At 69.0% G+C, this 81,603-nt stretch carries 76 protein-coding genes, 3 tRNA genes and 1 pseudogene; 31 read left to right on the forward strand and 49 right to left on the reverse strand.

Annotation, left to right across the window (positions count from 1 at the left end; translation table 11 throughout):
• Nucleotides 1–134 precede the first annotated feature (134 nt).
• The 3 genes and pseudogenes from VKV26_07635 (at nucleotide 135) to VKV26_07645 (ending at nucleotide 876) form a co-directional block, all read left to right on the forward strand.
• Nucleotides 135–287 (forward strand): annotated as a pseudogene (locus tag VKV26_07635) (recombinase family protein).
• A gap of 4 nt (nucleotides 288–291) precedes the next feature.
• The gene (locus VKV26_07640) at nucleotides 292–570 is read left to right on the forward strand and encodes a hypothetical protein (protein HLZ69767.1); all 279 of its coding nucleotides are present in this window, start codon (nucleotides 292–294) and stop codon (nucleotides 568–570) included.
• Nucleotides 571–594: 24 nt separating this feature from the next.
• Nucleotides 595–876: an acyl-CoA dehydrogenase family protein gene (locus VKV26_07645; GenBank protein ID HLZ69768.1), complete on the forward strand. Its 282-nt coding sequence runs from the start codon at nucleotides 595–597 to the stop codon at nucleotides 874–876.
• Nucleotides 877–1,294: 418 nt separating this feature from the next.
• On the opposite strand, the gene VKV26_07650 is transcribed toward VKV26_07645, so the two are convergent.
• On the reverse strand, nucleotides 1,295–2,473 hold the full coding sequence (locus tag VKV26_07650) for an acyl-CoA dehydrogenase family protein (protein ID HLZ69769.1): 1,179 nt from the start codon (nucleotides 2,471–2,473) through the stop codon (nucleotides 1,295–1,297).
• 188 nt (nucleotides 2,474–2,661) lie between these two features.
• Nucleotides 2,662–5,670: an AAA family ATPase gene (locus tag VKV26_07655; GenBank protein HLZ69770.1), complete on the reverse strand. Its 3,009-nt coding sequence runs from the start codon at nucleotides 5,668–5,670 to the stop codon at nucleotides 2,662–2,664.
• Between the two features lie 636 nt (nucleotides 5,671–6,306).
• On the opposite strand from VKV26_07655, the gene VKV26_07660 reads away from it, so the two are divergent.
• The gene (locus tag VKV26_07660) at nucleotides 6,307–7,194 is read left to right on the forward strand and encodes a DMT family transporter (protein ID HLZ69771.1); all 888 of its coding nucleotides are present in this window, start codon (nucleotides 6,307–6,309) and stop codon (nucleotides 7,192–7,194) included.
• A 46-nt stretch (nucleotides 7,195–7,240) separates the two neighbouring features.
• Here VKV26_07660 and VKV26_07665 read toward each other — a convergent pair whose 3' ends face one another.
• From VKV26_07665 to VKV26_07690, 6 genes are all read right to left on the reverse strand, one after another.
• Nucleotides 7,241–9,010, reverse strand: coding sequence for an amidohydrolase family protein (locus tag VKV26_07665; GenBank protein ID HLZ69772.1), 1,770 nt, complete (start codon nucleotides 9,008–9,010; stop codon nucleotides 7,241–7,243).
• Between the two features lie 173 nt (nucleotides 9,011–9,183).
• Nucleotides 9,184–10,920: an amidohydrolase family protein gene (locus VKV26_07670; GenBank protein HLZ69773.1), complete on the reverse strand. Its 1,737-nt coding sequence runs from the start codon at nucleotides 10,918–10,920 to the stop codon at nucleotides 9,184–9,186.
• Nucleotides 10,921–11,140: 220 nt separating this feature from the next.
• Complete coding sequence (locus VKV26_07675; GenBank protein ID HLZ69774.1) at nucleotides 11,141–12,058, reverse strand: ABC transporter permease; 918 nt, start codon at nucleotides 12,056–12,058, stop codon at nucleotides 11,141–11,143.
• Nucleotides 12,055–12,999 carry an ABC transporter permease gene (locus tag VKV26_07680; protein ID HLZ69775.1) on the reverse strand — a complete coding sequence of 315 codons (945 nt, stop codon included), beginning with the start codon at nucleotides 12,997–12,999 and terminating at the stop codon, nucleotides 12,055–12,057. The genes VKV26_07675 and VKV26_07680 overlap by 4 nt, the downstream gene beginning before the upstream one ends.
• 53 nt (nucleotides 13,000–13,052) lie before the next feature.
• Nucleotides 13,053–14,201, reverse strand: a complete 1,149-nt coding sequence (locus tag VKV26_07685; protein HLZ69776.1) for an amidohydrolase family protein — start codon at nucleotides 14,199–14,201, stop codon at nucleotides 13,053–13,055.
• 84 nt (nucleotides 14,202–14,285) lie between these two features.
• Nucleotides 14,286–16,046: an ABC transporter substrate-binding protein gene (locus VKV26_07690; GenBank protein ID HLZ69777.1), complete on the reverse strand. Its 1,761-nt coding sequence runs from the start codon at nucleotides 16,044–16,046 to the stop codon at nucleotides 14,286–14,288.
• Between the two features lie 339 nt (nucleotides 16,047–16,385).
• Here VKV26_07690 and VKV26_07695 point away from each other — a divergent pair, with 339 nt between their 5' ends.
• Complete coding sequence (locus VKV26_07695) at nucleotides 16,386–17,117, forward strand: TetR/AcrR family transcriptional regulator (protein HLZ69778.1); 732 nt, start codon at nucleotides 16,386–16,388, stop codon at nucleotides 17,115–17,117.
• Between the two features lie 149 nt (nucleotides 17,118–17,266).
• On the opposite strand, the gene VKV26_07700 is transcribed toward VKV26_07695, so the two are convergent.
• From VKV26_07700 to VKV26_07710, 3 genes are all read right to left on the reverse strand, one after another.
• Nucleotides 17,267–18,937: an AMP-binding protein gene (locus VKV26_07700; GenBank protein ID HLZ69779.1), complete on the reverse strand. Its 1,671-nt coding sequence runs from the start codon at nucleotides 18,935–18,937 to the stop codon at nucleotides 17,267–17,269.
• Nucleotides 18,938–19,005: 68 nt separating this feature from the next.
• Nucleotides 19,006–20,121: an LLM class flavin-dependent oxidoreductase gene (locus VKV26_07705; GenBank protein HLZ69780.1), complete on the reverse strand. Its 1,116-nt coding sequence runs from the start codon at nucleotides 20,119–20,121 to the stop codon at nucleotides 19,006–19,008.
• A 39-nt stretch (nucleotides 20,122–20,160) separates the two neighbouring features.
• Entirely contained in the window at nucleotides 20,161–20,472 is a 312-nt protein-coding gene (locus tag VKV26_07710; GenBank protein ID HLZ69781.1) for a hypothetical protein, read from the reverse strand.
• A 223-nt stretch (nucleotides 20,473–20,695) separates the two neighbouring features.
• On the opposite strand from VKV26_07710, the gene VKV26_07715 reads away from it, so the two are divergent.
• Nucleotides 20,696–22,003 carry a Rieske 2Fe-2S domain-containing protein gene (locus VKV26_07715; protein ID HLZ69782.1) on the forward strand — a complete coding sequence of 436 codons (1,308 nt, stop codon included), beginning with the start codon at nucleotides 20,696–20,698 and terminating at the stop codon, nucleotides 22,001–22,003.
• A gap of 35 nt (nucleotides 22,004–22,038) precedes the next feature.
• Here the strand turns inward: VKV26_07715 and VKV26_07720 are convergent, their stop codons facing one another.
• Entirely contained in the window at nucleotides 22,039–22,947 is a 909-nt protein-coding gene (locus VKV26_07720) for a TIGR03619 family F420-dependent LLM class oxidoreductase (GenBank protein HLZ69783.1), read from the reverse strand.
• A 180-nt stretch (nucleotides 22,948–23,127) separates the two neighbouring features.
• Between VKV26_07720 and VKV26_07725 the strand changes: the two genes are divergently transcribed.
• Nucleotides 23,128–23,928: an SDR family NAD(P)-dependent oxidoreductase gene (locus tag VKV26_07725; GenBank protein ID HLZ69784.1), complete on the forward strand. Its 801-nt coding sequence runs from the start codon at nucleotides 23,128–23,130 to the stop codon at nucleotides 23,926–23,928.
• Between the two features lie 150 nt (nucleotides 23,929–24,078).
• Here VKV26_07725 and VKV26_07730 read toward each other — a convergent pair whose 3' ends face one another.
• Together VKV26_07730 and VKV26_07735 are read right to left on the reverse strand one after the other, a co-directional pair.
• Nucleotides 24,079–25,641 carry a serine/threonine-protein kinase gene (locus tag VKV26_07730; GenBank protein ID HLZ69785.1) on the reverse strand — a complete coding sequence of 521 codons (1,563 nt, stop codon included), beginning with the start codon at nucleotides 25,639–25,641 and terminating at the stop codon, nucleotides 24,079–24,081.
• Nucleotides 25,642–26,010: 369 nt separating this feature from the next.
• Entirely contained in the window at nucleotides 26,011–26,565 is a 555-nt protein-coding gene (locus tag VKV26_07735; GenBank protein ID HLZ69786.1) for a Uma2 family endonuclease, read from the reverse strand.
• Between the two features lie 140 nt (nucleotides 26,566–26,705).
• On the opposite strand from VKV26_07735, the gene VKV26_07740 reads away from it, so the two are divergent.
• Nucleotides 26,706–27,878 (forward strand): acyl-CoA dehydrogenase family protein, encoded by a 1,173-nt coding sequence (locus VKV26_07740; GenBank protein HLZ69787.1) that lies wholly within the window; start codon nucleotides 26,706–26,708, stop codon nucleotides 27,876–27,878.
• A gap of 13 nt (nucleotides 27,879–27,891) precedes the next feature.
• Here VKV26_07740 and VKV26_07745 read toward each other — a convergent pair whose 3' ends face one another.
• The 6 genes from VKV26_07745 to VKV26_07770 all read right to left on the reverse strand — a co-directional run bounded on the left by VKV26_07745 (nucleotide 27,892) and on the right by VKV26_07770 (nucleotide 32,251).
• On the reverse strand, nucleotides 27,892–28,752 hold the full coding sequence (locus VKV26_07745; protein HLZ69788.1) for an alpha/beta hydrolase: 861 nt from the start codon (nucleotides 28,750–28,752) through the stop codon (nucleotides 27,892–27,894).
• Between the two features lie 86 nt (nucleotides 28,753–28,838).
• Nucleotides 28,839–29,747, reverse strand: coding sequence for an LLM class flavin-dependent oxidoreductase (locus VKV26_07750; GenBank protein HLZ69789.1), 909 nt, complete (start codon nucleotides 29,745–29,747; stop codon nucleotides 28,839–28,841).
• Between the two features lie 111 nt (nucleotides 29,748–29,858).
• Nucleotides 29,859–30,041 (reverse strand): hypothetical protein, encoded by a 183-nt coding sequence (locus VKV26_07755; protein ID HLZ69790.1) that lies wholly within the window; start codon nucleotides 30,039–30,041, stop codon nucleotides 29,859–29,861.
• Between the two features lie 124 nt (nucleotides 30,042–30,165).
• Nucleotides 30,166–30,360 carry a hypothetical protein gene (locus VKV26_07760; protein HLZ69791.1) on the reverse strand — a complete coding sequence of 65 codons (195 nt, stop codon included), beginning with the start codon at nucleotides 30,358–30,360 and terminating at the stop codon, nucleotides 30,166–30,168.
• A 161-nt stretch (nucleotides 30,361–30,521) separates the two neighbouring features.
• Nucleotides 30,522–31,460, reverse strand: a complete 939-nt coding sequence (locus VKV26_07765) for an LLM class flavin-dependent oxidoreductase (GenBank protein ID HLZ69792.1) — start codon at nucleotides 31,458–31,460, stop codon at nucleotides 30,522–30,524.
• A 68-nt stretch (nucleotides 31,461–31,528) separates the two neighbouring features.
• Complete coding sequence (locus VKV26_07770) at nucleotides 31,529–32,251, reverse strand: GGDEF domain-containing protein (protein ID HLZ69793.1); 723 nt, start codon at nucleotides 32,249–32,251, stop codon at nucleotides 31,529–31,531.
• 365 nt (nucleotides 32,252–32,616) lie between these two features.
• On the opposite strand from VKV26_07770, the gene VKV26_07775 reads away from it, so the two are divergent.
• Nucleotides 32,617–34,830 carry a CopD family protein gene (locus tag VKV26_07775; GenBank protein ID HLZ69794.1) on the forward strand — a complete coding sequence of 738 codons (2,214 nt, stop codon included), beginning with the start codon at nucleotides 32,617–32,619 and terminating at the stop codon, nucleotides 34,828–34,830.
• A 107-nt stretch (nucleotides 34,831–34,937) separates the two neighbouring features.
• Here the strand turns inward: VKV26_07775 and VKV26_07780 are convergent, their stop codons facing one another.
• The 4 genes from VKV26_07780 to VKV26_07795 form a co-directional block, all read right to left on the reverse strand.
• On the reverse strand, nucleotides 34,938–35,255 hold the full coding sequence (locus tag VKV26_07780; GenBank protein ID HLZ69795.1) for a LysM peptidoglycan-binding domain-containing protein: 318 nt from the start codon (nucleotides 35,253–35,255) through the stop codon (nucleotides 34,938–34,940).
• A gap of 224 nt (nucleotides 35,256–35,479) precedes the next feature.
• Complete coding sequence (locus VKV26_07785; GenBank protein ID HLZ69796.1) at nucleotides 35,480–36,637, reverse strand: acyl-CoA dehydrogenase family protein; 1,158 nt, start codon at nucleotides 36,635–36,637, stop codon at nucleotides 35,480–35,482.
• A gap of 82 nt (nucleotides 36,638–36,719) precedes the next feature.
• Nucleotides 36,720–37,130, reverse strand: coding sequence for a four helix bundle protein (locus VKV26_07790; protein ID HLZ69797.1), 411 nt, complete (start codon nucleotides 37,128–37,130; stop codon nucleotides 36,720–36,722).
• A gap of 85 nt (nucleotides 37,131–37,215) precedes the next feature.
• Complete coding sequence (locus tag VKV26_07795; GenBank protein ID HLZ69798.1) at nucleotides 37,216–38,388, reverse strand: acyl-CoA dehydrogenase family protein; 1,173 nt, start codon at nucleotides 38,386–38,388, stop codon at nucleotides 37,216–37,218.
• A gap of 216 nt (nucleotides 38,389–38,604) precedes the next feature.
• Between VKV26_07795 and VKV26_07800 the strand changes: the two genes are divergently transcribed.
• Together VKV26_07800 and VKV26_07805 are read left to right on the forward strand one after the other, a co-directional pair.
• A complete protein-coding gene (locus tag VKV26_07800; protein HLZ69799.1) occupies nucleotides 38,605–39,189 on the forward strand; it encodes a hypothetical protein in 585 nt (194 codons plus the stop codon).
• Nucleotides 39,186–40,295: an AAA family ATPase gene (locus VKV26_07805; protein HLZ69800.1), complete on the forward strand. Its 1,110-nt coding sequence runs from the start codon at nucleotides 39,186–39,188 to the stop codon at nucleotides 40,293–40,295. The genes VKV26_07800 and VKV26_07805 overlap by 4 nt, the downstream gene beginning before the upstream one ends.
• A 16-nt stretch (nucleotides 40,296–40,311) precedes the next feature.
• On the opposite strand, the gene VKV26_07810 is transcribed toward VKV26_07805, so the two are convergent.
• Together VKV26_07810 and VKV26_07815 are read right to left on the reverse strand one after the other, a co-directional pair.
• Complete coding sequence (locus VKV26_07810) at nucleotides 40,312–40,830, reverse strand: HD domain-containing protein (GenBank protein HLZ69801.1); 519 nt, start codon at nucleotides 40,828–40,830, stop codon at nucleotides 40,312–40,314.
• Nucleotides 40,817–41,560: a site-2 protease family protein gene (locus tag VKV26_07815; GenBank protein ID HLZ69802.1), complete on the reverse strand. Its 744-nt coding sequence runs from the start codon at nucleotides 41,558–41,560 to the stop codon at nucleotides 40,817–40,819. The genes VKV26_07810 and VKV26_07815 overlap by 14 nt, the downstream gene beginning before the upstream one ends.
• 158 nt (nucleotides 41,561–41,718) lie before the next feature.
• Here VKV26_07815 and VKV26_07820 point away from each other — a divergent pair, with 158 nt between their 5' ends.
• The 3 genes from VKV26_07820 to VKV26_07830 all read left to right on the forward strand — a co-directional run bounded on the left by VKV26_07820 (nucleotide 41,719) and on the right by VKV26_07830 (nucleotide 45,174).
• Nucleotides 41,719–42,450 carry a DedA family protein gene (locus VKV26_07820; GenBank protein ID HLZ69803.1) on the forward strand — a complete coding sequence of 244 codons (732 nt, stop codon included), beginning with the start codon at nucleotides 41,719–41,721 and terminating at the stop codon, nucleotides 42,448–42,450.
• Entirely contained in the window at nucleotides 42,447–43,538 is a 1,092-nt protein-coding gene (locus VKV26_07825; protein ID HLZ69804.1) for a hypothetical protein, read from the forward strand. The genes VKV26_07820 and VKV26_07825 overlap by 4 nt, the downstream gene beginning before the upstream one ends.
• 244 nt (nucleotides 43,539–43,782) lie before the next feature.
• Nucleotides 43,783–45,174: a transglycosylase SLT domain-containing protein gene (locus VKV26_07830; protein HLZ69805.1), complete on the forward strand. Its 1,392-nt coding sequence runs from the start codon at nucleotides 43,783–43,785 to the stop codon at nucleotides 45,172–45,174.
• Between the two features lie 31 nt (nucleotides 45,175–45,205).
• Here the strand turns inward: VKV26_07830 and VKV26_07835 are convergent, their stop codons facing one another.
• Both VKV26_07835 and VKV26_07840 read right to left on the reverse strand, forming a co-directional pair.
• Nucleotides 45,206–45,769: a hypothetical protein gene (locus VKV26_07835; GenBank protein HLZ69806.1), complete on the reverse strand. Its 564-nt coding sequence runs from the start codon at nucleotides 45,767–45,769 to the stop codon at nucleotides 45,206–45,208.
• A 191-nt stretch (nucleotides 45,770–45,960) separates the two neighbouring features.
• Nucleotides 45,961–46,902 carry an SDR family NAD(P)-dependent oxidoreductase gene (locus tag VKV26_07840; protein ID HLZ69807.1) on the reverse strand — a complete coding sequence of 314 codons (942 nt, stop codon included), beginning with the start codon at nucleotides 46,900–46,902 and terminating at the stop codon, nucleotides 45,961–45,963.
• Between the two features lie 194 nt (nucleotides 46,903–47,096).
• Here VKV26_07840 and VKV26_07845 point away from each other — a divergent pair.
• Together VKV26_07845 and VKV26_07850 are read left to right on the forward strand one after the other, a co-directional pair.
• Nucleotides 47,097–47,180: transfer RNA gene (locus VKV26_07845), tRNA-Ser, on the forward strand.
• 131 nt (nucleotides 47,181–47,311) lie between these two features.
• A tRNA-Ser gene (locus VKV26_07850) sits at nucleotides 47,312–47,395 on the forward strand.
• Between the two features lie 109 nt (nucleotides 47,396–47,504).
• Here the strand turns inward: VKV26_07850 and VKV26_07855 are convergent.
• The 4 genes from VKV26_07855 to mnmA form a co-directional block, all read right to left on the reverse strand.
• Nucleotides 47,505–48,086, reverse strand: coding sequence for a hypothetical protein (locus VKV26_07855; GenBank protein HLZ69808.1), 582 nt, complete (start codon nucleotides 48,084–48,086; stop codon nucleotides 47,505–47,507).
• On the reverse strand, nucleotides 48,083–48,415 hold the full coding sequence (locus tag VKV26_07860; protein HLZ69809.1) for a hypothetical protein: 333 nt from the start codon (nucleotides 48,413–48,415) through the stop codon (nucleotides 48,083–48,085). The genes VKV26_07855 and VKV26_07860 overlap by 4 nt, the downstream gene beginning before the upstream one ends.
• 110 nt (nucleotides 48,416–48,525) lie before the next feature.
• Nucleotides 48,526–49,149 (reverse strand): CDP-alcohol phosphatidyltransferase family protein, encoded by a 624-nt coding sequence (locus VKV26_07865; protein HLZ69810.1) that lies wholly within the window; start codon nucleotides 49,147–49,149, stop codon nucleotides 48,526–48,528.
• Nucleotides 49,150–49,168: 19 nt separating this feature from the next.
• The gene (gene mnmA, locus VKV26_07870; protein HLZ69811.1) at nucleotides 49,169–50,248 is read right to left on the reverse strand and encodes a tRNA 2-thiouridine(34) synthase MnmA; all 1,080 of its coding nucleotides are present in this window, start codon (nucleotides 50,246–50,248) and stop codon (nucleotides 49,169–49,171) included.
• A gap of 136 nt (nucleotides 50,249–50,384) precedes the next feature.
• Between mnmA and rsfS the strand changes: the two genes are divergently transcribed.
• Entirely contained in the window at nucleotides 50,385–50,714 is a 330-nt protein-coding gene (gene rsfS / locus VKV26_07875; GenBank protein HLZ69812.1) for a ribosome silencing factor, read from the forward strand.
• A gap of 24 nt (nucleotides 50,715–50,738) precedes the next feature.
• Here the strand turns inward: rsfS and ndk are convergent, their stop codons facing one another.
• The 3 genes from ndk to tsaE form a co-directional block, all read right to left on the reverse strand.
• Nucleotides 50,739–51,188: a nucleoside-diphosphate kinase gene (gene ndk / locus VKV26_07880; protein ID HLZ69813.1), complete on the reverse strand. Its 450-nt coding sequence runs from the start codon at nucleotides 51,186–51,188 to the stop codon at nucleotides 50,739–50,741.
• A 94-nt stretch (nucleotides 51,189–51,282) separates the two neighbouring features.
• A complete protein-coding gene (gene tsaB, locus VKV26_07885) occupies nucleotides 51,283–51,993 on the reverse strand; it encodes a tRNA (adenosine(37)-N6)-threonylcarbamoyltransferase complex dimerization subunit type 1 TsaB (GenBank protein HLZ69814.1) in 711 nt (236 codons plus the stop codon).
• Entirely contained in the window at nucleotides 51,986–52,459 is a 474-nt protein-coding gene (gene tsaE / locus VKV26_07890; GenBank protein HLZ69815.1) for a tRNA (adenosine(37)-N6)-threonylcarbamoyltransferase complex ATPase subunit type 1 TsaE, read from the reverse strand. The genes tsaB and tsaE overlap by 8 nt, the downstream gene beginning before the upstream one ends.
• 144 nt (nucleotides 52,460–52,603) lie before the next feature.
• On the opposite strand from tsaE, the gene VKV26_07895 reads away from it, so the two are divergent.
• The 3 genes from VKV26_07895 (at nucleotide 52,604) to VKV26_07905 (ending at nucleotide 56,449) form a co-directional block, all read left to right on the forward strand.
• The gene (locus tag VKV26_07895; GenBank protein ID HLZ69816.1) at nucleotides 52,604–53,593 is read left to right on the forward strand and encodes an ABC transporter substrate-binding protein; all 990 of its coding nucleotides are present in this window, start codon (nucleotides 52,604–52,606) and stop codon (nucleotides 53,591–53,593) included.
• Nucleotides 53,594–53,613: 20 nt separating this feature from the next.
• A complete protein-coding gene (locus VKV26_07900; protein HLZ69817.1) occupies nucleotides 53,614–55,008 on the forward strand; it encodes a cobyrinate a,c-diamide synthase in 1,395 nt (464 codons plus the stop codon).
• A 541-nt stretch (nucleotides 55,009–55,549) separates the two neighbouring features.
• On the forward strand, nucleotides 55,550–56,449 hold the full coding sequence (locus VKV26_07905) for an NAD(P)-binding domain-containing protein (GenBank protein ID HLZ69818.1): 900 nt from the start codon (nucleotides 55,550–55,552) through the stop codon (nucleotides 56,447–56,449).
• On the opposite strand, the gene galE is transcribed toward VKV26_07905, so the two are convergent.
• Both galE and fabF read right to left on the reverse strand, forming a co-directional pair.
• A complete protein-coding gene (gene galE, locus VKV26_07910) occupies nucleotides 56,422–57,411 on the reverse strand; it encodes a UDP-glucose 4-epimerase GalE (protein HLZ69819.1) in 990 nt (329 codons plus the stop codon). The two genes, VKV26_07905 and galE, sit on opposite strands and share 28 nt — an antisense overlap.
• Nucleotides 57,411–58,691 carry a beta-ketoacyl-ACP synthase II gene (gene fabF / locus VKV26_07915; GenBank protein ID HLZ69820.1) on the reverse strand — a complete coding sequence of 427 codons (1,281 nt, stop codon included), beginning with the start codon at nucleotides 58,689–58,691 and terminating at the stop codon, nucleotides 57,411–57,413. The genes galE and fabF overlap by 1 nt, the downstream gene beginning before the upstream one ends.
• Before the next feature lie 184 nt (nucleotides 58,692–58,875).
• Between fabF and VKV26_07920 the strand changes: the two genes are divergently transcribed.
• Nucleotides 58,876–60,120, forward strand: coding sequence for an amidohydrolase family protein (locus VKV26_07920; GenBank protein HLZ69821.1), 1,245 nt, complete (start codon nucleotides 58,876–58,878; stop codon nucleotides 60,118–60,120).
• A gap of 334 nt (nucleotides 60,121–60,454) precedes the next feature.
• On the forward strand, nucleotides 60,455–62,446 hold the full coding sequence (locus VKV26_07925) for an Ig-like domain-containing protein (protein HLZ69822.1): 1,992 nt from the start codon (nucleotides 60,455–60,457) through the stop codon (nucleotides 62,444–62,446).
• Here the strand turns inward: VKV26_07925 and radC are convergent.
• The 3 genes from radC to VKV26_07940 form a co-directional block, all read right to left on the reverse strand.
• Nucleotides 62,421–63,092: a DNA repair protein RadC gene (gene radC / locus VKV26_07930; protein HLZ69823.1), complete on the reverse strand. Its 672-nt coding sequence runs from the start codon at nucleotides 63,090–63,092 to the stop codon at nucleotides 62,421–62,423. The two genes, VKV26_07925 and radC, sit on opposite strands and share 26 nt — an antisense overlap.
• Nucleotides 63,093–63,313: 221 nt before the next feature.
• Nucleotides 63,314–64,033 (reverse strand): response regulator transcription factor, encoded by a 720-nt coding sequence (locus VKV26_07935; GenBank protein HLZ69824.1) that lies wholly within the window; start codon nucleotides 64,031–64,033, stop codon nucleotides 63,314–63,316.
• A 124-nt stretch (nucleotides 64,034–64,157) separates the two neighbouring features.
• The gene (locus VKV26_07940) at nucleotides 64,158–65,126 is read right to left on the reverse strand and encodes a HEAT repeat domain-containing protein (protein HLZ69825.1); all 969 of its coding nucleotides are present in this window, start codon (nucleotides 65,124–65,126) and stop codon (nucleotides 64,158–64,160) included.
• 248 nt (nucleotides 65,127–65,374) lie between these two features.
• On the opposite strand from VKV26_07940, the gene VKV26_07945 reads away from it, so the two are divergent.
• From VKV26_07945 to VKV26_07970, 6 genes are all read left to right on the forward strand, one after another.
• The gene (locus VKV26_07945; GenBank protein HLZ69826.1) at nucleotides 65,375–66,199 is read left to right on the forward strand and encodes an SDR family oxidoreductase; all 825 of its coding nucleotides are present in this window, start codon (nucleotides 65,375–65,377) and stop codon (nucleotides 66,197–66,199) included.
• A gap of 35 nt (nucleotides 66,200–66,234) precedes the next feature.
• Nucleotides 66,235–66,585, forward strand: a complete 351-nt coding sequence (locus tag VKV26_07950; GenBank protein ID HLZ69827.1) for a hypothetical protein — start codon at nucleotides 66,235–66,237, stop codon at nucleotides 66,583–66,585.
• A gap of 91 nt (nucleotides 66,586–66,676) precedes the next feature.
• The gene (gene ruvB, locus VKV26_07955) at nucleotides 66,677–67,750 is read left to right on the forward strand and encodes a Holliday junction branch migration DNA helicase RuvB (GenBank protein HLZ69828.1); all 1,074 of its coding nucleotides are present in this window, start codon (nucleotides 66,677–66,679) and stop codon (nucleotides 67,748–67,750) included.
• A gap of 283 nt (nucleotides 67,751–68,033) precedes the next feature.
• Nucleotides 68,034–68,264 carry a hypothetical protein gene (locus VKV26_07960; GenBank protein HLZ69829.1) on the forward strand — a complete coding sequence of 77 codons (231 nt, stop codon included), beginning with the start codon at nucleotides 68,034–68,036 and terminating at the stop codon, nucleotides 68,262–68,264.
• Nucleotides 68,265–68,394: 130 nt separating this feature from the next.
• A complete protein-coding gene (locus VKV26_07965) occupies nucleotides 68,395–69,366 on the forward strand; it encodes an ABC transporter ATP-binding protein (protein ID HLZ69830.1) in 972 nt (323 codons plus the stop codon).
• 5 nt (nucleotides 69,367–69,371) lie between these two features.
• On the forward strand, nucleotides 69,372–70,439 hold the full coding sequence (locus tag VKV26_07970) for an ABC transporter permease (GenBank protein HLZ69831.1): 1,068 nt from the start codon (nucleotides 69,372–69,374) through the stop codon (nucleotides 70,437–70,439).
• Nucleotides 70,440–70,471: 32 nt separating this feature from the next.
• Here VKV26_07970 and VKV26_07975 read toward each other — a convergent pair whose 3' ends face one another.
• The 3 genes from VKV26_07975 to VKV26_07985 form a co-directional block, all read right to left on the reverse strand.
• On the reverse strand, nucleotides 70,472–72,070 hold the full coding sequence (locus VKV26_07975; GenBank protein HLZ69832.1) for an NYN domain-containing protein: 1,599 nt from the start codon (nucleotides 72,068–72,070) through the stop codon (nucleotides 70,472–70,474).
• 326 nt (nucleotides 72,071–72,396) lie between these two features.
• A complete protein-coding gene (locus VKV26_07980) occupies nucleotides 72,397–73,461 on the reverse strand; it encodes an Mrp/NBP35 family ATP-binding protein (protein HLZ69833.1) in 1,065 nt (354 codons plus the stop codon).
• A gap of 89 nt (nucleotides 73,462–73,550) precedes the next feature.
• Nucleotides 73,551–74,345: a winged helix-turn-helix transcriptional regulator gene (locus tag VKV26_07985; GenBank protein HLZ69834.1), complete on the reverse strand. Its 795-nt coding sequence runs from the start codon at nucleotides 74,343–74,345 to the stop codon at nucleotides 73,551–73,553.
• A 177-nt stretch (nucleotides 74,346–74,522) separates the two neighbouring features.
• Between VKV26_07985 and VKV26_07990 the strand changes: the two genes are divergently transcribed.
• The 3 genes from VKV26_07990 (at nucleotide 74,523) to VKV26_08000 (ending at nucleotide 75,893) form a co-directional block, all read left to right on the forward strand.
• Nucleotides 74,523–74,858 (forward strand): hypothetical protein, encoded by a 336-nt coding sequence (locus tag VKV26_07990; GenBank protein ID HLZ69835.1) that lies wholly within the window; start codon nucleotides 74,523–74,525, stop codon nucleotides 74,856–74,858.
• A 97-nt stretch (nucleotides 74,859–74,955) separates the two neighbouring features.
• Complete coding sequence (locus VKV26_07995; protein ID HLZ69836.1) at nucleotides 74,956–75,801, forward strand: dihydroorotate dehydrogenase; 846 nt, start codon at nucleotides 74,956–74,958, stop codon at nucleotides 75,799–75,801.
• An 18-nt stretch (nucleotides 75,802–75,819) separates the two neighbouring features.
• Nucleotides 75,820–75,893 (forward strand) — tRNA-Pro (locus VKV26_08000).
• A 117-nt stretch (nucleotides 75,894–76,010) separates the two neighbouring features.
• Here VKV26_08000 and VKV26_08005 read toward each other — a convergent pair.
• The 6 genes from VKV26_08005 to VKV26_08030 form a co-directional block, all read right to left on the reverse strand.
• Nucleotides 76,011–76,646: a hypothetical protein gene (locus VKV26_08005; GenBank protein HLZ69837.1), complete on the reverse strand. Its 636-nt coding sequence runs from the start codon at nucleotides 76,644–76,646 to the stop codon at nucleotides 76,011–76,013.
• The gene (locus tag VKV26_08010) at nucleotides 76,643–77,329 is read right to left on the reverse strand and encodes a cytidylate kinase-like family protein (GenBank protein ID HLZ69838.1); all 687 of its coding nucleotides are present in this window, start codon (nucleotides 77,327–77,329) and stop codon (nucleotides 76,643–76,645) included. Before VKV26_08010 ends, VKV26_08005 begins: the two co-directional genes overlap by 4 nt.
• Before the next feature lie 171 nt (nucleotides 77,330–77,500).
• Entirely contained in the window at nucleotides 77,501–77,962 is a 462-nt protein-coding gene (locus VKV26_08015) for a redoxin domain-containing protein (GenBank protein HLZ69839.1), read from the reverse strand.
• 41 nt (nucleotides 77,963–78,003) lie between these two features.
• On the reverse strand, nucleotides 78,004–78,378 hold the full coding sequence (locus VKV26_08020) for a hypothetical protein (GenBank protein ID HLZ69840.1): 375 nt from the start codon (nucleotides 78,376–78,378) through the stop codon (nucleotides 78,004–78,006).
• A 95-nt stretch (nucleotides 78,379–78,473) separates the two neighbouring features.
• Nucleotides 78,474–80,297: a peptidoglycan DD-metalloendopeptidase family protein gene (locus VKV26_08025; protein HLZ69841.1), complete on the reverse strand. Its 1,824-nt coding sequence runs from the start codon at nucleotides 80,295–80,297 to the stop codon at nucleotides 78,474–78,476.
• A gap of 419 nt (nucleotides 80,298–80,716) precedes the next feature.
• Nucleotides 80,717–81,603 (reverse strand): pitrilysin family protein (locus VKV26_08030; protein HLZ69842.1); only part of this gene is annotated, 887 nt, incomplete at its 5' end.

Consider the following 81,603-nt stretch of genomic DNA (forward strand, 5'->3'; position numbering starts at 1 on the left):
CGGAGACCTTCGCCGCCTTCGCCAGCGTGACGCGCACCATTCGCCAACGTGGCGGTGCGCTGCTCGACGACCTGCTGACCACCTTCCGCACCGGCCGCGTGCCCGCACCGCTCCCGCCGTAGCGCCGCTATTCAATTACCCGCGTCTCCACCGGTGAGCAAACGCTGGACCTGCAGCTCGATGCGCTCACGGCAGCCGGCTGCGACCGCGTGTTCCGGGACACCGCCTCCGGCGCCAAGGTGGAACGGCCGGGGCTCGGTAAGGCCGTGTATTTGCTCCGGCCCGGTGCGCGTGCCCTACGAGCCGCTCCTGGCCGCCTGGCGAGGCTACCACGACCGCGTCCGCGAGTTGATGCGTCGGTACGATCCGCACTTCATCTCGCTGAAGACGATCGGCGAGTACAACACAGGCGCTCTATCGGAGTTCTACGACCACGAGGAGGCGCGCAACTGGGCCGCCTGGCAGCGCTGGCTCGCCGGCGAAGACCCGCCTTGGGAGCAAGCCGACGAGGGGCTCGGGCGCATTGAACGGCGCCTGCGGGAGGGCGCGGAGGTCGTGAATCTCTGCTGAGATCTGCTGATCGAGTACGGCGAGTTGCTGCTGGCCGGCGGCCTCAGCAGCCTGGCCGGGGCGGTGGGCATCATCTTCACGATGGCGAAGATGTTCAGCTCGGAGTTGAACCAGCGCTTCTGTGAGGCGGCGATCAATCTGCTCGGCCCCGGCGGCCAGCTCGAGCCGGCCCCGAAGTGGGCGCCGCTGCAAGGGCGCATCGAGCGCGCCTACGAAGCCGCCCTCTCGTACACGATCGCCGGCGGCACCAGCGAGATCCAAAGCACCGTGATCGCCACCCGAGGCCTCGGCCTGCCGCGCGGTTAACCGATGCGAGTTGCGACGCCGGCTTGCAATCAGGATTCCGGGTATGAGCTCAGCGGCGCTGGCTCGCGGATCGCTCTGAAACCGCGGAGCTTGCGCATCGTGTGCTTCATGGCCGCCCATGCAGGCACCCGCCGCGGTGCGCGGCTGCGCATCGCGGCGGGTGTCATACGCTGAGCGTTTCACGAAGCCAGGCGGAGAGAAGGAGTGCCCGCGCGGCCGTAGGCGTCCGCCTGCCGCGCCAGCAGGCGGGCCGTGCTCCTGGGAAGAGGCCGGTCTCCGTAACGATGCCGGGCATCTGCGCCGCGAGCCGGCGTCGCGCGCAGATGCCGGCCGGGCCAACGCCCGCACCGCTCACGAGCTTTCGTGAGCGGTGCGAGCGGCGGGTGGCGGGGCCATGCAGGTACCGGGTCGGGGCGGCTTAGCCCCAGCGCGGCGCCTCATCGGGATTGATCCCGAGGCTCAGCTTGCCGACCAACTCGTGCGTCAGGGCAGAGTTGGCGGGGTGCAGACGGCCGAGGCGGGCATCGCGCCAGAGGCGCTCGTAGCCGGCCTGCTTGAAGATGCCGAAACCGCCCAGCAGGTCGAGGCCGCGGTCGACGACGCGCCAGCCGCTTTCGACCGCGTGATGTTTCGCCGCGACGATCTTGATCACCCAGCCGTGACCGTACTCGACGCCGTTGCTCCAGTCCTCCGCGACGCGGTCGAGGTGCGGGCCGATGCCCTCGAGTGCGAGCGCCATCTCCGCGATCTCGTGCTGCACTTCGGGGTGGTAGTGCATCGGCCGTGTTACCGCCACGGACGTCTTGTTCTTGACCAGTTCCACAACCGTGTCCATGGCACGCTGCGCCAGGCCGAAGTAGACGTTGCCGAAGCCGATCAGCGCCCAGGCGAAGATGCCGAGCACGAAACCGTCGGCGCCGCCAGCACCGGGCGCCACGATGCGCGCGATGTGGTCGTCGGGCACAAAGACGCCGTCGAGAACCGTGTCGTCGCTCTGCGTGGCGCGCATGCCGAGCACGTCCCAGACCGCATTCGTGCGCAGGCCGGGCGTGTTGCGCGGCGTGAAGGCATGCACGATCTTCGGTGCGCCCGGGTCGCTCGTGTCGATGCCGTGCAGGCCGAGCATGGTCCACGCCGGCCCCAGGCTGCCGAACGACTTCTTACCCGTGAATTTGTAGCCGCCGGTTACCCGCTCGGCCCGAGTCGTGGAAAGCATGACGGGAATGTCGTTGCCGGACTCGGCGTGCCCGGCGGCGAAGACCTCGCCGGCGGCTGCTTCCCGCAGGTACCGCTCGACGGAGGTGTCGCCGGCGCGCCAGAGATCGGCGAAGACGCCGGTCCAGTAGAAGTGCATATTGACGGCCAGCGCCGTCGGCGCGGCATGATACGCCAGCTTGCGCTGCAGCTTGCCGATCTCGGCAAGGCTGAGGCCCGGACCGCCAAACTCGGGCGGCAGGGCGACGTTCAGATACCCCGCCGCCTTCAGCTCATCGAAGTCCTCCTGAAAGAAGCGATTCTCCCGATCGTAGATCGGCGCGCGCTGCGAAAACCGTGCAAGCATCTCGTCGGTCAGGGGTGACGTTGCACTGGCGACCATCGTTCCCTCTCTCCTGGCTCTGCGGTCCTTCGAAATCGGGGATGCGGACCGTCCCGCCGTAGCCAGTGTCCTGGAGGGCACGAAGGCGCACATCGCGAATCCACGCCATTTTTGATCGGACGTCTGAGGCAGAAGAGAAGGACAGCCGATGGCGATGATGCGCTATCGCGCACGGCCGGGCCGCAGGGCTAGCCGTTCGAGGTGGCTAAACCTCGCTGGAAGGCATAGGAGGCTGCCTCCGTGCGGTTGGCCGCGCTGGTCTTGGCAAGAATGTTCCCAACGTGATGGCCGGCGGTGTGCAGGCTGATATCCAGGTCCGCCGCGATCTGCTGGTTGCTCTTGCCCTGCGCCAGCAAGCGCAGCACCTCCACCTCTCGCTCGGTGAGCCCATCCGGGTAACGCGCCGCACGTCGTTGTCCACGCAGGCGGGTCGCACGCTCGACCCAGGGTTTCATGCCCATCGCCGAAAGTTCGCCCAGCGCACGATCGAGGTGGCTCGCGGCGCGAGCCGCCTCGTGTGGGTAGTGCTTCACCAGTAGCTCAGCCAGCACCAGGTGCAGAATGGCCGTTTCGGGGCGAAAGCCGATCCGCTCGCACACCGCCAGCGCTGCCTCGTAGTGGGCGCGTGCCGCGGCCGGTCGCCCCAGCAGCAGGGCGGCATCGCCCAGGGCACGCCCAACCGCCGCCTGCGTACCGCCATGCACCTTCACCAGCAGGGGGACACCCTCGAGGCGGCGGTAGAGAATCGCTGCCCGCTCAGCGTCGCGCAGCAGCGCCGCCGTCTCCAGCAAGGGGATCAAGTCGGTGGTGGCGACGTTGCCGTCATCATCCGCGCCGATCTCCCGCTCGACCACGAGGTGCGCGAGCGTAGTCGCCGCCTCCGGTTCCCGTCCCACTGCGGCAAGCGCCAGCGCGCGTCGCGGCGCGTTCACTGCTGGCTCCTGGCCGAGCCCGGCTGCTCGCCAGCCCCAGTCCAGGATCTCAAGCGCCTCTTCGGGCCGGCCCAGGTGCAGGAGCGCGCGAAAGGCGATGTTCCCAGCGTTCAGGCGCCCGAAGACGGGCGAGCCGATCTCGTCGCTGAGGCGCACGATCTCGTGCGCCAGCGCCACCGCGTCCTCGAGGCGTCCTTGCAGGGCCGCGGCCGCGCCGTCGGCAAAGATGGCGTACTCCATGACCCACGGATCCCGGAAGCTCGTGGGTAACTGTTTCAGCCGATCGAGGGCGGCCAGCGCCGGCTCGCGTTCGCCCCAGTCCCAGAAGGCCCACGCCGAGTAGAGATAGAAGATCGCGAGCGTCCTGGCGCTTGCGCCTTCGGTGCTCCAGGCGGCCGCCTCCCGGGCGATGGCGTAACGCTGCGCTTCTCGCTGGGGCGATTGCGTGTAGTACATCGTGAACCCGGCGGCCAGCAACAGCTCATCGGGGGCGTTCAGCGCTTTTGCAAGCTGGAAGGCGGCGACTCTCCGGCTCCATGCCTCGTATTCCCGGCCGCTCATGTGGAACGCTTCTGCGCAGTCCAGGTCCAGCCGAACGCGGTCGATCGACCCGGCGCGCGCATACCGCTCGTAGGCCTCCGCCCAGCGTTGCCAGCGCGGCGTCAACGTCAGCATGCGGGCGCCGGCCCGATGAAACGCTTCCATCGCCAGGCGGCAGGCCGCGGCGGCCCGGCTCGCGTCGCCGATCCCTTCCGCGATCGCCAATGCCTCCGGTGCCACGGACTCGATCACCCGCTGCGTTTCGCCGGGCGGCATGAGCGTCCAGCCGAGCGCCAGCAGGAAGTCGCAGCGCCTCGCCTGCTCGGCGGGTACGAGCTCGAGCGCCTGCAGCACCCCTTCGTAGTGGGCCACCGCTTCTTCCCAGGCGAACACCGCCGTCGCCGCCTCGGCAGCGCGGACCGAGTAGCCGATGGCCTTCTCCGGGTCCGCGACCGCGCCGGCGTTGCGGTAGTGCGTCGCCAGCGCGGCGATCCGCTCCGTGGTGTGCTGCTGGGCGTGGATGAGCTCGATTGCCTGGGCCGCGCGCATGTGGAGGCGCTGGCGCCTGGGCAGGTTAAGCTCCTCGTACAGCGTTTGCCGCACCAGCGAATGGCTGAATGAGTATCTGGGCTGATGCCGCGGCGCCTGCTCCAGGATCAGGCGCGAGCGCAGCGCCTCATCCAACGCGTTCAGCACGCTCTCGTCGCTGAGGTCGGCAAGCTGCTGCACGACGCTCAGTTCGAACTCCTGGCCCAGAACCGACGCCGCCGTCAGCAGTTGGTTTGTCGTTGGGGCGAGGCGGGAGAGCCTGCGGCCGATCACTTCGCGCAGGCCGTCGGGGATTCCAAAGTCGCCCGCGACCGTTTCCTGCGTCCACGGCAACACGTCTGCTGCAGCGGGTGTCTCGAGCAGGTGTTCAAGCACCTCCTCGACAAAGAAGGGATTGCCCTCCGTCTCCATAGACAGCGCCGTCACGAAGCCGGCCGCGGGTTTCGTCCCTACCCAGGCTTCGACAAGGTCGGCAAGCTCGTGCGCGGCGAGGCCGGCCAGCGCGATGCGATGAAAGGCGCGCTCGCGTCGCAGGTCGGCCAGCAGGTTCGCCAGCGGATTGCCACGGCGCAGGTCGGTGTCGCGGTAGGTGCCCACCAGCAGCAGCCGGGCCGTGCGCGGCGAGCGAATGATGTGCTTTAGCAGGAGGAGGCTGGCCCGATCCGCCCACTGCAGGTCGTCAAGGATCACCAGCGTGGGCCGCTCGTACGAAACGGCGGCCAGGAAGGAGGTGACGGCTTCGAACAGCCGGTAGCGCTCAGCTTCGGGATCCCCTTCGGATCTCGTTTCGAGCAGCCGTTTGCGCGTGTTGAGCTCGGGCAACAGCCGCGCCAGGTCCGAGACGAGCGCGCTCGACTCGCCAGCAGAGAAGTCTCGCGGCGACTGAGCAAAGTGCCCACGCAGCGCTTCGATGAACGGCTGATAAACGATCAGCGCGTCCTCGTCGCAGCGGCCGATCAGCACGGCGCCGTCTGCCGCGCGGACCTGGTCTGCCAGCTCAGCGGCAAGACGCGTCTTGCCGATGCCGGGCTCCCCGCTGAGCAACACCACCTGGCGCTCACCGCTTCTGGCTCTGACCCAGGAATCGCTCAGGCTGCGGAGTTCCGCCAGGCGCCCGACGAACGGTGAACGCTCCGAGGCGTCGCGGGGCGGCGGCGTGTGGGCTGAACGCGTCATCGACGTAATGGTCCGCCGACAGGCTTCGGCCCGTCAACGCTTCGTCCTACCGAGGCAGTGGATTCCGCCGGCTGGCGAAGCTGGACTGCCGGCGCTCGCCGCGGCTCCGGCGTAGCTCCAAGCCCGGCGCATGAGCGGCGATCGGGTCGCGAACGCGGCGAATCGCTTGCCGGCTCACCTGGCACGTAGGCCGGCGCCGGTGTGGCAGTCACCGTGCAACGGTTGGGCGCGGCAGCGTATGCTGATCCCGGCACGCTGTGGGCGCCGCGGGGTGCCGCGCCGAGCTTGCCACGACCTCCTCAACGCACATATGCCGTTGCGTGTGACGCGCCGTATGCTGGCCATCTCGCTGCACTCCTGGGGATCGGTCCCGCGGGGAACCACTAAAGCAACGACGGTGGCGTGCCGAAGGGAGTGACCGTCATGACGCCAGTCCTGGAACCCAGTGGGTTCTTCCTTCTCGACGGCCCGCGTTCCTCGAACCAGCGCCGGTAGCTGGTACCGCGCTGCCGCCGCATGAGCGAGCGAGCGGCGTCTTCGGCGTGACCTGTCTGCCTCTTTTCCGACACGGACGCGGACTGTCTGCGGTCTTCCCGTGCCTGGAAAACGGCGTCGTCCATGGCCAGAGCGGTGGACGTGACGACCACGACGAAGGAGCTTGTGCTCGTGGCGTGGCTACCCCTGATACTCCTTGCGATCCTCATCGCCTCGTCCAACGCGCTCTTGCACCGCGTGCTGCTGCGCGAGGAGCAGTCCGACCCCTACGCTCAGTCCCTGACCTTCTTCGGCATCGGTGGCACCATCGCGTTGCTGTTTGCCACGCTGCACCCCGGTGGCTTCCAGTACCGCCTCAGCGCCGCCCAACTGCTGCTCTTCCTGCCGCTCACCGCCTGCGCCACCATCGGCCCTGTGCTGTACTTCACCGCCCTGCAGCGGGTCGAGGCGTCCGAGACGACGATTGTCTACCAGGCTGGCCACAAGTTCTGGACCGTGCTCGGGGCGTTTGTCTTCCTAGGTGAGGCGTTCACCGTCAACAAGGTGCTCGGCGCGGGCGCCGTTGTGCTCGGGATCGCTATCGCCCTCTCGGGCCGACACACGTTCCGGCTCAGTCGAGGCGTCCTGCTCATCGTCGCGGCCACCGTGTTCTATTCCGCGATGGACCTGCTCTCGTTCTTCCTGGACCGCAGCATCGACCCCATCTCCCTCATCGTGTACGTGTGCTACTTGCCCGTGCTGGCACTGCTGGTGACCCGTCCCAAGACGCTGCGCCAGCTGCGCTTCTACGGCACCAGACGCCGTGCGGCCTGCATCACCGTGCTGGGGATGAACGACACCCTCGGCACCCTGTGCGTCTTCTATGCCTACCGCATTGGCCGGAACGCCGCACAGATCGACCCGCTGCTGGGGATGACGACCATCCTGTCGGTCGTCCTGGCGATCGTGCTCCTGCGGGAGCGGCGGCACCTGCGCGGGAAGCTGCTTGGCGCCCTCGTCACGGTAGCCGGCGCCTTGCTTGTCCTGTAGTGCCGGTCCTCAGGTCGAGGACGTGACGACTCGCCCCACAACCGGGTCAATGGCCAGAGTGCGCCGCGGCCGTCGCGGCGACGTTTGCCGCCGACGGCCGGGACTGCGCGCCGCGCATCAGCCTGCCCGGCAGCTCGCCGGTGGACTCGCCGTTCTCGAACGTCACCGCGCCCGATTTGATCGTGCAGCGGTAGCCGTCGGCCTTCTGCAAAAGCCGCCGGCCGCCCGCCGGCAGGTCGTGCGCGATCGTGGGCGGATGCAGTTGCAGGCGGTCGAAGTCGATCACGTTCAGGTCCGCACGGTAGCCGGGCGCGATGACACCGCGGTCGTGCCAACCGACGTGGCGCGCGGTGTCAGCGCTTTGGCCCTTGACCATGAACTCCAGCGGCAGCCCCTCACCACGCTTCCGGTCGCGGCACCAGAGGGTGAGGTTGGAGGTGGGGAAGCTCGCATCGCAGATCGTGCCGACGTGGGCGCCGCCGTCGGAGAGGCCGAAGAGCGTGCGCTCGGAAAGCACCATCTCCCGTGCGTCGTCGAGGTTGAAGTGCGCGTAGTTGGAGTTCGTGTAGTAGAGCAGGGCGCGGCCCTCGTCCTCCAGCATCAGGTCGTAGACCAGGTCCGCCGGCGCCCGCCCGAACTGCGCGGCCCGCGCGGCGATGCTGTCTGAGGGCTCCGGCTCGTAGTTCGGCGGATCGTTCAGCGGGAAGAGGCGCGTGAGGTCGAGGTCCCGCAGGCGCATGCCCGAGCGCGCCTTGCCGCCCTTCTCCGCGTATTCCGCCAGGATCTGCCGGCGCAGGTTTGGCTCGCGCATGCGAGTCACCCGTTCAGCCAGCGGCATTTCGGCAATCGCCTCGTAGCTCGGCATCAGCATGAACGGGTTGAGGCTGGCCTGCAGGCCGATCAGCAGGCCCACCGGCCGGGCGCAGACCTGCGCCTTCAGATCGACGCCTTCGGCCGCGGCCTGCTCGATCCGCGCCAGGATCGTGCGCCACTTCTCCGGGTGTTCGTTGCGCTGCAGCAGCGTCAGCGAGAGCGGCCGCCCGCACTCGGCGGCGAGCCGGCGGATCAGGCCGAATTCGTAGTCCAGGTCTGCGAAGTCCGAGATACACTGGAAGACGCCGCGCCCCGTCTGTTTCAGCGCCTGGCCGATGCCGAGCAGCTCCTCGGTGGAGGCGGTGAGGCTGCCGATCCTGGCGCCGGTGCGGCTGCGGTGGTTGACCGTGCGCGAGGTGGCGAAGCCCAGGGCGCCGGCCAGCAGCGCCTCGGCGGTGAGGGCCGCCATGCGCCGGATCTCGTCCTCGGTCGGGTCGATCTCGTGGTCGCCGCCGCGCTCGCCCATCACGTACGCGCGCAGGGCGGCGTGCGGCACCTGCACGCCCAGGTCGATCGTGTGCGGCCGGCGGTCGAGCGCATCCAAATACTCGGGCAGCGATTCCCAGTCCCAGGTTAGCCCCTCGGCCAGCGCGGCGCCGGGGATGTCCTCCACTCCCTCCATCAGCGAGATCAGGAAATCGTGCTTATCAGGCGCGGCGGGCGCGAAGCCCACGCCGCAGTTGCCCATCACGATCGAGGTGACGCCGTGCCACGATGAGGGCGCGATCTCGGAGTCCCAGGTCGCCTGGCCGTCGTAGTGGGTGTGGATGTCGACGAAGCCGGGCGTGACGAGCAACCCCGCGGCGTCGATCTCACGCCGGCCGCGCTCGCTCAGGCGGCCGACATCTGTGATCGTCGCGCCGTCCACGGCCACATCGCCGCCGAAGCGCGGCCTGCCGGTGCCGTCGACGATGGTGCCGTTGCGGATGACCAGGTCGTGCATGTCGCCCTCCCTGCAGCGTCAAACGCCGTCGCGCTGTCTGCGCCTGCGCAGCAGTATAGCGCCTCCGGCACGCGGATTGGCGGTCAGAACGCGAGCGCGGGAGGCGCCAAGTCGCGCCTCCCGCCCGCCAGTCGACGCCGGTCTGACAGCCGCGATACGGGCAGTTCCGCCGCTTACCCGGCCCGGCCGTGCCGCAGCAGCTTGCCGGGCGTGGCGCCGGTGCTGCGGCCGTCTTCGAACGTGACTTCGCCGTTGACCATGATCCAGCGGTAGCCCGCCGCCCGCTGCACGCGCCGCCATTCGCCGGCCGGGAAGTCGTGCGTGACCTCGCCCACCCACTCGGGCAGGCACTTCAACTGCGCCAGGTCGTAGACGACGAGATCCGCCGGGGCGCCCTCGCGCAGGAAGCCGCGGTCCTTGAAGCCCGCCGCGTGCGCCGGCAGGTAGCTGAGGCGATAGTGCGCCTCCTCGAGACTCAGCAGATTTGTGTCGCGCGCCATCCAGGTGAGGAAGTCGGTGGTGTAGGAACCGCCGGTGAAGAACTTGGTATGCGCCCCGCCGTCGGAGACCCCGGGGATCACGTACGGCGACTGCACCATCTCCGCCGTCCACTCGGGGTTGTTGCCGCGGTCCGGCGTTACGAACTCGACCTTGAGATCGGCGGCGAGCGAGAGGTCGAGCATGGCGTCGACCGGGTCCTTCTCCTGCGCCTTCGCGATGTCGCCGACGCTCAGGCCAACGTACTGCTCCAGCTCTGGGCGCTGGTCCACCCACTGCACGATCAACTCTTCAACCGGGCCGCCGATCGCCTGGGTCTGGCGCAGCTTCTCCGCCGCCTCCGCATGCTCGCGCTTGATCGCCTCGCGGATCTCCGGGTCGGCCATCTTGCGCATCTTCTCTTCGACCGTGCCCGTCGTCGCCGTGTTCCACGCCGGGCTGGAGTCGTACAGGTTCCAGTTCTCGAGCGTGAAGGCAAAGCCGGTGCGCGCCGTGAAGCCCTGGCCGATCAGGCGGTTGCCGCGCTCGTTCGCCTCCTGCAGCCACTTCATGCGCTTGCGGTGGTTGTCGGGATCGGTATTACTCACCGTGATGATGTTGTGCAGCACCGGCCGGCCGCTGACTTCGGCCAACCGCTCCTGGAACATCAGGTCGGCCTTGATGTTGCCGGTGAACTGCGTGATCTGGATGAAGCCCTCGTCGCGCTCGCGCAGCACCTCCGCCAGCGCGAGGCAGTCCTCGTCGCTCATCGTGTCGGTGACCATCGGCGTGCCGTCGTAGTCCGCCTGCACCGAATGCTGCCCGAGCCGCTGGGTGGAGAAGCCGCAGGCGCCGGCGTCCATCGCCTCGTGAAGCAGGCGCTGCATCTCCTTGCGCTCCGCGGGTGTGGCCGGCCGGCTCTTGGCCGCTTCAAGGCCCATCGTCCAGATCATCAGCGGCGCCACGGGCACGTAGCTGAGGCAGTTGACGCCCTTGGGGATGCGCTCGAGCGAGTCCAGCCATTCCGGGAAGGTGACCCAGTCCCAGAGCATGCCGGCCTGCATCGACTCGAAGGGGATCGCCTCCGTGCGCGACATGGTGAGCATGGCGCGGTCGCGTTCGTCCGGCCGCACGGGGGCGAAGCCGAAGCCGCAGTTGCCCAGGACGACCGAGGTGACGCCGTGCCAGCCGGAGATCGTGCAGTACGGATCCCACTGGATTTGCGCGTCGTAGTGGGTGTGCAGATCGACGAAGCCCGGCGCGACGATCAGCCCCGCGGCGTCCAGCACCTCGCGGGCGCCGCCGTTGCCGGGCCGGATGCCGCCGATCTGGGCGATGCGGCCGTCCTTGATGCCGACATCGGCCCGGTAGCGCGGCACGCGCGTGCCGTCCACCACCGTCCCGCCGCGGATGAGGATGTCGAACTCCGCCATGGGAACCCTCCTTGCTGGCCGGGGCTCATTGCGTCCCGACGACTCTTTGCGCCCGCCGCTGAAGGCTGGGCGCCCCGCTCTTCCTCCTCGACCGGCAGCCGGCCGAGCAGTATGTCGCTCCTCTCACCGATCGCTCCGCTGCGCGATTCCCCTGCATGGCCTGGGCCGATCACGTCGTGGAGGCCCGCGAGCCGCAGTTCGCTCCCCGCTTCGCTCCGGCTCAGCGACCGCCGCGCAGGCGCGGATCGAGAATGTCGCGCAGAGCATCGCCGAGCAAGTTGAAGCCGAGCACCACCAGGCTGAGCGCAGCGCCGGGAAAGATCGCCATCCACGGCGCATGGGTGAAATAACGCTGCGCCTGGCCGCTCAGGTCGGCGCCCCACGACGGGGTGGGCGGTGGCGTGCCCAGGCCGAGGAAGCTCAGGCTCGCCTCGATCAGGATCGCGCCCGCCAGCAGCGAGGTCGCGATCACGATCAGCGGCGCCAGCAAGTTCGGCAGGATATGTCGGAAGATGATGCGCTCGGGGCGCGCCCCCAGGGTGCGCGCCGCCTCGACATACATGTTCTCCTTTTCGCTCAGCACGATGCCGCGCACGATGCGTCCGATGCCGGGGATGATCGCCACGCCGACTATCGCCATCAGGTTGCGGATCGACGGCCCGACCACGGCGATCATGATCAGCGCCAGGATCAGGATGGGGAACGCCATCATCGCGTCCATCACCCGCTGGATCGCCATATCACTCCAGCCGCCGAAGTAGCCGGAGACCAGGCCGATGAAGGTGCCGCCGATCACGCCGACCGCCGTGGCGATGATCCCGACTTCCAGCGAGGTGCGGCTGCCGTAGATCACGCGGCTGAAGATGTCCCGGCCCTTGTCGTCGGTGCCGAATAGGTTGGTGGCGTTGGGGCGGAGCAGGTTGTGAAATTGGATGCTCGTCGGGTCGTAGGGCGCGATCTGCGGCGCCAGGATCGCGACGAGGATTAACGCCAGGATCACCAGCAGGCCGAAGACGCCGAGCGGCTGACTGCGCAGCAGCCGCCGGATTCGTGCCGCGCGCCCGCTGCCGGGCAGGGCGACGGCGATCTCGCCCGGCGCGGCGACGGGTGCAGCGACCTCGCTCGATACAACACTCATGTATACCGAATCCTTGGGTCGAGCCAGGCGTAGGAGAGATCGACCACGAGATTGGCGAGCAGCAAGATTACGGCCAGGAAGAACGTCAGCCCCTGGATCACCGGATAATCGCGCACGTAGATGGAGTCGATGAAGAGCAGCCCGACGCCAGGCAGGTTGAAGATCGTCTCCAGGATGACCGCGCCTCCGAAGAGCGCGGCGATTTGCAGTCCGATTACCGTCACCACGGGAATGAGCGAATTCTTGAGCACATGGCCCACAATCACCCGCCGTTCTGCCAGCCCTTTCGCATACGCGGTCCGCACGTAGTCGTTGCGCAACACCTCCAGCACCGTAGAACGCTCCAGCCGCATGATCCCGGCCGAGCCGCCGATCGCCAGCACCAATGCCGGCAAATAGTACTGCTGCAAATTGCGCGCCGGATTGTCGAACAGCGACACCTTGCCGATCGGCGGCAGATAGTTCCACCAGATCGCAGGCAGGATGAGCAGCAGCGTGCCCAGCCAAAAGCCAGGTACGGACTGGCCGCCGATGCTGAACACGCGGATCGCATAGTCCCAGGCCGAATTCCGCTTCACCGCCGAAAGCACACCCAGGGGGATGCCGAGGATGACCGTGAACAGGGTGCCAAGCACGACAAGCTCAAGTGTGCTCGGCAGCCGCGAGCGCAGCTCCGCGCTCACGGTCGTACGATGCACGACCGATCGCCCGAGGTCGCCGTGCAGCACGTCGCTCCACCAGCGCAGGTACTGGACGGGCAAGGAATCGTCCAGGTGATAGGCGTGACGGAACGCCTGCCGGTCTTTCGCCGACGCGGCCTGGCCGAGCGCCAGCGTCGCCGGATCGCCGGGAACGAGCCGCATCATCGACGCCACGGCGACCGTGATCAGCAGCAGGACCGGGATCATCAGCAGCAGGCGGCGCAGAATGTAACGTCGCATCGAGTCGCTTCTCCGCGGGCGGCCGGCACCCACGCGTAACGGCACGCCCCGGCTCAGTTCAGGTTGTAGATCTCCAGCGTGTTCCGACCAAGGACGCGGGCACGCGTCGCCGTGCTCAACGGCTCGACCAGCGCCACGAGATCGTGCACCCAGGATCCCGTATGGTCCGGATGCGGGTAGTCGCTGGCCCACATGAACTTGTCGGCGCCAACGTACTCCATGATGTGGGCAGCCGACTTCTCATCCGGGTCGCCGGAGATGAAGCACTGGCGCTTGAAATAATAGCTGGGCGGGTGCTTGAGCGGCACGGCCCGGCCGGCAGCCGTCTCGAACACCGCGTCCATGCGGTCCAGCAGCGAGCCGATCCAGCCGGCGCCGACCTCCAGTACACCGAGCTTCAAGCGAGGGAAGCGCTCCAGCGTCCCCAGCGCAAACATGCTGAGCAGCGCCTGCTGCGATCCATGCCGGCCCAGCACGTTGTAGTACCAGCCGGCCTCTGGGCCGAAGCCTTCGAAGGCCGCCGGCAGGAACTCGCGCGGGGCGAAGGTCGGATGGATGGCGATTGGCACGTCCAGTTCCTGCGCCTTGGCCCACAGCGGGTCGTGGTCGGCGTGGCCGTGCGGCTTGCGCGAGTGGGTGAACGGAGCGACGAAGCCGCCCTTGCAGCCGTCTTTCACTGCTCGCTCCAGTTCGGCCGCGGCCTGCTGCGGGTCCAGCAGCGAAAGTTGCGCTATCGGCACCAGGCGGCCGCCACTCCCGCGGCAGAAGTCGGCGATCCAGCGGTTGTAGGCGCGCTGGTAGGCGGCGGTGATCTCCGCGTCCGCGACTTCGCACTCCCAGAGCAGGCCGATCGTCGGATAGAGCAGCGCACGCTCCAGGTTCTCCTTGTCCAGCAGATCAAGGCGCTCGGCGGCGTTGCTGGCCCCGTAGGGAATGTGGTCCATATAGAGGCGATCGGGGCTCGGGCGTGCCGTGTTATCGCCCATCGCCCCCATCAGGCCCAGGGACCCGCGCACGGTGCGTTTGGAGGGTGTCCCGTTTAGTTCAAGGTACTCGAAGCCATCCTCGTCGCGCTTGATGCGAATCGCCCGATCGCGATACTGCGCCTCCAGGTACTCTTCCCACAGATCGGCCGGCTCGAGAATGTGTCCATCGGCATCCACGGCTCCCGCGTACGGGAACCGCACGACCTCATACGCCATTCTTCAACTCCTTCGACCGCGAATGCCGCGTGCGCTCGACGACCGCAACACGGGGTGCGCGGCGGCTGCCGCCGGCGCCCCCGATCACGCATTGGGCTTGAGGAATTCGCTGTAGCGGAAGTTTTGCCAGCCGCGCTGCGTCACGTCGTAGCCGCCGACGCGCTTGTTGTACGAGTCGTAGGACACGGGCGAGATAAAGTTGATCAGCGGCGCCGCGTCGTCCAGCAGCGCCTTCTGCACGTCCTTCACCATCTGCAGTCGCTTATTCAGGTCCAGCTCCTGCACCTCGGCGTCGATCTGCTTGGAGATGTCCTCGTTGTCGTAGTGCCACCAGCTCCCGCTGCCGAGGCCGTTTTTGTAGTAGAAGCCGATCGGGATCTTCGGCGTTTCGTACGGGTTGTGGGTGAAGACGGTGGCGTTGAAGTTGCCCTTGAACAGCTTGTCGCTGAGATACGACGGCAGATCGCTGAGGTTGAGCTTGGCGTTGATGCCGAGCTTCTTCAGCTCGGAGACGAGGATGTCGGCGTAGTCGATGTAGATCTGCAGGCTGCCCGAGGTCTCGATCGTCATGTCGAAGCCGTTGGGGAAGCCGGCGGCCGCCAGCAGCGCCTTCGCCTTGGCCACGTCGGGCGTCAGATACGGCTTGAGCTCGGCCTGCGAGAGCACCCAGAACGAGAGGCCGTTGCTGAGAATGCCCTGGAGCACGCCGTCGCCCTGGCCGATCTTGTCGATGAACTGCTGGCGGTCGATGCCCATCCACAGCGCCTGGCGCACGCGCTTGTCCGAATACGGCGCAACCGAGGCGTTCACGCCCAATGAGCCGTAGTACAACGCGGGATACGCTGTGTTCACCAGCTTGTCGTTCTTTTTCAGGTCTTCGAAGTCGAGCTTGGTCAAGATCGCACCATTGATGTCGAGTTGATCGCTCTTGTACGCTTGAATCAGTGTGTTCGTATCCAGGATCGTGATCGTACTCATCACGTCGAGGTACGGTACGTCCTTGTTGAAGTAATCCGGGTTGCGTTTCAGGACGGTCTTCTCGCCCTTGCTGTACTGGTCGAGGATGTATGGACCGGCGCCGATCGCGTTAGTTGAGAGATCCTTGAACTTCTCCACGGCCTCATGCGGCACGATCGCCGTCTGGATGCCGCCGAGCTCGCTCAACGACTCCGCGTAGGGGAACTTGGTCGTCACCTTGTAGGTGTACTTGTCGATCACGTCGAGTTTATCGACGACACCTTTGAAGAAGTCGTTGTTCTGCGCCTGCGGCAGGTCACGAAAGCGCTCGTGGCTGTACTTGACGTCATCGGCAATCTGCTCGCGGCCGTTGACCGGGTCGAGGTTGTGGAACTTCACACCCTGCTTCAGCTTGAAGGTAAACTCGGTGGGGCTGGGTTGCTCGATCGAGTCGGCGAAGATCGGGTTGAACTTCTGGGTGACGTTTGCGAAGCCGCCGAGATAGCTGTACATCTTCGCGTCCCACACGAGGCCGATGGAGACCTCAATGTGGGGATCGATGCCCAGCACGCTCAAGAAGGTGCCGAGACGCAGCGTGCCGCCGCGCACCGGCTGCTCGGCGGCGGGCGTGGCGGCGCGCGTCGTGATCGGCCCGGCCGGCGCCTGGGGCGCGTTGGTCGGCCGCGGCGAGGCGGGCGCCGCCGGTGCGGCGACAGTGGCGGCGGCGCTGGTCGGATTGCTGCTCTTGTTGCCGCTCTTGTTGTTATTCGAGCCGCTGCACGCGGCCAGAAACGCGCCGCCGAGCCCGGTCGCGAATACGCCCAGCGCCTGCCGGCGCGTGGTCGTGTGTCGTGTGCGAATCCTGGTCCAGTACGATTCCTCGGCCATCGTGCGCCTCCGTTGCGTCTGCCGCAGCCGTTTACCGTCAAGCTCGACGATGGTGGGGCTCCTCGCATCGTGATCCATCGCTACGCATGCTCTGCTGCTCGATAGCCCTGCCTCCCTGGCTCTTCTCGAATGCCTGCCCGGTGCCGCGCCGCCTCCCGCATGCCTGGCCGGCCCAGACGGAGTATCTGGACATGGTGTATGATCTGGCATGTGGAGTACACCGCGCACGGTAGAATGTCAAGTGACAGTTTTGGTGCTGAGCAGCGCTGTTCGCCGGGTGCAAGCGGCCAGCACGGCAGCACAACGCGTCGTGGCAGTCGCGATACGGAGTGTTATCGCATGCAGCAGGAGCCGGCCACGGGTGGGGCGGCGATGCCCCCAGCCCGTGCCGATCGGTCGCCGCGCCGGGCGATGGGCAGCAACGGCGATAGCCTGAGCCTGGAACAGGTGGTGCGCGCGGGCCGTCGCCTGTTCGGCCAGCGCAGCTACTACCGCGTGACGGTGGATGAGATCTGCCGCGAGGCGGGCCTCTCGCGCGCAACGTTTTATTTCTACTTCAGGGACAAGCGCCACCTGCTCCTGCACCTGATCGGCGATGACCTGTTCGCCGGCACGGACCTGGCGCGCCGGCAGTACCCGGGGAACGACGCGTTCTCGCGCATCGTGGCCACCAATGCCGCCTATCTGTACGGCATGTCCCGCGAGGCGATGGTGCTTGCGCAGGTGCTGTCGTTGGCGCTCGTAGACGACGAGATTCGACAGCTCTACGAGACGGGGCGCCGGCAGCTTGAGGCGCGCATCGAGCGTTCCATCATCCGGCTGCTCGATCGCGGCGAGATCCCGGACACCGATCCGACCCTGCTGGCCTCCGCCCTGATCGGCATGGTGGAGTCGTTCGCCGTGCGCTTCTTCGTCGTCGACAGCCCGGCCAGCGTGCGCCACGCCCGCTTTGTGGACGCGCTGAAGGTGCTGTCCGAAACGTGGTATCGAGCCGTCTACGGCCGCCCGGCGCCGGAAAACTTCGCATACGAAGAGTACGCCACGCCTGCGCTCGCTGAGACAGCGACCTGAGGCGTGCCGGCGGACGGCGTCGAGCGTCGGCGCGGTGGCAGCGGGCAGATCGACTTGTGTAGTGGGCAGGTCGAGACGGGCGCGGCTATCGGCCGCCATTCCGGAACTCAAAGAGCGCCGAAGCGGCGGCCGAGTGTTGCAAACGGTGGCTACGAGGCGTCTCTGGCAGCCGCCGCGCGCTCCAGCAGCAGCTCGCGCAGGCGGTACTTCTGGATTTTGCCGCTGGGCGTCATCGGGAATTCGTCCACCAGCTCCAGCCGCTCCGGCCAGAACTGCCGCGTCACCTCCTGCTCGGTGAGGAAGACGCGCAGATCATCCAGCGTCAGCGATGTGCCGGGCTCGGGGAGCACGCAGGCGCAGCCGATCTCCCCAAGCCGTTCATCGGGCGCGGCGATCAGCGCCACATTACGCACCTGCGGATGGCGCAGCAGCACATCCTCGATCTCCTTGACCGGCACATTCTCGCCGCCGCGGATGATGATGTCCTTCGTACGGCCGCTGATGCGGATGTAGCCATCGGTATCCATCACCGCGCGGTCGCCGGTGTCGAACCAGCCGTCGGCGGTGAAGTACTGCTCGGTGAAGCGCCGGCCCTGCACATAGCCCGCGAAGGTGAAGGCGCCGCGGGCGAAGAGCCTGCCCTCGCTGCCGGGCGGCACGGCTTCGCCCTGCTCATCGAAGACGGCGACTTCCATGCCGGGGTAGGGCCGTCCGTCCGAGGTGACGATCTTTTCCGGCGGCTCATCGGGGAAGGTCGCGGTTACGGCGCCGTTCTCACTCATGCCCCAGACGGGGAAGAGGCGGCACGGCAGGCGGCGCCCGGCCTCCTCGGCCAGCGGCTGGGGAATCGGCGCGCCGCCGCAGCAGAAGAGCCGAAACGAGCTGATGTCGTGCGCGGTGAGGTTCGGGGCGCGCAGTGTGTCGGCCAGAAACGGTGTCGCACCCATGCTCAAGCTGATCCGCTCGCGCTCGATCAGGCGCACGAACTCCGTCGCGTCCCACAGATCCTGGTAGACGCCGCGGGCGCCAAGATGGATCGGCAGCCGCACGCCGTAGAGGAAGCCGGTCTGGTGGCCGAAGGTCGAGGCCATGTGAATCACGTCTTCGGCGTCGAGCCGCTGCCCCGTCACCGCGGCGTCGACCGCGCCGGCCAGCGTGTTGGCCGTGTGCAGCACGCCCTTCGGCTCGCCCGTGGTGCCGGAGGTGAAGATCAGCTCCGTGACATCGTCCGGTGAAGGGCGCAGCCAGCCCAGGGCGATGCGGTGTTGGCGCAGCGCCGCGCCCTGGTCGAGCACGTCTTGCCAGCCGATCAGTTCGCCGTCGCCGTCGCCGCCGCGCACGCTGCCGTCGCCGCTCACCACGATCAGCGAGCGCAACGAGGGAACCTCGTTGCGCAACTCGGCGTACATCGCCGGGTAGTCGAAGCCGCGGAAGGCGGCGGCCGTGACGATGGCGACGGGCCGCGCCAGCCGCAGCATCGTGCGCAGCTCGCGCTGGCGGAAGATCGGCGCGACGGGGTTGATCACGGCGCCGATTCGCTCCAGCGCCAGCGTCAGCACCACGAACTCGTTCCAGTTCGGGAGCTGCACGGTTACGGCGTCCCCACGGCGCACACCGAGGTCGAGCAAGCCCAGGGCGCAGCGGTCGGCCTGCTCACGCAATCCGCGAAAGCTGATGCTGCCGCGCACATCTCGCACCGCGGTCTTGTTGGGGTCGCGCGCCACAGCGGCGTCGAGATCGTCGTTCAGCAGCCGGTCCGGCCACCAGCCGGCCGCGCGGTAGCGCTCCGCTTGCTCGCGCGTGAACAGCGTTTCGTACACGGCAGCAACCCTCCGCTACGAATGCGAGCGGATGTGCTCGGCCCTCGGACCGGCTCAGGCCGCCCCCGCTACCGCGCTCCAGCGCCAGCCAGCACGCGGCCCTCGACCAGCGGCGGCGTTTGCCAGCGCTGCAGCTCCGGCAGCACCTCCGCTGTGAACAGGCGCATGTTGCGCTCGGCCTCGTCGTACGGCATGCCGGCGAAGGAGAAGTGGCACATCATGCCGTTCATGTCGATCACGGCGCGAATTTGCTCCAGCTTGCGCAGCACCTGGTCGGGCGTGCCCCAGGGCATCAGGTTGGCGAAGCTTTCACCCGCGCCGGCGTTGCCGTGGCGATTGATGTACTTCGTCGCGTTATTGTAGAACTCGTAGCCCTTGATCGCGGCGAAGTGGCCGGCGGTCATCTCGTAGTGCTTGATCACCGTCTGGTAGTAGCCGCCGATGTAGCGCATCGCCAGCTCGCGGGCGCGGCCGGCGTTGGCGTCGACGAAGTAGAAGCCGCCCATCAGCGGGCGCGGCGCCGGCTCGTCGCCGTTCACCTCGCGCCAAACGTGGTGGTAGATCTCGAAGTCCTTCGCCACGTCTTCCCACGGTTTCTGCGGAATCACCAGCAGCCCGACGCCTAAACGTGCCATCAACGGCATCGAATCGGGCGAGACGGCTGCGGCGTAGGTGCGGCCCTTGAACGAGCGGAAGGGCGCGGGGCGGATGTCGCGCCGCGGCTGCTTCAGATACTCGCCGTCGTATTCGACATAGCCGCGTTCGAGGCCGGTGATGATCGCATCGGCATACTCGATGAAGCGCTGGCGCGACTCGTTCATGTCGGCCCGGAAGCCGCCGTACTCCACGCGCCCGAGGCCGCGCCCGACGCCGAAGATCACGCGGCCGTTGGAGAGGTTGTCGAGCATGGCGATCTCTTCGGCCACGCGGATCGGGTCGTGCCAGGGCAGCACCACGACCATCGAGCCGAGCTTGACGCGGCTGGTCTTGCCCGCCATGTAGGCGAGGAACTGCGTGACGTCGGGGCACATCGTGTAGTCGGTGAAGTGGTGCTCGACCGACCAGACCGAATCGAAGCCGAGCGGTTCGGCCAGCTCGGCCAGGCGCAGCTCCTGCTGGTAGACCTCCAGGTCCGGGAGACGGTTCTCCGGGTTCTGGAACAGCGGCGCGTAGCCGACGTGCATCGTGACTCCTCCTATGCCGAATCCGGGGCGAGAAAGCAGCTATTCGTCGCTCAGCTTGCCTTCCTGCACCAGCCAGCGGGCGAAGCCGAGCTTGTCGGTGTCCAGTGCGTCGAGCAGCGCCTGCAGCGGCGGCCGCGGCACGGGGATCGGCTCGCCGCGATCGATGCGCTCCTGGAAGTACCGCACGCGCTCCGCTTCGAGCTTCGCCATCGCCTCCACCGCGGAGTGCGCCTCCGCCGCGCAGCCGGGCAGCTCCGGATACTCGGCGCGGCGCACCCATTCGCCGTCTGGGCGCTCCACAGATTCGATCGCCAGCACGTAGGGCACCGCCAGATACTCGCGCAACTCCATCGCCTTGCCTCCGCCTGGAACAGCCGGCCGCGGGCTGCTGCCCGCAGCGTACGTCATCGGTGGACGATTGATCATGCCATCATACCGGGCGGCGTTGTCAGCGATCCCCTGCAGGGGTACAGTGGCGGCGAGTGTCGCGCCCCCAAGGGCGCGGGGAGTCGGGCGCGGTGACCGCGGCGGGTGCGGGCCTGCCGGGCGGCGCGCGACGAGCGGAGACGGATCGATGCTGTCCAAAGAAGACAACGAGCTGCTGTGCCGTGTCGGGCCGGGCACGCCGATGGGCGAGCTGCTGCGCCAGTACTGGATGCCCTTCCTGCCGTCCAGCCAGCTTTCGGCGCCCGACAGCCCGCCGAAGCGCGTGCGCCTGCTGGGCGAGAACCTCGTCGCCTTCCGCGACACCAACGGCGCTGTCGGCCTGATGCGCGAGAACTGCCCGCACCGCGGCGCCTCGCTCTTCTTCGGCCGCAACGAGGAGTGTGGCCTGCGCTGCCCCTATCACGGCTGGAAGTGGGACGTGGCGGGCCGCTGCGTGGACATGCCCAACGAGCCGGAGGAGAGCGATTTCAAGGCCAAGGTTCGCGCCGTCGCCTATCCCTGCCGCGACGTGAACGGCACGCTTTGGACCTATATGGGACCGCGCGAGGTTGCACCGCCGCTGCCCAACTTCGAGGTCAACACGCTGCCCGCGGAGCAGGTCGCCTCGCCGCTGCTGATGCTGGAAGAGTGCAACTGGGTGCAGGCGCTGGAAGGCGACATCGACTCGTCGCACATCGATTTCGTGCACGCGCGGCTGCACGAAGAGAGCAAGACGCGCGGTACCTTCCACAAGGACAAGCGACCGCGGCTGGAGGTGCTGCCCACGGCGTACGGCGCCTGCTACACCGGCCGGCGCCGCTGGCGCGACGGCGAGCAGTTCTGGCACCGGATTACGCAGTTCATCATGCCGTTCTTCACCATGATCGCCGCCAGCGATCCGAACACGGTCTCCTGCCGGGCTTGGGTGCCGTTGGACGACGACCACACCATGCAGTTCGGGATCAGCGGCCGCCTGGATCGCCCCTTCACCGACGAAGAGCGGAAGCGGTTTACCAATCCCTTCGGCGGCTGGGGCGGCTACGTCGAGGAGACGAGCGACCCGTTCAGCCGCTACTACACGAAGGCCAACCTGCATAACGACTTCAACCTCGACTACGAGATGCAGAAGAACGAGCTGGTGATCGGCATCCCCTTTCTCGGCAACCTGCAGGACCGGGCGATGACCGAGACGATGGGCACGATCTACGACCGCACGCAGGAGCACCTGGGCACGACCGACGCGATGGTGATCTTCGTGCGACGGCAGCTGATCAACGCGGCGCGTGCGCTGCGCGAGCAGGGCTCCCTGCCCGAGAACGTGGACGATCCCAACCTGTGCCGGGTGCGGTCGGCCTCCGTGCTGCTGCAGGAGGGCGAGAGCTGGGTAGCGGCCACAGAAGAGGCGCGCCGGTCGGACGCCGGCGTGCCGATCTCGTGGGTGCCGTTCCTGCAGTAGCGGGCCGGACCGGAAGCGGGTTAGCGCGGATTGGCTCAGCCGACCTCTTTGCGCAGGCGGCCGTGCAGCGTGGACAATGCTTCGCCAAGCTGCTCGCCACGGCGGGCTCCTGCACGGAAGAGGACGGTGGCGTTGACCGTGGCCCAGTCGAAACCGTCGGCTACGGCCCTGCCCGCGGCCGCGACGATGCCGTCGAACAGGGCTTCGAGGCCGCTGGCGGCGGCTTCGCCCTGGCGTGGCGGGGCGCTGAGCTGCGCTTGAAAACCGAGCGCATCCGGGTCGCGCCCGGCCTGCTCTGCGGCCTGCTTGACCGCTCTGAGCTGGGCAGCGCCGGCTCCGGCGTTGGCCAGCCAGCCATCGCCCAGCCGCCCCGCACGGCGCAGCGCGACTGGCGAGGTGCCGCCGAGCCAGATCGGCGGGCCGCCGGGCCGCGGCGGCTTCGGCTCCATCGCCATCGCCTCGACCCGGTACTGCGCGCCGTCGAAGCTCACCTCGCGTTGCTGCCAACAGGCCCGCAGCAGCGCCACGGCCTCGTCCATCGCCTTGCCGCGGCGGCGGAAGTCCGCGCCCAGCGCCTCATACTCCGATTCCTGCCAGCCGCTGCCCACGCCCAGGCGCACGCGGCCGCCGGAGAGCGTGTCCAGCGTGCTTACCTGCTTCGCCACCAGCACCGGCTGCCGTTGCGGCAGCACCAGCACTTCGGTGCCCAGCCCAATCTGCTCTGTCGCGGCGGCGACGAAGGAGAGCGCCATCAGCGCCTCGAGGATCGGCATGTCTGCCGGGTAGCGCAGGCCGGGCCGGCTCTCGCTCGGCCAGGGCATGATGACGTGATCGAACATGTCCAGCTGGTTATAGCCGGCACGCTCGATCGCCTGCGCCAGCCCCGTGACGCCTTTCGCTCCTTCGCGGTAGATCACGCTGGGAAACTCAACCGCCAGCTTCATGCCTCGGCTCCTGCGCTGTCTGCTGTCTGCATGGTCATGCTACCTGCTCGTGCGGCTTCGTGCTGAACGACTCGTCCGCGCGGTAGCCTTTCACCGGGTTGTTGCGTATTGTCAGGGCTGCAAGGTCAGAGACGCAGGCGGTTCGCACAGAACGCCGCGCGGGCCGATTTGGAGGCGGTGATGGCAGCAACACCACTGGAAGGCAAAACAGCGGTGATCGTGGGCGGCAGCCGCGGCATCGGCCGCGACGTGGCCGTGGCGCTGGCCGAGGCGGGCGCGAACGTGGTCGTCTCCGCTCGCACCGAGACGGTGACCGATCCCCGCCTGCCCGGCACCATTTACACCGTGGCGAAGGAGATCGAGGCGCGCGGCCGCCGCGCGCTGCCCGTCAAGGCGGACGTGACCAAGGACGATGAGCTCGAGGCGCTGATGCAGCGCACGATGGACACCTTCGGCCGGCTCGATATCCTTTTCAATAACGCCGCGATCTTGATTCCGGGAACGATTCGCAGCGTGCAGCCGCGCCACCTCGACCTGATGTGGCGCGTGGACCTGCGCGGCCTGCTGATGGCGATCCGCTTCGCGTTGGATCCGATGGCCAAGTCCGGCGGCGGTCACATCATCAACGTCTCGTCGCGGGCGGGCGTCTTCCCGGGTCCCGGTCCCTATAACGCCGAGCAGCGCGCCCGCCGTGGCGGCTCGTTCTACGGCATGGTCAAGGCCGGGCTGGAGCGGTTCTCGCAGTCGCTGGCCATGGAGGTCGCGGACGAAAACATCGCCGTCAACGTGCTCTCGCCGACTGGCCGCATCCGCACGCCGGGCAACATCTTCGCGCAGAACGACAAGGAGAACCCCAACCTGGACTTCGAAGAGGCCGTGGCGATGGGCAAGGCGACGGTCTGGATCGCGCAGCAAGACCCGCAGAAGTTCACAGGCAACCTGCTCTTTGACAACGACGTGTGCAAGGAGCACGGACTGTAGGGCGTGGGCCTCATCCCCCAGCCCCTTCCCCCAGTATTGGGGGAAGGGGAGATCGCTGTACGAAGCGGTCGAGGCTCAAGGCGGGGTTCCCAAGTCGGCGCTCGGCGGCGCATGGCGTGCGCCCTGAGCGTCAGCGCGTGCCCATCAGCTTCACGGGCGGCGCAGGCCGGGGGTGGGACGCCGCGGTCGCCGGCGGCTGCTGGAGAAAAGCGCGTATAGCGGCACAAACACCACGCCGCAGCCGACGGCACAGGCGACGACGACCAGCGATCCGATGCAGACCGTGCCAAGCACGACGCCCCGCGAGCCGAGCTGCAATGAGCGGCGCAGCGCCCGGCGTGAGATTCGTTGCGGCGTCCCCCGCGAGGTGATCGTCGCCAGCGCCAGCAACGGCGATGCGAAGACCAGGGTGAGCAGCGAAACGGCGAGCACGACCGCGGCGCCCGGCGTCGCCACCGCGTAGAGCGCCAGCTCGCGGGCATTCTGCGGCAGCGGGCGCGGCAGGCGCCGGCGCGGCGGAGTCTGCGGCAACGGCGCGGCTGAGACTGCCACAGCCGGCGCCGCAAGATCCCGAGCTTCCTGCGGCGCCGGCGCGGCAGTCACCCGGCGCTGCTCGCGCTCGGCCTGGCGGGCCTGCTGCCGCGCCTGGCGCCAGTCGTGCTTCGCCTGCTTCCACTCGGCTCTTGTTGGCGCCGTGGCCGGGGACTGGTCCGCACTGGCCGGCGCAGCCTGCTGGCTGGAAGCGGACGCCTTCCCCGATGGCGCAGCTGCTTGCGGCGGAGCGGAGGCGGCGGCCGGCGATCGCGCGCCCGAGCCGCTGCCCCCGGCGTCCGCGGGCGTGCGCGCGGCGCGCAGCTCGGCCGCGAACGCCGCCATCGTCTGCGGCCGTTCGTCCATGCGCACGGCGAGCGCATGCACCACCGCATCGCTGAGCGCCGGCGAGACATCGGGATTCAGCGCATGCGGCGCTGCCAGCGTGTCGTTCACCGCCCGGTCCGCGGCCGAAAGCGGCATCTGGCCGCAGAGCAGGTGATAAAGCGTCGCGGCAAGCGCGTAGATGTCCGATGCGGGTCCGAAGCGGCCGGCGCTGCCCCATTGCTCCAGCGGCGCGTAGCCCGGCGTGCCGATCGCCGTCATCATGCTGGTGCGCTGATGGCGGTCAAAGCTGCGCGCGGCGCCGAAGTCGATCAGCACCGCCTCGTCTTTGGCCGTGATCATGATGTTGCCGGGTTTCACGTCGCGGTGCAGGAGCTGCTTCTCGTGCACCGCCGCCAGTGCGTCGGCGCAGGCGAGCACGTACCGCAGCGCCTGCGCCGGCGGCAACGGCCCGCCGCGCTCGCGCAGGACATCCACCAGCGTGCGGCCGGCGAGGTACTCCATCACCATGTAGGCCGTGTCGTGCTCGGCGAAGACCTCGTGCACGGCGACGATGCCCGGCCGCTGGAACTGGGCCAGGATGCGCGCCTCGCGCATGAAGTGGCCGCGCTCTTGCTCGAAGCCGTCGCGGCCGAGCGAGGGCGGCGGCAGGATCGTCCGCCCGTGCCGCACGGAGCCTTCGGGAAAGAACTCCTTGATGGCGACGATGCGGCCGAGCCGCTGATCGACGGCGCGGTAGGTCGTGCCGAAACAGCCGCGGCCGAGCATCGGCCCAAGATAGTAGCGGCCAGACGAAAGCATCGTGCCTTCGGCCAGAACCTGCGACGTTGGCGTCAACGCCGCCTCAGCAGTCTGGGCCGCTGCCGCCGGGGAGAGAGGCGCGGGCGGCGTCGCCAGGTAGCCCTGCACCGCCTGCTGAGTCTTCGTGGCAAGGTAGTTGACGAGAGCCGCCGCCGCGGCCGAGCGCAGTCCGGCGCTGGCGCGCCCCGTCGGTGGCGTGCCCGGCGTGGGTGCCGCGCGCCCTGGCGTTTGCGGGGTGTTGGGTGCCTCGGTCGCTCCGCCGGCTCCCCGTGACACGAAGACCGTGCCGCAGGCGGGGCAGCGGGAGGCTCCCGGCGGTGTGAAACGGCGGCACGAGGGACAGTTCATGGATCAATTGTACCGTGGATCGGGCCGCGGCAGAGAGCCCATTCGGCGGAGCGCGGCTCAGGCGAAAAATTCGGCAACGGCGCAGGAGAAGCCGGGCAGCACCGGCTCCGCATCGATTGTCTCCTCCTCCGTATAGACGCGGGGGTGCGCCAATTCTCGATAGGCGACGACATGCCGCGACAGTGGGTAGACGACCCAGACGAGGCGCACGCCCGCCGCCAGCCATTGCGCCACCTTCTGCTGGATCCGACCCGCCCGATCACCGGGCGAAACAACTTCAACGACCAGGTCCGGGGCTATCTCCGGGTACCCAGGGATCGATCGATCAGGCGGAAGACGTGCGCTGCTGATAAAGGCGACATCGGGGCCACGCACGGTGTCCGGATCGCGCTTGAGGATGATGCCGGGATCCCCGACCGCGACCTGTCCCAGTCGGTTGGCTCGAACGTACACGGCGATCAGGAGACCAACAGTAGATGTGGTATGGCCGTGCTCCCAGCCAGGCGGGGGTGTCATCTCCTGCAGCTCTCCCTCGATTAGCTCAACGTAGGCATCACAATCGTCCATCTCGAAAAGTTCTTCGGCCGTTATCGGCTTCTTTGTCGTGGCCATCGGGCTGCCGCTCCCTCTCTGGTCCGTTCAGTGTAGTCGAAAGGCGCGCGGCTCTGTGCCGCTCCGCGCTCCGCGGCTACACTGTTGTTTGCGTACCGTCAAACTTTCGCCCGCGCTGCCGGGGCAGGAGAACGAGCATCATGGAGTTCACCTTCACGCCGCAGGAGCTGGCCTTCCGCGGTGAGGTTCGCGCCTTTCTCGACCACGAGTTGCCCGCCGACTGGGAGGGCACCGGCGACTTCGAGGAGGAATTCGGCGTTGACGAGGCGGAGGCGCTGGTCGCGGCCCTTCAGAGGAAGCTGGCCGATCGCAAGTGGCTGGCGATGGCCTGGCCGGCTGAGTACGGCGGGCGCGACGCCAGCATCATGCAGCAGGTGATCTACAACGAGGAGATGGCCTACCGCCGGGCGCCGGTGAACTTCAGCATGGGCGTCGCCTGGGTCGGGCCGGCGCTGATGATCTACGGCACCGACGAGCAGAAGCGCCGCTACCTGCCGCCAATCACCCGCGCCGAAGAGGTCTGGTGCACGCTCTACTCCGAGCCGGGCGCCGGCTCCGACCTGGCGGCGATGCAGACGCGCGCCACCCGCGACGGCGACGAGTACGTGATCAACGGTCAGAAGATCTGGACGACCGGCGCCCACCGCTCGGATCTGGGCTGGCTGGCGGCGCGCACTGACCCGGACGCGCCCAAGCACAAGGGCATCAGCATGTTCCTGCTGGACATGAAGACGCCCGGTGTCACCGTGCGGCCGCTGATCAACATGGCGAACAGCCACGGCTTCAACGAAGTCTTCTTCGACAACGTGCGCGTGCCGGCCGCCAACCTCGTGGGGACGGAGAACCGCGGCTGGTACCAGCTCGCCGTCTCGCTCGACTTCGAGCGCAGCAGCATCGCCGGCGCGGCCGGGGCGCAGCGCACGCTGGAAGACCTGCTGGCCTACGCTCGCGAACCGCGCGCCGCCGCTTCGGCCGCACTGCGCCACCGCCTGGCGGAGATGCAGATCGAGATCGAGGTCTGCCGCAACCTCTCCTATCGCGTGGCCGGCATGCAGGCGAAGGGCATGGTGCCCAACTACGAGGCCTCGCTGGTCAAGATCTTCAGCACGGAGATGAGCCAGCGGCTGGCGCGCACCGGCATCGATCTGCTCGGCCTATACGGCCAGGTCGAGCGCGGCTCGAAGGGCGCGCGGCTGAAGGGCCGCATGGAGCGCGCCTACCTTCAGGCGGTTTCGGCCACGATCGCCGGCGGCACCAGCGAGGTGAACCGTTCGGTGGTCGCGACGCGCGGGCTGGGTCTGCCGCGCGGATAGCGAGTGAGGATCCTCAGCCGGCGACTTCGCGCACGAGCCGCTCGAACAGCGCGGGTTGCTCCATCGGCCCGGTGTGCGTGGCGTTCGCCAGCACGCGCAGCTCGCAGCGCGGGAACATCGTGCGCAGGGCGGCGCCGGGGTCGCGGCCGTCGCTCTGTCGCCCACTCCGGTCGCCGTAGACGGCCAGCAGGGGCAGAGCAGGGGCGGACACCCCGCGCCAGGCGTCGAAGCCGAAGGTTGCCTCGAACAGCCGCGACACGGCGAGCGGCGGCACACAGGGGCCGGCGGAGCCGTCCTCCCGCGTCTGCGTGCCGTAGGTGAGAAACGCCGCGAAGTAGTCTTCGCGCCAGTCTTTAAACGCGCTCTGCGCGCGGTAGTGCGCGGCCAGCGCCGTGCGGCTGGGAAAGGACTCGCGACGGCGCAGCGCCCGCGCCGCCATCTCGGCCATGCGCGGCGGCTCGGGTACCGCGGCGGGCTTGCCATCCGCGCCTGCGCTCACCGGCATCGTCGGCTCGTAGACGAGGGCCGCGTGGCAGCGCTCGCCCGATGCGGCCGCGGCGAGCAGCGAGACGCCGCCGCCGCGTGAGTGGCCGACGAAGACGATGTCTTGCAGCTCAAGCGCGTCCACCAGGCCGAGCAGGTCGTCGCGCAGGCTGCCCCAGTCGTAGCCGCGTTCCGGCTGCTCCGACCAGCCGTGGCCGGGGAGATCCCAGGCGACAACGGTGAACCGCGCACCGGACAGCGAGGCGATCAGGGGCGCCCAAACGCCGCCGCAGTGGCTGTTGCCGTGCGTGAGCACGATCGCCCGCGGGCCAGCGCCGGCACGCAGGTAGTGCAGGCGCACGCCGTTGACGTGCACGAAGTCGCTCTTCATCTCGCTCACGTTCGCCCCGGGGGCACAGCCGCCCGCAGCGCAGCGTAGCGCGAACGGTTCCCCGGTGTCGCGCTCGGCGAGCCGGCTCAAGCGAAGGCGGCGAACAGCTCTTCGAACGCCTTCATCTGGCCGCCCTGCGTGGAGGACGGTACCAGGATCGGCGTGTTGACGCCGGCGGCGTACCACGTTTCGAGTCCCTCGCGCACTTCGGCCGTGCTGCCGAACAGCGTCACGTCGCGCAGCCAGCGCTCGCTCATCAGTCCCGGCAACTTTTCGCGCTCGCCCGCGGTGATCGCCCGGCGAATCGCCTTCATCTCGTCGGCGTATCCCGCTTCGATCCAGTAGTTCTGGTAGTTAGGCAGCGAGACATACAACGTCAGCGTGCGGCGCATCAGGCGCGCCGCCGCCTCGCGGTCTTCGGAGACGCAGGTCGGGATCATGTTGCCGATCATGAACTCCGGGTCGGCGCGCTTCTCCGTCGGCAGGTGCTGCAGCGAGGCGGCCATGTGCGAGCGGGCGGCGTTGGCCCAGACGGCGCCCTGGCCGATCTCGCCCGCCAGCTCGACCATCCGTTGCCGCAGCGTGGCCAGCACCAGCGGCGGCAGCGGACCGCTCTGCGGCTCGCCCTCGCGCAGCTTCGCTGCGAAGGCACGGATATCCGAAAGCGGCTTGCCAGTGCTCACGCCGAGGTGCTCGTTGGTGGGGCCGTGGCTCACGCCGATGCCGAAGCGGAAGCGACCGCCGCTGAGCTCGTGGATCAGCGCCACGCTGCCGGCGTAGTCATACGGATGACGGGCGTAGATGTTGGCGATCGCCGTGCCGAAGCTGATGCGCCGGGTGCACAGCGCGAGCGCCTCGCAGAGGCCGACGCCGTCGGAGAGGCTGGGCGCGTAAATCCCGCTGAAGCCGCGTGCTTCGATCTCCTGCGCGAGTTCCAGCGTGCGGGCGCGGCGGCCGGCCACGGCCACCACGCTGAGGGCGGGCATTTGCGGCATGGACAGGGTGCTCCTGCGGGACATGGTTGCACGACTGGCGATTGACTGGTGAACGTTGATGCAGCCGGCCAACAGGTGAGAAGGCGCCAGCCTCGACAGCGTAGCCGGTCGTTAGGCGTCGCTGAAGAGGGAGGCGTGCGCGGAGTCTACGGGGCTGCCGCAGATCGTGCAGGGCGCATTAGAGGGCGAGCCTTTGCAGTCCTTGCACTCGATCCAGCCGCACAGCCGGCAGACTACGCCGAGATAGATGGGTTGCAGCATGCTGCCCGGCGGCGGCCGGCGCAGCTCAAGCATGCGGCTGCAGGCGCCGCACCGCGGGCTGGGTGGATCGGCGGGCCCGCCTTCGGCGCAGTTGGGAGATGAGCGCGCCCGATCGGCGGCGCCGAGGCGCCGGCGCAGCCGTTGCCAGAGCGACGAGCTAGCGCCGCCGCTGCGCAACGGGTTGCGTCAGCGCAATCGGCTGGCGATCTTCATCGAGCAGGAGATTGGTTTCCGCCGGGAAGGCCCGCTGCCAGGCCCGAAGCAAGGTGACTGCGTCCTGAGGCGAGTTGACTTCGACTTCGGCGCTCGGGAAGACAGGAGACTCCCGATAGCGCACCACGGTCAAACTCATCGAGGAACGCCTCCCGCGGTTTGTGAACTTCGGCACTACGCTACTGAGCGAACGGCAAGCCCGCAAGGCGGCAGCATCGCGGTTCTCTGCAAAGGCGTTGTTATTCAATCGCTTAGCGACGGTTTCACTACTCGTTCTGGCAATGGTCTTGCAAGATCGGCTCAGGCGGCTGCCATCGTGCGGTCGAAGCGCGGCGCGACTTCGCGTGCTAAACGCTCAAGTTGATCGAGGAGATGTTCGGGCGGGCAGACGGGGCGCAGCACGAACTTGCTCGCGCCGGCCTCCAGGTAGGCGGCAATGCGGCGGGCACAGTCCTCTGGCGTGCCGAAGGCGCTGACCTGTTCTGCCGATGCGTCGGGGCGGACGCGGCGTAGGAACGGCGCGGCCAGCTCGTTCGCTGCTTCACGGCTGCGGGCCACGCAGGTGGATAGGAGTACGCCGTAGTGGTCCTCGTCGATTGCGCGATTGGCGGCGGCGGCCTGGCGGCGAATTGCCGCGGCGCCCTCGGCGAATTCGTCGGTGGTGATGAACGAGGCGAGCCAGCCGTCGCCGCTGCGGCCGACGCGGCGGAAGGCGGCCTCGCTGCGCCCGCCGAACCAGATCGGCAGCGACTTCTGCACCGGCCGCGGCGTGATCGTTACGTCGCTGGCGTGGTAGTAACGGCCGTGGTGCGTGACGTGCTCTTCGCTCCAGAGGCGGCGCATCAGCCCCACGGCCTCGTCGGTGCGGCCGGCGCGCTCCTCCCTGGCGACGCCGGCCGCTTCGTACTCGCGCACGTCCTCCGTGCCGATGCCGAAGGCCGGCAGCATACGGCCGTTGGAGAGGAAGTCGATCGTGGCGATCTCTTTGGCCAGGACCACGGGGTTGCGCAACGGCAGCACCACCACGCTCATGCCGAACTTCATGTTGCGCGTGCGGCCCGCCACGGCCGCCAGGCCGGTGATCGGCTCCAGGATCGGCGCCGTCGAGACGAGCCGGTCGCTCAACCAGAGCGAATCAAAGCCGAGCGCCTCGGCGCGATCGATGAACTCCCAGAAGCGGCTGCTCTCGGCCTCACCGAACGGCCAGCCGCCGACTGCAAGGCCTACGCGCACGCTCATGGATCCTCCCGCTGGCGCCGTCGCGCCCGTGATCTGAACTGAGACCACCGTGGCGTGATTGTACCCGTTCAGGGCTCGGAGTCGGCACGGGTGCGACGGCGTTCCAGCGCCAGGCGACGGTTGGCCTCGGCCAGCAGGTCTTCGACCCGGCCGCAGTCCGGGGTGTAGCCCGCGACGCCGCCCGCCAGAACCCAGCTCGTGTCGCCCGCGGGCCAGTGACTCAGCGCGACGGCACGCAGGCGCTCGCGCACATGCTGTGCGTTCTCGACTTCCGTGTCGGAGAGGATGACGCCGAACATCGTCTCGCTCAGCCGGGCGGTGAAGTCGGCGTCGCGCAGGTTGGCGCTGAGCACGGCGCCGATGAAGCGCAGCAGACGCTCCTGCGCCGCGACGCGGTCGCCGCCGTGCGTCTCGCCCGCCACGTTCACTTCGATGAGCAGCACGGAGAGGGGATGGCCGTAGCGCTGCGTACGCGCGACACAGAAGCGCAGCAGCGCCTCGAACAGCCGGTAGTTGCCGAGGCCGGTGAGCGGATCGCGCAGGGCAGCGGCCGTTGCGGCGTCGCGTGCACGGGTAAGGTCGCGCTCGGCCTCCCGCATGCGGCCGTGGGCGCGCAGGGCGGCCAGCCAGCCGCCGGCAGCGAAGGTGGCAAGCGCCGCGACCAGCAGCGTGGCCACCGCCGCACTCATACCAACAAACGTCTCGGCGGCAAACGTTGCCGCGGCGATCGCCAGGCCGGCGCAGGCGCCGCCGGCCAGGATGAGCAGCCGAAGCCTGAAGACGCGAGCCATGCGATTCACCGGGCTGGGATCGAGCTGGGATCGGAGCGCACGGCGGGGCTCCACGAAGCCAGCTAGGCTTCTTGACGTAGTGTACACCCGCCGCGCGCTCTTCCGCATGACGCGCTTGGGACGATTCCAGCGCGGACGCCGTCTGCACAGGCGATCGGCGTGTGCCGACACCACGGCCGGCTGAGCCGTCGGCCGGCACGGAACGCTTACGGTTGCTCCGCGCCGCTGGCTTGCGCGCCAATGAGCAGGTGAGGCCATGCCCGCGGGTCCGCCTGAGCGCCGGCGCGCGCGGCGCCGCGCTACTTCTATCGCTTGTGCTGCTCGCGTCGAGTGCCGCGGGCGCGGGCAGGGCAAACGCGCACGCCGTGCTCCTGCGCTCGTCGCCCGCGCAGAACGCCCACCTGCAAAGCGCACCGACGTCGGTTCAGCTCTTCTTCAGCGAGGCGCTCGACCGCCACGGCAGCAGCATTCGCCTGCTGGGCAACACCGGTGCGCCGGTGGCCGGCGGCGCCGGCTTTGCGAGCGATCCAAGCGAGATGGACCTCTCGCTGCCGGCGCTGCAGCCGGGCTTCTTCGTCGTCGCCTGGACCACCGTCTCCGCCGTCGACGGGCACCGGCTGCAAGGCTCGTTCCCCTTCGTGCTGCTGAACCCCGATGGCAGCACACCGAGCGGCGCCATCGCTGCTTTGAGCGCGCCTGCGCTCGATCCGGGGCCGCCGCCGTTCGATAGCGCCCTGCGCGCCCTGCTGCTGCTGGCATTGATGGGAATGACGGGCGGGGGCGCGCTGGCGCTGTTTGCGCTCCTGCCGGCGGCGAACGATGCGGCAGGCAGCGATCGGCCCGGAGAGGGCGCTGAAGCGCCTGCCCTGCGCCGGGCGGCCCGCCTCAGCCTCTGGAGCGGCGCGCTGGTGGCGCTGGCGAGCGCGGCGGCGCTGCTGCGCCAGGCCACCCAGCTCGGCGGCCTGGCGCGGTTCGGGGACGCGGTGCAGTCGCGTGTGGGCTGGCTGGCGCTGTTGCGCATCGTCGCGGCGCTGGTTGTTCTGCTCGTCGCGCGATCATTGCTCCTTCGTCCTCGCTCCGTACCGCGCCCTCGCCTGCGCTGGTGGCTTGTCTGGCTGCCGGCGCTGGCGGCGCAGCTGACGATGTCACTGGCCAGCCACGGCGCGGCGCGTGACGGCGCCGGTTGGGCGGCGCCGGCCGACTTCGTGCATCTGCTGGCGGCCTCGCTGTGGATCGGCTCGCTCGTGCAGCTTCCCTGGCTGCTGCACGACCTGCGGCGCAACTCCGCTCCGGCAACGCGAGCGTTCATGGCGGCGGCGCTCGATCGCTTCTCTTCGCTGGCCGCGCTCAGCGTCGGCGCGCTGATTCTCACCGGCCTGTTCAACGCCACGGTCGAGGTCGCCTCACCGCGCAACCTCGGTAGCACGAGCTACGGCAACACGTTGATCATCAAGTTGGTGCTGGCGGCGCTGCTTTTTGCCGTGGCGCTCGTGAACGCCGCCTGGCTGGCGCCGCGCCTGCGCCAAACGCTCGGCGGCGGCAAATCCGGCGCTGCCGCCCGGACATTGCGCCGGACCGCGGCGCTGGAAGCCGCGCTCGGCGTGGCGGTCGTCTGCGTCACCGCTGCCCTGGTTTGGCTGGTGCCCGCGCGCGACGCTGCGGCGGGTAAGCTCGCGCGGCTCCAGCCCGGAGCGAGCGCCAGCTCGGTCTACCGCAACACTGCGCCCGCGGGTGACCTCACCGCGGCGCTGTCCGTATCGCCGAACCGCCCGGGAGAGAACGCGTTGCGGGTACAGTTGACCGGCCCGGATGTGGCCGGCATCAGCCGGGTGCAGTTTCGCTTCCAGCCGCCCGACACGCAGCTTGGACCTTCGTCTGCCTACGCGCAAGCGCAGGGCGGCGGTGTGTACTCGGCGTCCGTCGCGAACCTGAGCACGTTCGGCCGCTGGCAAATTACCGTGAACGTGCGGCGCGGCGGCCACGACGACGTGAACGGCGCCTTCACGGTGGAAGTGCCGAACGTTGCGGGCCTCGCGCTCGCGTCGCCGGCCGGCAACCGCGATCTCTGGACCTTTCCCGGCCGCGGCATCAGCGCCGACCAGGCACTCGGCTTCGTTCTCGTGTTTGCTGGTGTCGTGCTTTACCGCGCGCGGCGCTCGCTGGCACGGTACGGCAGGGGAATCGGCCTGGCGGGTACGTCGCTCGCCGCGCTGTCGTTCGTGGGCGGCGCGATGCTCTTCTTCGCGGTGCATAGCCACGGCACAACCGGCACGGCGCCGGTTTTGACCAACCCGGTCCCGGGCGACGAGCGCTCGCTGCGTTCGGGCGCCGCGCTCTATGCCGCAAACTGCGCCGTCTGTCACGGCGTCAGCGGCCACGGCGACGGGCCCCAGGCGGCGTCGCTGAACCCGAAGCCTTTCGACCTGACTGTGCACGCGGGCCTGCATCCGGATTACCAGCTCTTCGATTGGATCAGCAACGGCATCGCCGGCACCGCAATGCCGGCGTGGAAAAGCCAGCTCGACAAGCGGCAGCGCTGGGACCTGGTGAACTACCTGCGCACGCTGTCCACCAACTGAGCCGCGACGGAAGGTACCGCTCGCGCTGCCGAACGCCTGAACGCCGAACGGGTCCGGCTTCCCGCGGGAAGCCGGACCCGTCGTGCACGAGAGGTGACCGTTCGCGACTACGTGGGGATGTTCAGGTACTGGCCGGCGTAGATCAGGTTCGGGTTGGGGTTCGTGCCTGCATTGGCCAGCCACAGCAGCGGCCAGAGGTTGCCGTCGCCGTAATAGCGCTGCGCCAAACCCCACAGCGTGTCGCCCGGCTTCACGTAGTAGTAACCGGAGACCTCCTCGCTGGAGGCGCTCTGCGACCTGGCCCAGTTCACCAGCTCTTGCAGCCGGCTCTGGCTGACCTCGTGCCCGCTGAGCTGCGTCTCCGTCAGCTCGTAGACTTTGCCGTCGCTGGACATGACAAGTTGGCCCTGCACACCATCCGCCACGATGTCGCTCCTTCTCGCGTTGTCATTGCGCTTGTGTTGCGAAGATCATCATACAGGCCGAAGTCAAGCGTGTGCGCGCTTTCTTGGGCGCGAACAACGGCAGTTCATGGCGTCGGTTGTGACCGCGATTCATACCTGAACGGATGCAGCAGTCGGCTATCGCCACCTGACACGCCGGCCGCGATCGCCGCTGGGTAACCGAACCGATGGCGAGGCCGGTTCGCTCAGCGCGGCAGGCCGAGGCCGCGCGTGGCGATGATGTTGCGCTGGATCTCGTTGGAACCGCTGTAGATCGTCGGCGCCACGTTCCAGAGGTAGCCCTGCTCGACGCGGCCCAGCAGCGGCGCCCATTTCGACTCGGGTGCGAGCTGGCCATAGCCGCGCAGCAGGTTCAGGGCGACATTGTAGAGGCGCTGCATCATCTCCGTCGCGTAGACCTTGACCATGCTCGCCTCGTAGCTGGGATGCAGCCCGCTCTGCTGCATCCAGGCAACACGGTAGCTCATCAGGCGCGCGACCTCGATTTCGATCACCAGTTCGGCCAGCCTGTGGCGCGTGATCGCTTCGACGACCCCCTGCGCCCGCGCGAACGCGGTCAGGTCCTCGATCGTGCGCCGGCCCGAGGCGGAAACGCCGACCGACGAGCGCTCGAAGTCGAGCAGCGTCATCGCCACGTACCAGCCGTTGTTCTCCTCGCCGACCAGGTTGCGGCGCGGAATGCGCACGTCCTCGAAGTAGACCTCGTTGAACTCGTGCTTGCCGGGCAGATTGATCAGTGGGCGCACGGTGATGCCGGGCGTCTTCATGTCGGCCAGCAGGAAGCTGATGCCCTTATGCTTGGGCGCCTCCGGATCGGTGCGGGCGACCAGAAAGATCCAGTCGGAGACGTGGGCGCCGCTGGTCCAGATCTTCTGGCCGTTGACGACATAGTCATCGCCGTCGCGCACGGCGCGCGTCTGCAAGGCGGCGAGATCCGAGCCGGCGCCGGGCTCCGAGTAGCCCTGGCACCAGCAGACCTCGCCGCTGGTGATGCCGCGCAGGTGTTCGCGCTTCTGCTCCTCGCTGCCGTGCACGATCAGCGTCGGGCCGATCATGCCGACGCCGAAGACGCGCTGGCCGTTGGGCGCCCGGTGATAGGCCAGCTCGTCGGAGAAGATCATCTGCTCGATGTGGCTGGCGCCGAGACCGCCGTACGCCTTCGGCCAGGCCGGCGCAATCCAGCCCTTCTGTGCGAGTTGCTTGTTAAAGGCGCGCTGCCGATCGAAGTGCTCGGTGGAGATGTCGCTTGCCTCGCCCGTCCAGTCCGGCCCCAGCGCCTGCGGCAGCCAGGCGCGCAACTCGGCACGCAGCGCCTCTTCCTTGTCGGTGAAAGTGAAGTCCATCGGGACGCTCCCTTCACGCTAGGGTCCAGGGTGTAGGGTTTAGGGTCTAGATCGGCACACCAACGGCTGCGAGGCGGCGAACCTATCGAGCCGGCGTGCTGATCGGCGCGAGGCGGAGGTGAAGGGCGGTGAGCATCCTGCCAACCTCGGCGGACTGGTTCAGGATCAAGTCGGATTGCGCCTGGGTGAAGTAGCCGAGCCGCAGGCCCAGCAAGACAAACGTTTCTGCCTCAGAGAGTGAGCCTCGGGCGATCGAGACTTGATGCGCGAACTCTCGTTTGCCTGCACGTGAGTGGCCCTCCGCAACATTCGCGGGCACCGAGGCAATCGCACGCGTAAGTTGAGCACGGAGTCTATACGTCTCTTCCGGCGGCAATTCACGAGCGAGACGATGTACCGCCGCCGCCAGGTCCATACGCTTTTGCCACACCTGAAGATCCTGGTAGCTTTTGATCAGCGGCACCCGATGATCGGCGGGGTCATCGACAGGCATCTCGGCTCCCTTTGTTCACGGCCCATAGCCCACCACCGTATCCCTTCTACCCCAACCCTAAACCCTAGACCCCAAACCCTTAACCCTAATCCCGCGGCAAGCCCAGGCCGCGCGTGGCGATGATGTTGCGTTGAATCTCGCTGGTGCCGCCTTCGATCGTGTTGGCGACGGAGCGCAGGTACATGTACTTCACGCGTCCGCGCATCGCCGCGTGTGCCGACTTCGAGTCGAGCTGGCTGTAGAGGCCGAGCATCTTCGCCGCCGTGCGGTAGATGCGCTGGTTCAACTCGGTCGAGAAGAGCTTGGCGACCGAAGCCTCGTGGCCGGGCGGCACGCCTTCCTTCGCCTGCAAGGAGACGATCTTGTACGAGAGGTTGCGGGCGACTTCGCACTCGATCAGCCGCTCGCAGAGCTCTGTGCTCACCGCGTTGTTGCGGCCCAGTGTGCTGGTGCCGCCCTTATGCTCGATCGCGTACTTCACCAGGTCTTCAACCGTCTGCTTCTGGCCGATCGCCGAGCCGATGTTCGATCGCTCGAAGGAAAGCGTGGTCTGGGCCAGGTACCAGCCGCGGTTCTCATCGCCGATCATGTTCTCGCGCGGCACACGCACGTTGTCGAAGAAGACCTCGTTGAACTCGTGGCTGCCGGCCATGTTGACCAGCGGCCGCACCTGTACGCCCGGCGCCTTCATATCGACGATGAAGTAGGTGATGCCACGGTGCTTGGGCGCGTCGGGATCGGTGCGCGTCAGCAGGATCATCCACTTCGAGACGTGGGCGCCGCTGGTCCAGATCTTCTGGCCGTTGACGACATAGTCATCGCCGTCGCGCACCGCGCGCGTCTGCAGCGACGCAAGATCCGAGCCAGCGCCGGGCTCCGAGTAGCCCTGGCACCAGACGACCTCGCCCGAGAGGATCTCGGGCAGGTACTTCTGCTTCTGCTGCTCGGTGCCGTGTACGATCAGCGTCGGTCCAGCGAAGCCAACGGCGATGCCGAACGGCCGCGGCGCGCGCGCTTCGGCGATCTCCTCGTTGAAGATGAACTGCTCCATCACGGTCATGCCGGCGCCGCCGTATTCCTTCGGCCAGGCAGGCGCGATCCACCTGTTGGCGGCCAGCCGCTTCATCCACTCGCGCACGCCGCCGCCGGGCGCGAACGGGTCCGTCACCCGCTGCGTGCTTTCCGGCAGATTGTCCTTGATGAACTGCCGCACCTCCTGGCGGAAAGCCGCCTCGTCGGTGCTGTCCTTGAAATCCACGGGGCGCTGCCTCCCTCTGTCGAGCCCGCCGAACGCGCTCGCTTGAACTCGCAATGAAACTGCATAAAGTATACCCACGCCGATCGGGCCGGCGCACGATTCCATCGGGTGAAAGTGCGAATTTCGTTCGATCTCGGCCGCCGCGGGCTGTCGCCTGCTCCGTGCTACGCTGAAGGGTGATTGGTACGATGAGATACCATGAGAAATAGAGCGGGTATGCCCAGTTCGCCGGACGCCGCGCCGCTGACCTTGCGCAACGCCATGTCGCGGTACGGCATCGTGCCGGCCGACCTGGTAGGCGTGCTGGCCGATACAGCCGATGCCGGAGAAGAGCGCGACGACGAGCCGCAACTCGCCGAGGGCCACCGCATTGTCCGCGTCGATGTAGAGGAGCCGTTTGCCACGGTCTATCTCTCACTGGACGACGGCCGCTACCTGGTCTACGCCGCGCGCCTGGACGAAGAGGGTGCGATTCTGCTCGACAGCCTGCGGCCGCCGGCGCCGTCGTACGAAGAACGCTGGATCTTCGACGATCTGGAAGGCGAGAGCGGGCCGCCGCCGGCCGGCACGCCGGTCGATGCGGCGCTGTGGCACGGCGCCGCGGGGCGCACGCTGGCGCACATCGGCTGGTACGAAGAGGGCATGCAGGTGTTTTTGCACTTCGAAGAGGGTGGCTACCTGACGCTTGCCGCGCGCGCCGCCGGTGGGATCGCCTACCTGCTGGGCGCCTTCGTGCCCGACGATCCCGCCGGCGACGAGGAGTACCTCGTCTTCGAACTGCCAGCGGATTCGGACGAGTGAACCCAGGCTCGACGAACGGCACGGTGGCGCCGGCTTCGCCTGAGACTTCCCCGCCGACGTACACGGCGCTGGTCAACGCGGCCGGTGAGCTGCTGCGCCACGCCGCCGAAATCGGTCGGAGCGGCCCGTCCGAGCCCGTCGCGCAGGAGTGGCAGGGCGCCTTCGCCGCGGCGCGGCTGGCGATTGGGGCTCGGCCCGAGCAGGCAGCTGCCATCGCCGCCTTCGGCCTGAACTACCTGGCGCGGGGCGACGTGCTCAAGCTGCCCGCCCCGGCCGCGGCCGTTGCCCGCACACTGGCGGCCGCGACTGTCGAGCTGCGTGCCGCCGGCCAGAGCGGCGCGGCCGCCGCGCTCTCGTCGCTCACGCTGGAGATGGCGGGCGAGCCACAACCGACCGCGGTGCTGCCCTTCTTCGTCTGCCAGGCAGCGCTGATTCGTGCGCGGCTGGCTCACGATGTCGACGGCCATAGCGCACTCACTCCCTCGGCCTACTGGCAAATCGCGCGGCGTGAGGCGGAGGCGGCAGCGGGGCCCGGCCTTGTGCTCTGCGGCGGCCTCTCCGGCTCCGGCAAGTCGTTCGTGGGCACGGGAGTAGCCGCCACGCTCGGCGCCGCGATCGTCAGCTCGGATCGCGTGCGCAAGCACCTGGCCGGCATCGAGCCGCGCGCGCGCACGCCGGCAGAACGCAGTCAGCAGGTCTACAGCACACGCATGACCGACCGTGTCTACCGCCGGCTCGCGCAGGCGGCGGCGGAGCAGCTACGGGAGGGATTGCCCGTGGTGCTGGACGCGACGTATCTCACACCGGCGCGCCGCGAGCTGCCGCTCCTGATCGCCAGGGAAGTCGGCGCATCGGCAGCGATCGTTTGGTGCGAGCTTTCGCAAGCGGAGGCGGCCGCGCGGCTGCGCCGCCGCGCCGGGCACGGCTGGGCCGTCTCCGAAGCAGACGCGCGCATCCGCGACCTGCAACGCAAGGGCGCCCGCCCGCCGCGGGGCGATGAGTGCGACGCCCGCCTGCTGCGTGTCGACGCCGGGGCCGAGCCCGCGGTCCTGTTCGATCGGCTGATGCCGCGCCTGCGCCGCGTGTTACGGAGCGTGCAACCCTGAGCCGTGCGGCCGCGCCTCAGGCGCGTGCATCCGCCTCGATCAGCGCCCGCAGCTCACGATCGTCGGCTGCGCGCGTGTGATGGCGGCGAATCAGGTCCGCCACGCGGGCGCTCGCACCGGTTTCGGCCGCCAGCCGCGCGCCGGTCTCCGCGTGGCGGGCGGAGCGCCACAACGCGGCGCGCCAGTGCGGTCCATGCTCGGCAGACAGGCGCCACAGCAGACGCGGCCAGAGCGCCAGCAGCACGAACAACACGCGTTCGTGCAGGCGCACGTAGCCCTTGCCGGCGTCGTGCAGCAGGGCGGCCAGCGCCAGGTCGGGGCTGGGCGCTCCCTCCATGCCGATCAGGCGCAAGGTCTCGATCGCGTGCTGCTGGTCGCGCGGAGCCATCTGCCGGAAGAGGCGCCAGTGCGGCTCGCTGAGCAACGACCGCGCCTGCGCGAGGTCGGCATGCCCCGGACGCGCGCCGAGCGCCCGGATAAACTGCTGCATCCGGTAGCGGGCCGCGGCTACCGTCGCCTGCTCAGAAGCCGACATCGAAGCCGACCAGGGCACGCGTGATGTGCCCCAGCAGCGGTCTGATCGTCCGGTTGAGGAGGTCGAGCTGAGGACTGACCACCGGGATGATCAGGATCAGCATCAGGATGCCGATGCCGTACGGCTCCAGCTTGCGCAGGCGATCGCCAAGCTCGGCGGGCAGCAGGCCGATCGCCACCTTCTCGCCGTCGAGCGGGAAGATCGGCAGCAGGTTGAACAGCCCCAGGCTGACGTTGAAGATCACGACGAAGAACAGCACCGTGGCGACGTAGTTGCCGGTTGTCCAGAAGCCGATAAAGCGTGGATCGATCGTGTAGACCTTCTCGCCGCCGCGGAAGACGACGGCGAAGGGCCGCACCCAGTTGAGCAGCAACGGCAGCGCGAACACGGCGGCCATGATGAAGTTCGAGATCGGGCCGGCTGCGGCCACCACGGCGGCGCCGACACGCGGTCCCCAGCGCAGCTTGAACGGGTTGAACGGCGTGGGCTTGCCCCAGCCGAAGAAGCCGGAGATCAGAAACAGCGTCGTGCCGATCGGGTCCATGTGGGCGATCGGGTTCAGCGTGAGCCGCCCCTGGCGCTCGGCCGTGTTGTCGCCCTGGGCGTAGGCCGCCAGCGCATGGCTGAACTCGTGTCCGGCGATGCCCACAATCCAGGCGATGCCGATCCCGATCAGGGCGACGATCAGCAGCCGGCCGCTGCTGCCGTAGGTACTGAAAGCGTTGATCATGTATCCACCGCGAGCGTGTCTGTCCTCAGTGTAGCATCGGCGCGGCGCCGGGCCGGCGCTTTCGTGCCCTCTGTCACAAGCATTGGCTCGCTCGCCGCCTGCCCGGCGCGGGAAGACGCCGCGCGGCGCGTTGACCCGCCAAAACGGCGGTTGCTAAGGTGAACGCGGCGCCCGCAGCGCCGGGCTCGCGTTCGCGCGAGGGGGAGCCGCGCCTGAGCCAGCACCTCGAGCAGTCGATCCTCGACTTCGTGCGCAACGTCTACAGCGCCATCGGCTGGCCCGGCGTGGTGCTGCTCATGGCCGTCGAGAGCGCCGGCATCCCCGTGCCCAGCGAAGTGATCATGCCGCTCGCCGGCTGGTTCCTGGTGCAGGACCGGGGCCACGGGCTGTGGTTCGTGCTGATCGCCGGTCTGCTCGGCGGCCTCGGCAACACGATCGGCTCGATCGTCGCCTACTGGATCGGCGACTACGGCGGGCGGCCGCTGCTGCTGCGCTGGGGCCGCTACGTGCTGATCTCCGGCCACGATCTCGACCGCGCCGACGAGTTCTTCGCTCGCCGTGGCGGCCCGGCGGTGTTCGTCTCGCGCGTGCTGCCGGTGGTGCGTACGTTCATCAGCTTCCCCGCGGGCATTGCGCGCATGCGCTTCGATGCGTTTGTGCTGTTCACGTTTGCCGGATCGTTCCTCTGGTCCCTGGCGCTCGCCTGGGCGGGCTATCTGCTCGGCGCCAACTACCACCGCGTGCGCGACGTGCTGCGGCCCTTCGACTATCCGATCGCGGCGCTGATCGTGCTGGCGATCGGCTGGTTCGTCTGGCGGCACATCCGTCGTGCCCGGCGCGAGGTCGGCGTGCCCGACGGTGCGGACCAGGCGCCTTCTCGCCAGCCGTGAAGGTCCGCCCGCTGCCGCCCCGCTTCGCCGCCGATGGTTTGCTCGGCTGGCTGCTGATCGCGATCGGGCTGGCCGCTGGCTGCAGCGGCCACACCGCCAATCGGCCGGCGGCCACGGCTGGCGGGCCGCTGCTCGTGGCGGTGGCCGAGGCGAATGACGTCTCGCAGATCCGGCTCTTCGACCCGCGCAGCGGCCAGGCCGTGCGCACGGTGGCCAGCGTGCAGCACCGTCCCGGCTGGGGACTGACCGCGAGCGTCGGTCCCAGCGGCGAACAGCTTGCCTATGTGGTACTGCCGGTGGGCGCCGTCGATCCGGACACGCAGGGCGAGTTGTGGCTGCTGCCGCTCGCCGGGCGCAGCGCACGACGCCTTGCAACCGGTGTCGACCTGCGCAGCGATCTTACCTGGTCGCCCGACGGGAGCTGGGTGAGCTATGCGAAGGTAAATGCGCCGAGCATTGATCTGCGCCGGGTCAACGTCAGTGGCGCGGGCGACCAATCGTTGGCCGTGTCGGGCGCGGCCGACCGCTGGTATCAGTTCGGCTACGCCGCGGATGATCGCTCGCTGGAGCTGGCGCACGTGACGAACTCGGGCACCACCTTTGCGCGGGCGACGCCTGGCGCCTCGCCGGCGACCGAGGCGCCGATTACGCCCGGATCATCGCGCGATTTCACGCTTGCGCCGGACGGCCGTGCGGCGCTGCTGGCGCTCGTCACGGAGAACGGCAAACCGGTCTACCGCGCCCTGGTGCGCCGGCTAGACGGCTCGTTCGCTCGCCTGACGGCCGGCGGCGAGGAAGACACGGGCATCGCCTGGAATCCGCGCAGCGGCGAGGCCACGGTTGGCGTGGTGCCGGAAGCCGCGGGACAGCCGGTGCCGGCGACGGCTGGCGCACAGACGCTGGTGCCCGCAAGCGGCTTCGACGTGCCGGTCGCCTGGTCGCGGGACGGCGCGCTGCTGGCCGTGCGACACTTCAGCGGCGCCTCGACCGACACTCCCGGAGAGGAGACGGTGCTAGTGGTGCGCGGCACGCAGCGCCTGCCGCTGCAAAGCGCCGTGCCGCTGACGATCGCCGGTTGGACCCCGTAATCGGCATCGCCTGGACAGCAGAGCAACGACAGAAACGAATGATAGGATAAACGCGTTCTGAAAGTGTGGTTCGATCATCGGGCGATGACCCGCCATCTCTCCGGAGGCGACCCGCGCACAAATGACTGGCCGGCCGAAGCTCTCACTCCGCCATGCATGCGGGCGCATCGGCCTGTTCGTCGCGGCCTGCGTACTTGCAGCGTCGATGGTACCGTCCCCCCGAGCGCGGGCGCAGAGCGCTCAGGTGGTGCTGGTGCCGGGCTGGAACAACTTCGCCTACGTCGGCCCGGCCCAACCCGTGCTCGCGGCGCTCGCCTCGATCGACGGTAACTATGACGCGATCTGGACCTTCGACGCACTCAGCCAATCCTGGAAGTCGTTCAACCCGCAGTCGCCGGACACCAGCGACTTTGCGGACTTCGCCCAGGGCACGGCCTACTGGATACACATGACCGCCGGCGCCACCCTGACCATCGGCCTCGCGGGTGTCGTGCCCAACCAGCAACGCCGCCTGCTGAATGGTTGGAACAACGTCGCCCAGACCGGTCCCACGGCCCCGGTGGCGGATGCGCTGGCGCCCTACGACGCGAGCTACTCCGTGATCTGGCACTGGAACGCGGCCCTGCAGAAGTGGGAGCTGTTTGATCCGGCCGCGCCCGCCGCCAGCGACTTCTCCCAGCTCACCCAGGGCCAGGCCTATTTCGTGTCCGTGACTTCGGCCTCGCCGAACCCGGCGGCGCCCACGGCGCAGAGCTGCTACGGCTTCCAGTCCTACCAGCCTCAGTCGGCCGAGGTCGCCGATGCGCTGAACCGCGCGGCACAAAACGCGTTGGCCGACGATCCCTCGTTCCGCTTGCCCGACCTGCACACGGCGCTTGACGGCGGCCCCGCGACGGTGCCGGCCTCGATCCCGCCCAGCGTGCTGCGCTCGATCGCCTGGATCGAGTCGGGCTGGCGGCAGGCAACGTTTTCGGTGCCGCGCGGCTCGCACGGCAGCACAATCACCTCACGCACCTGCGCCTACGGCCTGATGCAGGTGCTGTCCGGCATGCAGGTCTCGGGTCAGCCAACGCCGCGTCAGACACAGATCGGCACCGACTACCTGCACAACATCGACGCCGGCGCCCAGATCCTGGTCGGCAAGTGGAATATGGCGCCGGCGCAACTGCCGATTTACGGCCGGCGCGATCCGCGCATCATCGAGGACTGGTACTTCGCACTATGGGCGTATCACTGCTTCGGCGATGTCTGCGCGAAGTACAACGTGCACAACAACCCCGACGATCCGGCGCTGAAGTGGCCTCGGCCGGCGTACGGCTCGCCCGACCAGCAGAACTCGCGCGGCGCCTTCACCGCCTCCGACTACCCATACCAGGAGATTATTTTCGGTCAGATCGCCTATCCGCCCAACAGCGGCGGCACGCCCATGTGGCAGGCGATCCCGGTGCAGTTGCCGCCCCACGGCACGATCGGCTTCCCCGTGCCAAAGACGACGATCGAGGCCTCGGCCCACCTGGACAGCGGCCAGGCGCTGGCCGTGCCGACGCCAGCGCCTTCCCCAGCCCCGCCTGCTGTCTCGCCCACGCCAGCGCCGCGCCAGTTCGACGGTGAATACTTTCCGCCGATCGGCCAGTGAGGCGCGGAGCGCCCGCGAACGCCGCACCTCGTTACGGGCAGAGCACGAGCGCCGGCGTGCCGAGCGGCGCGATCGCTACGGGCACCGTGCCGGAAAAGCCCGGTGGACAGACCTGCGGCGCCACGCTGGAGGGCAGCACCGTCGCGCCCAGCGGCTGGCTGAGCGCGCCGAGAAACGAGCCGTTCGGCCCCGTTACGGCGTCGAACGCATCGGTCGGGTCGAGCACATTTTGCAGCAGCACAGCATCCACGCCGCCGATCTTCGGCAGCATCGCCAGGCCGTTGATCGTGCCGGAAGCATCGGAATAGACATAGCCCTGCTGGCCGAAGTTGTAGCAGGCGGTGCTCCCCAGGGCCGTGTTGCTCTGGCAGGCCGAGACTTCGTACGCGGCGTTCGGCCTTCCGTAGATCAGGTAGACGCTGGCGGTGGCGTCGACGAAACCCAGAGAGACGGTGCCGGTGCCCGTGGACCCGCCAAGCGGTGTGAGCGGCGCCGAGATGCCGGACTGGGCGCGCCCCACGCCGCCTGCCGCCAACGTGCCGAGCAGCGCCGCCGCCAGCGCGAACGTCACGATGCCCCGCAGTCTGCCTTGCATCCGCACGGTCCTCACCTCCCGGTCACGCTTTGCCCCGGCGCAATTGCTCGCCGTCGAACGGTTCAACGCGACCAAACGTACCACGAATCGCGGTGCGATGCGGTTGCGCGTTGGCACCAGGCAGCAGAATTCTCCCACGCCGCCCCTGCCGGGCGTCGGCCGGACTCGCTTGAAGGCGCTCGGGCCGATCGCTACGGCTTCGGCGTCTGCGGCGGCCACTGGTTGCGCACGCCGGCGCCCACCGTCTGTTTGAAGTGGGTCATCAGCTCGTCCAGTGTCCAGAAGCCGTTGGGATTGATGATCGTGCGGATCGGCTCGGGCTCGCTGAGCAAGCTGATCAGGTCTCCGCCCACCACAAAATTACGCCCGTTGACGTAGGCTGCTTCATCCGTGGCCAGATAGGCCACCAGCGGCGCCACGTGCTCGGGGAGCATCGCCGCGATGCTGCCGGGCCCGCCGCCGTCGGGCACGCCGGCCGAGACTCCGGTTTGCTGCGAACGGGCGGCGGCCGCGCGCATCTCGTCGGAGATCGTCAGACGGCTGGCGGCGCGCGGCCGGATCGCGTTGGCCGTGACGCCGTAGCGGCCGAGGTCGCGCGCCAGCGTACGCGTGAGGCCGACAATGCCCTCTTTAGCCGCACTGTAGTTGGCCTGACCCATGTTGCCCAGGCCCGATTCCGAGGAGGTGCTGATGATGCGGCCGGAGCGCTGCTGGCGGAAGATGATGCTTGCGGCCCGGGTCACGGTGAAGTGCCCCTTGAGATGCACCGCGATCACCGCGTCCCACTCTTCCTCGGACATGTTGAAGATCATACGGTCGCGCAGGATGCCGGCGTTGTTGACGAGGATATCCAGCCGGCCGAAGCCGTCGAGCGCGGCCTTGACCATGTTCTCGCCGGCCCGCATCTCGGCGACGTTGTCGTAATTAGCCACAGCGCGGCCGCCGGCGGCCTTGATCTCGGCGACCACCTCGTCTGCCGGCGACGGTGAGGCGCCCTCGCCGTGGCTGCTGCCGCCCATGTCGTTTACCACGACGGCAGCGCCCTCCGCCGCCAGGAGCAAGGCCTCGGCGCGGCCGATGCCGCGCCCGCCGCCCGTGACGATGGCAACCTTGCCCGCAAGCCTGTTCGCCATGAATATCGCCTCTCCCACCTGGACTGTTCGCGAAGGCGGCACCGGCGCATGCGGCCGCCGGAAGTGATGGCCTTAGCTGCCGAGCCGGCTGCGCCGATCGCGCACGGCGCAGCGTAGCACGGAGGAGGCGAAGGCTCCACGTGCGGGCCGTCGCGGAAGTGGCCTGTGCTATACTCGGCCTTGCCGGCCAGTTCGGAGAGGTGTCCGAGTGGTTGATGGTGCCGCTCTCGAAAAGCGGTAGGTGATGAGCCTCGTGGGTTCGAATCCCACCCTCTCCGCCGGTGGCCGGCGGCACGGCGATGCAGGGGCCGTCCAGCGGACCGGCAGATATGGCGCAGGGTGAAGCGGGAAGCCGGCCGGCTTCCCGCTTTGGCAGTCCGGGCGTGGCCGCGCACGGCGGCGCGTCCCTGGAGAGGTGCTGGAGTGGCCGATCAGGCACGACTGGAAATCGTGTAGGCGATGAGCCTCGTGGGTTCGAATCCCACCCTCTCCGCCCGAGCAATTGCGGCGTATTCCGGCTTGCCAGTGAAATAGGCTGTTGCAGGCGCGAGGTCAGGCATTCGTAGCCTGACCTCGCGCCTGCTCTCGTGCGTGCTGTCGTCCTACGCGTCGTCCTGATCGCCGGCGGCGCGCGGCGGCAGCAGGCCGCGGTGCTGCGCATGCAGTCGGGCATCGTGCCGGACGCGCCGCTCGTATTCCGCGCGAATCTCCGTCTCGCGCTCCCGCGCCGCCAGCTTGCCCTCGCGTACCGCATCGCGCCAACGTTCGCGCAGCACCGCCAGCGGCGAATGGGCGCCGTTGCGGCCGGGCTCGGGCGCTCGCTGCACCGGCGGCGGCAACGGCGGCGACACGGCTGAGCCGTCGGGCCGGTGGTCCGGCCGCTTGACGGGCTTCAATCGCGCAAGCGTGTTCTGCTTCAGCCTCCGGACCGACGTCGTGAGCTGCGCCGGCGACCATTTCGCCGCGGCGTCGGCTGCCGCCGTGGCCGGCGCGTGGCGCCCGCGGGCGCGTGCGACCGTGTCGCGTAGGAACGTGCGGGCGCTCTCAGCATCGGCCTTCGCGCGGCGACGGGCGCGGCGCAGTCGCGCGCCGGAGAGGCCCAGCGGGCCAAGTTCGATCCCGCCGTCGCGCCGCTGCGGCAAGGCGGCGACGGCCCAGGAGCGAGCCCGCGGCTCGTCGCTCACGACGATTTCCTGCCGCGGCCGCGCAGCTTGCCACTGACGCCGGTGAAGACGCCGACGCCGCGCCGCACACCGGCGGCGATGCTGATCACCCGAATCACGGGCGAGACGACGGTATCGCCAAGAAACTGCGTTGTGCCGGTGACGTTGACGACCGATTGCTGCGTGGTGTCGATCATTGGGCGCACGCTGGTGTTGACCAGCTCGTTCACCGTGGAGACGAGCCGTTTGATCGAGAGGCCGATGAACAGCGCGATGCCCAGCACCACCAGCAGGGTGAGAATGCTGAGGACGCCCCAGATGATGATGACGATGTCGCGTGCCGTGTCCATGCACCACTCCCGGCCGCGGTTCGGCGGAATTGTATCATGCGTCATCCAGGGCTCAATCCACGCATTGGAGTAGGAGCAAGAGATTGCAGCCGCCGCGGGCGGCGGCGCCGCTACGCGGGCGGCGTGCGCGCGAGACGGATCAGCCGCCAGAGCACCGTCGCGTGTGAGAGCACGGCCACCAGCGCCAGCGCCGGCCACACCTGACCAAGGACGCAGCCCAGCGCCGCCAGCAGCAGCCGCACGTCGCGTGAGCCGAGGCCCAGCAACTCGCCCGCCGTCTTCAGCCCGGCGCTGGCCTCGATGCGGGCGCGGGAGTAGCTGACGGCGAAGGCGCCGGTGAGCGCCACGAGGCCGAGCAGCAGCGCCGCGGGGAATCCCTCGTGCCGGTACGCCCACCAGGCCATGCCGCCGAAGATCGCCGCATCGGCGTAGCGGTCGAGCACCGCGTCGAGCACCGCGCCGAAGCGACTGCTGCGCCCGCTGAGCCGCGCGAGATCGCCGTCCACGCCATCGACCACAGACGAGATGTGGATGGCAATTCCGCCCCAGACGTTGTGCCCTGCCGCCAGCAGCAACCCGGCCACGCCGGCGATCAGTGCGCTCAAGAGCGTGATCTGGTTGGGCGTGACGGAGGTATGCGCCAGCAGCCGCGCCGTGGGACGCGACAGCGGCCGGTTGAGCCAGCGCGAGACAAGCCCGTCGAGCGATGCGGGTTTGGCAGGAGCGGCCATCATCGCGATCGTAGCTCCGTGGTCAAGCGAGGGGCGGCGCCGCGCAGATCGTGCCGCCGCCCAGGACTTCGTCGCCACGGTAGAACACGGCCGACTGGCCCGGCGTGACGGCCCGCTGCGGCTCGGCGAAGCTGACCTCGGCGCGGTCGCCGTCAATGCGGAGGCGCGCCGGCAGTGGACGGCTGCGGTAGCGGATCTTCACATCCACGCACTCGTCCGGATCGGGCGGCGCACCCTGCGTCCAGCGCAAATCGGTAGCGTGCAGCGTGCGCGACAGCAGCGCCTCCTGCGGTCCGATCACTACCACGTTGTCGGCCGGTCGGATCTCGGTGACGAAGCGGCGGTCGCCGAAAGCGCCGAGTCCCTTACGCTGGCCCACGGTGAAGTTGGCGATCCCCCGGTGTTCGCCTACCACGACGCCGTGCTCGTCGAGGATCGCCCCGGCCCGCTGCGGCACCCGCGCCGAGACGAAGGCGCGGTAGTCGTTGCCGGGGATGAAGCAGATCTCCACGCTGTCGGGCTTCTGCGCCACGCCCAGGCCGAGTTCGGCGGCAATGGCGCGGACCTGCGGCTTGTTCAGCTCACCCAGCGGAAACAGCACGCGCCGCAGCTCCTGCTGCCCCAGGGTGTAGAGCACGTAGGACTGGTCCTTGTCGGGATCGGCCGCGCGCAGCAGGTGAAAGCGGCCACCGTGCTCGCTGCGCCTGGCGTAGTGGCCGGTGGCGAGAAAGTCGGCATCGAGGGCGACCGCGCGTTCCAGCAACGCCTTGAACTTGATGTGCTCGTTGCAGGCGAGGCAAGGATTGGGTGTGCGCCCGCGCGCGTACTCGCCCACGAAGTAGTCGACGACGCGGTCGTTGAACTGCCGCTCCAGATTCAGCGTGTAGTGCCGGATGCCGAGCTTCTGCGCGACCCGGCGGGCATCGTCCACGTCCTCGATCGAGCAGCACTGCTTGCGGCCGCTGAAGCCCTCCGGATCGGGCTGCGTCCAGAGGCGCATCGTCACGCCGACCACGTCGTACCCCTGCTGCTGCAGCAAGGCGGCCGCGACCGAGGAATCGACCCCGCCGCTCATGCCGACGATCACCCGCGGACCCGGCACAAAACCCCCCTGCCCGGCGCTGCCGCCGCGGCGCGCCGGAAGATGCTACACTTCGTAGTATACGTTTTGGCGGTGGTTTGACCGCCCGACGAACAGCCGCGAACGCTGCAGGAGGAGCAGTCTGGACTCAGCCGAGATCGCCCAGAACCTCGTCGATATCCTCTCGGATCGCCAGGCCGAGGATATCGTCCAGCTCGACATCAGCAAGGTCTCCACGTTCGCGGACTACTTTGTTATCGCCACGGCTAACAACGTCCGCCAGCTCAATGCGCTGATCGACACGCTCGAACGCGAGATGAAACCGCGGGGCGTCGATCTCGGCCCGCGGGAGGGCGAGCCGGACTCGGGATGGGTGCTGCTCGACTTCGGGCCGGTGATTGTGCACCTCTTCTCGCCCGAACAACGCGCCTTCTACAACCTCGAAGGGCTGTGGAGCCGTTCGGCGCCATTGGTGCGCTTCGGCTGATCGCCAGCAGCGATCGCCGCCCCGCTACTCCTGCAGCCAGGCGTCGAGCGCGCGCTTGTAGCTCTGCAGCTCCCCGGGTTTGAAGAAGAGCGCCACCTCGCGCGCGGCGGACTCCGGGCCGTCGGAGCCGTGCACCAAATTGCGGCCGGTCTGGATCGCCAGATCGCCGCGGATCGTGCCGGCGTCGGCGTTGACGGGGTTCGTCTTGCCCATGGTCGCCCGCGCGGCGGCGATCGCGTCCGGGCCTTCGAAGACGGCGGCCACGATCGGCGCCGAGGTGATGTACTCGATCAGGCCCGCGTAAAAGCCCTTGCCCTCGTGCTCCCGGTAGTGGTGGCCGGCGAGCTCGGGCGAGACCTGCATCAGCTTGAGGCCGATCAACTTGAGACCGCGCCGCTCCAGCCGGCCGAGGATCTCGAAGGTCAGACCGCGCTGGACGCCGTCGGGCTTCACCAGGATCAGCGTGCGTTCCATGCTCTTCCTTCTTCGACGTGCCCGAGGCTCGTTGGCGTGATAGTCGAGCCCAGCACAGGGCCGCCGGGCCGTCCCTGTTCGACGATATCGAATGCTAGCGACCGCCCCCGGCCGCGGCCTTCGACTTTGTGATCGCGGGGTCGCGCAGATAGAGCGGATCGACCGAGAGCGGATTGTCGCGGGCGCCGGCGATGTAGCGCGCCCAGCCCAGCTCCGACAACCAGGCGGCCCGCCGCTGCGACGCGGCGGGACTGGTCCGCCGGGCAGAGGGAAAGCCGGCGAGCAGTCGCTCTTCCAGCCCGGCCAGCTCTCCGCAGAACACGCCAACGTCGGGCGCCTGCTCGATCAGGCTGTCGAGGTCCGTGAGCCGGGGCACGGCGAGTTCGCGCAGGTCCGCGCCGCCGCGTTCGTAAACGGCCCAGGCGAGATCGCCGCGTCCGGCCTGGTGGATCGCGCAGACAGGGCCGGGGAAGGCCGACTGCCCGTACGCGTCCAGCTCCAGCCGCCCGGCGGCAAGCAGCTCGGCGTCGAGCGCCAGCGCCAGCCCCATCGCCGTGCTGATGCCGACGCGCAGCCCCGCGTAGGCGCCGGGGCCCCGATCGACGAACAGCACGCGGATTTGCTCGCGTTCAAGGCCGCACTGTGCCAGCAGCAGCTCGATGGCGGGCAGCAACTCAACCGAGTGATTGCGGTGGCTGCGCCAGGTCAGCTCCGCGAGCAGCGCGCCCTGCCGCGAGATGGCGACGCTGGCGACGGCGCCGGCCGTATCGATCGCCAGCTCGACGCCGGCAGCGGTCTCAGTCACCGGCGGCCACCGCCTCGGCGCTCAGCGCCCGTAGCAGGCGCGCTGACCGTTCACCGAACGCCGTGAGCGTCAGCGTGCGTGCGTCTGAACCGTCGTGCTCGATCGCGACGTGCAGATGTTCGTCCGGCAAGAGCCCGGCGCCGCGCTCCGGCCACTCCACGATCAGGGCGCCGTCGTCGGTATAGCCGGGCAGGTCGAGCTGTGCGATCTCCTCCGTCGCCTCCAGCCGGTAAAGGTCAACGTGGTAGAGCTTGACGCGGCCGCGGTACTCGTTGATCAGCACGAAGGTCGGGCTGTTGACCAGGTCGCTCGAGCCGGCGCCCCGGCCGACGCCCTGGGTCATCGCCGTCTTGCCCGCGCCCAGCGGCCCCTGCAGCAACACCACGTCGCCCGGCTCAAGCAGCGCGCCAATGCGCTCGCCCAGGGCACGCGTTTGCTCGACCGACGTCGTCCGGAAGAAGAGCATTGCAGTCCGCCGTGTCAATTGGCTTTCTCCGTTCAAGTATAGAGAGGTGCGGCTGCGGCGCTCAAACGGCGCGGCGGCGATCGTGCGCTTGCCGCGCCGCGCGCTATGCTGGGAGGGAAGCAGTGTCGGAGCGAAGCCGGACCTATGACCGCACGCCGCCTTCGCTACCTCGCGCCGCTGGCCGTGCTCGCGTTGGCCGCGATCGTTGCGACTTTTCTGATCAGCAGCGGCGGCGAGAAGACGAACGGGCCCGGCGCGCCGCAGCAGCCACTCGTGCTGGCTCCGCCTCGGGCGCCGGCCACACCGCTGTTCACGGCCACGGCCGGCGCCACCTATCCACTGCAGTTGCGACGGGACGACGGTCGGCAGGTGCTGATCGCGGCGCAGCCGCGCCGCATCCTCTCGCTCTCGGCAGGAGCGACAGAGATTCTCTTCCAGATCGGCGCCGGGCCGCAGGTGGTTGGCGTCAGCTCCGATTCGGACTACCCGCCCGACGCGGCCGCGCTGCCCAAAGTCGCGGCGAGCGCGGGCGTGACGGCGATCCAAGCGTTCAATCCCGATCTGATCGTGATCGTTGGAGCCGGCGCCCCGACCGTCACTGCGCTCGACAGCGCCGCCGTGCCGGTGGTGGCACTGAAGGAGCCGGTGACGGTAGCCGAGCTGGAGCAACAGATCCAGTTCTTTGGCGACGTCACCGGACGCCTGGCCGACGCCCAGCGAGCGGCCGCCGCGCTAGGGCGGCGCGTCGATGCGGTCAAGCGCCAGCTCGCGGGGGTGCAGCAGGGGCCGCGGGTCTTCGTCGATCTGGGCCCCGCTGGACACGGTGAGCCTTCCGGCACGCTGCTGAGCGACATGCTGATGCTGTTGAAAGCGCAAAATTTGCAGGTCCCCGCGGATCCCGGCCAGAACGGCCGCGGCCGTGCCGCCGCGGCGAACCCCGACGCGGTGCTGCTGGCAGGCGCGACGGATCTGCACGCGGCCGCCGATCTCGCGACGCTGCCCGGCTGGGCCAACGTCGCCGCGGTGCGCGCCGGGCGAGTGGCGGCGATCGATCCGGCGCTGCTGCGGCCCGGCCCGCGCATCGCGGACGAACTACTGATGCTGGAGCAGTTCCTCTATCCAAATCTGCCCTGACGGCCAGCCGGGAGCAGCGCATGGCTCGCACGATCGTGGTGGCGGGAGTCCATTCGGGCGTTGGCAAAACGACGGTCGCCACCGGGCTGATGGCCGCCTTCGCCCGTCGTGGCCTGCGCGTGCAGGGCTTCAAGGTCGGGCCGGATTACATCGATCCCAGCTATCACACGGCGGTCTCCGGCCGCGCCTCGCGTAACCTCGACACCTGGATGCTGCCGCACGAGGCCGTGGTCGAATGCTTCCAGCGCGCGTCAGCGGGCGCTGACCTCTGCGTGATCGAAGGCGTAATGGGCCTCTTCGACGGCCGCACCGGCGGCCGCGGCGCCGGCAGCACGGCGGAGGTGGCGGCATTGCTCGGCGTGCCGGTGCTGCTGGTCGTAGACGGCTGGAAGATCGCACGCAGCGCGGCGGCGATTGTGCACGGCTACCGCACTTTCGACCCGCGCGTCGACCTGGCCGGTGTCGTGCTCAACCGCATCGCCGGGGAGGGCCACTACCGCGCCGTGGCGCCGCCAATCGAAGATGAGGCCGGCGTGCCCGTCGTCGGCAGCCTGGGCAGGGATGCGCGGCTCACGCTGCCCGAGCGCTACCTCGGCCTGATTCCGGTCACCGAAGGCCCGGTCGCTCGCGAGTACTTCCACGCGCTGGCGGAGAGTGTCGCCCGCGGCCTCGATCTTGAGCGTGTCCTACGCATCGCCCGCGAGCCGCGGCCTGGTCGTCGGATTGCCGAACCGCTGTTCCCGTCGGAGCCGGCAACGCGGAGCGTCCGGCTCGCGCTCGCGCGCGATGCGGCCTTCAGCTTCTACTACGAAGATGCGCTGGATCTGGTCCGGGTATACGGCGCCGAGATTGTGCCGTTCAGCCCACTCGATGACGAGGCGCTGCCGCCGGCCACGAATGCGGTCTACCTGGGCGGCGGCTTCCCGGAGCTGTTCGCGGCGCGGCTGGCGGCCAATCGGCCGATGCTGGCGGCGCTGCGCGCCGCCGCGGCGAGCGGCGTGCCGATCTACACGGAGTGCGGCGGCTACATGTACGCCGGCCGCTCGCTCACCGACGCGGAGGGCGTCCGGCACGAGATGCTGAAGCTGTTGCCGCTCGATTCCACGATGAGCGACAGCCGCCTGACGCTCGGCTACCGGGAGCTGCGCACGCTGCGCGACGGTCCTACCGGGCCGGCGGGCGCGCGGCTGCGCGGGCACGAGTTCCACTGGTCGGTGTCGGAGCCGCCGGCCGACGCAGACGCGGTTTACGCGGCGGCCGTGGACGGCGGTGGTGAGCGAATGGCGGGCGGGGCGCGTGGCTCGGTCTGGGGAAGCTATATGCACCTGCACTTCGCCAGCGATCGATCGCTGGCGCCGCGGTTCGTGCGCTGGTGCGCCGGCGTAGAGCGCCGGCGTCTGAGCGGCGAGCGTTGACCGAGGCAGCTACGCGGCCAGCCGCACGCGCACGGCTGAGCCGCCGGCCAGGCTGACAACCGTCCGCAGGGCGGGGCCTTGCGTGGCGAGGCGCACGGTTACCTGTGTTCCGGCCGCGGGCTTCGCTTCATTACACGGTGAGCACGTTATGCACGTTGAGCACGTTGTGCGCATCTCCCTGCCCCCTTTTCGCCGGCTGCGCGGCGCGGACGGCGCTCTCATTCCTGGTCGATGCGGCGCGGTCCGCCGTTACAACGAGGCTACCCGCGCAGATGTGATCGCTGATATGGCCTCGGCCACACAGCCTGTGTGACCTTCCTGGCATAAGCATCGAACCTGCAACTCCGGCGCAACAGTGGCGATCGATACGGCTCCTGCCCAACTTCCGGCCGCCGTGCCGAGGGCTCGGACGCGCGGGAAAGTCGCCGGGCGAGCCTGTGTTGCCAGCCCGGCCGTCGCTTCGTACGCTGGCCGCGCGGAGCGCCGCGTTCGAGCGCCTCGCGGCTGGTTCAAACCGAGGAGCCCGCGAAGGAGAGACGCCGTGGATGTCGGCTTCATCGGCCTCGGCAACATGGGCAATCCGATGGCGCGCAACCTCATCCGCGCCGGGCATCAGCTCGTCGTCTATGACCTGCGCGAGGACGCTGCCGCCAACCTGATCGAGCTGGGCGCCCGCTGGGCCGCCAGCCCCAGGGCCGTGGCCGAGCAGTGCCGTGTCGCCTTCACCTCGCTGCCGGGGCCGCCCGAGGTGGAGCGCGTGCTGCTGGGTCCGGACGGCGTGCTCGCCGGGGCGGCGCGCGGCAGCGTCGTCTTCGACCTGAGCAGCAACGCGCCGGCCGTGATTCGCCGCATCGCGGCGCAGGCGGCGGATCAGGGGGTCATCGTGCTCGACTCACCGGTGAGCGGCGGCGTCTCCGGCGCCGAGAAAGGCACCCTCGCCGTGATGGTCGGCGGTGAGCGCGCGGCCTTCGACGAGTATCGCGAGCTGCTCGGCGCGATCGGCGCCAACGTGTTTCATCTCGGCCCGGTGGGCAACGGATCCGTCGTCAAGCTGATGAATAACCTGATCGCGCTGTCGATCGGCCCGCTGCTGGACGAGGCCGTGGTCGTGGGCGCCAAGGCGGGCATCCCCCCGGCGACGTTGTTCGAAGTGATGAGCGTCAGTTCGGCCGGGCCGCTGGTGCGCGGGCTGCCGCGGCTCTTCCGCCGTACCTTCGAAGACGCGAGCTTCGCCCTGGCCCTGGCGCGCAAGGATGTGGGCCTGGCCGTGGGAGCCGGCCGCGACCTGGGCGTGCCCATGCCGGTGGCGGCGGCTGTCGAACAGGTCTACGAGTGGGCGAAGGGGAACGGCCTGGGCGACAAGAACTCGCTGGCGACCCTGCTGCTCTACGAGCGCGCCGCCGGCGTCGAGATTCACGCCGACGACGTGCCGCCCGCGTAGCCTCCAGGGTGGGCGCGCCGCCAGCGCCAGGCGCTATCCACGATCGCGTCGAGGTCGTCGAAGCGCGGTCGCCAGCCCAGCTCGCGGCGCGCCAGTTCCGAGGAAGCAACCAGGGCCGGCGGGTCGCCGGCGCGGCGGCGCTGCTGATTGACGGCAATCTCGCAGCCGGTGACGCGCTTCGCCGCGGCGATCACCTCGCGGTTGGAGTGGCCCGTACCGCTGCCCAGGTTGAAGCGGCCGGAGCGTGAGGCCGCGTAGTCCAGGGCGAGCACATGCGCTTGCGCCAGGTCCGCAATGTGCACGTAGTCGCGGATGCAGGTGCCGTCCGGTGTGGGATAGTCGACGCCAAACAAGGGCAGGGCGCCGCGCGTGCCCTCGGCAACCTGCAGGACGATCGGGATCAGGTGCGTCTCAGGGTCGTGGTCTTCGCCGCGCTTTTCTGTCGCGCCTGAGGCGTTGAAGTAGCGTAGCGCGACGGACTTGATGCTGTGGCACTCGTCGTACCAACGCAACATCTGCTCGACAATCAGCTTCGACTCGCCGTACGGATTCACCGGGCGCAGGGGATGTTGCTCGTCCAGCGGCACGTACTCCGGCTCGCCGAAGACGGCGGCGGTGGAGGAGAACACGTAGCGGCGCACATGGTGCCGCACCATGGCATTGAGCAGGGCAATGCCGCCCGCCACGTTGTTGTGGAAGTAGCTTCCGGGGTCGCGCATCGACTCGCCGACGGCGATCAAGGCGGCGAAGTTGATCACGCCGTCCGGCGGCTCCGCGAAGGCACGTTCCAGCGCCGCTTCGTCGTGCGTGGAGCCGGTGATGAGCACGGCGCGGTCGTCCACGGCGTCGAGATGGCCGTGGCTCAGATCGTCGAAGACGGTGACCCTGTGCCCGGCATCGAGCAGCACTTCAACGGTGACGCTGCCGATGTAGCCGGCGCCGCCCACGACGAGCACGCGCATCAGTGCTGGTCCGCGCCGTCAAACTTCTCGATGACGACGCAGGCGTTCTGGCCGCCGAAGCCGAAGCTGTTCTTTAAGACCACGCGCACGTCGGCGCGCCGCGCCGTGTTGGGCACGTAGTCGAGATCGCAGTCCGGGTCGGGCGTCTCGTAGTTGATCGTGGGATGAATGGTGCCGCTGTCGATCGTCTTGACGCAGGCGACCAGCTCCAGGGCGCCGCTGGCGCCGAAGGCGTGGCCGATCATCGACTTGGTGGAGCTAACCGGCACGGTGTAGGCGTGCTCGCCCAGCGCCGCTTTGATCGCCTTCGTCTCCGCGGGGTCATTCATCGGCGTCGAGGTGCCGTGCGCGTTGACATAATCCACCTCGGCCGGTGTGCGGCCGGCGTCGGCAAGGGCCCACTCAATCGCCCGCGCCGCGCCCTCACCGTCGGCGCAGGGCGCGACGATGTGGTAGGCGTCCGAACTGGCGGCGTAGCCCGTTACCTCGCAGTAGATGCGCGCCCCGCGCGCCTGCGCGCGCTCCAGCGACTCCAGCACGAAAATGCCGGCGCCCTCGGCGGGAATGAAGCCGTCGCGGTCCTTGTCGAACGGGCGGCTGGCGCGGGCCGGCTCGTCGCTGCGGCTGCTCATCGCGCGCATCACCGAGAAGGCGGCCAGCCCCAGCTCCCCGATACCGGCCTCCGTGCCGCCCGAGAGGATCACATCGGCGGCGCCGCGGCGGATCACCTCGGCCGCTTCGCCCACAGCCTGCGTGGCCGCGGCGCAGGCGGTGATCGCCGTTCCGGTGTAGCCCTTGAGGCCGTACTGCAGGCTGACCTGGGCGGCGGCCATGTTCGGCAGGCTCTTGGGCATGAAGAGGGGGTCGATGCGCATGCCGCCCTTCGCCAGGATGGTACGCACGGCCTCATCGATGTTCGGATAGCCGCCGTTGCCGTTGCCGAGATAGACGCCGATGCGCGTGCGATCTTCATGGTCGAGGTCGAGGCCGGCGTCGGCGATCGCCTGGCCGGCCGCGGCGACGGCGAACTGGCTGAACCGCGCCATGCGCCGCGCCTCGCGGCGGTCGATATAGCGCTCCGGTTGCCACTCCTTCACTTCCCCCGCCAGCTTGGTCGGGTAGTTCGTCGTGTCGGCCAGCGTCATGTAATCGACGCCGGAGCGCCCGGCCACAAGCGCCGCCCAAAACGATTCGACGTCTTCACCGAGCGGCGTGATCGCGCCCATGCCGGTGACGACCACCCGACGGCGACCAGGCGCGCGTCCGTCTGCGACTGCCATCTGTCCTGTTCCTCGCGCTGCGGCGCTGCGCACAGTGTAGAGGGCGCCGGGGCGAGGGTCCAACCGAAGCGGCAGCGCCGCGCGGCGGCTCCTGCGCCGCCGTGCCCAGTGTGTAATATGCAAAGATGGCGCCAGCGCCGTCCGGCCTGTCCTACTCTAAGGCCGGCGCGCGGGAGGCAGGGCGATGACCACGGTGATTCATGGCGCGACGCTGATCGACGGCACGGGACGCGATCCGGTTCCCGGCGCTTCGCTCGTAATCGAAGAGAACCGCATCGTCGCGGCCGGCGCGAACGTCGAGGCGCCGCGCGGGGCGACGGCGATCGACGCCTCCGGCATGACGCTGATGCCGGGCATGATCGATTGCCACGTGCACCTGGCCTCGTCCGCCTGGGGCGTGCAGCAGCGGCTGCTGAATCCCTACAGCTACTCGATCGCCACGGCGCTGGCCAACGCGAAGCTGACGCTCGACTCCGGCTTCACCAGCGTGCGCGACGCCGGCGGCACGCCGCGCGGCGTGAAGATGGCGATCGAGCAGGGCATGTTCCCCGGACCGCGCCTGCGCATCGCCGTGGGCGCCCTCTCGCAGACGGGGGGCCACGGCGACAGCGTGATGCCCAGCGGCGCCGACCTGAAGGTGCCCGATCCCGACCACCCCTGGACCGTGGTGGACGGCGTGGACGAGGTGCGCCGAGCCACGCGCCAGTTGCTGCGCGCCGGCGCCGACCAGATCAAGGTCCACACCTCGGGCGGCGTGATGTCGCCGAACGACGAGCCCGGCGCAACCGGCTTCTCGCCGGAAGAGATCGCCGTGATCGTGTACGAGGCGCGGGCTTCGGGCAGAACGGTGATGGCCCACGCGCAGGCGGCGCAGGGCATTCGCAACGCGGTGCTGGGCGGGATCGCCTCGATCGAGCACGGCATTTACCTGGAAGATGACGTGATCGAGGAGATGAAGCGGCGTGGCACCTATCTCGTCGCCACCCTCGTCGCGCCGGTCTGGGTGATTCGGCGCGCGGAGAAGGATCCGTCGTCGGTGCCGCCCTACGCGCTGCGCAAGGCGTCCGAGGTGAAGGAGGCGCACTTCAACAGCTTCCGCCGCGCTGTGCAGGCGGGTGTGCCGATCGCGATGGGCACCGACACCGGCGTTGGCCCGCACGGCACCAACGCCGAGGAGCTGGCGCTGATGGTCGAGGGCGGCATGACGCCGATGCAGGCGATCGTCGCAACGACAAAGACGGCGGCCGAATGCAGCCGCGCCGGCCAGCTCCTGGGCACGCTTGAGCCGGGCAAGCTCGCCGATCTGCTGGTGGTCGATGGCGATCCGCTGGCGGACATCGCGCTGTTGCAGGACCGGGAGCGCCTTGCACTGATCATGAAGGACGGCCAGATCCACAAGGATCTGCTCAGCAGCCGCGTGCGCGTGTAGTCGCCGGTCCTGCCGGGACCGTCTGACGGCGCAGGGTAGATGCCGGCCGGCGGCATCCGGCGGCCAGGCTTCCCGCGAAGCCATCGTGATCGATGGGCCAACCGACCTTGCGCTCTCCGGATGCCGGCTGTGCGCGTACGGTCGCGCCGGAGCTTCGACAAGTCTGGTGCAGTAGCGCGAGCTTCTGCGGTACGTCGGCTCGGCGGAGCAAAGCGTTGGCGCCGCGGCTGGCGGGCGGGAGCAGCGAAGCGTTGCAGGCATTTACAGCAGTCGCCGCTTCTGGCAAACTTGTTACGCTCTCATACCGGCACGACAGGATTAGTTGATGCGAAGCGTGGCGCGATGGCCGGTCGGGCGACTGGTGCTGCTGGGCTCGGTACTGCTGACCGTGTTGCTGGCGGGTCATGCCTTGCCGCGCGCTGCCCTCGCTGCGTCTGGCGCGGGAGGGAACACCGGTCCCGTTGCTTCCGTCCGCACCGTGCTCGCCACGCCGCCGACGGCCAACAACGACAGTTACACCACGCCCGAAAACGTGGCGCTCTTCGTACCGGCCCCCGGCGTACTCGCCAACGACAGCTTCACCGCCGGCGACGCCATCCAGGTGGTTTTTCGCGCCCTGCCACTGCACGGGTCCGGCAGCGTCGGCTTTGATGGCAGCGTCGCCTACTTTCCCAACGCCGGCTTCGTCGGCGTCGACACAATGCAGTACAACATCTTCGACGCCACGACCAACAGCAGCTCGGCGTTTGCGACCGTTTCGATCACCGTCACGGCCACGCCGCTCGTTGCCGTGAACGACAGCGGCAGCGTCACCGCCGGCGGCACACTGAGCGTGGCCGCGCCGGGCGTGCTCGCCAACGATGCTGCCCCCTTCGGCGATACGCTGACCGCCGTGCTTGTCACCGGCCCGGCGCACGGCGCGCTCACCCTGAACGCCGACGGCAGCTATAGCTACACGCCGGCGATCACGTTTCAGGGCGCCGACGGCTTCAGCTACCGGATCCACGATGCAACGAGCAATCTGGAGTCGAACGTAGCGACGGTGACGCTGACCGTGGCGGCGAATCCGTTGCAGGGCGGCGTCTCCCAGCCCTCCGCACCGGCGTCTGGACCGTTCGCCTACGTTGCTAACGGCGTCGACAACACGGTCTCCGTGATCGACACCAGCACAAACCGAGTCGTCGCCACCGTACCGGTCGGGCTGGCGCCGCAGGGCGTGGCGGTGAACCTGGCGGGAACGCGCGTTTATGTCACGAACGCCGGCGACAACACGGTTTCGGTGATTGATGCGAGCGCGAACAAGGTCGTCGCCACTGTGAACGTCGGGAGGTTGCCACTCGGCATCGCCGTGAACCCGGCGGGGACGCGCGTCTACGTCGCCAACTTTGCCGACAACACGGTTTCCGTGATCGACGCCGGGACGAACTCGGCTATCGCGACGCTGCCCGTCGGGGCGGCGCCGGTGGGCGTGGTGGTCAATCCGGCCGGAACCCGTGTGTACGTAAGCTCGGAGATCGGCAACACCGTCGCCGTAATCGATACCGGTTCGAACCAGGTGATCGCCACTGTGCCGGTCAACAGCTTCCCCATCGGCGTCGCTATGAGCCCCAGCGGCGCCCGTCTCTATGTAGTCACCGGCCGCAGCAATTCGGTTGCGGTGATCGACACCAGCACGAACGCCGTGGTCGCCAGCTTGCCGGCGGGACAAGTTCCTGTGGCGGTCGTCGCGAATCCCGCCGGCACCCGTCTCTACGTCACCGACGCCGGCAGCGACCGCGTCTCCGTGATCGATATCGCCAGCGGCAGCATCCTCGCCAGCGTGCCGGTGGGGCTGACGCCGATCGGCCTGGCCATCACACCCGACGGCGCCTCGGTCTACGTCGCCAATTCCGACAACAGCAGCGTATCGGTGATCGATACGCGCACAAACACCGTTGCGGCAACGGTCCTGGTCGGCAGCGGCGCCACGGCGTTCGGGCAGTTCATCCGGCCCGGCGTTCCGGGCGCGCCCTTCGGAGTGGTGCCGCCGCCGCAGCAGCAGCCGGCGCCGGCGCCGCCGGTGATCCCGATTCCTCTCTTCTCCGTGTCGGTGACGGTGCAGGGCTGCGGCAACGTCACGCCGCCGGGCGGCGGCGGGCCTCACCTGTTCGGCGACACCGTGACGCTGCAGGCCGTGCCCTGCGCCGGCAGCAGCTTTGTCGGCTGGGCAGGCGGTCCCTGCAGTGGCACGGCGATCAACCCGTGCGCGGTGGTTGTGCCGCCCTCCAACCTGGCGATCACCGCGATCTTCCGGCCGCAGCTCAAAAGCCGAGTCCCCGGTCTTTGAGCGAGACGAAGCGGCCGAGACCGATCACGATGTGGTCGAGCACTTCCACGTCGAGCAGACGCCCCGCGGCGACCAGCTCGCGCGTCACGCTCACGTCGTCCTTGCTCGGCGTCGGGTCGCCCGAGGGATGGTTGTGCACGACGATGATACTGGGCGCATTGCTTCGAATCGCGGGGCGAAAGACCTCCGCCGGCCGCACCTGCGACTGGTTGACGGTGCCGCTGGAGATCGTCGGGATCGCCAGCACCTGGTTCTTCGTGTTGAGCACGAGCACGCGGAGCTGCTCCTGATCGAGCAGTTGCAGCTCGCTCTGCAGCAGGTGCGCCACGTCCTTCGGCTCGCGAATCACCGGGCGCTCCTCGGGTGTGGCCACGGCAAGGCGGCGGCCCAGCTCCAGCGCGGCGCGGAGCTGCGCCGCCTTCGCTTCGCCCAGCCCGCGCGTGGCGCAGAGCTCATCGAAGTTCAGCCGGGCGAGGCCCACGAGGCCGCCGTGCTGGCTGAGCAGGCGGCTGGCCACGTCGAGCACGTTTTCGCCCGCCATGCCGACACGCAGGATGATCGCCAGCAGCTCCGCCGTGGCGAGCGCGCCCTCGCCGTAGCTGCGCAGCCGCTCGCGCGGGCGCTCGGCCAACGGCAGCTCGCGGATGGTTGGACGGTATTCAGTGCGGCGAGGGCCAGCGCCGGCCGGGACGCCCTCGGCTTCGCCGTCAGGGAGATCCGCTGCAGTCAACACCGACGCGGCTTCATGAACCGCGCGCTGGGCGGGGAGATCGGCCATGCGCGGACTCCGGCCGGCGCCTGTCTGGCAGCGAGCCGGCCCGGCTCCACTCTACCTGCCCATGTTGCGGCTGAAAAGCGCGGCGCCGGTCAGCCCGCCAGCGCCGGCAGCGCTTGCAGCGCCTCGTCAGGGCGGCGGAAGCGGTAGCCGAAGTGCGGCACGGAGACGATATGCTCGGGCTGGCCGCCGTGGGAAGCGATCTTGCGGCGCAGTTTCCAGACGTGCGCGTCGATCGTGCGCTCGACGGCCATGTCGCGTGCCCCCCATACCGCGTCAAGCAGATCCTCGCGCGTGTAGACCACGCCGGGGTCGCGCATCAGCGCGTGCAGCAGGGCGAACTCCAGCGGCGTCAGGTGTACCGGGCGGCCGCGCACCAGCGCCTGGTGTGACTCGGGCTCGACGCGGATCTCGCCGATCGCGACCGGCCCCACGCCGTCGCCGGCGGGCGCGCCGACCCGTCGCAACACGGCGCGCAGGCGGGCGATCAGTACGCGCGGCGGACAGTCGGCTGAGACGACGTCGTCGGCGCCGGCCGCGAAGCAGCCCAGCGCCCGGCGTTCGTCATCACCTCGGATCACGACGGTGATCGGCGCGGTGGTGGCTGCCATCAGCCAGTGCGTCGCTTCGAGCGCGTCCAGGCGTGGCGCGGCATCGACGGCGATGATGTGATCCGGCGGGCGGCGGCGGATCAGGCGCTCGGCCGCGTCGCGCGTGTCCACGCGCAGGGTGACGAAGCCCGCCTGCCTGAGCGCGGGCACGGCCCGCTCACTCCAGCCAGACGCATCGACAATGTGGATGGCGACGCCCATGCTGCTTGCTCCGAGCTGTGCCGGCGCCGCGCGGCCTGGTCCTGTGCGCGGCGTCTCACGCCCGCCATGCTACGCAGGCCGTTCCTTCATTGCATGAGCGTTTTCTCAGGCTGAACCGTCGGGCTTAGCCCTGCTCACGCAGCGCGGCCCGCGCCTGTGCCGCGGCGACAGGCGCTTCCACCGCGGCGTCGAGGTGGTGGAGGGCGCGGCGCAGGGGCTTGACGTGCTGGTACAGCGCGCCGGTGGCCACGCGCTGCAGCACGCGGTCGGCGCCTTCGGCCAGCCACGGCGTCACCGTCATCGTGCAAAGGGCGCGCAAGAGCGGGTCGAGTGCGGCAGAGCCGAAGCGGGACAGCGCCCGTGCCGCCTGCCAGCGCACGCCGCCGTCCCCGTCATTCAGGGCGCCGACGAGCGGTTGGATCGCGCGTTCGTCACCGACGCTGCCCAACGCCCGCGCCGCGTGCCAGCGCGCCCAGGCCGATCCGCCGCGCAGCTCCGCGATCAATGGCGGCACGGCCGGTTCGCCGATCGCGGCCAGCGCCGAGACGGCTTCCGCCGCAACCACGTCGTACCGCTCAAGCGCCCGCAAGAGCAGCGGAATGACGTCCGCAGGATCGAGGGTGGAGAGGGCTCTCACGGCGGCCGCGCGTACGCGGTCGTTGCCGTCGTCGAGCAGGGGACGGAGCTGTTCCAGGGCGCCGGACTCAGCCCGCAGACCGACAAGCTCCGCGGAAAGCGAGCGCACGCTTGCGTTCCGGTCGGTCAGGCCGCGCCGCAGTGCGGCGGCGCGAGCGTCGTCACAGGCATCGCCGGGCGGCGCCAGGAACGCCGCCACAGCGGCATGATGCGCCCGGCGCGTCGCCGCGTCCAGCGAGCGCGTTTCCGGTTCGGTGCGACGGGCGAGCTGTGCGGTGTAGCGCAGCAGATCGAACCAGTGGTCCTGGTCGGTCGTCTGGCGCAGGCGCATCTGCGCGGGGCGGCGGGATTGCTCGTCGGCGAGTTGCCGGCACAGGTCGGCGATCTCAGCGGAAGGGGGCGACGAGTGACCCGAACCGGCTTGCTCGACGCCGTGTACGCCTAACCTCTCCGCCATAACGGCCCCTCCTCGGCGGGCACGAGTGCCCGGCGGCGTGCCGGCGGCGGGGCGGTTCCGGTCGTTCTCTGTATTTACGATACACCGCGTGTCGAGCGGCAGGCCGTGGCGTACGGGGTGAACCGTAACAGCCGATCGGCTGAGGCCCTGCTGCCCGCTGCCTGGCGAGGCGGGCGCGGTGTATGCTGACGCGTGGGCGAGCCGGAGCGGCGATGGGCAGCCGGAGGCAGCCGGGAGGTAAGATCAGCATGGCGGAGGACGCGCCGCTCAAGGGCAAAGTGGCAATCGTCACCGGCGCCGGCCGGCGACGCAGCATCGGCCGGCCGATCGCCGTGGCGCTGGCGCGCGAGGGCTGTGACGTGGTGCTCACCGGCACCGGCCGCAAGCCGGAGGACTACCCCGAAGACGAGAAGGCGACGGGCTGGCGCGACATCGAGTCTGTGGCCGAGGAGGTGCGGGCCCTGGGGCGGCGGGCGCTGCCGCTGATCTCGGACGTGCGCCGCGCCGACTCAATCCAGGAGCTGGTCGGACGCACCGTGGGCGAGCTGGGCAGCGTGGACATTCTGATCAACAACGCCGGCGCGGCCCGCGGAGCAGACCGCGTGGCCGTCGTAGAACTGGACGAGGCGATCTGGCGCAACGTGATCGAGACGAACCTCACCGGCACGTTCTTGATGTCGAAAGCGGTGGCGCGCCAGCAGATCAAGCAGGGGAACGGCGGCCGCATCGTCAACATCTCCTCGATTGCCGGCAAGACCCACGGCGCCAACACGGCGGCCTACGCGGCCAGCAAGGCGGGCGTCCAATCGCTGACCGCCTCGATGGCGGCCGAACTGGCGCGCTACCAGGTTACGGTCAACGCCGTGCTGCCGGGCATCATCGACACCTTCCGCATGGACGACCTGGGCCGCGGCGAGCAGTGGGAGCGGATCGTGAAGGAACGTGTCCCCCTCGGCCGCGCCGGCACCGGCGAGGATATCGCCGAGCTGACGGTCTTCCTCTGCACCGAGAAGGCCGCCTGGATCACCGGCCAGTGCTACATCGTCGACGGCGGCGCGGTGCGCCGCGGCTAAGACGCATGGGTGAAGCGGAAGCGAGACATTCCCCGATGCAGTTGACCCCGATGGCCGCGCGCCTGCTGGCCGAAGTCGAGGCCGCGCAGCAAGCCCTGATCCAGCGGCAGCCCGTGGACGAGTCCGTGCGGCGCGCGATGCAAGCCGTGAGCGAGGCGATCGCCGCCGCCCTTGGCGAGATTACGGACGAACACCTGCTCGCCTCGCCATCGCCCGAGGAGTGGTCGATGGCCGAGGTCGTGGAGCACGTGGCCGAGCACGATCGCGCCTACACCGAGCTGCAGCGGCTGGGCATCGAGCACTACGTTGAGCACGGGCTCGACCACGCCTTGCAGCTCTGGAAGCTGCGCATCGAGCAGCGTTCAGGCGCGGGCAACGCCAAATGATGGCGCCGATCTGCTATCATGGCTCAGAACATCTGTGCGATGTCAGGGCGCGCGGGGTGATGAGGTGGCGGCAGCGGCGACAGCGATCGGCATGAGCGACGACGAGCGCCTGCTTTCGGGCAAGGGGCAGCCGGAGGACGATCGCTCCGATACCACGTTGCGGCCGGCGCGCCTGTCCGAATACATCGGTCAGGAGAAGGTCAAAGACAACCTCGCGATCAGCATCAAGGCGGCGCTGGCCCGCGGCGAGGGCCTCGATCACCTGCTGCTCTACGGCCCTCCCGGCCTGGGCAAGACCACGCTGGCGAACATCATCGCCGCGGAGATGGGCGTGAATGTGCGCACCACTTCCGGCCCGGCGATCGAGCGGCCCGGCGACATCGCCTCGATCCTCACCAACCTGCAACAGCACGACGTGCTGTTCATCGACGAGATTCACCGTCTGCCGCGCATCGTCGAAGAGGTGCTGTACTCGGCGATGGAGGACTTCGCCCTCGATCTGGTGCTCGGCAAGGGTCCCGGCGCCCGCTCGATGCGCATTCCGCTGGCAAAATTCACCCTGGCGGGCGCCACCACGCGCTACGACATGATCAGCCCGCCGCTTCGCGACCGCTTCGGCTCGGTCTACCGGCTGGAGTTCTACTCGCACGCGGCGCTCGAGCAGATCGTGAAGCGCAGCGCCCGCGTGCTCAACGTGCCGACCGAGCCGGACGGCGCGGCCGAGATCGCGCGCCGCTCGCGCGGCACGCCGCGCATCGCCAACCGCCTGCTGCGCCGCGTGCGCGACCATGCACAGGTGCTGCATGACGGCGTGATCAGTTGCGCCGTGGCGCGCGAGGCGCTGGCGCGGCTGGAGGTCGATGAGCTGGGCCTGGACGAAGTCGATCGGGTCATCCTGCGCTTCATCATCGAGAAGTACGACGGCGGGCCGGTCGGCCTCAACTCGATCGCCGTCGGCACGTCTGAAGACGCGGACACGATCCAGGACGTGTACGAGCCGTTTCTGGTGCGCCTCGGCTTCCTTCGCCACACGCCGCGCGGCCGCGTGGCGCTGCCGGCCGCCTATCGACACCTTGGCCTGACGCCGCCACCGCCGCCGGCCGAGCCGAACCAGGGCCGCCTCTGGGCCGACGAGGCCGAGCGCGACGAGCCGTTTCAGCCCTGAAGGCTGCTGTCGAGCCGGCGCCTCCCGCTCTCAGCCGCTCGCTGGCAGAATTCCCGACTGCGGGGGGCCGTGAGGACCGGTCCGCCGGACATGCTCGCCACCGTCCGAAGGTACCGCACGGCTCGGTTCCGGCGTCGCGTGCGGCAGCATCTGCACCCCGCCGATACTCGTGACATCGGCAGAAAGGGCCCAATCCGGGGCGGCTTCGCCCCGGTCACCGGTCGCCTGCCTCACACGTCCGAGGAAAGCGGCGGAGAGCGAAGGCCCGCCGAGGGGTGCGGAAATGTTTATCCTCAAGAGCTGCCCGAAGTGCCGCGGCGACCTCTCGATCGAACAGGACAACTACTCGCGCACGCTGTTCAGCAAAGAGACCGACTTCGCCTGCCTGCAGTGCGGCTATCGCCTGCCGGCCGACGAGCGCCGGGTGATGCTGGCGCGGCTGCGCCGCTGGGCGGCCGCAGCCGCCGCGACGGCGGGGCTCAACGCCGCGGAGAGCGTTCCTACCGCTGCCTGACCCGTACGGCCAGTCGTGCACCAACTATCTGTGTGCGATACTGAGGCCGTAGCGATTGATGGTGATCTGCGGCCGCTGCCCTGATTCGGCAGCGGCCGCACGCTGCGCCGAGCGGATGGGAACACGGGGAATGCTGGCAGTAGACTGGGCTGCGGTGAGGACAGAAGCGCAAGCGGCGCCGGCTGCACGCTCGCTCGCGATCGACGCCGAGGGCCTGGTGAAGCGCTACGGCGACAAGCTCGCCGTGGACGGCGTGAGCTTGAAGGTGCGCCGCGGCGAGGTCTTCGGCCTGCTTGGCCCCAATGGCGCCGGCAAGACCACGACGATCGAGATGATCACCGGCCTGCGCGAGCCGGACGCCGGCCAAATCTCCGTGCTGGGCATCGATGCCCGTCGCCGCCTAGACGACGTGAAGCAGCGCATCGGCGTGCAGTTGCAGACACCGGCGCTCTTCCCGCTGCTCAAGGTCTATGAGGTGCTGGACCTGTTCGCCAGCTTCTTCGAGCACGCGGACGAGCCCGACGCCCTGATCGCTGCGCTTGACCTGGAGGAGAGCCGCAGCAAGCTGACGAAGGAGCTTTCCGGCGGCCAGCAGCAGCGACTCTCGGTCGCCCTGGCCCTGATCAACCGGCCGGACCTCGTCTTCCTCGATGAGCCGACCACGGGCCTCGACCCGCAGGCCCGCATCGCCCTGTGGGACGTGATCGAGCGGCAACGCGCCGCCGGCCGCACGATCCTGCTGACCACGCACTACATGGAAGAGGCCGAGCGGCTCTGCGACCGCGTGGCGATCATCGATCACGGCGTGATCCAGGCGGTTGATGCGCCGCGCGAGCTGATCCGGCAGAACTTCTCCGAGACGGCGATCATCTTTTCTCTGCCGCAGCTCAGCCTCGAAGAGCTGCGCGCCCTGCCGGCCGTCTCCAATGCGGGGCGCGACGGCGATGAGGTCACGCTCTACAGCCATGCCGTGGCGGAAACGATGGCGGCATTGCTGGCCTGGGCAGGCGCGCACGGCCGGCCGCTCGACAGTCTCTACGTGCGCGGCGCCACGCTCGAAGACGTTTTCCTCAAGCTCACCGGCCGCCGGCTGCGGGAGTAAGCCTCGTGAAAGCGTTTCGCAAGCTGCTGCGCGCCAACCTGATCTCCTTCAGCCGCGAGCGGGCGACCGTCTTCTGGACCTTCGCTTTCCCGCTCGTCTTCATCATCATCTTCGGGGGTATCTTCGGCGGCGACAGCACGCCGACCTTCAGCGTCGGGTTGGTCAACGAGGCGCAGGGTCAAAACGCCGAGACCGTGGTGCAGGCGCTGCAGAGCCAGAAGGCACTCGAGCTGCACGCGGGCAGTCGCGACGCCGAGCTGAAGAAGCTCAGGGACGGCGACCGCAAGGCCGTCGTTGTGATCGCCGCACCCCCGGCAGGCGGCGCACTGGCGGTGCAAATCTACGCCGACCCCGCGCAGACGGCGACGCAGCAGGTGCTGCTGCCCTTCCTCGAGCAGGCGATCGGCAGGGCCAGCGACCAGATCAGCAACGTCCGCCCGGCGATCGACGTGCAGGTGCAGAGCATCGGCTCGAAGAACCTGCGCGGCATTGACTTCCTGCTGCCCGGTATCCTGGCGATGGCGATCATGCAGCTCGGGCTCTTCTCCGCCATTCCTCTGGTAACGCAGCGCGAGACGAAGGTGCTGCGCCGGCTCGGCGCCACGCCGCTCAAGCGGCGCACGATGATCGCGGCGCAGGTGACGCAGCGTTTGATCGTCGCCGTAATCCAGACCGTCGTGCTGCTTGAGGCGGGCCAACTCTTGTTCCACGTGAAGATCGTCGGCAGCATCCCGGCGCTGCTCTTCTTCGTCGTGCTCGGCGCGCTGGCGTTCGTGGCGATGGGCTATGTCGTCGCCTCGCAGGCGAAGACGGCGGAGAGCGCCCAGCCGCTAGTCAGCGTGATCCAGTTCCCGATGCTCTTCCTCTCCGGCGTCTTCTTCCCGATTGAGCTGGCGCCGAAGGTTATCCAGCCGGTCGTGCGCGCCCTGCCGCTCACCTATCTTGCCGACGCGGTGCGCCAGGTCAGCGTGCAGGCGACGCCGCTCAACCCGCTCTGGGTTGACACGGTTGTCCTGATGGGCTGGCTGGCGGTCTGCCTGGCGCTCTCCGTGCGTCTGTTCCGCTGGGAATAAACCTGCTTGGGCCACCACGGCCGTCGGGCCGCTCAGCCAACCTTCCCGCAGATCTGGCGCAGGTGCAGGCCGAGGTCGATGTACTCGTCGCAGGCCGCCTTGAGCTCGCTTGAGGTGCTCTGGGCGAAGGCGATCGCCTCCACGCGCACGCCTTTGCTCGCCACGAGCTCCACCAGCCGGCGGAAGTCGCCGTCGCCGGAGACGAGGCAGACGACATCGAGCCGGTCGGCCATCGTCAGCACGTCCATCGCCAGCTCGACGTCGAAGTTGCCCTTCATCGTGCCGTCGGCGAAGCGCTTGAGCGGCTTCGTAACGATGCGGTAGCCGCGGTTGACGAAGGGCTGCACGAACTTTTGCAGCTCCAGCCGGGCCGAGGGATCGTCGCTGACCGGAGCATAGGCGCTGGCCCGCACCAGCTCGCGGCCACGGTCGTGCACCAGAAAATCCAGCAGCCTTGTGAAGTCTATCTGGCAGCCAAACCGCTCGGCGGCGTAGATCACATTGGGCACATCGACGAACACGCCGGCGCGCTCGTGAGTGGCGCTGGCGGCGCCGGTGGCCAGCCGGCGGTCGAGGGCGATCAAAGAGCGCTCAATATTGCGCAGCAGGGCGACCTGGCGCTCCATCAGCGTATAGAGCAACAGATTCTGCCGCGCGAGCAGCGTCTCCAGGCCGCTCGCCCCCGTTGCAATCTCGGGCGCGGCGGGCAGCGACGCAAAAGCCGGCGTCTCCTGCAGCCCGCTGGTGGCAGCGGACTCCGCCGACTGGGACGCGCGGCCACGCGTACCCCGCGTCCGTCGCGGCGGCGCCTTCGTCGCGCTGCGCAGGGCCTCCTGCTCGGCGGGGGTGAGCGGCGTCGCCGCTATCTCGCTGTCGGTGGCGCCGGCCGCACCGTTTGTCTCGGTCGGGGCGCCACGCACGAACTGCTCGAACTCGGCGATCTCGGCGCGGCTGAAACGCGGCTCCGCCACGTCGCCTGGGCGGCGCGCCGGCTTGCGCTTGGTCGGCGGCGGCAACGGCTCAAACTCAACGGGATAGGCCGGCAGCGACGGCTGTCGCGTGCGCGGCGCCCGGGCGGGGCGCGCGGCTGGCGGCGATTCCGTCGGGGACTCGGCGACGACGGCCGTCTCCATGACCGCCGGCTCGTTCGGCTCCGCCCCGCCGGCGGTGACGCCCTGGCCGCCGCGGCCACGCCGGCCACGCCCGCCCCGCCGTCGCCGCCGCCGGGCTGGAATGGCCTCGGCTGCGTCGCCTTCGCTGGCCTCAGGCTCGGCCTCGACGAAGGCGTCGTCCGCAACCTGCGCATCCGCTGGCGACCAGGTGATCAGCTCATCCTCGTCCTCCGGCCAGACCGGCGCGTCGAGGTTTGTGGGGCCGGACGCCGCGCGGGCGATCGCCGCGAGCTCCTCGTCCGTCGCCGGCGCCGCTGCCCAATCGTCGTCTGGTGCCGGTGGCGCGGCGAACGGGCCGGCGTCAGGCTGCGGCGCCCGCGGCTCGATCCCAGGCTCGGCGGCGGGGCTGGCGGCGGGCTGCCGCCGGCGGCTCCGCGTGCGTGGCGTCGGCGCCTCAGCAGGGGCCGCGAGTGCGGCCGCATCCGCCGCGTCCACCGATGCGGCAGGCAGCACGGCCACCTCCGTGGCCGGCTCCTTCGCGGCCGCGGCTTTGCGCGGTCGGGCGGCAGCGCGCCGGCCGTGCGGCTTCGCCGTGTCGGCCTCTAGCGACTCTTCCGGGGGAGCAGCCGTTGCTGCTTCCTCGCTCGCAGAGATGGGCGCCTCACGCAGCACGGTCGCAGGGGAGGAGAAGAGGCGTCGGGGCAGTGCGTTGCCCGCGAGCGGGGTTGTGACGGCGGCCGCGGACTCGCTCGGCACGGTGCTCTCGACGGGTTCAGACTCGGCGCGACGGCCGCGGGTGGCGCGGGTCCGTCGGCGTGCGGGTTGTGCGGACTCGGACTCCGTGGTCACGCTTCCCCCCATCCACTAATGCTCAGCCGGGCAGCGACGCGCTCCGCGATCTGGCGGAACGCCTGCGCCTGTGGCGAGTCCGGCTCCGTAACGATCACTGGAACGCCCTGGTCGCCGCCTGCGCGGATGCTGGCGTGCAGCGGCACCTCGCCCAGGAAGTCGAGGCCGATCTCGTCCGCTGCCTCGCGGGCGCCGCCATGACCGAAGATCTCCGTGCGCTCGCCGCAGTGGGGGCAGAGGAAGTAGCTCATGTTCTCGATCAGGCCGTAGACCGGCACGTTCAGCTTCTCGAACATGCCCACGGCCTTCAGCGCGTCCTCCAGCGCCACGTCCTGCGGCGTGCTGACGATCACGGCGCCGGCGATGGCGGCGTCTTGCGCCATGCTCATCGAGGCATCGCTGGTGCCGGGCGGCAGGTCGATGATGAGGTAGTCCAGCTCGCCCCAGGGCACGTCGTGCAGCAGTTGCCGCACCGCCTGGCCGATCATCGGCCCGCGCCAGACGACGGGCATCCCTTTCGGCAAGAGGAAACCCAGCGAGGCGAGCTTGACGCCGTACCTTTCCACGGTGTGCAGGCCCTGGTTGCCCTGCGACATGAAGCCGGCCTCGTAGCCGAACATCGTGGGCAGGTTCGGGCCGGTGATGTCGGCATCCACGAGGCCGACGCTGGCGCCGGCCTGCGCCAGCGCGATCGCCAGGTTGACGGCCACGGTGGACTTGCCGACGCCGCCCTTGTTGCTGGCGACGGCGATCACGTTGCGCACGCCCGCCACCGGCTTCGGCCCGTTGGGGCGAATCGGTTGGCTGCGCACGCTTGCGCCCATCTCGACGCGCACGGCGGCGACACCGGGAAGCGTCTTCACCGCGGCCTCGGCGGCCTGCTGCAAATCGCTGCGCACGGGGCAGGCGGGTGTGGTGAGCACAAACTTAAAGGCGACGTCGCCGCCTTCGATCGCGAGGTTCTGGATCATGCCGAGGGAGACGATATCGCGGTGCAGCTCGGGATCTTGAACCTGGGAAAGGGCGGAAAGCACCGCCTCTTTCGTGACAGTGGCTGGCACAGTGTACTTCCTAAGTGTGATTCCTCAAGGTATGTCCGATGAGCCGGGTGCTGCGCACCCATGCTTGAGGAGGGCGCTGCGCACCCATGCTAGCTTGCCGCGGCTTCTCCGTGCGCGGCCGGATACCCCGCAAAGGACTCCGTGGCCAGGGGGTGCGCGCCGTTGAACGGCTGCGTCTCCGCCTTCGCCACCGCAAAGCGGCAGAGGTGCGCGGCGCGCGGGCCACCGCCCTCGCAGTGCACGGCACAGGCCAGCAAACCGCTCAACACACGTTCGTGCCAGCGACAGGGGGCGCCGTCCTCGCCGTTCAACTTGCGGTAGAAACAGTTATAGTCGCGGATCTCGAAGCCGCGCTCCGTCGCCGCCCATTCGGCAAAGCCGCTCTCGGCGTGCAGCAACTCGGCCACCGCCGCCACGCGCTGGCTCAGTGGCAGCCGTTCGAGCTGCGCCGCGTGGCGGGCGATGAAGCGGTCGGCCAGCTTATCGAAGAGCAGTGCCGTCTTCTCCTCAGCAGAAAGGCCGGCGATCTCCGCGGAGTCGAGCCGGCCTACTTCGTCGAGGAGCTGGAGGGCGATCCGGTCGTAATGCTGATGGAAACTACCTTCGCCTTTCTCGGTGAGCGTATAGACGAAATGCGGGCGTCCGAGACGCTGCCGTTCTTCGGTTGAGCCTACCAGCGCGTCGCGTTCGAGCGTTGCCAGGTGTTGACGTACCGTCATCGGCGCCAGGCCCAGGGCAGCGGCCAATTCATCGACGCTGCAGCCGCCCTGGCGCTTCAGCGCCGCGAGGATTTGGCTTTTGGTGGAGTGCATCCGCTGCCGGACTCCGTTACACGGATCCATGAGGCTCGCACAGGCGCGCGCGGCGCGCGGCGGAACCCGCATTACCAGTCTAGGAAGCCGGTCACGCGGTTGTCAAGATTTAACAAGTCGATACTGTAAATACCGTATAATCCTTGACAGGCAACGGGTCGCCGTGATAGCATTAAGCGTTACTTGATAACAGTGGCCGTGTGGCCCTGGACCCAGCCCGGCGAGGGTGGTGGTCGGGAGGAAGACAGCATGCCCGAGAGCATTATCTTAGATGCGCCGAATGCACCGCTGCCTGAGCAGGACGGTGAGGATCTGCAGCCGGTCTGCCAGCATCACTGGCGCATTGCGTCGCCGAACGGCGCTACCAGCGTCGGTACCTGCAAGCGCTGCGGTGCGGTGCGCGAGTTCCAGAACTCGTCTACGGACTCGATCTGGGAGAGTGACAGCAGCGACGGCAACCGCTGGCGCGGCCGCGGCCGCAACAATGTCGTCGCCGATGTGCCCGCGGCCGCGGCGGCCGCGCCGATCTCGGAGGACGCACTGGGCAACTTGCTCGGCAGCGGTTTCCGCAACCGGCTCGACTGACGGCTGCCACGCGAGCAACTCCACGCGAGGGGCGCCAAACCGGCGCCCCTCGCCCTTTTTCTCCGCAACTTGACGGAAGTGCGACGGAGGCAACGCGGTGATCCCACCGGCGATCGGCGGCCGTCGGGGCACGACGCTTGAACTGGCCTCGCCGGTGATGATCGCATCGGGCTGCTTCGGCCGCGGCCTCGGTGCCCAGCAGCGCCGATGGCTGCGGGACGTGGGCGCACTGGTGACGCACTCGTTGACACTGGAGCCACGCAGCCACGGCGCTAACCCGGTGATCGACGAAGCGACCGGCGGCGTGCTCTACACCAGCGGCCTGCCAAACCGCGGACTCGCGCGCGAGCTGGCGACCGGCGCCGAGACCTGGGCGGCCGCTGGGCTCCCGGTTGTCGTCAGCATCGCCGCTTCGGATGTCCGTGGGCTCGCGACGATGGCCGCTGATCTCGACGGCATCGCGGGCGTTGCCGCCATTGAACTCAACTTGCCCGCGGGTGCTGAGGATGTCGGCGCGCTGGCCGATGCGGTGGCCGGGGTGGCCGCGGTCACCCTGCTGCCGCTGATCGTGAAACTTGAGGCAGTTCCGGTTTCGCTGACGGCTGCGCAGCGGGCGCTGGCCGCCGGGGCGGACGCGATTTGTGTTGCCTCCGGCTGGCGGGCCTGGCAGGCGGGCATGCCGGGGAGTGTGAAGCTCACGGGGCCGGCGACCATGCCGCTAACGCTGCTGCTGGTCTCTGAGCTGTTCGAGGCCGGTATCGAGCCGCTGATCGCCTGCGGCGGCGTGGATTCGGCGGCCGCGGCGCGGGCGTACCTGGAGGCGGGCGCGTGCGCCGTGCAGATCGGCAGCGCCCTGCTGCGTGACCCCACGACGGCAACACGCATCGCCGCCGAACTTCGTGACGACCGGCGCGTCTTGACCCCTGCCGAAGCTGGGCGATAGCCTGTTCAGGCAACGCCGCGGGGTGTAGCTCAGTTTGGTAGAGCGCCTGCTTTGGGAGCAGGAGGCCGCCCGTTCAAGTCGGGCCACCCCGACCCGATCGCCGCGCCCCCGCTGCCGGCCTCATTCGCCATAGCCACGATCGTCGCAGTCTCCCACGGGTTCTGCGAGACACGGTAGTTCGAATCGCTGGTTGAGCCGCCGCAGCGTTGCTAGCGCGCAGGCGTCGCCGTCGGCGTGGGTGTGCCGGTGGTCGTCACGTAGCCTTCGGCGCAGTAGATGTACTGCTTCACACCGACGATGCACCAGACGGTGCCCTTCCCCGGCTCGCCTTCGGCGCCGTTCAGCACTTTGCCCTCGACGTTGACACTGGCGCCTTCGGGCAATGAACCGACGACGTTATCGGCGCTCAGCGCCGGCGCCGAGCGGATGCGCAGGCCGCCGCTCGCCGCAATCTTGCCCGTGAACGCTGTATCCGAGATCTGCAGCCCGTTCTCTGTGCGCACGGCGGGCGTGGGGCTGGGCGTCGGCGTCGGCGAGGGAGTGGGCGAGCCCTGCGGCGTCGATGCGGGTCGGGGTGTTGTTTGCGGGAAGGGGCTGGGCGGGAGTGCCGCGGCGGGCGAGGCGGCCGGGGCAGATGCCCCGGCCGCAGTCGCCCCGCCGCGAGCCGTGGTGACAGCGGGCGCGGGCGTACCGGCGGGCGCGGCGTTCTTCTTCTTACCGCCGCCGCAGGCAGCGAACAGCGCAGCCGCAATAAGCGTTGTCGCCAGCACGAGCGTGCGCGGTGCGTCAGCGCGCGTCGCGCTGCGAAGCTGGCGGGCCCGCGGCGGCAGCGTCGCGCCCGTCATGCGTGGCGCAGCGGGTGGTCTGGGGTTTCGGCCGGGGTGCGTTCGGGCAGGCGGCGCGCAATCATCACGATCTCGTCAGCCACGTCGTCGTACTCGCGCCCGCCGGAGTTGATCACCAGGTCGTAGAGGCGCAGATCGTACCAGTTGACATTGTAGTTGTTCTTGAAGAACTCCGTGCGCTCGCGGTCGGTCTGCTCGACATCGCGCTTCGCCCCGTCGCGGTCGAGGTTGCGCAGCGCCATCATGCGCTTGATGCGGTTTTCGAACGGCGCGTGGATGAAGACGTGCAAGACATCCGGGCGCCGGCGCAGCGCGACCTGGGCGCCGCCGTGTCCGATGATCACGCCCGGTCCCGAGTCCGCGATGTTGCGCAGCACCTGCTCGATCACCGCGCGGAAGTCGGCCGAGGTATAGAGCATCGACACTGAGGAGAAGTCGATCGGCACCGAGCCTTCGACGCCCATGCCGGCGTAGCGCCCGAGGCTTTCCAGCATGCGGCTGAGAAAGCCCTGGCTGCGCTCCGCGTCCGCCATCGCGGACTCGGAGACGCCCGCCTCGGCGGCGGCGCGCGAAATCACCTGCTGATCGTAGAGCGGGATTGAGAGCTTTTGGGCAACCAGCGCCGCGACTTCGTCGGCGCCGCTGCCGCGTTGCCGGGAAATGGTGATCACGGGCTCGTGCATGGCGCCACCGTACTCCCGCGTGGAACTGCGCCCCCAACGGCTCGCATTCCCCGACGCCGCAGCATGTCTGATCGCTGCCGTCGAGAAAATCCGTGCGGAGAGAATAGCACGCGAAGTCAAGTAGCGACGTTAAGCCCGCTTGTGCGGATTGAGCGCGACGGGATCGATGGGTCAGGTCGTCGCCAACGACTTGACCGCCTCCAGGGCCATCGGCGCGTGCTTGAGCGGATCGCGCTCGTCGATCCGGGCGCGCACGATGCCGGCCTTGTCGACCACGAAGGTAACACGGCTATGGATGCCGCGTTCTTCCAGGAAGACGCCGTAGGTCGTTCCCACCTCATGGCGGGGCCAATCGCCCAGCAGCGGGAACTTCAGGTCCATATGCTCGCAGAAGTGGTTTGCGGAGGCGAAGCTGTCCACACTAATGCCCAGCACCTGGGCACCGGCCGCGCTGAGGTCGTCCTGGACCTCGGCGAAGCCTGAAAACTCGTTCGTTCAGCCGCCGGTGAAGGCCAGCGGATAGAAGGCCAGCACCACGGGCTGCTTGCCGCGAAAATCGGCGAGCGCGACTTTTCCGCCCTTGCCGTCGTTGAGCGTGAATTCGGGCGCCGGATCGCCAATCTGAACCGACATCGTGCACTCCTGCGCGGGATCACGGGCTATGGACAGCTCGCTCAGCGATGGGCTTCGTGCAGCAGTTCCGCCTGTTCCGTCGCGTCGTCGTGATGGGCGGCCGCATGCTCGTGCACCACGTGCTCGGGCAACGGCTGGCCCGCCGTGTCGAGATGCGATTCGTCTGACTCGCCGAACGGCGGAATAGGGACGCTCGCCCGCGGCTCGTCGATGCCGCGGGCGCGCCGGTAGAGATAGGCGACGGAGACTGCCGAAAGCCCAAGCACGGCCACTACGACCGTCCAAAGAACGACGGGAACCAGATCGCTGACGTCACCGCTGCCGCCCTGCGACTGCGCGGAGACGCCGGACGCGCTCGCCAGCGAGAGCAGGCCCATACTCCAAACAGCGACGGCGCGCAGAACAAGCGTGCGCAACGATTTCAACCTCGCGTTCGTGCCTGAGGCGCGGCGACCGCGCAGCCACGCCCGCGGCGCCAGTGTAACAAAGCGCCCGCGCCGAATGTAAAGAGCTACCGTGAGAGCGGCTGCGGCAGGGCGCCGGCCAGCAAGCGCAGCGGATCGAGCGGCACGCCGTTGAGCCGAATCTCGAAGTGCAGGTGCGGGCCGGTGCTCAGCCCGGTCGAGCCGCTGAGGCCGATGATCTGCCCCTGGCGCACGTGGTCGCCCGGCTTCAGATATGACGGCACGAGCAGATGCCCGTAGCGGGTCGTGTAACCGCCCGAATGGCTGATGTCCACGTAATAGCCGTAGTCGCAGCAGGGATCGCCGCCGCTGAAGCTGACGACGCCCGAGGCCGCGGCCGTGACGGGCAGACCGGCGCTCTGCGCTATGTCGATGCCGAGCGGGTGCGCCGGGCCGAAGAGGCTCGAGATCGGCCCGCGCGCCGGCCAGGCGAAGGGCACGGCGTCCGGCCAGTTGCTCGCGGCGCCGCTGCTCGCGGCGCGCAGGAGGGCGCCCTGCGGGTCGGCGTTGACCTGCGCGACCAGCGTCGGGTTGGCTTGCGCCAGCAGCGCCTGCCAGGCCTGCTGCGCGGCGCTTAGCTCCTGCCGCGCCGCCGCCACCGCCGCCGGATCGGCCGGCTGGCTCAGCGCCAGGAGCCGCTGCTGCGCCGCCGCGTACTGCGTCTGTGCCTGCATGAGCTGCTGCTCGGGCGAGAGCGCCGCCGCGGCGTCGCCTGTCGCACCCTCGGGGGCGGCGTTGGGCGTCGGCTCTGGCGTGGCCGTCGCCGCCCGTGCCGCTGCCAGCGCGGCCTGCAGCGAGCTGAGACGGCCCTGCGCCGCGGCCACCTGGTCAGCGGCCCGCTGCAGCGCGGCAGGATCGGGCGGGGCGGTCAGGCGATCAAGCGTCTGCTGCGCATGCGCCGCCCACTGCTGAATCTCAGCCAGATTTGGGGCCGGGGAGCTGGTCGCCACCGCTGGCGCGGTCCGCGCGGCGGTGGGTACGGTGGTGGGCGTGGCCGCCGGCGTGGCGCTGCCCGACGCATTTGCCGCGGAACTCTGCGGCGTGAGGATCGCGCCGGCGCTATCCGTGGCGCCGGCCGCCGGCGGCTGTTCGTAACCTGCGCCGCGATCGGCAACGACGCCAGCGCCCGATGTGCCCGCATCGGGGCCGGCCGCAATGACCGGCGCCGCGCTGCCCGACGAGAAGATCGGCGCCGGTGCGTCGCTTGCAGTCACGGGCGGCGTGGGCGAGGCGGCGGCTGGTGTAGATGCTGCGGCGGGGGCCGGCGTGGCGCTCGCAGCCGGCGTGGCCGTGATGGCTTGCGCTGCCGCCAGCGCCTGCCGCGCGTTGCTCAGATCCGTTCGTGCGGCCGCGATCTGGTCGTCGGTGTAGGCATGCTGCACCCGCTGGAAGGCGCTCAACGCCGCGTTCACGTCGCGCTGAGCGGCCTGGAGATCGGCCTCCGTCGGCACGGGCGCGGGTGGCGGCGTCGGTGTGACGGTGGCGGTGTTCGCCGCCTGCACCGCTTGCTGGGCCGCCAGCACCTGCGCCCGGGCGGCGGCCACGGCGTCTCTGGCCACGGCGAGTTGCGCATCGCTCGCGGCTTGTGTGATCGCCTGGTAGGCGAGCTGCGCCTGCGTCAGGCGGATCTGCGCCTGCAGCAACTGCTCCACGTTGGGGCCGGCGGCGGCCGAAGGCGTGGCAGCGCTTGTCGCGGCGGGCGCCGCGAGCAAGCGCGTCTCGTAGACCGCATTCGCCGCCTGCCAGAGGTCGGCCGCGAGCAGCGCGGTGACCAACGGCGGCGCGTCTGCCGCGGGAGCAAGCGAGGCGCCGTTGGGCAGACTGATGCGTGCGCGCGGGCCGCCGAAGGCGATCAGCGCGGACGTTCGCACGCCGGTTGCCGGGCGAGGTTCGCTCCGGTGCAGTGTCAGTCCGGCGAGCACGGCTGCCGCGAGCGCCGCCGCCGTGATCAGGCCCGGTGCACGGCCCGGAAGCCGTGGCAGGGCCAGCCCGGCGAAAGCCGGCAATGCCCGCCGCGGAAGCGGCAGCGCGGGCGATCGGCCGAACCGTCGGAGAACGCGCTCGCGAGTCTGTTCAACTGGGAATGACAACGGGCGCTCCGGCGGGTCAGGATCGGATCGATGGCAGGGGCGACGTACTGCGCGGAACCGCTCACGAACGCAGCGACGCTCCGGCAACAGCGTAGCGAACGGCGCCGCCCGACGTGTTAACGCCCGGTCATTTCCGCGCCAGCCAAAAACCGAGCCCACGCGGGTGCCGCCCGACCGCGCCCGCCGCCAACGCCCGGCTGCTATTGCAGCCGCAACAACGAGGCGAAGCGGCGTTCGCTGCGGTACGGTCCAACGATCGCCAGCGAGAGCCGGTCGCCGCGGATCACTTCGCGGGCGACACGGTCGAGCTGTGCCGGCGTCACCGCCTCGACTTCGGCCACGACCTCATCGGCGCTGCGCACTTTGCCGAACAGCATCTCCTGTGTGCCGATCCAGCCCGAGACGTTGCGAGTGTCCTCCATGCGCAGCAGCGTGCGCCCTTTGACCAACTCCTTCGCCTTCGCCAGTTCGACCTCGGGGATGCCGTCGCGGGCGCGGGCCAGCTCGGCCAGGATCGCTTCGGTTGCGTCCACCGCCTTCTTCGGATCGACGCCCGCATAAACGTTGAAGGTACCGGTGTCCAGGTACTTGCTGGTATAGGTGTGCACGTCATAGCAGAGGCTGCGCCGCTCGCGCAGCTCGATGAACAGCCGGCTGCTCATGCCCTCGCCCAGCACGACGCTGAGCAGGTCCAGCGCATAGCGGTCGGGGTGCACGCTGCTGAAACCGCGCATCGCCAGGCTGAGATGGGCTTGTTCCGTGCGCCGGCTCTTGAGCACGCAGCGTGCGGCGTCCTGCCCATCGGCGGCCGGAAACCAGGTGGCGGGCTGGTCCGGCAGCCAGTCACCGAGCAGCGGCTGCAAGAGATCGACGACCTCGCTGTGGCCCACGCTGCCCGCCACGCTGACTACCACGTTGTTCGGAGCATATTGCCGCTTCAGATAGCCCAACATCTCCGCGCGGCTGATCGTCTGCACCGTCGACTCGAAGCCGGCCACATCCCAGCCAAGCGGTTGATCGGGAAAGACGAGTTCATCGAGCAGGACTTCGGCTTGCTGCGCCGGCGAGTCCGCCACGCTGCGCAGCT

The organism is Dehalococcoidia bacterium (assembly GCA_035310145.1).
In the GTDB taxonomy this organism is placed as follows: Bacteria; Chloroflexota; Dehalococcoidia; order CAUJGQ01; family CAUJGQ01; genus CALFMN01.

Coding starts and splice junctions, on each gene's coding strand:
- VKV26_07810 (HLZ69801.1), bottom strand. CDS start 40,830: ATGTCGGCTTCTGAGCAGGCGACGGTAGCCGCGGCCCGCTACCGGATG.
- VKV26_07690 (HLZ69777.1), bottom strand. CDS start 16,046: ATGGCCGAGGAATCGTACTGGACCAGGATTCGCACACGACACACGACC.
- VKV26_08010 (HLZ69838.1), bottom strand. CDS start 77,329: ATGCACGAGCCCGTGATCACCATTTCCCGGCAACGCGGCAGCGGCGCC.
- VKV26_07725 (HLZ69784.1), top strand. CDS start 23,128: ATGGCAGCAACACCACTGGAAGGCAAAACAGCGGTGATCGTGGGCGGC.
- VKV26_07985 (HLZ69834.1), bottom strand. CDS start 74,345: ATGCGGGTTCCGCCGCGCGCCGCGCGCGCCTGTGCGAGCCTCATGGAT.
- VKV26_08005 (HLZ69837.1), bottom strand. CDS start 76,646: ATGACGGGCGCGACGCTGCCGCCGCGGGCCCGCCAGCTTCGCAGCGCG.
- VKV26_07790 (HLZ69797.1), bottom strand. CDS start 37,130: ATGCCTGTCGATGACCCCGCCGATCATCGGGTGCCGCTGATCAAAAGC.
- VKV26_07745 (HLZ69788.1), bottom strand. CDS start 28,752: ATGAAGAGCGACTTCGTGCACGTCAACGGCGTGCGCCTGCACTACCTG.
- VKV26_07945 (HLZ69826.1), top strand. CDS start 65,375: ATGGCGGAGGACGCGCCGCTCAAGGGCAAAGTGGCAATCGTCACCGGC.
- tsaE (HLZ69815.1), bottom strand. CDS start 52,459: ATGCTCTTCTTCCGGACGACGTCGGTCGAGCAAACGCGTGCCCTGGGC.
- VKV26_07765 (HLZ69792.1), bottom strand. CDS start 31,460: ATGAGCGTGCGCGTAGGCCTTGCAGTCGGCGGCTGGCCGTTCGGTGAG.
- VKV26_07940 (HLZ69825.1), bottom strand. CDS start 65,126: ATGGCGGAGAGGTTAGGCGTACACGGCGTCGAGCAAGCCGGTTCGGGT.
- VKV26_07755 (HLZ69790.1), bottom strand. CDS start 30,041: ATGCTTGAGCTGCGCCGGCCGCCGCCGGGCAGCATGCTGCAACCCATC.
- VKV26_07750 (HLZ69789.1), bottom strand. CDS start 29,747: ATGCCGCAAATGCCCGCCCTCAGCGTGGTGGCCGTGGCCGGCCGCCGC.
- VKV26_07895 (HLZ69816.1), top strand. CDS start 52,604: ATGACCGCACGCCGCCTTCGCTACCTCGCGCCGCTGGCCGTGCTCGCG.
- VKV26_07965 (HLZ69830.1), top strand. CDS start 68,395: ATGCTGGCAGTAGACTGGGCTGCGGTGAGGACAGAAGCGCAAGCGGCG.
- VKV26_07650 (HLZ69769.1), bottom strand. CDS start 2,473: ATGGTCGCCAGTGCAACGTCACCCCTGACCGACGAGATGCTTGCACGG.
- VKV26_07770 (HLZ69793.1), bottom strand. CDS start 32,251: ATGGCTCGCGTCTTCAGGCTTCGGCTGCTCATCCTGGCCGGCGGCGCC.
- VKV26_07720 (HLZ69783.1), bottom strand. CDS start 22,947: ATGAAGCTGGCGGTTGAGTTTCCCAGCGTGATCTACCGCGAAGGAGCG.
- VKV26_07735 (HLZ69786.1), bottom strand. CDS start 26,565: ATGGCCACGACAAAGAAGCCGATAACGGCCGAAGAACTTTTCGAGATG.
- VKV26_07800 (HLZ69799.1), top strand. CDS start 38,605: ATGCCCAGTTCGCCGGACGCCGCGCCGCTGACCTTGCGCAACGCCATG.
- fabF (HLZ69820.1), bottom strand. CDS start 58,691: ATGGCAGTCGCAGACGGACGCGCGCCTGGTCGCCGTCGGGTGGTCGTC.
- VKV26_07665 (HLZ69772.1), bottom strand. CDS start 9,010: ATGCACGACCTGGTCATCCGCAACGGCACCATCGTCGACGGCACCGGC.
- ndk (HLZ69813.1), bottom strand. CDS start 51,188: ATGGAACGCACGCTGATCCTGGTGAAGCCCGACGGCGTCCAGCGCGGT.
- VKV26_07950 (HLZ69827.1), top strand. CDS start 66,235: ATGCAGTTGACCCCGATGGCCGCGCGCCTGCTGGCCGAAGTCGAGGCC.
- VKV26_07990 (HLZ69835.1), top strand. CDS start 74,523: ATGCCCGAGAGCATTATCTTAGATGCGCCGAATGCACCGCTGCCTGAG.
- VKV26_07835 (HLZ69806.1), bottom strand. CDS start 45,769: ATGCAAGGCAGACTGCGGGGCATCGTGACGTTCGCGCTGGCGGCGGCG.
- VKV26_07710 (HLZ69781.1), bottom strand. CDS start 20,472: ATGGAGTTGCGCGAGTATCTGGCGGTGCCCTACGTGCTGGCGATCGAA.
- VKV26_07685 (HLZ69776.1), bottom strand. CDS start 14,201: ATGGCGTATGAGGTCGTGCGGTTCCCGTACGCGGGAGCCGTGGATGCC.
- VKV26_07740 (HLZ69787.1), top strand. CDS start 26,706: ATGGAGTTCACCTTCACGCCGCAGGAGCTGGCCTTCCGCGGTGAGGTT.
- VKV26_07960 (HLZ69829.1), top strand. CDS start 68,034: ATGTTTATCCTCAAGAGCTGCCCGAAGTGCCGCGGCGACCTCTCGATC.
- VKV26_07840 (HLZ69807.1), bottom strand. CDS start 46,902: ATGGCGAACAGGCTTGCGGGCAAGGTTGCCATCGTCACGGGCGGCGGG.
- VKV26_07760 (HLZ69791.1), bottom strand. CDS start 30,360: ATGAGTTTGACCGTGGTGCGCTATCGGGAGTCTCCTGTCTTCCCGAGC.
- ruvB (HLZ69828.1), top strand. CDS start 66,677: ATGAGCGACGACGAGCGCCTGCTTTCGGGCAAGGGGCAGCCGGAGGAC.
- VKV26_07815 (HLZ69802.1), bottom strand. CDS start 41,560: ATGATCAACGCTTTCAGTACCTACGGCAGCAGCGGCCGGCTGCTGATC.
- VKV26_07860 (HLZ69809.1), bottom strand. CDS start 48,415: ATGGACACGGCACGCGACATCGTCATCATCATCTGGGGCGTCCTCAGC.
- galE (HLZ69819.1), bottom strand. CDS start 57,411: ATGCGCGTGCTCGTCGTGGGCGGCGCCGGCTACATCGGCAGCGTCACC.
- VKV26_07935 (HLZ69824.1), bottom strand. CDS start 64,033: ATGGGCGTCGCCATCCACATTGTCGATGCGTCTGGCTGGAGTGAGCGG.
- VKV26_07680 (HLZ69775.1), bottom strand. CDS start 12,999: ATGCGACGTTACATTCTGCGCCGCCTGCTGCTGATGATCCCGGTCCTG.
- VKV26_07865 (HLZ69810.1), bottom strand. CDS start 49,149: ATGATGGCCGCTCCTGCCAAACCCGCATCGCTCGACGGGCTTGTCTCG.
- VKV26_07655 (HLZ69770.1), bottom strand. CDS start 5,670: ATGACGCGTTCAGCCCACACGCCGCCGCCCCGCGACGCCTCGGAGCGT.
- VKV26_07705 (HLZ69780.1), bottom strand. CDS start 20,121: ATGCACGTCGGCTACGCGCCGCTGTTCCAGAACCCGGAGAACCGTCTC.
- VKV26_07715 (HLZ69782.1), top strand. CDS start 20,696: ATGCTGTCCAAAGAAGACAACGAGCTGCTGTGCCGTGTCGGGCCGGGC.
- VKV26_07695 (HLZ69778.1), top strand. CDS start 16,386: ATGCAGCAGGAGCCGGCCACGGGTGGGGCGGCGATGCCCCCAGCCCGT.
- VKV26_07670 (HLZ69773.1), bottom strand. CDS start 10,920: ATGGCGGAGTTCGACATCCTCATCCGCGGCGGGACGGTGGTGGACGGC.
- VKV26_07675 (HLZ69774.1), bottom strand. CDS start 12,058: ATGAGTGTTGTATCGAGCGAGGTCGCTGCACCCGTCGCCGCGCCGGGC.
- VKV26_07900 (HLZ69817.1), top strand. CDS start 53,614: ATGGCTCGCACGATCGTGGTGGCGGGAGTCCATTCGGGCGTTGGCAAA.
- VKV26_07920 (HLZ69821.1), top strand. CDS start 58,876: ATGACCACGGTGATTCATGGCGCGACGCTGATCGACGGCACGGGACGC.
- VKV26_07785 (HLZ69796.1), bottom strand. CDS start 36,637: ATGGACTTCACTTTCACCGACAAGGAAGAGGCGCTGCGTGCCGAGTTG.